Source organism: Geomicrobium sp. JCM 19055, from assembly GCF_000698185.1.
Taxonomy (GTDB): domain Bacteria; phylum Bacillota; class Bacilli; order Bacillales; family Marinococcaceae; genus Geomicrobium_A; species Geomicrobium_A sediminis.
Genome location: NZ_BAXL01000017.1, coordinates 1 through 115,343, shown reverse-complemented (window position 1 = coordinate 115,343; position 115,343 = coordinate 1). Strand labels below are relative to the sequence as shown.

Annotated in this window: 105 protein-coding genes, 36 pseudogenes and 2 riboswitches (1 of these 143 running past the window's edge); of the genes and pseudogenes, 41 read left to right on the top strand and 100 right to left on the bottom strand. The window is 42.4% G+C overall.

What is annotated here, in order from left to right:
- Nucleotides 1-1,435, bottom strand: a pseudogene (gene fdhF, locus JCM19055_RS15575) (formate dehydrogenase subunit alpha); it reaches 1,502 nt to the left of the window's first position.
- A 153-nt stretch (nt 1,436-1,588) separates the two neighbouring features.
- On the opposite strand from fdhF, the gene JCM19055_RS15570 reads away from it, so the two are divergent.
- Nucleotides 1,589-2,419 carry a formate/nitrite transporter family protein gene (locus JCM19055_RS15570; RefSeq protein ID WP_042360366.1) on the top strand — a complete coding sequence of 277 codons (831 nt, stop codon included), beginning with the start codon at nt 1,589-1,591 and terminating at the stop codon, nt 2,417-2,419.
- Nucleotides 2,420-2,457: 38 nt separating this feature from the next.
- On the opposite strand, the gene JCM19055_RS15565 is transcribed toward JCM19055_RS15570, so the two are convergent.
- The 6 genes and pseudogenes from JCM19055_RS15565 to moaA form a co-directional block, all read right to left on the bottom strand.
- Nucleotides 2,458-2,658 (bottom strand): MoaD/ThiS family protein, encoded by a 201-nt coding sequence (locus JCM19055_RS15565; RefSeq protein ID WP_265182235.1) that lies wholly within the window; start codon nt 2,656-2,658, stop codon nt 2,458-2,460.
- Between the two features lie 32 nt (nt 2,659-2,690).
- Nucleotides 2,691-3,140 carry a molybdenum cofactor biosynthesis protein MoaE gene (locus tag JCM19055_RS15560; RefSeq protein ID WP_042360365.1) on the bottom strand — a complete coding sequence of 150 codons (450 nt, stop codon included), beginning with the start codon at nt 3,138-3,140 and terminating at the stop codon, nt 2,691-2,693.
- On the bottom strand, nt 3,121-3,654 hold the full coding sequence (gene mobB, locus JCM19055_RS15555; protein WP_052366418.1) for a molybdopterin-guanine dinucleotide biosynthesis protein B: 534 nt from the start codon (nt 3,652-3,654) through the stop codon (nt 3,121-3,123). Before mobB ends, JCM19055_RS15560 begins: the two co-directional genes overlap by 20 nt.
- On the bottom strand, nt 3,624-4,904 hold the full coding sequence (gene glp / locus JCM19055_RS15550) for a gephyrin-like molybdotransferase Glp (RefSeq protein ID WP_042360363.1): 1,281 nt from the start codon (nt 4,902-4,904) through the stop codon (nt 3,624-3,626). The genes mobB and glp overlap by 31 nt, the downstream gene beginning before the upstream one ends.
- A 12-nt stretch (nt 4,905-4,916) precedes the next feature.
- Nucleotides 4,917-5,933 (bottom strand): ThiF family adenylyltransferase, encoded by a 1,017-nt coding sequence (locus JCM19055_RS15545; protein WP_042360362.1) that lies wholly within the window; start codon nt 5,931-5,933, stop codon nt 4,917-4,919.
- 12 nt (nt 5,934-5,945) lie between these two features.
- Nucleotides 5,946-6,900: pseudogene (moaA, locus tag JCM19055_RS15540) on the bottom strand (GTP 3',8-cyclase MoaA).
- Nucleotides 6,901-7,058: 158 nt separating this feature from the next.
- Here moaA and JCM19055_RS15535 point away from each other — a divergent pair.
- The 4 genes from JCM19055_RS15535 to JCM19055_RS15520 are packed head-to-tail and all read left to right on the top strand — an operon-like array spanning nt 7,059 to nt 9,077.
- Nucleotides 7,059-7,547 carry a molybdenum cofactor biosynthesis protein B gene (locus JCM19055_RS15535; protein WP_042360361.1) on the top strand — a complete coding sequence of 163 codons (489 nt, stop codon included), beginning with the start codon at nt 7,059-7,061 and terminating at the stop codon, nt 7,545-7,547.
- On the top strand, nt 7,544-8,119 hold the full coding sequence (locus JCM19055_RS15530) for a molybdenum cofactor guanylyltransferase (protein ID WP_042360360.1): 576 nt from the start codon (nt 7,544-7,546) through the stop codon (nt 8,117-8,119). The genes JCM19055_RS15535 and JCM19055_RS15530 overlap by 4 nt, the downstream gene beginning before the upstream one ends.
- Entirely contained in the window at nt 8,116-8,613 is a 498-nt protein-coding gene (gene moaC / locus JCM19055_RS15525) for a cyclic pyranopterin monophosphate synthase MoaC (RefSeq protein ID WP_042360359.1), read from the top strand. Before JCM19055_RS15530 ends, moaC begins: the two co-directional genes overlap by 4 nt.
- Nucleotides 8,614-8,624: 11 nt before the next feature.
- Nucleotides 8,625-9,077 carry a DinB family protein gene (locus tag JCM19055_RS15520; protein ID WP_042360358.1) on the top strand — a complete coding sequence of 151 codons (453 nt, stop codon included), beginning with the start codon at nt 8,625-8,627 and terminating at the stop codon, nt 9,075-9,077.
- Between the two features lie 50 nt (nt 9,078-9,127).
- On the opposite strand, the pseudogene JCM19055_RS15515 reads toward JCM19055_RS15520, so the two are convergent.
- Nucleotides 9,128-10,066: pseudogene (locus tag JCM19055_RS15515) on the bottom strand (tetraprenyl-beta-curcumene synthase family protein).
- Nucleotides 10,067-10,202: 136 nt separating this feature from the next.
- A pseudogene (locus JCM19055_RS15510) lies at nt 10,203-10,987 on the bottom strand (alpha/beta fold hydrolase).
- A 168-nt stretch (nt 10,988-11,155) separates the two neighbouring features.
- Between JCM19055_RS15510 and JCM19055_RS15505 the strand changes: the two are divergent.
- Both JCM19055_RS15505 and JCM19055_RS15500 read left to right on the top strand, forming a co-directional pair.
- Complete coding sequence (locus JCM19055_RS15505; protein ID WP_042360357.1) at nt 11,156-11,689, top strand: gamma carbonic anhydrase family protein; 534 nt, start codon at nt 11,156-11,158, stop codon at nt 11,687-11,689.
- A pseudogene (locus tag JCM19055_RS15500) lies at nt 11,686-12,917 on the top strand (aminopeptidase). Before JCM19055_RS15505 ends, JCM19055_RS15500 begins: the two are co-directional and overlap by 4 nt.
- A gap of 221 nt (nt 12,918-13,138) precedes the next feature.
- Here JCM19055_RS15500 and JCM19055_RS15495 read toward each other — a convergent pair.
- The 7 genes from JCM19055_RS15495 to JCM19055_RS15465 all read right to left on the bottom strand — a co-directional run bounded on the left by JCM19055_RS15495 (nt 13,139) and on the right by JCM19055_RS15465 (nt 19,365).
- On the bottom strand, nt 13,139-13,756 hold the full coding sequence (locus JCM19055_RS15495) for a response regulator transcription factor (RefSeq protein ID WP_042360356.1): 618 nt from the start codon (nt 13,754-13,756) through the stop codon (nt 13,139-13,141).
- Nucleotides 13,753-14,808 carry a sensor histidine kinase gene (locus JCM19055_RS15490; protein WP_042360355.1) on the bottom strand — a complete coding sequence of 352 codons (1,056 nt, stop codon included), beginning with the start codon at nt 14,806-14,808 and terminating at the stop codon, nt 13,753-13,755. The genes JCM19055_RS15495 and JCM19055_RS15490 overlap by 4 nt, the downstream gene beginning before the upstream one ends.
- Nucleotides 14,809-14,882: 74 nt before the next feature.
- Complete coding sequence (locus JCM19055_RS15485) at nt 14,883-15,572, bottom strand: ABC transporter permease (RefSeq protein ID WP_042360354.1); 690 nt, start codon at nt 15,570-15,572, stop codon at nt 14,883-14,885.
- Nucleotides 15,569-16,300 (bottom strand): ABC transporter permease, encoded by a 732-nt coding sequence (locus JCM19055_RS15480; protein WP_042360353.1) that lies wholly within the window; start codon nt 16,298-16,300, stop codon nt 15,569-15,571. The genes JCM19055_RS15485 and JCM19055_RS15480 overlap by 4 nt, the downstream gene beginning before the upstream one ends.
- Nucleotides 16,297-17,247 carry an ABC transporter ATP-binding protein gene (locus JCM19055_RS15475; RefSeq protein WP_042360352.1) on the bottom strand — a complete coding sequence of 317 codons (951 nt, stop codon included), beginning with the start codon at nt 17,245-17,247 and terminating at the stop codon, nt 16,297-16,299. Before JCM19055_RS15475 ends, JCM19055_RS15480 begins: the two co-directional genes overlap by 4 nt.
- Before the next feature lie 111 nt (nt 17,248-17,358).
- Nucleotides 17,359-18,630 (bottom strand): methionine adenosyltransferase, encoded by a 1,272-nt coding sequence (metK, locus tag JCM19055_RS15470; RefSeq protein WP_042360351.1) that lies wholly within the window; start codon nt 18,628-18,630, stop codon nt 17,359-17,361.
- A 172-nt stretch (nt 18,631-18,802) separates the two neighbouring features.
- Nucleotides 18,803-18,914: riboswitch (SAM riboswitch) on the bottom strand.
- A gap of 88 nt (nt 18,915-19,002) precedes the next feature.
- Complete coding sequence (locus JCM19055_RS15465; protein WP_042360350.1) at nt 19,003-19,365, bottom strand: DCC1-like thiol-disulfide oxidoreductase family protein; 363 nt, start codon at nt 19,363-19,365, stop codon at nt 19,003-19,005.
- A 177-nt stretch (nt 19,366-19,542) separates the two neighbouring features.
- Between JCM19055_RS15465 and pckA the strand changes: the two genes are divergently transcribed.
- From pckA to JCM19055_RS15445, 4 genes and pseudogenes are all read left to right on the top strand, one after another.
- A complete protein-coding gene (gene pckA / locus JCM19055_RS15460) occupies nt 19,543-21,132 on the top strand; it encodes a phosphoenolpyruvate carboxykinase (ATP) (RefSeq protein ID WP_042360349.1) in 1,590 nt (529 codons plus the stop codon).
- A 244-nt stretch (nt 21,133-21,376) separates the two neighbouring features.
- Nucleotides 21,377-22,249, top strand: coding sequence for an ABC transporter substrate-binding protein (locus JCM19055_RS15455; RefSeq protein WP_370543175.1), 873 nt, complete (start codon nt 21,377-21,379; stop codon nt 22,247-22,249).
- A 74-nt stretch (nt 22,250-22,323) separates the two neighbouring features.
- A pseudogene (locus tag JCM19055_RS15450) lies at nt 22,324-23,096 on the top strand (ABC transporter ATP-binding protein).
- Between the two features lie 50 nt (nt 23,097-23,146).
- The gene (locus JCM19055_RS15445) at nt 23,147-23,887 is read left to right on the top strand and encodes an ABC transporter permease (protein ID WP_265182234.1); all 741 of its coding nucleotides are present in this window, start codon (nt 23,147-23,149) and stop codon (nt 23,885-23,887) included.
- A 142-nt stretch (nt 23,888-24,029) separates the two neighbouring features.
- On the opposite strand, the pseudogene JCM19055_RS25690 reads toward JCM19055_RS15445, so the two are convergent.
- The 16 genes and pseudogenes from JCM19055_RS25690 to JCM19055_RS15360 form a co-directional block, all read right to left on the bottom strand.
- A pseudogene (locus tag JCM19055_RS25690) lies at nt 24,030-25,485 on the bottom strand (IS1182 family transposase).
- Nucleotides 25,486-25,736: 251 nt separating this feature from the next.
- Nucleotides 25,737-27,098, bottom strand: a pseudogene (locus JCM19055_RS15430) (MDR family MFS transporter).
- 279 nt (nt 27,099-27,377) lie between these two features.
- Nucleotides 27,378-27,841: pseudogene (gene ytkD, locus JCM19055_RS15425) on the bottom strand (RNA deprotection pyrophosphohydrolase).
- Nucleotides 27,842-27,909: 68 nt separating this feature from the next.
- A complete protein-coding gene (locus tag JCM19055_RS15420) occupies nt 27,910-28,398 on the bottom strand; it encodes a YwpF family protein (RefSeq protein ID WP_193745173.1) in 489 nt (162 codons plus the stop codon).
- Nucleotides 28,346-28,564, bottom strand: a complete 219-nt coding sequence (locus JCM19055_RS27520) for a hypothetical protein (protein ID WP_042360347.1) — start codon at nt 28,562-28,564, stop codon at nt 28,346-28,348. The genes JCM19055_RS15420 and JCM19055_RS27520 overlap by 53 nt, the downstream gene beginning before the upstream one ends.
- Before the next feature lie 161 nt (nt 28,565-28,725).
- The gene (locus tag JCM19055_RS24305) at nt 28,726-29,574 is read right to left on the bottom strand and encodes a MalY/PatB family protein (protein ID WP_152549923.1); all 849 of its coding nucleotides are present in this window, start codon (nt 29,572-29,574) and stop codon (nt 28,726-28,728) included.
- On the bottom strand, nt 29,495-29,899 hold the full coding sequence (locus JCM19055_RS24300) for an aminotransferase class I/II-fold pyridoxal phosphate-dependent enzyme (RefSeq protein WP_052366416.1): 405 nt from the start codon (nt 29,897-29,899) through the stop codon (nt 29,495-29,497). Before JCM19055_RS24300 ends, JCM19055_RS24305 begins: the two co-directional genes overlap by 80 nt.
- 317 nt (nt 29,900-30,216) lie before the next feature.
- A complete protein-coding gene (locus JCM19055_RS15405; RefSeq protein WP_152549922.1) occupies nt 30,217-30,411 on the bottom strand; it encodes a hypothetical protein in 195 nt (64 codons plus the stop codon).
- A 113-nt stretch (nt 30,412-30,524) separates the two neighbouring features.
- Nucleotides 30,525-31,757: an ABC transporter permease gene (locus JCM19055_RS15400; RefSeq protein WP_042360345.1), complete on the bottom strand. Its 1,233-nt coding sequence runs from the start codon at nt 31,755-31,757 to the stop codon at nt 30,525-30,527.
- A pseudogene (locus JCM19055_RS15395) lies at nt 31,754-32,558 on the bottom strand (ABC transporter ATP-binding protein). The gene JCM19055_RS15400 and the pseudogene JCM19055_RS15395 overlap by 4 nt, the downstream one beginning before the upstream one ends.
- A gap of 102 nt (nt 32,559-32,660) precedes the next feature.
- On the bottom strand, nt 32,661-33,398 hold the full coding sequence (locus JCM19055_RS15390; protein ID WP_081833752.1) for an ATP-binding cassette domain-containing protein: 738 nt from the start codon (nt 33,396-33,398) through the stop codon (nt 32,661-32,663).
- Between the two features lie 114 nt (nt 33,399-33,512).
- On the bottom strand, nt 33,513-33,902 hold the full coding sequence (locus tag JCM19055_RS15385) for a GntR family transcriptional regulator (protein WP_042360343.1): 390 nt from the start codon (nt 33,900-33,902) through the stop codon (nt 33,513-33,515).
- Nucleotides 33,903-34,018: 116 nt separating this feature from the next.
- A complete protein-coding gene (locus JCM19055_RS15380; protein ID WP_042360342.1) occupies nt 34,019-34,579 on the bottom strand; it encodes a hypothetical protein in 561 nt (186 codons plus the stop codon).
- On the bottom strand, nt 34,576-35,133 hold the full coding sequence (locus JCM19055_RS15375) for a hypothetical protein (RefSeq protein ID WP_042360341.1): 558 nt from the start codon (nt 35,131-35,133) through the stop codon (nt 34,576-34,578). Before JCM19055_RS15375 ends, JCM19055_RS15380 begins: the two co-directional genes overlap by 4 nt.
- Nucleotides 35,134-35,478: 345 nt before the next feature.
- Nucleotides 35,479-36,647 (bottom strand): annotated as a pseudogene (locus JCM19055_RS15365) (NupC/NupG family nucleoside CNT transporter).
- A 210-nt stretch (nt 36,648-36,857) separates the two neighbouring features.
- A complete protein-coding gene (locus JCM19055_RS15360; RefSeq protein ID WP_042360339.1) occupies nt 36,858-37,313 on the bottom strand; it encodes an acyl-CoA thioesterase in 456 nt (151 codons plus the stop codon).
- Between the two features lie 121 nt (nt 37,314-37,434).
- On the opposite strand from JCM19055_RS15360, the gene JCM19055_RS15355 reads away from it, so the two are divergent.
- On the top strand, nt 37,435-38,196 hold the full coding sequence (locus tag JCM19055_RS15355; protein ID WP_042360338.1) for a hypothetical protein: 762 nt from the start codon (nt 37,435-37,437) through the stop codon (nt 38,194-38,196).
- A gap of 59 nt (nt 38,197-38,255) precedes the next feature.
- Here the strand turns inward: JCM19055_RS15355 and JCM19055_RS15350 are convergent.
- Nucleotides 38,256-39,738, bottom strand: a pseudogene (locus tag JCM19055_RS15350) (catalase).
- 204 nt (nt 39,739-39,942) lie between these two features.
- On the opposite strand from JCM19055_RS15350, the gene JCM19055_RS15345 reads away from it, so the two are divergent.
- The 4 genes from JCM19055_RS15345 to JCM19055_RS15330 are packed head-to-tail and all read left to right on the top strand — an operon-like array spanning nt 39,943 to nt 41,871.
- Nucleotides 39,943-40,260 (top strand): hypothetical protein, encoded by a 318-nt coding sequence (locus tag JCM19055_RS15345; RefSeq protein ID WP_042360337.1) that lies wholly within the window; start codon nt 39,943-39,945, stop codon nt 40,258-40,260.
- Nucleotides 40,149-40,640, top strand: coding sequence for a thioredoxin domain-containing protein (locus JCM19055_RS15340; protein WP_081833751.1), 492 nt, complete (start codon nt 40,149-40,151; stop codon nt 40,638-40,640). The genes JCM19055_RS15345 and JCM19055_RS15340 overlap by 112 nt, the downstream gene beginning before the upstream one ends.
- Nucleotides 40,637-41,050, top strand: a complete 414-nt coding sequence (locus JCM19055_RS15335; RefSeq protein WP_042360335.1) for a disulfide oxidoreductase — start codon at nt 40,637-40,639, stop codon at nt 41,048-41,050. The genes JCM19055_RS15340 and JCM19055_RS15335 overlap by 4 nt, the downstream gene beginning before the upstream one ends.
- Nucleotides 41,051-41,067: 17 nt before the next feature.
- On the top strand, nt 41,068-41,871 hold the full coding sequence (locus tag JCM19055_RS15330) for a M15 family metallopeptidase (protein WP_081833750.1): 804 nt from the start codon (nt 41,068-41,070) through the stop codon (nt 41,869-41,871).
- Nucleotides 41,872-42,387: 516 nt separating this feature from the next.
- On the opposite strand, the pseudogene JCM19055_RS15325 reads toward JCM19055_RS15330, so the two are convergent.
- The 5 genes and pseudogenes from JCM19055_RS15325 to JCM19055_RS15315 all read right to left on the bottom strand — a co-directional run bounded on the left by JCM19055_RS15325 (nt 42,388) and on the right by JCM19055_RS15315 (nt 45,752).
- Nucleotides 42,388-43,489: pseudogene (locus JCM19055_RS15325) on the bottom strand (transposase).
- Between the two features lie 280 nt (nt 43,490-43,769).
- Entirely contained in the window at nt 43,770-43,925 is a 156-nt protein-coding gene (locus JCM19055_RS27515; RefSeq protein ID WP_169965845.1) for a hypothetical protein, read from the bottom strand.
- A gap of 20 nt (nt 43,926-43,945) precedes the next feature.
- Nucleotides 43,946-44,158 carry a YugN-like family protein gene (locus JCM19055_RS25685; protein ID WP_265182233.1) on the bottom strand — a complete coding sequence of 71 codons (213 nt, stop codon included), beginning with the start codon at nt 44,156-44,158 and terminating at the stop codon, nt 43,946-43,948.
- A 29-nt stretch (nt 44,159-44,187) separates the two neighbouring features.
- A complete protein-coding gene (locus JCM19055_RS24295; RefSeq protein WP_193745460.1) occupies nt 44,188-44,352 on the bottom strand; it encodes a YugN family protein in 165 nt (54 codons plus the stop codon).
- 70 nt (nt 44,353-44,422) lie between these two features.
- Nucleotides 44,423-45,752: pseudogene (locus JCM19055_RS15315) on the bottom strand (glucose-6-phosphate isomerase).
- Nucleotides 45,753-45,868: 116 nt separating this feature from the next.
- Between JCM19055_RS15315 and JCM19055_RS15310 the strand changes: the two are divergent.
- A pseudogene (locus JCM19055_RS15310) lies at nt 45,869-46,100 on the top strand (DUF378 domain-containing protein).
- 79 nt (nt 46,101-46,179) lie between these two features.
- Here JCM19055_RS15310 and yugI read toward each other — a convergent pair.
- Entirely contained in the window at nt 46,180-46,608 is a 429-nt protein-coding gene (yugI, locus tag JCM19055_RS15305) for a S1 domain-containing post-transcriptional regulator GSP13 (protein WP_042360334.1), read from the bottom strand.
- 214 nt (nt 46,609-46,822) lie between these two features.
- On the opposite strand from yugI, the gene JCM19055_RS15300 reads away from it, so the two are divergent.
- A complete protein-coding gene (locus tag JCM19055_RS15300) occupies nt 46,823-48,160 on the top strand; it encodes a sodium-dependent transporter (protein ID WP_042360333.1) in 1,338 nt (445 codons plus the stop codon).
- A gap of 23 nt (nt 48,161-48,183) precedes the next feature.
- Here the strand turns inward: JCM19055_RS15300 and JCM19055_RS15295 are convergent.
- A pseudogene (locus JCM19055_RS15295) lies at nt 48,184-49,378 on the bottom strand (aminotransferase).
- A gap of 2 nt (nt 49,379-49,380) precedes the next feature.
- Entirely contained in the window at nt 49,381-49,878 is a 498-nt protein-coding gene (locus JCM19055_RS15290; RefSeq protein WP_042360332.1) for an Lrp/AsnC family transcriptional regulator, read from the bottom strand.
- 86 nt (nt 49,879-49,964) lie between these two features.
- Between JCM19055_RS15290 and JCM19055_RS15285 the strand changes: the two genes are divergently transcribed.
- Together JCM19055_RS15285 and JCM19055_RS30010 are read left to right on the top strand one after the other, a co-directional pair.
- Nucleotides 49,965-50,387 (top strand): isochorismatase family cysteine hydrolase, encoded by a 423-nt coding sequence (locus tag JCM19055_RS15285; RefSeq protein ID WP_265182227.1) that lies wholly within the window; start codon nt 49,965-49,967, stop codon nt 50,385-50,387.
- On the top strand, nt 50,384-50,563 hold the full coding sequence (locus JCM19055_RS30010) for a hypothetical protein (protein WP_265182226.1): 180 nt from the start codon (nt 50,384-50,386) through the stop codon (nt 50,561-50,563). The genes JCM19055_RS15285 and JCM19055_RS30010 overlap by 4 nt, the downstream gene beginning before the upstream one ends.
- On the opposite strand, the gene JCM19055_RS15280 is transcribed toward JCM19055_RS30010, so the two are convergent.
- The 4 genes from JCM19055_RS15280 to JCM19055_RS15265 form a co-directional block, all read right to left on the bottom strand.
- Nucleotides 50,560-52,236: a formate--tetrahydrofolate ligase gene (locus JCM19055_RS15280; RefSeq protein ID WP_042360331.1), complete on the bottom strand. Its 1,677-nt coding sequence runs from the start codon at nt 52,234-52,236 to the stop codon at nt 50,560-50,562. The genes JCM19055_RS30010 and JCM19055_RS15280 overlap by 4 nt on opposite strands.
- 131 nt (nt 52,237-52,367) lie before the next feature.
- The gene (locus tag JCM19055_RS15275; protein ID WP_042360330.1) at nt 52,368-52,829 is read right to left on the bottom strand and encodes an S-ribosylhomocysteine lyase; all 462 of its coding nucleotides are present in this window, start codon (nt 52,827-52,829) and stop codon (nt 52,368-52,370) included.
- Between the two features lie 119 nt (nt 52,830-52,948).
- Nucleotides 52,949-53,545 carry a hypothetical protein gene (locus JCM19055_RS15270; RefSeq protein ID WP_042360329.1) on the bottom strand — a complete coding sequence of 199 codons (597 nt, stop codon included), beginning with the start codon at nt 53,543-53,545 and terminating at the stop codon, nt 52,949-52,951.
- 75 nt (nt 53,546-53,620) lie between these two features.
- A complete protein-coding gene (locus JCM19055_RS15265; protein WP_042360328.1) occupies nt 53,621-54,304 on the bottom strand; it encodes a glycerophosphodiester phosphodiesterase in 684 nt (227 codons plus the stop codon).
- A gap of 329 nt (nt 54,305-54,633) precedes the next feature.
- On the opposite strand from JCM19055_RS15265, the pseudogene JCM19055_RS15260 reads away from it, so the two are divergent.
- The 3 pseudogenes from JCM19055_RS15260 (at nt 54,634) to JCM19055_RS15250 (ending at nt 57,187) form a co-directional block, all read left to right on the top strand.
- Nucleotides 54,634-55,835, top strand: a pseudogene (locus JCM19055_RS15260) (MFS transporter).
- A gap of 182 nt (nt 55,836-56,017) precedes the next feature.
- Nucleotides 56,018-56,564, top strand: a pseudogene (locus JCM19055_RS15255) (biotin transporter BioY).
- 135 nt (nt 56,565-56,699) lie between these two features.
- Nucleotides 56,700-57,187: pseudogene (locus tag JCM19055_RS15250) on the top strand (divergent PAP2 family protein).
- Between the two features lie 54 nt (nt 57,188-57,241).
- Here JCM19055_RS15250 and JCM19055_RS15245 read toward each other — a convergent pair.
- The 3 genes and pseudogenes from JCM19055_RS15245 to JCM19055_RS15235 form a co-directional block, all read right to left on the bottom strand.
- The gene (locus tag JCM19055_RS15245) at nt 57,242-57,883 is read right to left on the bottom strand and encodes a 3D domain-containing protein (RefSeq protein ID WP_042360327.1); all 642 of its coding nucleotides are present in this window, start codon (nt 57,881-57,883) and stop codon (nt 57,242-57,244) included.
- Between the two features lie 112 nt (nt 57,884-57,995).
- Nucleotides 57,996-58,323 (bottom strand): annotated as a pseudogene (locus tag JCM19055_RS15240) (YuiB family protein).
- A 182-nt stretch (nt 58,324-58,505) separates the two neighbouring features.
- Nucleotides 58,506-59,679: pseudogene (locus tag JCM19055_RS15235) on the bottom strand (NAD(P)/FAD-dependent oxidoreductase).
- A 329-nt stretch (nt 59,680-60,008) separates the two neighbouring features.
- Between JCM19055_RS15235 and JCM19055_RS15230 the strand changes: the two are divergent.
- Nucleotides 60,009-60,998: an NAD(P)/FAD-dependent oxidoreductase gene (locus JCM19055_RS15230; protein WP_042360326.1), complete on the top strand. Its 990-nt coding sequence runs from the start codon at nt 60,009-60,011 to the stop codon at nt 60,996-60,998.
- Between the two features lie 70 nt (nt 60,999-61,068).
- On the opposite strand, the pseudogene JCM19055_RS15225 reads toward JCM19055_RS15230, so the two are convergent.
- Nucleotides 61,069-61,425: pseudogene (locus JCM19055_RS15225) on the bottom strand (HesB/IscA family protein); the annotation flags it as partial.
- Nucleotides 61,426-61,538: 113 nt separating this feature from the next.
- Entirely contained in the window at nt 61,539-61,724 is a 186-nt protein-coding gene (locus tag JCM19055_RS15220) for an aspartyl-phosphate phosphatase Spo0E family protein (protein ID WP_042360324.1), read from the bottom strand.
- A gap of 271 nt (nt 61,725-61,995) precedes the next feature.
- On the opposite strand from JCM19055_RS15220, the gene mqnE reads away from it, so the two are divergent.
- The 3 genes and pseudogenes from mqnE to JCM19055_RS15205 all read left to right on the top strand — a co-directional run bounded on the left by mqnE (nt 61,996) and on the right by JCM19055_RS15205 (nt 65,609).
- Nucleotides 61,996-63,090, top strand: coding sequence for an aminofutalosine synthase MqnE (gene mqnE / locus JCM19055_RS15215; RefSeq protein WP_193745459.1), 1,095 nt, complete (start codon nt 61,996-61,998; stop codon nt 63,088-63,090).
- A 141-nt stretch (nt 63,091-63,231) separates the two neighbouring features.
- Nucleotides 63,232-64,839 (top strand): annotated as a pseudogene (locus JCM19055_RS15210) (ABC-F family ATP-binding cassette domain-containing protein).
- A 269-nt stretch (nt 64,840-65,108) separates the two neighbouring features.
- Nucleotides 65,109-65,609 (top strand): hypothetical protein, encoded by a 501-nt coding sequence (locus JCM19055_RS15205; RefSeq protein ID WP_042360322.1) that lies wholly within the window; start codon nt 65,109-65,111, stop codon nt 65,607-65,609.
- A gap of 40 nt (nt 65,610-65,649) precedes the next feature.
- Here the strand turns inward: JCM19055_RS15205 and JCM19055_RS30000 are convergent, their stop codons facing one another.
- The 13 genes and pseudogenes from JCM19055_RS30000 to JCM19055_RS15150 form a co-directional block, all read right to left on the bottom strand.
- Nucleotides 65,650-66,246, bottom strand: a complete 597-nt coding sequence (locus tag JCM19055_RS30000) for a thiamine pyrophosphate-dependent enzyme (RefSeq protein ID WP_265182223.1) — start codon at nt 66,244-66,246, stop codon at nt 65,650-65,652.
- A pseudogene (locus tag JCM19055_RS15200) lies at nt 66,195-67,279 on the bottom strand (thiamine pyrophosphate-binding protein). The gene JCM19055_RS30000 and the pseudogene JCM19055_RS15200 overlap by 52 nt, the downstream one beginning before the upstream one ends.
- 75 nt (nt 67,280-67,354) lie before the next feature.
- Nucleotides 67,355-67,666 (bottom strand): DUF3870 domain-containing protein, encoded by a 312-nt coding sequence (locus JCM19055_RS15195; protein WP_042360321.1) that lies wholly within the window; start codon nt 67,664-67,666, stop codon nt 67,355-67,357.
- A 20-nt stretch (nt 67,667-67,686) separates the two neighbouring features.
- Nucleotides 67,687-68,985: a leucyl aminopeptidase gene (locus JCM19055_RS15190; RefSeq protein ID WP_265182232.1), complete on the bottom strand. Its 1,299-nt coding sequence runs from the start codon at nt 68,983-68,985 to the stop codon at nt 67,687-67,689.
- A gap of 11 nt (nt 68,986-68,996) precedes the next feature.
- Nucleotides 68,997-69,173: a hypothetical protein gene (locus JCM19055_RS27510; RefSeq protein ID WP_193745458.1), complete on the bottom strand. Its 177-nt coding sequence runs from the start codon at nt 69,171-69,173 to the stop codon at nt 68,997-68,999.
- Between the two features lie 111 nt (nt 69,174-69,284).
- Nucleotides 69,285-70,340: a CaiB/BaiF CoA-transferase family protein gene (locus tag JCM19055_RS15185; protein ID WP_265182231.1), complete on the bottom strand. Its 1,056-nt coding sequence runs from the start codon at nt 70,338-70,340 to the stop codon at nt 69,285-69,287.
- A complete protein-coding gene (locus JCM19055_RS29995) occupies nt 70,265-70,471 on the bottom strand; it encodes a CoA transferase (protein ID WP_265182222.1) in 207 nt (68 codons plus the stop codon). The genes JCM19055_RS15185 and JCM19055_RS29995 overlap by 76 nt, the downstream gene beginning before the upstream one ends.
- A gap of 18 nt (nt 70,472-70,489) precedes the next feature.
- Nucleotides 70,490-71,704 carry an acyl-CoA dehydrogenase family protein gene (locus tag JCM19055_RS15180; RefSeq protein ID WP_042360320.1) on the bottom strand — a complete coding sequence of 405 codons (1,215 nt, stop codon included), beginning with the start codon at nt 71,702-71,704 and terminating at the stop codon, nt 70,490-70,492.
- Nucleotides 71,705-71,891: 187 nt separating this feature from the next.
- Complete coding sequence (locus tag JCM19055_RS15175; protein ID WP_042360319.1) at nt 71,892-72,149, bottom strand: hypothetical protein; 258 nt, start codon at nt 72,147-72,149, stop codon at nt 71,892-71,894.
- A 504-nt stretch (nt 72,150-72,653) separates the two neighbouring features.
- Nucleotides 72,654-73,509: pseudogene (dapF, locus tag JCM19055_RS15165) on the bottom strand (diaminopimelate epimerase).
- A 10-nt stretch (nt 73,510-73,519) separates the two neighbouring features.
- Nucleotides 73,520-73,759 carry a hypothetical protein gene (locus JCM19055_RS15160; RefSeq protein ID WP_042360317.1) on the bottom strand — a complete coding sequence of 80 codons (240 nt, stop codon included), beginning with the start codon at nt 73,757-73,759 and terminating at the stop codon, nt 73,520-73,522.
- A gap of 24 nt (nt 73,760-73,783) precedes the next feature.
- Nucleotides 73,784-74,344 carry a TetR family transcriptional regulator gene (locus JCM19055_RS15155; protein WP_042360316.1) on the bottom strand — a complete coding sequence of 187 codons (561 nt, stop codon included), beginning with the start codon at nt 74,342-74,344 and terminating at the stop codon, nt 73,784-73,786.
- 85 nt (nt 74,345-74,429) lie between these two features.
- A complete protein-coding gene (locus JCM19055_RS15150) occupies nt 74,430-74,666 on the bottom strand; it encodes a DUF1450 domain-containing protein (RefSeq protein WP_042360315.1) in 237 nt (78 codons plus the stop codon).
- 358 nt (nt 74,667-75,024) lie between these two features.
- Between JCM19055_RS15150 and JCM19055_RS15145 the strand changes: the two are divergent.
- Nucleotides 75,025-76,067 (top strand): annotated as a pseudogene (locus JCM19055_RS15145) (NAD(P)/FAD-dependent oxidoreductase).
- Between the two features lie 23 nt (nt 76,068-76,090).
- Here the strand turns inward: JCM19055_RS15145 and JCM19055_RS15140 are convergent.
- The gene (locus tag JCM19055_RS15140) at nt 76,091-76,408 is read right to left on the bottom strand and encodes a DUF1462 family protein (protein ID WP_042360371.1); all 318 of its coding nucleotides are present in this window, start codon (nt 76,406-76,408) and stop codon (nt 76,091-76,093) included.
- Between the two features lie 125 nt (nt 76,409-76,533).
- Between JCM19055_RS15140 and JCM19055_RS15135 the strand changes: the two genes are divergently transcribed.
- The gene (locus tag JCM19055_RS15135) at nt 76,534-76,776 is read left to right on the top strand and encodes a NifU family protein (RefSeq protein ID WP_238554380.1); all 243 of its coding nucleotides are present in this window, start codon (nt 76,534-76,536) and stop codon (nt 76,774-76,776) included.
- Nucleotides 76,777-76,834: 58 nt separating this feature from the next.
- Here JCM19055_RS15135 and JCM19055_RS15130 read toward each other — a convergent pair whose 3' ends face one another.
- The 4 genes and pseudogenes from JCM19055_RS15130 to JCM19055_RS15115 form a co-directional block, all read right to left on the bottom strand.
- Entirely contained in the window at nt 76,835-77,203 is a 369-nt protein-coding gene (locus JCM19055_RS15130; RefSeq protein ID WP_042360313.1) for a hypothetical protein, read from the bottom strand.
- 139 nt (nt 77,204-77,342) lie between these two features.
- Complete coding sequence (gene thrB / locus JCM19055_RS15125; protein WP_152549920.1) at nt 77,343-78,293, bottom strand: homoserine kinase; 951 nt, start codon at nt 78,291-78,293, stop codon at nt 77,343-77,345.
- A pseudogene (locus JCM19055_RS15120) lies at nt 78,259-79,598 on the bottom strand (homoserine dehydrogenase). Before JCM19055_RS15120 ends, thrB begins: the two are co-directional and overlap by 35 nt.
- A 108-nt stretch (nt 79,599-79,706) precedes the next feature.
- Entirely contained in the window at nt 79,707-80,732 is a 1,026-nt protein-coding gene (locus tag JCM19055_RS15115; protein WP_042360312.1) for a hypothetical protein, read from the bottom strand.
- Between the two features lie 138 nt (nt 80,733-80,870).
- Here JCM19055_RS15115 and JCM19055_RS15110 point away from each other — a divergent pair, with 138 nt between their 5' ends.
- The 7 genes from JCM19055_RS15110 to JCM19055_RS15075 all read left to right on the top strand — a co-directional run bounded on the left by JCM19055_RS15110 (nt 80,871) and on the right by JCM19055_RS15075 (nt 85,706).
- Nucleotides 80,871-81,365, top strand: coding sequence for a phosphatidylglycerophosphatase A (locus tag JCM19055_RS15110; protein ID WP_042360311.1), 495 nt, complete (start codon nt 80,871-80,873; stop codon nt 81,363-81,365).
- A gap of 209 nt (nt 81,366-81,574) precedes the next feature.
- A complete protein-coding gene (locus JCM19055_RS15105) occupies nt 81,575-83,032 on the top strand; it encodes a spore germination protein (protein ID WP_052366413.1) in 1,458 nt (485 codons plus the stop codon).
- A gap of 412 nt (nt 83,033-83,444) precedes the next feature.
- On the top strand, nt 83,445-83,762 hold the full coding sequence (locus JCM19055_RS15095) for a hypothetical protein (protein WP_042360309.1): 318 nt from the start codon (nt 83,445-83,447) through the stop codon (nt 83,760-83,762).
- Nucleotides 83,723-84,223, top strand: coding sequence for a Ger(x)C family spore germination C-terminal domain-containing protein (locus tag JCM19055_RS15090; RefSeq protein WP_042360308.1), 501 nt, complete (start codon nt 83,723-83,725; stop codon nt 84,221-84,223). Before JCM19055_RS15095 ends, JCM19055_RS15090 begins: the two co-directional genes overlap by 40 nt.
- A 271-nt stretch (nt 84,224-84,494) precedes the next feature.
- Complete coding sequence (locus JCM19055_RS15085; protein ID WP_042360307.1) at nt 84,495-84,926, top strand: GerAB/ArcD/ProY family transporter; 432 nt, start codon at nt 84,495-84,497, stop codon at nt 84,924-84,926.
- Complete coding sequence (locus tag JCM19055_RS15080; protein ID WP_081833747.1) at nt 84,889-85,368, top strand: GerAB/ArcD/ProY family transporter; 480 nt, start codon at nt 84,889-84,891, stop codon at nt 85,366-85,368. Before JCM19055_RS15085 ends, JCM19055_RS15080 begins: the two co-directional genes overlap by 38 nt.
- Nucleotides 85,365-85,706, top strand: coding sequence for a hypothetical protein (locus JCM19055_RS15075; RefSeq protein WP_042360305.1), 342 nt, complete (start codon nt 85,365-85,367; stop codon nt 85,704-85,706). The genes JCM19055_RS15080 and JCM19055_RS15075 overlap by 4 nt, the downstream gene beginning before the upstream one ends.
- 1 nt (nt 85,707) lies before the next feature.
- Here JCM19055_RS15075 and JCM19055_RS25680 read toward each other — a convergent pair whose 3' ends face one another.
- From JCM19055_RS25680 to JCM19055_RS15065, 3 genes are read right to left on the bottom strand one after another with little or no spacing between them, the layout of a single operon-like run.
- Nucleotides 85,708-85,899 (bottom strand): HAD hydrolase-like protein, encoded by a 192-nt coding sequence (locus tag JCM19055_RS25680; protein ID WP_193745457.1) that lies wholly within the window; start codon nt 85,897-85,899, stop codon nt 85,708-85,710.
- Nucleotides 85,863-86,477, bottom strand: a complete 615-nt coding sequence (locus tag JCM19055_RS15070; RefSeq protein ID WP_081833745.1) for a hypothetical protein — start codon at nt 86,475-86,477, stop codon at nt 85,863-85,865. Before JCM19055_RS15070 ends, JCM19055_RS25680 begins: the two co-directional genes overlap by 37 nt.
- Nucleotides 86,464-86,925, bottom strand: coding sequence for a DUF86 domain-containing protein (locus JCM19055_RS15065; RefSeq protein WP_042360304.1), 462 nt, complete (start codon nt 86,923-86,925; stop codon nt 86,464-86,466). Before JCM19055_RS15065 ends, JCM19055_RS15070 begins: the two co-directional genes overlap by 14 nt.
- Nucleotides 86,926-87,028: 103 nt before the next feature.
- Here JCM19055_RS15065 and JCM19055_RS15060 point away from each other — a divergent pair, with 103 nt between their 5' ends.
- Nucleotides 87,029-87,310: a hypothetical protein gene (locus JCM19055_RS15060; RefSeq protein WP_042360303.1), complete on the top strand. Its 282-nt coding sequence runs from the start codon at nt 87,029-87,031 to the stop codon at nt 87,308-87,310.
- Nucleotides 87,311-87,325: 15 nt separating this feature from the next.
- Here the strand turns inward: JCM19055_RS15060 and JCM19055_RS15055 are convergent, their stop codons facing one another.
- The 4 genes and pseudogenes from JCM19055_RS15055 to lipA form a co-directional block, all read right to left on the bottom strand.
- The gene (locus JCM19055_RS15055) at nt 87,326-87,595 is read right to left on the bottom strand and encodes an SLAP domain-containing protein (protein WP_042360302.1); all 270 of its coding nucleotides are present in this window, start codon (nt 87,593-87,595) and stop codon (nt 87,326-87,328) included.
- A gap of 174 nt (nt 87,596-87,769) precedes the next feature.
- Entirely contained in the window at nt 87,770-88,414 is a 645-nt protein-coding gene (locus tag JCM19055_RS15050; protein ID WP_042360301.1) for an SDR family oxidoreductase, read from the bottom strand.
- 120 nt (nt 88,415-88,534) lie between these two features.
- Nucleotides 88,535-88,823, bottom strand: a pseudogene (locus JCM19055_RS15045) (YutD family protein).
- A gap of 16 nt (nt 88,824-88,839) precedes the next feature.
- Nucleotides 88,840-89,764, bottom strand: a pseudogene (lipA, locus tag JCM19055_RS15040) (lipoyl synthase).
- A gap of 123 nt (nt 89,765-89,887) precedes the next feature.
- On the opposite strand from lipA, the gene JCM19055_RS15035 reads away from it, so the two are divergent.
- Nucleotides 89,888-90,883 (top strand): M23 family metallopeptidase, encoded by a 996-nt coding sequence (locus tag JCM19055_RS15035; protein WP_042360300.1) that lies wholly within the window; start codon nt 89,888-89,890, stop codon nt 90,881-90,883.
- A gap of 48 nt (nt 90,884-90,931) precedes the next feature.
- Nucleotides 90,932-91,585, top strand: coding sequence for a histidine phosphatase family protein (locus tag JCM19055_RS15030; RefSeq protein ID WP_042360299.1), 654 nt, complete (start codon nt 90,932-90,934; stop codon nt 91,583-91,585).
- Between the two features lie 42 nt (nt 91,586-91,627).
- Here JCM19055_RS15030 and JCM19055_RS15025 read toward each other — a convergent pair.
- The 25 genes and pseudogenes from JCM19055_RS15025 to JCM19055_RS24280 form a co-directional block, all read right to left on the bottom strand.
- A pseudogene (locus tag JCM19055_RS15025) lies at nt 91,628-92,976 on the bottom strand (alanine/glycine:cation symporter family protein).
- A gap of 60 nt (nt 92,977-93,036) precedes the next feature.
- Complete coding sequence (locus JCM19055_RS32015; protein WP_370543173.1) at nt 93,037-93,489, bottom strand: hypothetical protein; 453 nt, start codon at nt 93,487-93,489, stop codon at nt 93,037-93,039.
- Entirely contained in the window at nt 93,426-94,382 is a 957-nt protein-coding gene (locus JCM19055_RS15020) for a sodium-dependent transporter (protein ID WP_307190006.1), read from the bottom strand. Before JCM19055_RS15020 ends, JCM19055_RS32015 begins: the two co-directional genes overlap by 64 nt.
- A gap of 79 nt (nt 94,383-94,461) precedes the next feature.
- On the bottom strand, nt 94,462-95,307 hold the full coding sequence (yunB, locus tag JCM19055_RS15015; RefSeq protein ID WP_042360298.1) for a sporulation protein YunB: 846 nt from the start codon (nt 95,305-95,307) through the stop codon (nt 94,462-94,464).
- Nucleotides 95,308-95,378: 71 nt separating this feature from the next.
- A complete protein-coding gene (locus JCM19055_RS15010) occupies nt 95,379-95,867 on the bottom strand; it encodes a dihydrofolate reductase (protein ID WP_042360297.1) in 489 nt (162 codons plus the stop codon).
- Nucleotides 95,868-95,882: 15 nt separating this feature from the next.
- Nucleotides 95,883-96,845 (bottom strand): thymidylate synthase, encoded by a 963-nt coding sequence (locus tag JCM19055_RS15005; protein WP_042360296.1) that lies wholly within the window; start codon nt 96,843-96,845, stop codon nt 95,883-95,885.
- A gap of 56 nt (nt 96,846-96,901) precedes the next feature.
- On the bottom strand, nt 96,902-97,204 hold the full coding sequence (locus JCM19055_RS15000) for a YunC family protein (RefSeq protein WP_042360295.1): 303 nt from the start codon (nt 97,202-97,204) through the stop codon (nt 96,902-96,904).
- 77 nt (nt 97,205-97,281) lie between these two features.
- Nucleotides 97,282-98,196 (bottom strand): bifunctional UDP-sugar hydrolase/5'-nucleotidase, encoded by a 915-nt coding sequence (locus tag JCM19055_RS24290; protein WP_265182221.1) that lies wholly within the window; start codon nt 98,194-98,196, stop codon nt 97,282-97,284.
- Between the two features lie 2 nt (nt 98,197-98,198).
- Entirely contained in the window at nt 98,199-98,606 is a 408-nt protein-coding gene (locus tag JCM19055_RS24285) for a hypothetical protein (protein WP_152549916.1), read from the bottom strand.
- 74 nt (nt 98,607-98,680) lie between these two features.
- Nucleotides 98,681-99,545 (bottom strand): annotated as a pseudogene (locus JCM19055_RS14990) (DUF72 domain-containing protein).
- A 55-nt stretch (nt 99,546-99,600) separates the two neighbouring features.
- Nucleotides 99,601-100,887 (bottom strand): hypothetical protein, encoded by a 1,287-nt coding sequence (locus tag JCM19055_RS14985; RefSeq protein ID WP_152549915.1) that lies wholly within the window; start codon nt 100,885-100,887, stop codon nt 99,601-99,603.
- Nucleotides 100,888-100,996: 109 nt separating this feature from the next.
- Nucleotides 100,997-102,392 (bottom strand): annotated as a pseudogene (gene sufB / locus JCM19055_RS14980) (Fe-S cluster assembly protein SufB).
- A 46-nt stretch (nt 102,393-102,438) separates the two neighbouring features.
- On the bottom strand, nt 102,439-102,876 hold the full coding sequence (gene sufU / locus JCM19055_RS14975; RefSeq protein WP_042360293.1) for a Fe-S cluster assembly sulfur transfer protein SufU: 438 nt from the start codon (nt 102,874-102,876) through the stop codon (nt 102,439-102,441).
- Nucleotides 102,860-104,096: pseudogene (locus JCM19055_RS14970) on the bottom strand (cysteine desulfurase). Before JCM19055_RS14970 ends, sufU begins: the two are co-directional and overlap by 17 nt.
- Complete coding sequence (gene sufD, locus JCM19055_RS14965; protein ID WP_042360292.1) at nt 104,096-105,403, bottom strand: Fe-S cluster assembly protein SufD; 1,308 nt, start codon at nt 105,401-105,403, stop codon at nt 104,096-104,098. The pseudogene JCM19055_RS14970 and the gene sufD overlap by 1 nt, the downstream one beginning before the upstream one ends.
- A gap of 18 nt (nt 105,404-105,421) precedes the next feature.
- Complete coding sequence (gene sufC / locus JCM19055_RS14960; protein ID WP_042360291.1) at nt 105,422-106,207, bottom strand: Fe-S cluster assembly ATPase SufC; 786 nt, start codon at nt 106,205-106,207, stop codon at nt 105,422-105,424.
- Between the two features lie 201 nt (nt 106,208-106,408).
- Nucleotides 106,409-106,789, bottom strand: coding sequence for a carboxymuconolactone decarboxylase family protein (locus JCM19055_RS14955; protein ID WP_042360290.1), 381 nt, complete (start codon nt 106,787-106,789; stop codon nt 106,409-106,411).
- 59 nt (nt 106,790-106,848) lie between these two features.
- The gene (locus JCM19055_RS29990) at nt 106,849-107,166 is read right to left on the bottom strand and encodes a BCCT family transporter (protein ID WP_265182220.1); all 318 of its coding nucleotides are present in this window, start codon (nt 107,164-107,166) and stop codon (nt 106,849-106,851) included.
- Nucleotides 107,167-107,180: 14 nt separating this feature from the next.
- Nucleotides 107,181-108,298 (bottom strand): annotated as a pseudogene (locus JCM19055_RS14950) (BCCT family transporter).
- Nucleotides 108,299-108,635: 337 nt separating this feature from the next.
- Complete coding sequence (locus JCM19055_RS14945; protein WP_042360289.1) at nt 108,636-109,535, bottom strand: MetQ/NlpA family ABC transporter substrate-binding protein; 900 nt, start codon at nt 109,533-109,535, stop codon at nt 108,636-108,638.
- Nucleotides 109,536-109,553: 18 nt separating this feature from the next.
- Nucleotides 109,554-110,222 carry a methionine ABC transporter permease gene (locus JCM19055_RS14940; protein WP_042360288.1) on the bottom strand — a complete coding sequence of 223 codons (669 nt, stop codon included), beginning with the start codon at nt 110,220-110,222 and terminating at the stop codon, nt 109,554-109,556.
- On the bottom strand, nt 110,215-111,237 hold the full coding sequence (locus JCM19055_RS14935; protein WP_042360287.1) for a methionine ABC transporter ATP-binding protein: 1,023 nt from the start codon (nt 111,235-111,237) through the stop codon (nt 110,215-110,217). The genes JCM19055_RS14940 and JCM19055_RS14935 overlap by 8 nt, the downstream gene beginning before the upstream one ends.
- Nucleotides 111,238-111,364: 127 nt before the next feature.
- Nucleotides 111,365-111,476, bottom strand: a riboswitch (SAM riboswitch).
- 81 nt (nt 111,477-111,557) lie between these two features.
- Nucleotides 111,558-112,178 carry an MBL fold metallo-hydrolase gene (locus JCM19055_RS14930; protein WP_265182230.1) on the bottom strand — a complete coding sequence of 207 codons (621 nt, stop codon included), beginning with the start codon at nt 112,176-112,178 and terminating at the stop codon, nt 111,558-111,560.
- 19 nt (nt 112,179-112,197) lie between these two features.
- Nucleotides 112,198-112,353, bottom strand: coding sequence for a hypothetical protein (locus JCM19055_RS27500; RefSeq protein WP_193745455.1), 156 nt, complete (start codon nt 112,351-112,353; stop codon nt 112,198-112,200).
- Nucleotides 112,354-112,451: 98 nt separating this feature from the next.
- Entirely contained in the window at nt 112,452-112,973 is a 522-nt protein-coding gene (locus JCM19055_RS24280; RefSeq protein ID WP_052366408.1) for a TetR/AcrR family transcriptional regulator, read from the bottom strand.
- Nucleotides 112,974-113,184: 211 nt separating this feature from the next.
- Here JCM19055_RS24280 and JCM19055_RS14920 point away from each other — a divergent pair.
- Nucleotides 113,185-114,638 (top strand): annotated as a pseudogene (locus JCM19055_RS14920) (MDR family MFS transporter).
- A gap of 146 nt (nt 114,639-114,784) precedes the next feature.
- Nucleotides 114,785-115,343, top strand: a pseudogene (locus JCM19055_RS29985) (collagen-like protein); the annotation flags it as partial.

Here is a 115,343-nt window from a genome sequence, read left to right as displayed (position 1 = left end):
TGTGACAGCCGAGAGCCAAACGAGATCACTTCCTGGAGATGGCTTCACAAATAGATCTGAGCGCTCCGCTAAGTCATGCTTTCTAAGGTCGGCGACGATTACTTTCTGTCCGTTTAGCTTTTGCGCACGCTTCACTCTCGTAGACAAAACAGGATGTGACTCGACCGTATTTGAACCAATTGAAATAATCAATTCAGCGCTCGCAATATCATTGATTCCACCGGAGTCGCCACCATACCCAACTGTACGCCAAAGCCCCATCGTAGCTGGAGACTGGCAATACCTCGAACAATTATCAATGTTGTTCGTACCAATAACTCCTCTCGCAAGCTTTTGCATTAAATACGATTCTTCATTTGTACACTTGGATGATGAAATAAAAGCGAGAGCATCGGAACCTTTTTCACTTAACGTTTTCTTAAAATTACGTTCAATTAAATCAAGCGCTTCTTGCCACTCAGCTTCACGAAACGAATCACCCTCACGAATTAAAGGCTTCGTTAGACGTTCTTCACTGTTCACATAATCCCAACCGAATTTTCCTTTCACACATGTCGAAATTCCATTCGCTGGTGCTTCAGGTTGAGGTTGAATCTTTAAGATCTTCCGGTCTTTTGTCCACACATCAAACGAACAGCCGACACCACAGTACGTACAAACGGTTTTCGTTTTCTTTATTCGCTCTTCCCGCATTGCTGCCTCGACATCTGAGATCGTCATGAGTGATTCATAGCCTGTTTCTATATTTTTCGTAATATTAACCATTGGTCTGAACGTTTCTTCCTTAATTCCGGTAAGAAATCCTGCTTCACCTTCCATCCCGACTTCAAGCATGGCATTACAAGGGCAGACCGTTGAACAGTGACCACAACTAACACACGAAGAATCATCAATTGTCGTATCTTTGTCCCAAATTACCCTCGGACGCTTTAGATTCCAGTCAATGGATAGTGTCTCCGTGACTTGGACATCTTGACATGCCTCAACACAACGACCACAGAGGATACACTGATCGGGGTCATACCGGTAAAATGCGTTACGATTAACCGTCGACTCTTTTGTTGAATGAGGGGTTTCTTGGTGGCTAATCTTCATCTCTTTAACAGCGTTATGTATCTCACAATTCCCGTTATTGTAATCGCAAACCGTGCAATACAATTCATGATTCCCAAGCATGCGATCCATCGCAATCAACTGCGCTTCATGAACTTCAGCACTGATTGAATCAACAACATCGCCATCATTCATCTTTGTGGAACACGCCCGAACGAACTCACCGTTCACTTTTACGATACAACTATCACACGTTTCAATAGCCCCTAGACTTGGATGGTAACAAAGACTTGGCACTTGCATGTCCATTTTTTTGTAGTCTTTCAAGTACGGATTGTTCGCTCGTGAACATTTCTTGCTTTCCGTTAATCGTTACGGTCATCGTTTGAGTCACCCGATCTCCTCCTTGTTATTCATAAGTTTAATTTACTTTATTTTCCCTTAATTTAAAATCATTAAACATTACTCAGCGGACGCTGTTTTAAGTCTTTCTTTTTTTGGGTAACAAACACTATTCGCATGAAGGAGGAGTGGCATGTACAAAGACACGCTCTCTACGTTAAACGAACAAGCAAAAACCAAATATGGATTGTTTTCTTCATCTCCACTTCGCTATTTGTTCGCTTCGATTCTTGCAGGTGCTTATGTTGGCATTGGTACCATCGTTTTATTTTCCGTCGGACAACCTCTACATAGTTCAGGCTCTCCGATCTTAGATGTATTAACAGGGGCTACGTTTGGCGTTGCCCTTGCACTCGTTTTATGGGCCGGGTCGGAACTGTTTACAGGTAATAACCTCATATTCACGGTAAGCTCTCTTTCAAAAATCACGAGTTGGTCACAAACGTTAGCGATTTGGGGTTGGAGTTATTTCGGCAACTTAATCGGGGCCATTCTCTTATCGTTTCTCATTCTATTTACCGGAATCTTTCATGGCGCCAATGATAGCCATTACATGTTTACACTTGCTGCAGAGAAAATGAACGCCCCGTGGATGGAACTATTCTTCAGAGGCATTCTTTGCAACTGGATTGTCTTTCTTGCCATTTGGACCTCTCTTCGTGCAGATGGTGATATCGCGAAATTATTCTTAATCTTCGTGTTAATTATGGCATTCATCGCTGCAGGTCTTGAGCATAGCATTGCGAATATGTCGATTTTAGGCATTGCATTGCTACACGGAGGACCCGAATCAGTGACGTTCGCAGGATTCATTTACAACCTCATCCCAGTAACGATCGGTAACATCATCGGTGGCGCCGTATTTGTCGCTACGACGTATTTTGTAATCAGTGTTCATAAGAAAGAAGATAAAGAAGCGTTAACAAACGAGAAAAAAAAGCGCTTAAGCCTGGATCTGCGCTAAAACACATCCGTTTTTAGCGCAGAATTTCACTGGTTTCCTTAGCCACCACTTACCGGCGGAATAAAAGCGACCATATCTCCTGGCTGTACGTAATCCGTATCTTCCACAAATTCTTCATTAATGGCGATCATCGTTCGCTCTAAACTCCCCTTAGGAAGCGTGTACGTTTGCTCAACCCACTGTTTAAGTTCTCGTACGGTTTTCCCTGCAAGGTCAGCGTGTACGGTTGCTTGTCCGATTTTTTTCTTTCATTCCTGCGAAAAATAATACATCAACCATGATGACCCTCCTTCTCATGGTAAGCGTTTTGTTCAAGCTGATCTCCGACCCAAAAGCTACCATCTGCCCAATATTCTTTTTTCCAGATCGGCACAACCTCTTTAATACGTTCAATCGCATACGAAGTTGCCTCGTGAGACGCTTGCCGATGAGGTGAGCTTACCGCAATGACGACAGCAATCTCTTGAATTGCTAACGTTCCTAGTCGATGTGTAATTGCGACGGTTGTTCCTGGCCACTTCCCCTCAATCTCTTTGCCAATCCGTTCTAGCATTTTGACTGCCATCGATTCATACGCATGGTACTCTAGACGCAAAGTCTGCTTTCCGTGTGTCATTTCTCTCACTGTACCGATAAATGTCTGTATAGCGCCTACATTATTGTGTAGAACGTGTTCAATGAGTTCGTTGACTGCAATCGGTTCATAGGTGATTTTGAACATGTTCGTTCCTCATTTCTACAATTTGATTAACAAAGTAGGAAATCCACGCTTCTTCCTCATTACGTAAAAATACCGCTGTCCCTTTGCGATCCACATCAAAACGTTCACGTTGAACAATACCGATTGTTTGAGCGCGATTCATTAACGAAAGATCTCCCTGATCTCGCAACAAGACTATATTAGGTAAAATCGTATCTTTAAACCCTTCAACAAATACAACGTCCACCGTCATTACGAGAGATTGTAAGTGCAGCAATTCAGTGAGCGACATTTCTTTCTTTAATTGAATGCTAACTTCTCCCCCACCTTCTACAAAACTCGCTTTTGCACCTGCTGTAATAAAGCGTTCGCTATCGTATCTTGCTTTTGGTGGAACGGACGAGTGACCGTGATGTTTTATGACTGTGGATGTAAGGTTTCTTTGCTCTAGGGCAGCAATGAGTTTGGAGATTGTCGTTGTCTTCCCCGCGTTCTTATACCCGACTATTTGTACGATACAATTGGGATGTCCCATGGCCATTGACTACCTTTTTGATCATGTAGATCTAATAGATTCACTTCTTCCCCACGCTTATACCCTTTTGATCCCGCAGGTAAGACGATCAATACGTCTGCTTCCCCGAGCGCAATAACTGAACTCGATTTGTCTAGTCCAGACGGTTTCACATATTGTACGCCTTCACGCTCCAAAGCAACACCACGAATCAACCTTGTGTACGGATTTGGTTTAGGGTAATCACTGTCTAACACACCAATGGATCGTTTTAAATGCAAATCACGTGCACCAAGGGCTTTACGGATTAACGGTCGGACGAACAGTTCAAACCCAACGTAACAAGCACCTGGATTTCCTGATAAACCATAGATCAACTGCCCATCTTTTTCAGCAACTGTCGTGACACTACCTGGACGCATAGCGACTTTGTTAAAAAGTGTCGTCGCATGAAGGCGCTCCACAAGTTGTGGCACAAGATCATAATCACCAACAGAAGCCCCGCCTGTAGTAATCATTGCATCGACTTCTTGTAACGCATCAGTCACAACATCCACACATACATCCAATTCGTCAGGGAGTTTTCCATACATGACTGGGATGCCACCTGCGCGTTTTACTTGAGATGCCGCCATGTACGCATTACTGTTTCGGATTTTCCCCGGTTGTAAAGGTTCGTGAACGTCTAATAGCTCGCTACCCGTTGCAAGAATTCCAATTCGTGGTTTTCGAAACACAGGGACGATATCGTAACCAAACGTTGCAAGGAGCGCAACGGTACCAGGATGAATGATCGCCCCTTTTTCTATGAGCACTTGATCTTTTTTCGTATCTTCTCCTTGAAATGAAATGTTCTCGTTATGGTGGTGAGGACGAATGATCGTAATCGTATCTGCTTCATTTGTATGTATTTCTTCCAACATCACAACCGCATCACTTTGATTTGGCATTTGTGCGCCCGTCATAATGCGAACCGCTTGACCATTTTCTAGATCGTCTGTATATAAACTTCCTGCACCAATATCTCCTACAACGTGTAACCGCGTTGGGTTTTGCCTACTTGCTTGACTCGTATCTTCAGAGCGAATGGCATATCCGTCATAAGGTGCGCGGTTAAAAGGCGGAACATCGTGGTCTGCTAGTAAATCTTCTGCTAAAAATCGCAAATCACTTTCCAAAAGTGGCACATAATCAATTGCCTGGTTAAATTCATAGTTCATCACACGGCTGACCGCATCTGAAATTGAAATTGGTCTACGTACTTCTACCAAAGTAACCCCTCCTTATTCCATCATTTCATCGTAAAACGCCTTTGCTTCTTCAACATCTTTCGTACCGTGAACGAGCACTCGCCCGTCTTTAAAGATCGCCATCCGCTTTCCTGATTGATGCTCAGTGAAGGATAGTAAAAACGAATTCTTCTTTGTTTTGCCGTATGCGGTCAACTTCATTTCTAGATGCGAGAGATCAAATGACCGGTCTTTCATACGAATTTGAATTGTATCCCTGCCACAGAGTACCGCAATGTCGGTATGTTGTAGCGATTGAAGATACGGAAACGTGCGCTCACTTCCGCACGTTTTACACGACTCTTTTTTCATTTTGTTCATTGAGAATTTCTGATAGTTGCCTTCCCAAATGTCATAGATACTTATTGATCGGTCAATTTCATCGGATTTACCAATTAACCATTTTAATACGTGTACAGTTTGCATTAATGACGTTTGTTGAATAACTGGGGCAATGACTCCGTGACTGTCACACGTCATTGCCTCACCAGGAATGAACTTCATTACGCACATTAAACACGGATCTTCATTCGGTTGGAAAAACTTCGTCATGCCGTATGACCCTGCACAGGCACCAAACACCCACGGAATGTTATATTTCACAGACAGATCATTCATAATAAAACGAATATCAAAATTATCAGTTCCATCAATTAAAATGTCGACATCGCTTAGCAGTGGTTCCAAGTTACGTGCTGTTGCATCCATGACGTGAGCTTCGATTCTAGTATCTGAATTAATTTCTTCTAATCGCCTCTTCGCAGCGATTGCCTTTGGTAACACTTGCTCTACATCCGCTTCACAGTACAATTGTTGGCGATGCAAATTGCTTAATTCAACATAATCGCGGTCAACGATGGTAACTGTCTTCACTCCTGCACGAACGAGCGTTTCTGCACTTACACTTCCAAGTGCCCCGACACCAATGAGTAAAACGTGTGCTTGTCCAAGCTGATCTTGTCCGGCCTTGCCAATCGGTGAAAAAGACACTTGCTTTTCGTATCGGTTCACGTCACGTCCTCCTTATCCACCAATATAGGACATTTCTATTTTCTTGCGGTTTCTTGCACTTTCTTCTGTTCTCGTCTCAGAATAACGATCTCGTCGCTTCTCCCAAATCTGTCTGATGGATTCACCTAACAATTCATCACTTGCACCATCTCGAACGAGTTCTTTTAAATCTGTTCCTGTCTCTGAAAACAAACACGTATAAAGCTTTCCATCTGCACTGATTCGGGCTCTCGTGCACGTTCCACAAAATGTTTCCGTTACTGACGAGATAAATCCTACTTCACTAGCATAATCCAAATAACGATATCGTTTTGCTACCTCGCCATAGTATTCCTCATCAACCGGAACAACAGGCGAAAACGACTTTACTTGATCGAGCAATTCTTTTTTTTGAGACGACTTGATCAAAATTCCAACCGTTCGTTTGACCAACGTCCATAAACTCAATGAAGCGTAACGTGACTTGTTCTCGTTTGCAAAATTGCGCCATCGGAAGTACTTCATGTTCATTAACACCACGTTGTACAACCATGTTAATCTTCACACCGAGTCCTGCTTCTTTTGCCGCTTTAATTCCTCGAATGACAGCATCTGGTGACGTTTTCCTGCCACTCATCGCCTGGAATGTCTCAATTGATAACGCATCAAAGCTAATGTTCACCCGTTCCAAACCGGCAGCTTTTAACTCACTGGCTAACTTCGGTAACATCACACCATTTGTCGTTAACGCAAGATCATTGATTCCTTCGATTTGTTTAAGGCGCTCTATAAGAGATGCAACCCCTTTACGTAACAGCGGTTCGCCACCTGTAATTCGAAGCTTGGTCACGCCCAGCTGCGCAAATTGATCTGCAATCCTGACGATTTCATCAAACGACAACAACTGCTCTTCATTCATAAATACATAATCTGGTCCAAAAATTTCTTTAGGCATGCAATAGGAGCATCGAAAATTGCACCGATCCATAATCGAGATGCGCAAATCTTTCAACGGTCGAAGAAACTGATCATTAACGGGATTGGCTGCCACTTTACGACTCCTTTCACGTTCATTTACTATAGAAGTAGCAAATGATGTACAATTTGTATTATTCTAACATACAGAAGGCGAGGGAAGACAAGCATATGCATCATAAACATGACCACACCTCTTCATCTGTCGCCATTCTCACATTAAGTGATACGCGGAGTCTGACTGAAGACAAAAGCGGTACAAAAATTGAACAACTACTCTCACCCCTTCATACAATTGTTGATCGCAAGCTCATAAAAGATGATCCTCTTCATCTTCGAGCTGTTTTAACAGACTGGATTCAAGACGAGCGAATTTCGATCATTATTACGACAGGTGGAACCGGTATAAGTGAACGCGATACTACGTATTCAATTGTTGAACAACTGATCGAAACACCGATGCACGGCTTCGGTGAACTCTTTCGCTTTAAAAGTTATGAAGAAATTGGTGCACGAGCCATGCTTAGCAATGCAATTGCAGGGACAGTCAATCAAACGGCGATTTTCTCTCTTCCCGGATCTGTTCATGCCGTAACGCTTGCGATGACCGAATTAATTCTACCAACAATCAATCATGTGAGCAGGGAGCTTATAAAATGACGATCGCTGGACTAGTTATGGCTGGCGGACGCTCAACTCGTTATGGGAGACAAAAACTGTTCGAACTTCATGAAAACGAAGCGCTTTGGATGAAGAGTGTTCGGGCGCTACAAAAAGCCAACATTCACGACATTTACGTGCTAACGAACTACAACTTGAATGATCATTTTTTAGCACACGATGTACATGTACTTATTGATCAGTCCCCACATGCAGGTCCGATGCACGCTTTACACGGTGCGATGAGTGCTCTGCATGAAGACTTCGAATGGTTTCAAGTGTTGGCTGGTGATTTGCCTACAGTTACCCCTCAACTGTTAATCGAATTACGAAACCATTTACAAGCAAACGAGGACTATGATTGTTTACTTCCAATAAACAATGGGAAATTTCAACCGTTACATGGGCTTTATCATCGTGACTGTCTACGAGCACTTCAGCATCAATCAAGTAAAGATGCTTCGATGCGGACGTTAATTGAACGTGTAAACACGAGAACCATTGACTTTTCACACAAACATGACTTTATGAACATTAACTATGAACACGATTGGAAAGGGGTCAGACGATGAGTTTTTCTCACTTTAATGAAGACGGACGTGCACGAATGGTGAACGTTCAAGAAAAGCTTAAAACCGCTCGAAAAGCTGTCGCTCAATCAAAGATTCGCTTATCAAATGCTCTCTACACAGCCATTCACGATCAGTCTCTTCAAAAGGGTGATCCCCTGTCTGTTGCACAAGTAGCTGGTGTTATGGCAGCGAAAAAAACGCCTGACTGGATTCCAATGTGCCACCCGATTATGATTCAAGGAACAGACATTGATTTTCGTTTTGAGGAAGACGAAGGCGATCACCTTTTAGTCATCACAGCCACTGTGACGGTAGAAGCGAATACTGGCGTGGAGATGGAAGCGTTAACGGCTGTTAGTGCATCAGCACTGACGTTTTACGATATGTGCAAATCGATTGATAAAGGGATGATCATAGAAGAAACGTTATTGCTTACAAAAACCGGAGGGAAAAACGGAGATTTTCATCACCCAAGAACACAATCATACGACTAGGAGGAATTCAGATGCACCGACATGATGAATGGGTAAACGATGAAATTAAGAAGCTATGTAGGCTACCTGAACAACGATTAGAAACCCCAATACAACAAGGCAAATGGTCGATTAAACAAACGGTTGGTCATATGTACTATTGGGATCAATACATTCTTAAAGAAATCATTCCTTCTATAACTCACGGAGCAACGATCCAAGCGTTTCCAGATCATGATTTGTTCAACGAAAAGGCAACCGAGAAAAGTAACCGATATGCTGCCAAAGAAATGCTTCAAACGTTTCTAAAACAACGAAGACAACTATTAGCAGCCTATGAGAAGTATCCTGAAACCATTGAATTTACGATTGAACATGAACAAGGAACGATGACTGTCAAAGCACTGCGGACTAAATTTGAAGAACACGACCTCCAACATATAAAAGAAATGAGTTCGTTTGTAGACGACACAAAAGGCGATTGATTGCTCAATCGCCTTTTGTGTTCTATGACTTCACTCGATCTTTACGACTTCTAAAAATCCAGCTGTTGTAATAAAAAAATCTTCGTCGGCATTCCACCAAGTTGAATTAACCGCTTTGCTGCATGCTTCATTTCCATATTACCTTGTACTTTACCGTCCGATAAATAGATGGCGTATAACCCACGCTTAATCATGCGATGAAATTCTTCATCCGGCAGACCACGTAAGTTCTCTTCAGCTTTTTGATCTAAGAAATGGAAGCGTTCCACCATTTCATCTTCGCTCTCATAGTACGCCGCAAAGTTCATTTCTTGTTCTTGGAAGTCTTCTTCTTGATCGATGAAATAATCAAGCATAATGTGGACACCTTGCATCCACGGGAAGTAACCTTCTTTAATTTGCTTTGACTCTTCCTTCGTACGAGGTAATGCTGCAGCGTATGCCGCTAAGCAGTATAGCGCTAACGTAGAAGCGACCGCCGTTGAAAATTCATACCAACGAAGCTCAGGGAATTTGTCTTTATGCTCTTCAAAAAAATGCCTTTAATAGCCTTCACGCTCATGTTCAGGCACATGCTTGTACACTTGGAAGTCAACGTAATACTGAGCAACTTCTTTCATGTCTTCTTGCATTTCCACAAATCCCGGGAACGTCTGAACCGTTTCCTGACACGTTTTTACGAGTTCGTGTAAATACCCACCATCGTCATAACCACCACGCACACGGTAGTAATCTTTTAGCTCTGCACCAGGCGTTAGTCCATCTAATAGTGCATCATGCAATGCGCGAAAGTCTTCTGGGTCTTGTGATTCACTTTTATCACAAAGGGTATCTAAATAATCACAGATCGTTTGATACGCACAAAGGAATCGAATAAACGCTTCTTTGTTCCCTCCTGCAAGCATCGCAAGCACACTGCCACCTTCACAGTGAAAATCTTTATCATCAATCGTCCAAACCGCTTGTTTACTCAGTTGTTGGTCTGGCATATTTGTTGCGTACGTTTTCCAATGTTCAAGTTGACGATGAACTTCTGGAATCGTCTCTTTGTAAGTACGCATAAGAATCGTCCACGGCTTTTTTTGGCACCTGAAAATTCATAACTTCCTCCTAAATACTTCTCAATTAAAGTCTTCCCAATCGTTGCCACATAAAATACAACATAAAGCGAAACACGTCTTCACGTTCTGGTTCATTAAATAGCTCATGATACAAGCCACGCCATTCCCTCATGGAACGGTCTTCAATTCGCAGTCGATTAAACCATTCATGTGAAGCGGTCTTTTCAACTAGGTAATCTTCTCCAGCTTGCAAAAGCAATAGCGATACATTTGGAAATTCATATGCATGATCCAAACTTGTCTTCATCGCTTTTTGCATCTCTTGATACCAACGTACCGATACCGTATGTACGAAAAGTTCATCTTTATGAAAATCAGATCGCACGTCTTCATTCCTCGTTGCGTGATCGGTTTTAATTCCGCTTTTCACACTAAACGTCGGAACGATTCGATGAATCCCTTTTGCCACCGCTGTTAATGCTTTATTCGGAGGATCGTACAGTGCGAGACACGGCGACGATAATACAACACCTCGAACCGGTAATTGTTTCTCCATCATCGTGCGAATGACTGATAAGCCTCCCATACTATGACCAAATAAAAAGACCGGCAATTCATACGTTACCGCTTCTTTATACCAATGGTGAACCGCGTCAATGTATTGCTCAAAATGATCAATATGCCTCGTTTTCCTCGCGTTCTCCCAAACCCTGGAAGGTCACCTGCAATCACATGGAAATGTTCGCGATTTAATCGCTCTATTAGCCACGTATAACGACCATAATGTTCTCCAGCTCCGTGTACAATGACAAAAACACCGATCGCTTGTTCTGCTTCCCAAATCCGCATGTTTCATTCACTCCTATGTCGTCATTGCCAACATTTATTCTTCTATTACACCATATGTCGCTATTTTTTTCATCTATTGTGGGATAATCACGCAGATCCAACTAAAAGTTTCGTTCTTATTGGGCTTTTTTGGTACACTGGAAATGAATTGAAAGGAGTTTTACACCTATGAGCGTTTACCCTTATAAAGACATACATCCAACGATTGATTCAACCGTTTTTCTAGCTGAAGGTGCGATCGTCACTGGAGACGTCGTTATTGGTGAGGAGTCAACATTGTGGTACCACACCGTGATCCGAGGAGATGTTGATCGAACAATCATCGGCAAACGAGTAAACATCCAAGATCAATCAATGATTCATCAAAGTCCGGGAAACCCGGTAATCATTGAAGATGATGTATCGGTAGGACACCAAGCGATGTTACACGGCTGTACGATCAAAAAAAACGCGCTCATCGGTATGAAAGCGACTGTTCTTGATGGTGCTGAAATTGGAGAAGAGGCGTTCATTGGCGCTGGAGCTCTCGTAACTCCTGGAACGAAAATCCCTCCACGCACACTTGCACTAGGAAGCCCTGCCCGCGTCGTACGTGAGTTAACTGAAGAAGATCAACGCGAACTCTCACGGATTAGGGATGAATATGTTGAACGGGGAAAGATATACAAACAGCAACAACAACAAAGGAGCGATGAATCATGACCGAATTCCAACAAAACCTTGAAAACTACGCAGATTTAGCTCTTAAAGTAGGTGTGAATTTACAACAAGGACAAACGCTTTACGTCAGAACACCCACGTATGCTGCTCCATTTGTTCACGCTCTCACAAAGCGCGCTTACGAACTTGGCTCACACAACGTGCATATCGAATGGAATGATGAAGAAGCAACTCGTCTTAAATTCCAATATGCGGACGAAGAAGCGTTCAAAACCTATCCACAATGGAAAGCTGACCCACTTGTTGAAGCAGCAAAAGAAGACGCTGCATTTCTTTCAATCACTGGTGGCAATCCCGACTTATTAAAAGAAGCCAACCCTGAACATGTTGCCATGCAACAAAAAGCAGGTGGACAAGCGAATGAAACGTTTAGAAGCTACATTCAGTCAGACAAAGTAAGTTGGTCGATTGTTGCTGTTCCATCGGCAGCATGGGCAAAGAAAGTGTACCCGAACGAAAGTGATGAACAAGCGGTTTCAAAGCTTTGGAATGACATCTTCCAAGCGACACGCATGCATGAAGACGATGTAGTTGAAGCTTGGCAAAATCACCTAGCCGTACTTGATGAAAAACGCGAAAAGCTTAACAACAAGAAATTCCACGCCCTACACTATAAAGCAAACGGCACTGACTTAACGATTGAACTACCAGAAACACACATCTGGGCGTCAGGCGGAAGTACAAGTAAAGCAGGCGTAGATTTTGTTGCCAACATCCCGACTGAAGAAGTGTTTACTGCTGCTAAGAAACACGGAGTGAACGGTACCGTCACGAGTACAAAGCCACTCAACTACGGTGGCACATTAATTACCGACTTTACTTTAACGTTTAAAGACGGCAAGATTGTCGACTTCAAAGCCGCTCAAGGTGAAGCAACATTAAAGGGCATTTTAGAAGGCGATGAAGGTTCAAAATACATTGGTGAAGTAGCCCTAGTTCCTCACCGTTCGCCAATTTCTGATATGGATTTAATCTTTTATAACACGCTTTTTGACGAGAATGCTTCAAACCACTTAGCCATCGGTAGTGCATACGCCTTTAACATTGAAGGTGGCAAAGAAATGAACAAAGAAGAACTCGAAGCAAATGGCATTAACCAAAGCATCACTCACGTAGATTTTATGATGGGCGCTGCTGATATGGACATTGATGGGATCCATGCAGATGCACTCGCGAAGCGGTGTTCCGTAACGGAGAATGGGCAATCTAATACAGATCATCGAGAAAACCCTGGTTCAGAGAACCAGGGTTTTCTTCTCTATGTTGGACATTTGAACAGTCCAGTCGTGTATGTGATGATTCTGATCAATTCAGTATCAAATAAACATACAAACGTTTTTGCTGTGATTTCGGGCGTGTGAAATGCCAAAAACACCTACGGGGTGTAGCGTTGGCTCGTTTTATTAAACCGCTCCAGAGATGTTGCTCATTTTACTTTCGCACTTGTTTCCAATAAAAAATCGCAAGCTGGGTGCGGTCTCTTAATTCTAGTTTATCTAAGATTACCGATAGTGTATTTCTCACCGTACCAACACTTAAAAAGAGCGCATTAGCAATCTCTTGATTAGACAGTCCTTTTGCAATCGCTTCGACAATGTCATTTTCTCTTTTGGTTAATTGATCAACGAGCTGATACTGTTCGGTTGGACTCACAATTTCCTTTAGCACATCCGCATCGAGAACTGAACTTCCTGCTGCAAGCGTACGAATCTGTTGTGCCATATCATCAATGGAGGAAGATTTTAAGACGTATCCTTTTGCCCCTGCGTTTAGCGCAAGACGAATGTTCTGCTCATCCTTAAACGTTGTTAGCATCATAATTCGAATTTGTGGCCACGTTTCACTCACTCGTTTTGTGCATTCAATTCCATCCATCACAGGCATGCGAATATCCATAAGAATGACATCAGGTTGGTGCGTCTCGCAAAGACGCAGAGCCTCCTCACCATTTGCAGCTACACCTATAACCGTAAAGTCTGTTTCCTTTTCTAATAACAATGTTAAGCTTTGCCTGACGAGGGGATCGTCGTCAACGATAACTAACTTCATCTTCCATCCTCCTCAAGTGGTAATACACATACAACTTGATAACCGTTCACAGCATTAACGGTTACGCTGCCACCATTCGCTCGGGCACGGACTTTTAAGTTCCGAATGCCGCTACCTTCTCCTAGATGCTTTGATCCAGTCCCATTGTCTTGTATGCTTAACCTCACTAAATACATCGTTACATCAAGATTAACGTTTACTTCAGTTGCGTCACTGTGCCTTGCCACGTTTGTTAACGCTTCTTTTAAACAAGGTTCTAATAGTCCCCAATAATGAACGGGAACAAGCTGCATATCTCCTGAACGTTGAAAAGAAACTGGTGTGTGAATAAATTCTTTGGCAATATGCTCGAGCACATCAACACCGATTCTGGTAACTGGCGTCATATCATGGACCGTGTCACGAAGCATTGCTGTACTACGAGCTACACGAAGCTTCACTTCATTTAACATCACTTCTGCTTCTTTTCCTTCTAATTGCTCGTAAGCTTCTAAAGCAAGGTTTGCTCCAGTTAGATCATGACCAACGTGATCATGAAGATCTCGCGCAATCCGATTGCGTTCTGACACTTCTGCTAGTTGGGCCGCTTTGCGACTAGACTGCAACAACTCTTCTTTCACGTTTTCGAGGGCATGGCGGGCGTGACGTTCCCGGTCCGCTTCAGTTATGTATCGTTCACGTTGTTTACTCGAACTTGCGTCCCACACACCAAAAACACCTGCTTGGAAAAGTAACCATAATAAAACGATTGAATAAAGCTCAAACATTGCAAGAAGTAAAATCACAATAATGAGGAAGCGATATTTTTGACGAGACATCATTTCATATACAGGTAATGCTAAACCATATGCACTACTACTCCAAAGCGGAATAAATAGAAAGCATAAGAGTAGGTCAATGATGATCGTCCAACTCGGTAGACGAAAACGCCACCGTAAGCAGACAATGATGGCGAGGGAAATTACAAATAAGAAACTAACAAGGGGGGGATCTTGGTACATCCATAGTGCAATTAAAAACACAATGTTCATAAATCGCCATACACTCACCATATGATCACCTCTTTAAATTTACTATAAGTGTTAAAAACCCTCCGCTCAAGAGCTGAAGGGCAACACGCAAACCTCTAACTAATTCTTCGTATGCTTCCTATGATTAAAAAGAACAATGCATATAACAGCAAAACACCATTAATGAACAAGAAATCTCCACGATCTTCACCTAAGACAATCCATTCTATACCTTCTGAGAGCCAATACGTTGGAAAAATCACAGCAATTCTTTGAAAAGCTTCAGGCATCATCTCCACAGGAAAAAGAATTCCCCCGAGCAATGCTATCAAGACGATCACTGCCATAAATATTAGAAATGATGATTCTTTACTTCTATATAATGAGTTCCAAGCGAGACTAATTGAAATGGATGTAAACGTAAAGACAATATAAAGAATCGCCAAGTTCCATGGCTCATATAATTCATGACCGTACACATGCCCACCTATGATGACGATGACAGTTTGGATCACCATAATAACCGAAAATGCGAGCAAGTTTTGCCACAAGTAGTTAAAGTGTGAAATTGGCGCTGCGGCAAGTCGTTTAACAACCCCTTTTTGACGATCTTCAATCATAATACTCGTAAGGCGAATGCTAACAAAAAGTAGTAGAACACCAAAATATTGATAACCGAGCGGAAGCAGTGGCCAACCTTCTTGCGCTAAAGGTAGAAAAATCGCAGCGATTGGAAATAGTGACAGAAACAATACGTTCGTTTTATCACGTAGTATTCGTTTGAGTGCAAACCGAAATATTGTCATGGCATACGCCTCCGTCCGGTCAGAAGTAACAATCCAAAAGCAATGATAATGAGCACACTAAGCAGTACTGCATACACATAGCCGTCAGAAAGCCCTCCATCCCTCACTTGATCAATGGACGAATACGCTAGCATAAGCGGGTTCACATAATCATTGAACGTGTTGATCAAAGCATTGTCTGGCATCGGAAAGAACATCCCTGCCAGTAAAATCATCCCTACACCGTACACCTCACTTAACCGCTCGGCAATTTTAAAGTTGTTTACTGAAAAAGTGAATACGAGACAAATGATGCTGGATAAAGACGACATGAGCGTAATGACGAGTAATGCCCACATGAAATTACCCCAGTTCACATCAAAGATCAAGGCCGTATAAGCGATTAATATAACCCCTAACACAATCGAGTAAACGATGCCTGCGAGCATTATCGTAAATCCATATAACCTCGTATTCATCGGTAATGAAAGCAAGCGATCCTTTCTTTCCGCAAAGAGGTCTTGATGAACGTAATTCATGGTGATCGCACCGCCGAACAGTTGAAATCCGAGAACTAAAAGGACAACGGTTTCATCTCTAATCGGTGTACCAGTAAGCCCTTCCGCTTCTCCTAGAATAATTGAAAAGACCGTAATTAAAATGATCGGAACGACTAGCAACAAAAGCATCGTAATAAAATCACGACTCATTCTAATTCCAATGAACCGAATCGTAGCTAGTTCTTTCATGAAGGATCATCCTCTCCATCACGAAGTTGTTTGCCTGTAAGTGTTAGAAAAACGTCTTCTAAATTTGGCTTTTCTGCTTGAATTCCGACGACACCACTCGTTTCTTTCACGATTGAGAGTGCCCGATCAAGGTTACCTGCACCCGCATTTGAAATGATTTGCACGACTGATCCGCTCACTTGTACTTGCTTAACACCTTCCAAGCCTCGTAAACGCTCGATTGGTATCGTTGACACATCGTTTACATCAATGAAGATTTTCTCTTCATGCTGAATGTTTTTAATTAATTCATCCACCGTACCTTCTGAAATCACCTGTCCTTGATCAACGATGACAACCCGTGTAGCAATCGATTGAACCTCTTCCATATAATGCGTCGTGTACAAGATGGTCGTGCCTTGTTCTTTTAGCTTTCTGACCGCGTCTAGAATATGATTTCTTGATTGCGGATCAATGCCAACGGTTGGCTCATCCATAATTAGAAGCTTCGGACGATGGGTAAGAGCACAAGCAATGTTCAATCTTCGCTTCATCCCACCTGAGAATTTATTTGGCGATTGCTTTGCCTTTGACGATAGTCCAACGAACTCAAGCGCTTCTTTGACCCGTTGCTTCTTCTCTTCACCCTTCAAACCGTATACGCCTGCAAAAAACTCTAAGTTTTCTTTCGCCGTTAATTCCTCAAATACGGTAATCTCTTGCGTAACGAGACCCATTTTCTTTTTATTTTCATGGTGAAATACCGCTCCCTCTTCCCCGAATAGTTGAATCACGCCTTTATCAAAAGGAATAATCCCCATTAAACATTGAATGAGCGTCGTTTTCCCTGCACCGTTCGGTCCGAGCAAACCGAGAATTTCCCCTTCATGAATATCTAAATCAACATAATCAAGAGCAATTTGATCTTTATACCGCTTCACGATGCCTTTGATTGATGCAATTGTCATTTGTTTCACCATCCCAATTAGATTACCTTTAGTATGTAACGTTCTTACATCAATAAGTAGTGACATCTGTCATTAGATGAATGTCATAGCGGCTTATAAGGAAAACCTATACTACACAACAAAAAAAGCCTTGTCATAATGACAAGCTTTTACATCGTCTAGATGTTTGCTGCTTTTTTTGAGTTGGTCTGCTTTATCCGTACGTTCCCATGGTAAATCAACATCTGTACGGCCAAAATGTCCGTAAGCTGCGGTTTGTTTGTAAATCGGAGTACGTAAGTCGAGCATTTTAATAATGCCTGCAGGTCGCAAGTCAAAATGACTTTCAACGAGCGTAAGCAATTCACTTTCACTTACTTTACCCGTACCAAACGTGTTAATCGAAATGGAGACAGGCTTTGCAACCCCAATCGCATAAGCCAATTGAACTTCACATTTCTCTGCAAGTCCAGCGGCTACGAGGTTCTTCGCAACGTAGCGTGCGGCATAGGAACCCGAACGGTCAACTTTTGTTGGATCCTTTCCAGAGAACGCGCCTCCACCGTGACGAGCAAATCCGCCGTACGTATCAACAATAATCTTTCGTCCAGTTAAACCTGCATCTCCTTGAGGTCCACCAATCACGAAGCGTCCTGTCGGATTAATAAAGAACTTCGTTTTTTCGTCGACCCACTTTTCTGGGACAATCGGTTCAATCACATGCTTTTGCAAGTCACGCTCAATTTGCTCAAGTGTTGCTTCTGGATGATGCTGTGTTGAGATAACAATCGTATCGATTCGTACTGGTTTGTCATCTTCATCATACTCAATTGTCACTTGCGTTTTACCATCAGGTCGTAAGTAATCTAATGTGCCGTCTTTACGGACCTTTGCTAATTGACGAGCAAGTCGATGTGACAATGAAATTGGCATAGGCATATATTCTTTCGTTTCATTGTCCGCATAACCAAACATTAACCCTTGATCGCCAGCACCGATCTCTTCAATTTCTTTGTCGGTCATTGCGCCTTCGCGAGCTTCGAGTGCTGCGTTAACACCTTGAGCAATATCAGGAGATTGCTCATCAATCGCGGTAAGGATTGAGCACGTTTCAGCATCTAAGCCATACTTCGCTCTCGTGTACCCGATTTCAGTTAACGTTTCACGAACGATCTTTTGAATATCGACGTATGTCGTTGTTGTAATTTCACCAGTTACTAAGATCATTCCGGTGTTGGCTACTGTTTCACATGCCACCCTTGCGTTTGGATCATGTCGTAAAATTTCATCTAAGATTGCATCAGACACTTGATCACAAATCTTGTCTGGATGGCCTTCTGTTACAGATTCTGACGTAAAAAGCGACGCCCATTTGCTTCCATGATTCTCCTCCTTATGAAACACTGTATTACTTTATATGTTTGAAGTGCCCTAGAGTGCGTGTATCGACTCAAAACACTTCATTTCCCTTTATGGCAAGGACCATAAAGAATATAAGGGCGAGTTGTATCGTATGATTTCATGAAAAAAAAGCCCTTCACCGATGAGGGAAGGGGCATTACCTTTCACCTTTCGCCTCTTATCTTGCAAAACAGATGATGTTTTGCCAGGTTGGCACCTTATCTGCATGACTACAGATGGTTGCTGGGTTTCACAGGGCCTGTCCCTCCACCTTCTCCTGATAAAAGCCTACCAAGTAAATATAACGGCAAACGCGAAGAATTGCAAATCTCGACAAGTGAATTAATCAAATCGTAGAATTTTCTGTTCTATTGACTAAGAAATGTCGATTTTGCATTGATCATGATTGCAATGTTGCCCAATGATTGGCCGATTTTCGGCAATCTTCCTATATAATCCTTTGCCAATCACGTTAAATGGTCTCATGTTTATGATGCGCATCGGGTACTTTAATAATGCGTGTTCTTCCAGTAGCCTAATAACGCCATCAAAACCACGATACACGTACGTCGAATTGATTAAAACATGCATTTCTTTCGTTAAATCAGTCGATTGAACAAACGGATATTGTTGTTCTAACTCAGGTTCATGCAGATCCACCCATTTAACATGGTTAAACTGGTCGTAGGTTTGGATCACACGCTTTGTTTTTTTGACAAATCGTACATTGTTGATCATAAAAGACGACACATGAGTCCATAGTTGATCACACCTTTTTTATAAAATCCACGTTAAACATGACACCTTTGTGAAATCGAAAAATAGTATAGACTATAAATCAAAATGTGTTATACTAATTTCAAATCAATTCAACACTTTCGTTCCGTGATTATTGTGAGAAGGAGTTTTGCTACTATGAGTACCGTATCTTTTGAGTCTGCACTGCAACACTTACTGAATGGAGATCACATTGAAACTGATCTTCCTGAATCGAGATTAGTGGAAAGAGCACTCTCACGAGGCGAAGGTGTACTAACAAAATCTGGCGCATTTGCAGCCACTACAGGTTTGTACACAGGTCGATCACCTAAAGATAAATTCATCGTTGATGAACCGTCTGTACACGATTCCATTGATTGGGGTGTCGTAAACGCTGCGGTTGATAAAGATGTATTCTCTAAACTATATCGTAAAGTGCTTCACTATTTAGGTCAACAGGATGCACTTTTTGTTACTAATGGATACGCAGGCAAAGACACCGACTATCGTCTTTCTCTTCGCGTTGTAAATGAATTTGCTTGGCACAACCTTTTTGCACGTCAATTATTCATTCGTCCTGAGGAGAATGAACGCCCTGCTGAAGAAGAGAACGGATTTACAATTGTCTCAGCACCAGGATTTAAAGCGGATCCTGAAGTGGACGGCACACGTTCTGAAGCATTTGTTCATATTTCGTTTGAAGAGCGAATCGTATTAATTGGTGGTACTGAGTATGCCGGCGAAATGAAGAAGTCCATCTTCTCTATTATGAACTACTTGTTACCTGCTCAAAACGTTTTACCGATGCACTGTTCTGCTAACACAGGCAAAGAAGGCGATGTTGCACTTTTCTTCGGTCTTTCTGGAACAGGGAAAACAACACTTTCTGCAGATCGTACGCGTTTTCTAATCGGTGACGATGAGCACGGTTGGTCTGATAACGGTGTATTTAACATTGAAGGTGGTTGCTACGCTAAAACCATTAACCTTTCTAAAGAAAAAGAACCAGACATTTACGATGCCATTCGCTTTGGCGCAGTGCTCGAGAATGTCGTTGTTGATGAAGAGAGTCGTAAACCAGATTATGATGATGGTTACTACACGGAGAACACACGTGCAGCTTATCCACTTGAGCACATCCAAAATGTACTCCCTCAAGGTGTTGCCGGTCATCCGAATACAATTATTTTCTTAACTGCTGATGCATTTGGTGTATTGCCACCAATCAGCCGTCTAACAAAAGAACAAGCAATGTACCACTTCTTAAGTGGGTATACGAGCAAGCTAGCAGGAACTGAGCGTGGTGTTACAGAACCTGAAGCAACGTTCTCAAGCTGCTTTGGTGCACCGTTCCTACCAAGACATGCATCGGTTTATGCAGAGATGCTCGGTGAGAAGATTGACCAACATGAAGTGAATGTATTCCTCGTCAATACGGGTTGGAATGCAGGTGGTTACGGTTCAAGTGATCGTATTCCATTGAATTACACGCGTGCAATGGTGCAAGCGGCACTTGAAGGTGAATTGACGAACGTTCAAACGAATCAAGACCCGATCTTTGGTCTTCATATTCCAAAGCGTGTACCAGGCGTTCCTGATGAAGTGCTTCAGCCGAGGTCAACTTGGGACGATCCTAAAGCCTACGACGAGAAAGCTTCACAGCTTGCGAAGAAGTTCAAAGAGAACTTTGAACGTTTCTCTCACGTTTCTGATGAAATTCGTAACGCTGGACCTACCTTTAAATAAATTACACATGTATAAGAACTTCCAATAATTCATTGGGAGTTCTTTTTTTGTTTTACACACCTCTATACAGGCGATCGCATAAGATATTGCATCTATGGAAGTAGAGGGGACGAATGTACATGAAACGTGCGGGGAAATTCGCTTTGCTGTCTGTACTTAGTGGTTCATTAGTACTTTCAGCTTGTGGGGATGATCAATCAGTAGAAACGTTAGAAGTAGCAGAAGTTACACGTTCGATTTTTTTATGCACCGCTTTACGTTGCGGTGGAAGAAGGATTTTTTTGAAGAGGAAGGGCTAGACGTCGACATTACGACGACTTGGGGTGGAGATAAAACGATGACTGCACTCCTAGCAGACAGTGCGGATATTGCCCTCGTAGGTGCTGAAACGTCGATTTACGTGCATGCACAAAACCCGATGGATTCAGTCGTAAACTTTGCAGCCTTAACTCAAACTGACGGAACGTTTCTCGTCTCACGTGAGCCGATTGACGACTTTAGTTGGGAAGATTTAAAAGGGACGACATATTTAGGTCAACGTGCCGGGGGAATGCCGCAAATGGCTGGGGAATTTGCGCTTGCCTCAAACGGCATTGACGTAGAGGAAGATGTCGTGTTGGACCAAAGTGTCGACTATGCAAACATCGCTGCAGCATTTGCAGCTGGTACGGGCGACTTTGTTCAATTATTTGAGCCTACTGCAAGTGAATTTGAACGCGAAGGTGTCGGTCATGTTGTCGCTTCATTTGGTGAAGAGTCCGGCATCTTACCGTATACAGGGTTTATTACGAAAGAGAGTACCGTTGAGAATAACGAGGAAGCGCTCGTAAAGTTTAATCGTGCACTATACAAAGCACAACAATTTGTGCAAGAGGAAGATAGTCAAGTCATTGCCTCTTCCATCGAGCCTTACTTTGAAGAAACACCTGACGATTTAATTGCGCAAGTCGTCGATCGCTACCGCGACCAAGATTCCTACGCAATCGATCCGTATATTGATGAAGATGGCTGGGATCACTTGCAAGATATTATGGAAGCTTCAGGCGAATTACCTGCACGTTTTGATTACGAAGACCTCGTAAATACAACCATTACAGATCAAGCGCTTCAACGTTAATGATAAACGGGGGCTTCTGAGCGTTCTCAGAAGCCCTTTACGATGAGTACCGATAAAAACAAAGGAGGTACCGAATGGCACTGCTAAATCTACGTCACGTAAAAAAACACTTTTTCACACAAGAACATGTCGTTGAGGCAATCCGCGAGATTAGCTTTCAAGTAGAAAAAGGTGAATTTGTATCGATCATTGGGCCAAGTGGTTGTGGCAAGACGACCGTTCTTTCAATGATCGCTGGCTTAACCTCACCATCAAGTGGCCAGATTGAATTAAGCGGTTCAAGTGTGACAGAACCTTCCGCAGAGATCGGCTACATGTTGCAGCAAGATTATTTGTTCCCGTGGCTTACCATCGGAAAAAACATGACGATTGGTCTTGATGTAACAAAAATGAAGACAGTTGAAAATAAAGAGTATGCCCTTGACTTGTTAGAGCAAATGGGGCTTTTAGATCGGGTCGATGACATGCCTCATGAACTGTCAGGGGGATGCGCCAACGAGTCGCACTCGTTCGAACATTAGCTACGAAACCTTCTCTTCTGCTATTAGATGAACCCTTTTCCGCTCTAGACTTTCAAACAAAACTGAAATTAGAAGACCTCATTCACGATACGTTAAAAGCTCAAAAGAAAACGACCGTACTCGTTACCCATGATATCGGAGAAGCCATTGCCATGAGCGACCGGGTCGTCTTGCTCGGACATCGACCTTCCTTCGTACAAGAAATTTTTACAATTCCAGATGAATTACGTGAGTTAAAACCTCTACAAGCGAGAAATCATCCGACGTATCAAACATGGTTTCAGAGGATCTGGAAGGAGTTAGAGTCCCTTGAATCAACAAGTTAATTCACAGTTCACAAAGCACTTACGAATGAAAAAAACGAGAGCGTTGGCAAATTCGGCTTACCCAACTTGCCATTTTGATTGCGTTTTTTGCACTTTGGGAAATTGCGAGTCGGATGTATTGGATTGATCCACTGTTATTTAGTTCACCTTCGAGTGTGTATTCCGTTTTTGTTTCGATGATGCAAAGTGGAGCACTTCTCACCCATACGGGTGTCACATTGTTCGAAACGATTATGGGATTCCTCATCGGTACGATTGGCGGTGTGTTAATCGCTGCTATGCTTTGGTGGTCACCCTTTCTCTCTCGCGTGTTAGACCCTTACCTTGTTATCTTAAATGCCATGCCTAAGGTTGCTCTTGGTCCGATCCTCATCGTAAGCTTTGGTCCAAACATGAGCTCAGTCATCGCTATGGGTGTTCTTATTTCAATTATCGTTACAACCCTTGTCATCTATAGCGCATTTAAGGAAACTGATGCGAACTTAGTCAAAGTGGTTGATACGTTTGGTGCATCAAAAACGCAACGTTTTCGCTACGTGATTTTTCCAGCGTCCTACCCTGCCATTCTCTCAGCATTAAAAGTTAACGTTGGTCTCGCTTGGGTCGGTGTGATCGTTGGGGAGTACCTCGTTTCCAATCAAGGTCTCGGTTATATGATTATTTACGGATTCCAAGTCTTTAACTTTAATATGGTCATGTTAAGCTTAGTCGTTGTCGCCATACTTGCCACATTAATGTATCAAGGGGTCGCACTTCTCGAAAAACAGATGACAAAACAACGAAAACAATAAAAGGTCGCACTTAGAAAGGAGGACACTGAAAAACAGAGGTTTGCTTCAAAAAAAGACCCAAGTAACTAAAAAACGGATGCCTAATTTTCATAAATAAGGGGATTGGACATCCGTTTTTATGATTTCAGTGTCTATGGGGAGTCTATTTCTCCATTACCTTGATAATTCGTTTGATGTTCACCGTGAATATCGCCATCGCACCCTGCAGCTCCATACTTAAAAGACCCGAGGATGAGGCGGTTTCATACCCGTGTCGGTGCTTGAGTTCGCTGTTCTTAGCTTCAATTTTGTAACGCTCACGAGCTCGTGTTTTGAACGATTCCGTTTCTTGAAACGCCATCTGCGCGGTATGCTCAGCGGATTTAATGGTTTCCGAATAGGTTTTGCTTTTCGCCCCTGCTTTATAGCAACCTTCTTGGAACGGGCATCTTTGGCATTTCTCGATATCAAAATAATAGGTCATGGCTTGATTTTGGCTTTGATGTTTCTTCCCTTGCTTGGCTTTTCGAATGGCTAAGTGCCCGGCATTGCACACATACAGTCCTGCATCTTTATTAAAGCTAAATTCATCTTCTTTAGCTCGAGTTCCTTGGGATACGGCTGGGTTTAGCTTAGCGATCAATTCGATTTCTTCTTTGGTTGTATAAGCAATGTTGTCTTTTCCGGAATACGCCGCATCCCCCAATCACGGTTTCGACCGCCATACCTGCCTCTTTACTTTTCTCGATTAACGTTTGAAGGTAGTCCCATCACTTTTCTCACCGGTGCTTACGACCGCAGCCGTAATGATGCGTTCCTCACTCATCGCAAGATGAGTTTTATACCCAAAGAATGACGAATCCGCAGTTTTGTGTCCAACCCGTGCATCCCGATCGTTCATGGATTGGAGGCGGTCAAGGTCATCTTCGACGGTTTCACGCAATAGGTTCAACGGTTCGGTGATTTTTGGATAAGCTTGAAGCGTTTCGTTCGCTTCGATGACCTCCATAAGCGCTTTGCTATACTGGATTTCTTCTTGAAGGTCGCTTTTTTTCAGGCTTGGTTGGAAAACTTGTTTTCAGGGTTTCGTCAATCGAATAGACGACTTTCCGGAGCTGCTTTGAGCGCTCACGAAGAATGTCTTCGGGTCGTTGTTGGTTGTAGCGTGATTTCGTATGCGTGGCGTCGACAATCATCGTTTTGCTTTGAATGATTCCCTTGTCTAACGCAATTTCTACCGTTTTTGCGATTAATACATCCAGCAGGTTCACATCTTTCAGCCGCATCTTTCGAAACTTCGTCAAGGAGCTTGGATTAATGACCGTTTCCTCCGGTGCCATCCCTAGAAAGTACTTAAACGACATGTCGTATTTCGATCGCTCGACAAGGTCAACGTCAGACAACGGATAGATACTTTTTAACAGTAAGTATTTAAACATTCGAATGGGGTCAATGGCGGAACGCCCATAATTCAAGCTATACGTCGATTCTAGTTCCTCATATATGAACGAAAAATCAATGAGATCATTCATTTTTCTTAATTTATGGTCAGAGGGAACGACGACATCGTAAAGGTCCGCATATGCACTAAGTTGAGGGGACTGATGACGTTGAATCATGACGAACACCGCTTTCTTGGGTTAGTTATTTTAACGGACTTCTTTGATTGGAACGGAAGGCGGTGACGCCTGCGGAAAAAGGGGCGAGTCGAGACCCGAATGGCGAAGCTGAGGAGGCTCGGCCGCTCCTCCGCGGCAAGCATCCGCCTGCAGTGGAAATCATGGCTTTAGTCTAAGTTTATCAAAAAAAGAACGGACGCTCGATTAAATTCGAGTGTCCATTCTTTCGTAGAGACTTTTTCAGTGCCCTCTTAGAAAGTGCCGACCTTTTTCTTTCGTTCTAATTCATCCCATTGTTCGTTCGTCATCGGATACGTATGTTTGACTTGGAAAACGAGCAAAAATGAAATAACCGTGAGAAGTGTAACGAAACCAATGGCAACAATCGCACCGAGAATATCAGGTGGTATGGAAGTAACCATCGGCTGTTCCTCAGTTACAGCCGCCGTTGTTGTCATCATCGTTACGATTAACGCCGTACCAATCGACGCTGTCATCTGTCGAATCGTATTCGTTACTGCTGCCCCGTGCGGGATTAACTTAGGTGGTAATTGATTTAGACCCGCTGTATTAACTGGCATCATCACCATCGAAAACCCAAACATCCGAATCGCAAACATCGTCGCAATGAACGTGAGAGAGGTTGTCGTATCAATAAACATTAACATTGCGGTCGATATAGACATAAGTATTAGTCCTGGGATCGCAAGTGCCCTTGCACCAATCCTGTCGAAAATCCGACCTGTAATCGGCGCTAGAAAACCTGAAATAAGTGCCCCTGGTAAGATGACAAGACCTGCTTCCATCGCTGTAAATCCACGCATATTTTGTAAATACAGTGGAATAATCGTCTCTAATCCAATTAGCCCTAAAAACCCAATTGCACAGATGATGGAGGTAATCGTAAAAATACGTAGTTTGAGTACGCGCAGTTCTAGCATCGGATGTTCCATTCGCAGTTGGCGCAACACGAAGAAAAGTAACGTGACAACCCCAACGAGTAACACGACGATCGTAATTGGGCTACTCCAACCGTTATTACCTGCACTCGTGAAACCGTATAAAAGCCCACCGAACCCGACTGTTGATAAGAGAATTGAAATGGGGTCCACTTTTCTGTCTTTTTTCTCCGTCACATTACGCATCGTAAAATACGCCATCACGAGCATAATGATCGTCAGTGGCAACACGCCCCAGAATAAAAAGCGCCATTCATAATTCGAAGTTACCCACCTGAAACGGTCGGACCAATTGCCGGCGCAAAGGAAATCACAAGGCCGATATACCCCATTGCTGCTCCCCTTTTTTCAATAGGGAAAATAAGTAAAAAAAACCGTCTGCATGAGCGGCAGCATAACCCCTGCACCGATGGATTGGATCACCCTTGCAGTCATTAACGAAGGAAAACTCGTCGCTAGTCCCCCTATAAGTGTACCGAACATAAATACAATCATCGCTGTCAAAAATAATTGCCTTGTCGTAAACTTCTCAATTAGAAAAGCAGTAATCGGAATCATAATCCCATTTACTAACATAAAAATCGTCGTTAACCACTGTGCGGTATTCGCTGTAATATCCATCTCGTTCATAATTGGTGGAATGGCTGTAATCATCAACGTTTGGTTAAGCACCGCAATAAAAGAACCCGCAATTAACAACGATGCAATGAGAACACGACTATAAGGTTCCGTCTTCTCCATAGTAAAGCTCCTCGCTGAAAATCCGAAATGATGTGAGACTAATTGAAAATTATACGCCTCTTTTAGTATTTCGGCAATCGAATTATTTGCTTTTTACTACGTCACTTGTTTTGAAGATTGGACGCTTTTATATGACTAGCCTTATACATAATCGGAATTTGAACAGAAGAAAACCAGCAAACATCGTTACGTTTACTGGTCTAATCTGCGTAAGCAATATCGGAGTACATCATCTTTCATGATAAAACTATACGAACGATCCGTTCGGATCGTATCGGGGAGTTGCTGCTTTAAGACTGGACCATCGGTTTCTAAATAGGTGGCTTTTTTTTCTCGATTGTCGCAACTTCTGCGAAATAAATGTTTTTAATGACGGTTTCTGTTTTTCCCTTTACTTCATATTGCCCAACATATTCCAAGTTGTGAATACGAGCCCCTGTCTCTTCCCATACTTCACGTACAGCAGCCATTTCAGGCAGTTCACCGTCTTCGACTTTTCCACCTGGAAACTCTAGTCCTCGGTCTGAATGCTTCGTTAAGAGCCATTGATCTTTGAACTTACAAATCACCCAAACGTGTTTTGGTTCAATTGAGAAAGGCTCCCGCTCAAAAGATAGCTTCACAGCGTTATCATAGTAATCTTGGAAGTCATACATGTTGATTGTCCCTTTTCTTAATATTTAATGAGAAATAGGTCGAGTCATAATGACTTCGACCTACTCTGTTAACGGCTAAGTGGCGAACCTTTTTCTCGGTACTGTTCGTATAACGAGCGCGCCATTTGTTGTGACCAACTCGCGTTATCCGCTTTTCGATTGCGAAATTCTTCGATTAACTGATCTCCTGTATAACCATCAGCGATGAGTGAATCTAAAATGTAGTTAAACACATCTTCTTTCTTCATCGCCATCTTACTATCAATTAAAATGGCAAACCCATTTTCTAACGGGCGAGTAGAGCGAACACGACCAACCATCGTTGCAGGGTCATTATTTTCATGTGAAATGATAACTTCCATCATGACGTCCGTTTCATTGTTCAATAAGTCTTCAAACAACGTTTTTGCCGTCTCATCTACAACAGCTTCAACGAGCCACCAACCTTCCTCTTCGCGGTTAATGACAAGTCCTTCTCTCATGTTAATCCGTTCTTCCTCAGGTTCAACGTCTTTTTCTAATAATAGTCGTAAACCTTTGAGACGAAATGTCTTCACATTTATCACTTCCGTTACTGAATTGGTCATCATGATGAGCTCGTTCTTTTATTGCTCGTGTTTGGTCAAGCCATTGCAAAAATTGTACTTCTTCTCCAGTGAGTGCTCGCTTTAATTCGACTTCAAACTCTTCGGACAGTGTTGGAACAAACTTTTGAGCATTCATGTAGAATCGTCCCCTTTTACCGAATTCTATGCAAGTCCCATTTATCCTCATATTCACATGTTCTCGTTATAACAAATCAATTCGCTCTTCCTCTATAGTCTATTGAGCTATTTCGATAAACATGCTAGATTTCCTTTTTTTTATAACCTTTTGTAGGATTACTAAGGTTGTTGTAGACGGTCATACGCTTGTTTCAAGCGATTTAACCCTTCTTCGACATGGCTTCTCGGGCAAGCAAGGTTCATTCGTGCGAATCCAGAACCCGGTTTTCCAAACGTATGCCCATCGTTCAATGCGAGTCTCGCTTCTTCTCTCAACCATTGCTGTAACGCTTGGTCATCCATACCTAATTGCCTAAAGTCCATCCATAGTAAATACGTTGCATCTGGATCAACAAAGTCAATCTTTGGCATTTCTTCTTGTAGTCGCTTTTCTGCGTAATCAATATTGTCCCGAACGTACGCTAACATATTCGTAAGCCACGGCTCTCCTTCACGGTAAGCCGCTTCAGCTGCTGCTGAAGAGTATGGATTGCCAATTCCAGTGAAGTTCTGGCGCATACTAAGTTCTAGCTTCTGTTGAAGTTCACGTTGATTGGAGATGACATAAGACAATTGCAATGCTGCTAAATTAAACGTTTTACTCGGTGCCATACACGTTGCGACTTGAAGATCGGCAACTGCTTCTAATGAAGCAAACGGTACATGGTTCCCTCGGAACGTAATATCACTATGAATTTCATCTGACACAATGATTACGTCATATTGTTTTGCTAGAACAGCAATTTTCGTTAATTCTTCTTTGTTCCACATTCTTCCACCCGGGTTATGAGGGTTACAAAGAATGAGCATCTTCGCGCCTGATTTCATCTTCTCTTCAAGATCATCAAAGTCAATCTCATACGTGCCATTACGCTCAACTAGTTCGTTCTCAAGTAATGTGCGACGGTTCGTGTTGACGAGCGCAAAAAAACGGATAATAGACAGGTGGCTGGACGATAATTCCGTCACCTTCTTCTGTCAGAACACTTATAAGTTGATGAATTGCAGGCACGACACCTGGCGTAAAAGTAATATCCTCTTGATGGATGGTCCACTCAAACCGCTTGTCCATCCATTCAACAATCGCTTCTCGTAAAGAAGCTGGAGGAAAATGATAACCAAATACGCCGTGTTCAGTTACATTGTGTAAAGCCTTTTGCACGACTTCTGGAACTTTAAAGTCCATATCAGCGACCCACATCGGCCATAAGTCATCGGATTTATATCGCTCTTTGAGCGCGTCCCATTTCATCGAGTTCGTTTGTTTACGATCAATAATCTCATCAAAGTTCAACGTGTTGTCAGCTCCTTGTCCTACTTTCCTACATTGTACTGTACCTTTATTGATTCAGCAAAGATGAGAATTTAGTAGTCGTCAACCGTCAACATAGAAAATTAAGTCGGTGAAGGTCACCAATGTAGGGATTTCACTGATTTTCTCTTAAAACAGGGTCAAAACCCCCATCATAAACGAGTTTAAGATGAAGATTTTAGGGCTCCCTGCTCAATCCTTTTACAATAGAAAAAAACGAGGAAGTTACTCCTCGTCAGATTGTCGAAAAAGTGCTGTTCTTATATAAATGAAGTAGAGAGTTATTGAACTTGTAGATTTTAAAGTATTGAAGTTATACTTTTTACTTTTGCTTTTGTAAACTCAATATGCCGAATAATAGCGGCTGTCGTGGCGAAGACGCCTGCGGCGGCTGCAAAGCAGGTTGGTTCGACACCATTGCTATAAGCAATGGCTGTTGAACTTCCTTTATTCGTTAGCCGAAGATCATCGTGCGAAGCACGATAGCTGAGCAACGCCCGCGGCAAGCGTAGCCACAGAAGCCGCTTACTCATTTACTAGTACACTTTTGGTCCGTTTAGGTTTCTCAACAGCCTGACGAGGAAGTTACTCCTCGTTTTCTTATCATTTAATCTTTGTGGCGAATCATTCGAATGATTTCACCAGGGGTCACATTCTTACCGGACATGAGCATTGCCGTGCGGTAGACCTTACCCGCCGCGTTCATCATTAGCCATACGAAGACGACTAACACGAGTAATGAAATGACAATTTCTAAGACTGGCAGTTCATCAAGCATGACAATTCGAACGATCATCGCAGCAGACGCACTGAACGGGAAGTAACTTGCAACGATTGAGACAATGCCATTTGGATCAGATATGAACACCCATACGAGTGCAAATGGTAAAAATGGCAACATCATCATCATCCCTGTTAAGTTGCTCGCTGTACTTGCGTCTTCCATCGTAGCTCCTAGTGCGACATACATGGATGCAAACAGCAGATAACCGAGGACGGCATACAGCAGATACAATAACGTGATTGGCGTAAACAAGTGTTCAATAATCGTAAAGTCGCTAAAGATTTCAGCGAACGGAATGACAAGCAATAACCAGACGGCGACTTGGGCCATCCCAACGACAAAGTACCCTAAAATCTTTCCTTGCATTAATTGATTAGCACTGACGGAGGAGAGTAATGTTTCCGCCATTTTGTCTTTCTTCTCTTGCATTGAGCTGTTTAATGTCATCATACCGGTCATAATAATGCTTAATAAAACGATCCCAGCAAACGCTGCAGGAATGATATCTTCTAACCATTCATTCCCATCACCACTGCTACTGATCGTTTGAACAGGAACTGAGGTAGATAGAACGAGTTCACGTTCTGCTTGCTCGACTCCCACTTGTTCAAGTTGAGTGCTTTGTAATAACTGTTCAACTTCAGTTCGAATCACCATCGTAGGACTTGTGTATTCTTCTGAAACGACAAGGGTTGCATTCGTTGGGTCTTCAATATGTACGTATGCAATCGCTTCTACTGCCGCGCGTTCTTCAAGTTCTGAGACAGGACCGTCAAATAATTCATAATGAGCAACCTCAGCCTCAGCTAAAGCAATATCTTGGAAAGACTGAACAGCTTCTTCGTCTCCTGTAACATAGACTGGAATTTCATGATCGGCTGAAGAGCCCTCACCCATCTCAGTCATATCTGGTTCGTCATTCCCACCTACAAGTGACCCTATAAAAAGGAAAAATAGAAAGATTGCTGGTGTCACGAAAGTCGAGATAATAAATGTTTTGTTTTGCAAGTTACGCTTGATTTCCCATTTGGCGACTTTTAGTTTTTTGTTTCTCATGAACCTTCTCCTTTCGCAATGGAGACAAAGATATCGTGCAATGATTTCCGATCAATATGAAGTTCATCCCAGTGTAAATCATCTGGAAAGCTACGGATATACGATAACGGATGAACATCTTGATGGAAGTGAATCGTCGTCTGATTCCCTTCGACTTCAACTCTCTCCACTCGCTCATCTTCATTAAATGGATACGTAGTGTCTGTATTTACTAACACACATTTATAATTGGAGAATTGCTCTTTGATGTTGTTAACCGTATCATAAACAACCTTCTCGCCTTTATGAATGAGGAAAATTTCATCACATAACCGTTCAACGATGTTCATTTGGTGTGCAGATAATAAGATCGCTGTACCGTTGTCAGCTAATGCTTGAATTTCCTCTTTGAATACGTCTTGGCTTACCGGGTCTAACCCTGAAAATGGCTCATCTAAAATCAAAAATTCTGGCTCATGAATAATTGCACCGATGAACTGAACCTTTTGAGCCATTCCTTTAGAAAGCTCTTCAATCTTCGACTTCTCATGACCTTCTAAACCGAAGCGAACGAGTAAATCAAGCGCCCGTTGTTTGGCTTTCTCTTTGTCATAATCTTTGAGATCGGCCAAATAAAGAATAACGTCCATTACTTTTTCATTCTTATACAACCCACGCTCTTCAGGTAAAAAAACCGATACGCGAGCGTGGAATTTTCTCATTACTTTCAAGATGATAGATCACTTCACCTTCATCAGGAATCATAATTCCCATCAACATCCGAATCATCGTCGACTTACCTGCTCCGTTTGGACCAAGAATCCCTGTTATTTTGCCTCGGCTGACAGATAGCGATAAATCGTTTACTGCCTTTTTCGTACGAAAGCTTTTTTTGACGTTTTTTTATGTCTACGACGACTTCATTCATGCGCTCACCCCAGTTTTTAATATGTGCGGAATCGATTCATGTAACTTTAGACTTTGACTTTTAATAATCATAACACCTCGTTCTGTGAGCCAAGCTTTTGTTGCTTCTGCATCTTGAGTGATAATTTCTTGTGTGCGTGTGCTACTAACAGATACAACTCCTGGTGCTTGACTAATGCCTTGTACACGTTCTTCAATCCAAATGCGTTGCCAACGTCGTTGAAGTTCATCTTTTTCCACACGTCCACTTAACGTTCCGTCCTGTAAAATAGAAATATAATCAGCGAGACGTTGGACCTCATCTGCAATATGTGTTGCAAGCACAATCGCATGATCGTCACTTGCTTCCATATGTTGAAGTAATAGACGGTCAAGGATCTGTTGTCCTTCCATATCAAGACCTGTGTACGGTTCATCTAACATGAGCAGTGGAGTATCTCTCGACAATTGCAATGCTAGCATTGATTTTTGTTTCATACCAATGGACATTCGTTGTAGGTGTTTATTCATCGGTAGATTGAATTGCTTAATGAGCGCTTGAAATCGATCTTCGCGCCACATAGAGTCATGTGTCTTGTGCAAGTTATGAAGAATTCTTAATGTGAACGTTTCTAACTCTGTCACCGTTTGTGGGATATACGAGAACTGCTCTTTTCCTTTTAATGACGACACCGGATGACCATTGATCGTCACAGACCCTTTACCAGGGTAATCCCCTGACATTGCCTCAAACAACGTTGTTTTCCTACACCATTGTTTCCTATGATCGTATGTACGGTTCCACGCTCAACGTCTAAATTGATTGATTCTAACCGTTTTTCGCCCATTCTTCTCGTTAGTCCTCTCACTTTAAGCATCGTATTCCTCCTTTATGATCGTTAAGAACAGTTCTTTTACCTCAGTTTCTGAATACTCATGTTGCTTCGCAATTTGTACGGCGCGCTTCGCAGCATCGTGGACCGTTTTAAACTTTTGCGTTGATTTTTCTTTCGTATCAATCTGTTGCACAAACGTTCCCTTCCCTCGTACGGTTTTAATGTAGCCTCGTTGCTCTAAATTCTGATACGCCCGTCTCGTCGTAATCACACTACAACCGAGTTGAGAAGCAAGTGCACGAATGGAAGGCAAAGCAGTCTCTGCAAGCAGATGCTCCGAGACGATTAACGTCATAATTTGCTCTTCAATCTGATGATAGATCGGTTCTTGACGTTCTTCATTAATTTCAATCGGTAACGACATCTGCTCCCTCCTTTTCGTGAATCTTTCTAAATCCAACGATCAATACCAATGCGATGACGATGAAGCCGAACAAGAGACTACAAAGAACCGTAATGAGCGGATTCGTTGCTACTGAATCAGTAATAAAAAAAGTAAAAGTAAGAACCTTGTTGCATAAACGTAAAGGAACCAAATCCAACGTATAGCACAACGATAATCACCAAGTAATAAAAGTATCCGATCCCAAGCGCCCTCGGACCAAATAGCGGAAATACCGCTGTAATCGTTGCTACTGAACTTAGAGCTAACCACGTTAGAATAAGCGGTAAAAAGTAATCCATTAAATGAATCTCTTTAAAAACATGAATAACCGTACCAATAAAAGGTGCCATCCACATAAATAATAACGTAATTATTATATTTGAGACGAAAAGCTGCTTCTCGCTTACGGGAAGTCGCCTCATGTACATTTTTCTCGTGATCCCCATTCCGACTGTAAACGAAGGAAATATGACGAGAGGAGTAATAATAAATAAGAACTCCAAAACATACGCGAGTAATGAATAGGAGTCCGCATTCCCCTCCGAAAAAATTGAAAACATTGCACCGTAGGCAACGTACCAAATCATCGTCGTTGCCCAACCCCAAGGTAAAATGGATGACATACTTGATTTCATCAAGAAAAGTGTTGTTTTCATTCATCAACACCTCGCTTTCTTAATTTGCTAACCCCACGCTTTAATACAATTACAGTAATTAACATACTGAAGAGTAACGCAAATCCAATGGCTAAGAACGGCTCACTACTAGCAAATGTCACAGTTGCTTGCAATGATGACACGGTCGTACCGGTAAAGGAGTAAACAAGAAGTTGAACAATTCCATAAACAATTAAAAACACAAAAGCCTGTAAATATTCCTTTTTCCATGAGTTCTTATAATACTTCCGAAAGCTTTTCTCAGAGCCTTCATTTAAGACAATGGCAATTGAACTTAAACCGATGCTAAACCAAAGGAGAACAAACGCTACATGTTGAAGCGTTCCAAATTCAAGTTGCTGATTGTTCAAAGACCAGACGATCACCGAGAAAAGTAGTACGGCGAGAATCATCACCCGGGCAATATTTGCAACCACACGGCTATAAAAGAGCTTTCGTTCTAATATTGGGAACCGTCTCGCATATCGGTATACTGACGTTTGAATCAGTCCAGTTCTTTCATTATCTTTATAGCTTTGTTCAGATAAGGTCATGATTGCTGAATAAAAAACGATAATAAGTAAAAAAAATCAAATCAAACCCTAACGGCAGACCTTCTCGTAATACAAACGAAGCACCAAAACCTAATACTGGAACCAAGATTATAAACATAATAATACTAAAAACTGAAATGTGTCTCATCTCAAACCACGCTAGTTGCCAGACTTGCTTCATCATCAATCACCCCATTTATACTGTTCATGTGTTTATATCTATATACACAGTATAACACTAACGATGATGACACAAGACTATTTTCAAACTTTTTTTAATAAAACGTTCTTAAAATATAAAAAAAGCCCACTCAACGCGTACGTTGAATGGACTTTACATGTTCATCAAAAGATCATCATACCGGCAATTGCACCGTTCATCAGGTTCGCAAGAATTGCTGCCAAGAGGGCACGAGGACCGTACTTCGCAATGTCACCACGACGGCTCGGAACGAGTGCTCCAAGACCACCAATTAGAATGGCAACGGTTCCAATGTTTGCGAAACCACACAATGCAAATGTTGCGATTGCAATAATACGCGGATCTGTAATTGCACCGCTTGCAATGGCTTCATTTAGAGTTCCAAAAGCAATAAATTCGTTGAGGATTGTCTTTTCACCGATCATCTGCCAATGAGTGGAGCTTGTTCCCAAGGAACACCAATCAAGAAAGCAAATGGGGCAAATACATATCCCATAATGAGTTCTAACGTTAAGCTTTCATTAAATACACCAAGACCAATGTTAACAAGACCGACGAGGGAAACGAATGCTAGAACCATTGCACCAATGTTAAGTGCTAATTTCAAACCGTCTGTCGTTCCTTTAGCTGCTGCATCCACAACGTTCGTAACATCAGAGTCTCTTTCAATTTTGATCTTCTCTTGTGTTTCAGGTGTTTCAGTTTCTGGGATTACAATCTTAGCCATAACAATCCCGGCAGGTGCTGCCATAAAACTGGCTACAATTAGAAATCCTGGATCAGTTCCCATTGAAACGAGACCTGCTAAAACAGAACCTGCTACTGTACCTAAACCGACCGTCATGACCGTAAACAACTCTGAACGAGTCATATTCGCTAAGTACGGCTTAATTGATAGTGGTGATTCTGTAACTCCTACGAAGATATTTGCTGTCGCTGCCACTGACTCTGCTCGACTAAGTCCAAGCACTTTAGAAACGACAAGTCCTAACGTGTTAACGACTAACGGCATGACACCGATGTACCAAAGAATTCCCATAAATGCTGCAAAGAAAATGATGACAGAAAGTACGTTAATAAAGAAGACATGTCCACCGACAGTCTGCTCTAAGCCACCAAATAAGAAACCAATCCCTTCATTGGCTGCGCCAAGCATCCCGACGACAACTCCACTAATCCATTGGAGTGCCTCTTGACCTCCTGTCCAACTTAAAAAGATCGCACCAGTGAGTATTTGGATCGCTAATGCACCAAGTACTGTGCGGAAATTAATCGCTTTCTTTTCAAGAGATAATAAGTATGCGAGGCCCATTAAAACGATAATTGCCCCAAGCCCCCAAAGAATATTAATTAAAATATCCATTGCAGTACCTCCCCATAGTTATATTACATCCGATTCGTTCCCAAACCACTATTAACAGTATCATCGAAAGTTGTCGACCGCAATATATTATGGACAATTCCTTAATTAACTATGTCAGATTTTGTACGAATACGATAAAAAAATGTCATTCGATTTCACTTAACGTGATGTTCGCTCTTCAGCAAGCGTTACGATATCCTTCTCCGTTTGCGTCTCCGGATACACACCTGGTACGGGTGTAGACTTGCCCGATTGATCAATGGCAACCATTGTTAAAAACGACGTTGTTGTCGTTTTCACTTCTTGCGTTAATGGATTCTCAACACTTACATGGACATAAATGAGCATTGAAGATCTTCCTGTAGATGCGACCCATGCTTCAACGTTAACAATCTCACCTTTTTGAACAGACGCATGGAAATCAACACTATCAACAGAAGCTGTCACGACAATTTCACTAGAATGTCGCATCGCACAGATTGCAGCGGCTTCGTCGATATATGCCAATATGTTACCACCAAATATCGTGTTCAAATGGTTCGTATCTTGCGGACTAACGAGGTGGGTTTGTAGCGTATGAGAATGTCCCATTGCTCTTGATGTTGGTTTACTCATCGTTCATATTCATCCTTACTTTTTCCTCTAGTATATCTCGGTTAGGTTTATTAGTTCTAGTAAAAACTTCCAACATGTTATACTAGGTATAATTAATTATAGAAGAAAGGGAGTTTTATGCATGTCCTATTTCCGATATGCTTCCTTATTATCATTCCTTATAATCCTCGTTGCATGCACAGATCGTGAAGAACAAGATACAGAAATTCCTGATGAAAGTGAAGAAACAGTCGAACATGACGAGCAAGCTGTCGAAATTCTAACTGAGGCGATTTCGTTTTATGATGAACTAAGTGGACTTTATGTTGAACGGGAGCACGTTATCGATGTGGAAGATGGTGGGCGACAAGCATTAGAATATGAATGGATGTTTGCTCTTGAAGACGATGAGCCACAACAGTTCCGCCATGAAGTGCACCATTTTGATCAGCTAAGCCAAGAGGACAACGAAGAAACTACTGTTCAAGTAACGTTTACGAGTTTAGAACAAGATGGTTATATCGTTGAATATACGAGCGATACAAATGAAGGATTTACATACCCTAATCGTCAAGCAAGAGAAACGTACGTTGCCGTTCCAATGTATGAGCATGCGCTGGAACATGCGCAGCTTTCGTATGGTGGCGAAGAGGAAGTCGGAGATTATAACACGCATCACATTATCGTCACTGAAGACCAACACCGTACCCATTATTGGTTCGACCAAGAAACGTTTTTCGAAGTTCAATCACAATATGAATACAATGCTGAAAATGAATCCGATGACGAAGTACAGAACTTAAATGACGGTAGACGCGTCGTTGAGTATACAATTGATCCGGAATTTGATGAATCGTTATTTGAAGTGCCAAGTGATGTCACCATCGAACAACAAGAAGAATAACGTAATGAAAGGGCTGCAATGGAGATTGCAGCCCTTTCATTCAATTAGCACCTTGGAATTTAACGTGTCTCTTGCCCGACATAAGGTGTGATATCTACATTTAAGTTATCCGCTAGGGTCTTTCCTAATTGTTCGTCTGCTCGATACATGTTGCAAATGAGCTTCAAGACGACTTGTTCGTTCTTCACTTGACTCCACTCATCCGTTAACGTACGAATAATTTGCTTTTGCTTCTCTTCATCAAACCGCGATATAGTTCGCCTGGTTGACGAAAATCATCCGCTTTTTCGGTTTTATTACGTCCAGCAACGGCGTTGTCAGGCAACGGTTGGTCAAATTCTAGTTCTTCATCTGACTCTTGAAGTCCTTCTTCACTCGGCTCATAATTCACTGAGCTAGTTGGCTGGAACTTCGGATTTGCCATGACACCATCTTGAGTGTTATTGTTCGTTTGAGCAAATGGACAGTTAATTGGCAATTGTAAATAGTTCGCGCCAATACGGTAACGTTGCGTATCTGAGTAAGAGAAAATTCGACCTTGCAACATCTTATCTTCCGAAGCTTGAATTCCAGGAACGAGGACGCCCGGGTTAAACCCAACTTGCTCCGTTTCAGAGAATACGTTCTCAGGGTTTTTATTCAAGATCATCGTACCGACGTGCTCATAAGGGAAATCTTCTTCTGGCCAATCTTTCGTCGCATCTAATGGATCGAAATAAAACGAATCCAAGTCAGCTGGATCAAGGCGTTGAATATATAAATCCCATTCCGGGTAATCACCATTTTCAATATGCTCGTATAAATCACGAGTCGCATGGTTAAATTCTTCTCCTTGAATCTCTTTCACCTCATCTGGTGACAAGCCTTCAATGCCTGCTTTTGGGACCCAACGATACTTTACATACGTCGTATTCCCATGAGCATTAATCCACTTGAATGCGTGGACACTTGATCCACGAAGATGTCGATACGAACGTGGAATTCCTTCATCATTAAAGAGGTGAAGTTGCATGTTCGTCGTCTCAGGGCTATTCGCCATAAAATCCCAATAGCGATTCGGGTCTTGAAGATTCGTCGTAGGATCTGGCTTTAACGAGTGAATAACATCTGGGAACTTAATGGCATCACGGATAAAGAATACCGGCAAATTGTTTCCTACGAAATCATAGTTTCCTTCTTCTGTATAGAATTTAATGGAGAATCCACGTGGGTCTCGCAATGTCTCTGGAGAATGATGCCCATGAATTACTGTTGAAAATCTAGCAAATACGGGCGTTTCTTGTCCTTCTTTTTGTAGAAAGTGTGCTTTCGTATAGCGCTTTTGGCTTTTCTTTGTAACAAACACACCGTGCGCACCCGCTCCACGTGCATGAACGACACGCTCGGGTACTTTTTCGCGGTCAAAATGGGCGAGCTTCTCTACTAAGTGATAATCTTCGAGTAATGTAGGACCTCGCTACCAGCCGTTCTTGAGTTTTGGTTGTCAGGTACAGGTACACCTTGATTTGTTGTTAAACGTTTTGACAAACTAATCCCCTCCATGCATCTATCATGCTATGTTTATTACAGGCACCACTTCGGTGTCCACATAGTCAGCTATAGAGAACGAGATACCCTTTATCTTTTTTTTATAAAACGTTTTAAGGATTGTTTTTTTGAAAATGTCACACCTTCCTTGTATAAGAGGAAACGGAAAGTGTTATGATGGTGAAAACTAATAGATTTATTCCTAAGAGGTGAGAGGTTTTGGCTAAAAATCGTAAGCAAACAAAAACGAACAAAGCCCCAATGAAATTTCTCGTAGCAATTACAGCACTACTCGTCGTTGTCATGGGGGCCTTACTATTCGTCGTTAATAGTGATGGAGCAGTAATTCGGCAAATGTTCACGAAGGGGCTCCACCAGTTGATGAGCAACCGACATACGGGGATGAAAATGCGACAGTTTCTGTCATTGAGTTTGGAGACTACAAATGTCCGGCATGTGGAACTTGGGACCGCGAAGTATTCCCGGAACTTCAAGCAGACTATCTCGACTCTGGTGACGTTTCTTATTCCTATGTAAATTACCTAGGTTTCCGTGAAGAATCATTAGTGTCTTCTCTAGCTAGTCACAAAGTTCATAATGATGCGAGCGATGATGAATTTTGGGATTTCCACCATGCACTCATGCAAACCGCTGGTGTACAAGGTTCAACAATCGGGATCGATGAAGTGCTCGCAGTAGCTGAAGAAACAGCGCCTAGCGTCGATCAAGATGAACTCCGTGAATCCATCGAACAACAAGAATATATGTCCGAAATTGAGCGAGAGCATGAGATGATTGAAGAGTTTGATGTAACAGGCACACCGACAATCTTTGTAAATGACGTTGAAGTTAGTGATCCGTTTGATTACGATGCAATCTCAGAAATTATTGAAGAACAATTAGAGAATGCGTCATGACTAGATCTTCAATTTTCCTTTATGTTGCTTGGGTGATCTCACTCATCGCAACAGGAGGAAGCCTGTTTTATAGCATCGGCTTAGGGTTTGTTCCATGTGACATGTGTTGGTACCAACGCATCGCAATGTATCCGCTAGCGATTATTCTCGGTATCGCAACGTTTCGATCAGACTTTAACATCCGATGGTACGCATTGCCGTTTAGCATTATTGGAGCGGTCATGGCTGCGTATCATTATGCTTTACAAAAGATTCCTGGTTTTGGGAGTGTAACCCCTTGTCAATCGGGAGTTCCTTGTAACGCTGAATATATGAACGTACTTGGATTTATTACGATTCCGTTCCAAGCACTCGTTGCTTTTCTTTTAATTACTGTATTATTATTTTTAGCAAAACCGAAACACAACTAGAAAGGTAGGGGGCACATTTGGCTCAACAACTTTTAAAGGCATTCGTCATCACATCCGCCTTGTTCGTACTTGCAAGTTGCGGAAATCTAGATCAAGACGAGCCGTCCCCAACTGATTCGACCGATGAGATTGATGAAGTTGAAGAACCAACACCTGAAGCAAGTGCCGAAACTGACCCGTGGTCAATCGACGCGGAGCATTGCACACAAACAGAGACGGTTGATGGACAAGAAGTCATTCAAAATCCAGATAACGTAGCCGTCCTCGTTAATTATGAGTACGCATTACCTGAAGGATACGAACCAGAAGATCTTGTCGTCCCAGATGTTACGTTTTCGTTTGACGAAGATGTCGAAAAGCGCTACTTACGTGAACCTGCAGCGATCGCACTCGAATCCTTATTCGAAGCTGCGGTTGAAGACGATATTCACCTTTTTGCAGTGTCAGGATACCGTTCTTACGATCGTCAAGATGCCATCTTCTCAAACGCCGCAGCAGAACGAGGAGAAGACATCGCAAGTGAAACGATTGCTTATCCCGGAAACAGCGAACATCAAACCGGCCTAGCCATGGACGTGTCTAGTGAAAGCAATAATTTCTTACTCAGCGAAGCTTTTGGAGATACCCCTGAAGGGCAATGGGTAGAAGAAAATGCACACAAGCACGGATATATTATCCGCTACGAAGAACATAAAGTTGATGTAACAGGCATTAGCTATGAACCGTGGCACCTTCGTTATGTCGGCGAAGAGATCGCTACAATGATGGTTGAGCACGACTTAACATTAGAAGAGTTTTTCGAAAAAGCAACCGCAATCTAAAATCGACAGCTAACCCCCTCCAAAGTAGGCTTGGAGGGGGTTTTTCTTTGAAAGGCGAGGGAGATTGGTAATGAAACTGTGGCTTTTTCAACTCTTACTACTGTCTGGAGAAGCCAGGAAGCAGGCTCTTTGACTCAGCTTGCTGTATTGCGCGCTGCGCTTGCTACACCCCTGCCTGCGCTTGCTACATCTCTGCCTCCGCTTGCTACATCCCTGCCTACGCTTGCTACATCCCTGCATCCGCTTGCTACATCTCTGCCTCCGCTTGCTACATCTCTGCCTCCGCTTGCTACATCCCCGCCTACGCTTGCTACATCTAGTCAAGTCCATCTTTATGTGTAAATTCATTTGATTCCGGTCCAGTAACTGTTTTTGCTTTATACCACCATTTTTTTGTTATCTTAACTTCTTGCCTTTGACCTTCGGCTTCGGTAGAGGATGTCAAAGGTTTCTTCACTTTGATATTCTCTACCGGGGGCGATCGACTGGGCTTTGGAGTTCAGTTAACAAAGAACTCTATCCATTTAACGAACGATGCTTGTTATAGATCGTTTCTTGGTATTGCATCAGTACAGCACCAATTAAACGAAAGGCGGATTGGGTGTTCGGGAATACTCGAATGACTTGTTCTCGGCGACGAACCTCTTGGTTCAATCGTTCAATCCAGTTTGTGCTGCGGATGTATACACGTAAATTTTCAGGGTGCGCCATGTATTGAATCGTGTCTTCGAACCCGTCTTCAAGGATTTTCAGCGCGGCTTGATACTTGGATTGATCCGTGTACTTTGCCACAAGCTCCGCTTTGAATTGGCGCATGTCCTCAAGCGTTGCGGCATCGAAAACTCGCTTGAGGAGTTTCCAAAATTCTGCGCTATCCTTTTTTGGTGCTTTGTTCAGGATATTTCGTTTAAAGTGCACGTTGCATCGTTGCCAACTTGTGCCAATAAATGCTCGTTGAATCGCTTTTTGAAGGCCTTGGTGAGCATCCGAAATGACGAGTTTTGGTGATTGGATTCCTCGTGAAAATTTCTCTACGATGATCCTCCGTAAACCCTGCGATAATATAGACGGCTTTCGATACGACTCGTTGGTATTCACGAACTTTGATATACATGGCATCCGCAAAGATATAGGGATAGTACTTGGTGTTTAAGGGGCGCTGTGCCCAAGCCTTTACAATCGGATCAAGTTTTTCTGTCAAATTAGAGACAAACGACTTGGAGATGTTCTCGCCACATAATTGTTCGACAACATGCGTGACCTTGCGTGTTGAAACCCCATTAATGACCATCTCCAACATAGAAAGGACAAACGCCTGATCCATCCGAGCATACCTTTCAAAGATGGTTGGGGAGAAGTTGCCACTTCGCGTGCGCGGCACTTTAAGCTGGAGCTTACCGATACTTTACGTGTAGTCCCGATCATAATAGCCGTTACGATAATCGTGCCGCTCACTGGAGCGTTCATAGGGGGCAAGCTGAAGGTACTCCTCGCGCTCCATCTCCATGTATTCGTTTAAGATTAACACGATCGAAGATTTCACAACGACTTCCATATCCGAACTTAGTACAGCATCTTTTAATTCATCCATATTGAGGGTAAACTGTAATTGAGTCATTTCATTCCTCTTTCCTGTTTTGTTTTTATGGGTAAAAACAGTTTGGACAAGAAGGAATGAAATGACTCTTTTTCTATTTACACAATTATATGGACTTAATCCTACATCTCTGCATCCGCTTGCTACACCTCTGCCTACGCTTGCTACACCTCTGCCTACGCTTGCTACAATAATCCCACAGACCCAAAATGAAAAGCATCGCTCAAATGAGCGATGCTTTTCAACGACTGCTTCTATTTTAAAGTTGATCTTAAGCGAGGTGCTTTATCTCATCCCCGCCCTATAAAATAAGATCAAATACTGCCCAGCCAATTGCAGCGATGATGGCTACGAATAATGAGCCGAGCACATTTTCTTTCTTCAGCTCTTTATGTTTACTTAAATCAATGAGGGTCCATCCGACAAAAACGGCCGCACCAAAAAGAATCGCTCCCATAGTACCTCTCCCTTGGACGACTAATGAACGAGACGATTCTCGACTTCCTTTAAGATGAGAACACCGTCTCGGATGTACTTTTGATCGACATACGCATCTTTTTCCTCTGGTGCTGAAAACTGGTTATAGACAGCACTATAAGCGGTGATCCCATCGTGTTCAATTCCTGATTCATATCGATGGGCGAGCAAGAACGGTTGCCCTAATTGTACTTCGGGGTTCCCTGATCCGATTTCACCTTGGATTGCTTTATAAGGAATCCTTAAAAAAAATGATACGCTTCTCCAGAGTCGTCCATTTGATAATCGATATATCCGTGATCATAATCCCAATTGTCGCTCGTAACAAACCCTAGTGGGTGTAGTTGTTTTTCTAAGTCGTGCATGTTTAGTGTTAAATCGGTAATGGCTGATCGCAGTTCAATCATGAAGCCGCCTCCTTTTGCCATTACCCTCCCCTAAACGTAGTCCATTTCATACAAAAAAATAAGACGGGAGTTATTCCCACAGACGCTTTTCTAACGTTTGTCGTTCTAATTCGTAACCCGGCTTCCCTAACAAGGCAAACATGTTGCGTTTATAACTTTCAACACCAGGTTGATCAAACGGATTTACTCCGAGCATATAACCGCTCATCGCACATGCTTTTTCAAAAAAAGTAAATGAGCGCACCTAAATGCCTCGCATCTAAGGCATCTAATTCAATCAGACTCGTCGGCACTTGCCCATCAATGTGAGCAAGCATTGCACCTTGAACTGCTTTTTGATTGATGTCATGCAGCGATTTGCCTGCTAAATAATTTAATCCATCCAAATCAGTTGCATCGTTTGGTACGTGTAACGTCTTCGTTTGTGAACGAATATTTAAGACGGTCTCAATCATCGTTCTCTGACCCTCTTGTACGTACTGCCCGAGTGAGTGTAAGTCTGTTGTGTATTGAACCGAAGCTGGGAATAAACCTTTTCCGTCTTTTCCTTCACTTTCTCCGTACAATTGCTTCCACCACTCACTTAATTCATGAAGCTTCGGGTGAAACGTTGCTAATAATTCAATTGTTTTTCCCTTTTTATAGGACAGAGTGCGAAAGGCTGCGTATTGATAAGCCGCATTTTGCTCCAAGTCATCCACATCAAACTGTTTTTTTGCTTGTTCAGCTCCACGTAACAGCTCAAGAATATCAATCCCTGCAACAGCAATCGGCAAAAGTCCTACAGACGTAAGCACAGAATAGCGCCCGCCAACATCATCAGGTACGATAAACGTATCATAGCCTTCGGTTTCAGCTAGTTCACGTAAAGCTCCCTTTTTCGCATCGGTCGTTGCAATAATGCGCTTGGCTGCCTCTTGACCGTATCGCTCTTCCATCCAACGCTTAATAAACCGAAAGGCAATTGCAGGTTCTGTCGTCGTGCCAGATTTTGAAATGACATTCACATAAACACTACGATCTTGAAAGGCTTCAAACATGTCATCAAGGTAATCACCATCAAGGTGTTGACCCGCAAACACGACTTCAGGCCCTAAATCGCTTCGTTTAAACGTTGGTGTTAATGCAGAAATAATTGCCTTCGCACCTAAATATGAGCCCCCAATTCCGACAACAATCAGTACATCCGCATTTTCTTTGATTTCATTTGCTTTTTCTTGAACTTGTTCCCACTCATCTTGATTGAGATCAAGAGGTAAGTCGAGCCATCCTAAGTAATTTGCACCGACTCCGGTTTGATTGTGAAGTTGCTCGTGAGCGATGGATAGGCTCGGTTTAAGTTGCTCATATTCATGCGACTTAATAAAAGAATCCGCGTATATATTTGAGAATGTTATCATACGAAAACCTCCTTACTGATGTGGAAACAGTTCCCGCTTTAATCGTACATAACGAAACATCAAATTCATCACCCTATGTATGTACCTTAAGTGCGTACGATAGGAGGTGACGTTTGATGAGCGGTTTACAACGTATTGCACTCATTTTAGTGATTATCGGTGCGATTAACTGGGGTCTTATAGGATTTTTTTAGCTTTGACTTAGTGGCAGCAATTTTCGGTGGCCAATCTGCTGCTTTTGCCAGAGTAATTTATGCAATCGTAGGTCTTGCTGGTCTATATAGCTTATCAATTCTCTTCAAGCCTAGTGAAGAATTAGAGAGAAGCCCTGAGCCAGAAAGACATTAGGTATCATTAAACTTCTAAAAAAAACCCGGACTGCCGAAAAGCGAGGCGTCGTCCGGGTTTAATTTATTGGGGTTGACAGTTATTTACGTGCTCTTTTGTTGAGGTCAGCGTGGATCTCGTTAGACTGCTTTAACCAATCTTTCAGCTTGTCTTCAAGAGTGTTGAACCCTTGATTCTTGTTGTTGTTGCTGCTGAAATTCTTCGGTCCACGGTTGTTATTGTTACGTGGACGCTCGCTTCTTTGCTCAGACCCTTCAGGGGCAGGCTGAGTAGCACGAATGGATAAAGAAATCTTTCCAGAATCGCTATCAACGGACTTGACTTTAACTTTAACTTCTTCACCAACGGAAAGAACTTCGTTAATGTCTTTCACATAACCATGAGCGACTTCAGAAATGTGAACCAAGCCTTGGTTCTTCTCATCTAAGGCAACGAAAGCACCAAACGGCTTAAGACCGGTAATCTTACCTTCAACAATGCTGCCAACTTCGTATTGTGTTACAGACATTCAAACATCCCCTAATCATTTATTAACTCATAAATCATACCATAAGTTCACTAAACAGGCAAAGCGAAGTTAACGGTAAATGTTTCAAATTGCTAAATATAATTAGGAAGTAAGTCGATAAAGGGCATTTATCTAAGCAATAAAAACCAGTTGACACGTAGAAGTTTTCTGAATTACTGTTAAACGTATCATAAAAAGGAGGTTTCTTACATACATGCAGCGAGATAGTTGGGGTTCAAGAGTAGGGTTTGTATTAGCCGCAGCCGGTTCAGCGATCGGCCTCGGTACCGTTTGGCGACTACCCTACGTCGCCGGAGAGCAAGGCGGTGGACTTTTCTTTTTTATCTTTATCATTTTACTTATGACTGTCGGAGCGAGCTTACTTCTTGCTGAGTTTGTACTCGGTCGCTCTACGAAAGAAGGCGCCATTGAAGCCTACCGTAAAATTGCACCGAAAGGGCAATGGCATTTAATCGGAATTATCGGGATGGTTGCTTCCTTTCTATTATTATCATTTTATAGTGTTGTTGGAGGTTGGATTACAACATATTTTGTACGGAGCTTCACAGGGAACGTAACCAACCCTCCTAACGGCGATCACGCTGCCCTTTTTGAGCAAATTACTTCTAATCCATGGGAAGTAGGAATTGCACACCTTACGTTTATGGTGATGACCATTCTAGTCGTTCAAATGGGAATCAAGAAAGGCATTGAAAAAGCAAGCATCTATATGATGCCCGCACTTTTTGTTATCTTCTTGATCCTTATGGTCCGTTCATTAACACTCGACGGTGCATATGAAGGTGTCGTTTACTTTTTACAACCTGATTTCTCAGCTTTAACAGGAGATACATTTCTCTTTGCACTCGGGCAAGCCTTTTTCTCATTAAGCTTAGGGGTTTCAGTCATGGTTACGTACAGTTCTTACCTTGATAAAAACGCGAGCCTCCCTTCTTCGGCATGGTCCGTTGTTCTACTCAGTGTATTGATTGCGATCATGGCTGGTCTTGCGATATTCCCAGCGCTTTATGCTTTTGATATGCCACCTGATCAAGGTCCGATGCTCATTTTTAGCGTCATACCTGCTGTTTTCGGTCAGCTTGCATTTGGGGAAGTATTCTTCTTTCTATTTATGCTCTTAATGCTATTTGCAACGTTAACCTCAGCATTCTCACTGATTGAAATTATCGTAACTCCTTTAATTCGCGGCAAAGAGTATTTGAGAAAACGAATGACTTGGATCGTCGGCTTGCTAATCTTTGCAATGGGAATTCCGTCGAACTTGTCATACAGTTTACTTTCGGAAACTTATTTCTTCGGCATGATTTTCTTTGATGCGGTCGACTATTTAGTCAGTAACATTTTACTCCCACTCGGAGCTTTACTCATCTCGCTATTCGTTGCATACAAGATGAAAAAACGAGATCTGAAAGACGAATTACTGCGTGGAAGCAATTTCGGAGATGGTTTCTTCTCCATTTGGTTACTCATGATTCGTTTTATAACGCCTCTATGTATCATTGTCGTTTTCTTCTATTTGATTTTCGGATAACAACACAAAACCAACCCGCTTCTTTACGAAGTCGGGTTGGTTTTTGTATGGCGTTTAACGAAACGCTCGATTCGTTCTACGGCTGTTTGCAATTGCTTCATGCCTGTGGCATATGAACAACGTACATGTCCTTCGCCACCTTCACCAAATACGGATCCAGGTACGACGGCTACTTTTTCTTCAAGTAGTAGTTTCTCTGCAAAGGTTTGATCATCCATTCCCGTCGCTTCGATCGATGGAAATGCATAAAATGAACCACCAGGCATATGACACAATAAACCAATTTCATTTAGGGAGTTTACGATGTAATTCCGGCGACTATAATAACTTTCCACCATCTTCTTCAGTTCATCTCCGCCACTTCGAAGTGCTTCTAACGCACCGTGTTGTGCTTGGGTTGGTGCACACATGAGTGAATATTGATGGATTTTCAGCATCGCTTCAGTAATGTCGTTCGGTGCGCATACAAAACCAAGTCTCCAGCCTGTCATCGCAAATGCTTTAGAAAAACCGTTAATTAATATCGTACGATCTTTCATATCTTTAATAGATGAAAATGCTGTGTGGGGCTCATCGTAACTTAACTCAGCGTAAATTTCATCTGAAAAAAACGAGCAGGTCATGCTTTTGAATGACATGTGCCACTGCCTCTAATTCTGCTTTCGTCATTACTGCACCTGTCGGGTTGTTCGGGAACGAAAGAATGATCGCACGACTTCGTTCTGTAATCGCCTCTTCAAGTCGCTCAGCGGTTAACTTGAAGTTCGTCGATGAATCTGTGAGCACCGGAACTGGTGTTGCTCCTGCCAGTGTAATCAACGGGCTATATGACACGAATGACGGTGTGACGACGAGCACTTCATCTCCTGGGTCGACCGTAGCTCGCACTGCTAAATCAATCGCCTCACTTGCACCGACCGTAACGATAATCTCTTCTTCAGGTCGATACGTAACGTCGAAAGCATCTTCCATATAATCAGATATCGCCATTCTAAGCTCTAACAATCCCGCATTTGCAGTATAAGCTGTGTAGCCTTGCTCAAGGGAAGTCATGCATGCTTCTCGCACGTTCCACGGAGTAACGAAATCAGGTTCTCCGACACCTAATGAGATGCAATCTTCCATCGTTGATGCCAGTTCGAAGAACTTTCGAATTCCAGAAGGCTCAATGCTTGTAACAGCTTTGGATAATCTGTGATTCGTTTTTTTTGCGGTCATACTCATGGTGAAACCACCATTCGACGATCCTTCTCACCTTCACCAAAGACGATGCCGTCATGCTTGTACTTTTTCAAACGGAAGTGTGTCGTTGTTGATAACACAGCATCTAATGTCGATAATTTATCTGAGACAAAGCGTGCTACGCCTTCCATCGTCTGGCCTTCAACCATTACGGATAAATCATACGTTCCTGACATCAAATAGAGCGCACTCACTTCCGGGAAGCGTTGAATTCGATTAGCCACTTCATCAAAGCCAACGCCACGTTGTGGCGTAACTTTTACGTCGATCATGGCAGCGACTTGGCTTTCTTGCTCAACTTTGTTCCAGTTAATAACAGCAGCATAACTTAAAATGACATGTTCATCTTCTAGACGTTTAATCGTTTGAATAACCGTTTCTTCGTCTTCATCGAGCATTTTTGCTAAGACTTCAGTATCAATTCTTCCATTTTGTTCGAGAATACGAAGGAGTCTCGTTTCTTGCTCTTTACTCATTTATAGGTCCCCTTATATACTGAGGTTAGTTTTCGCATACAATCGTATCTTATCATAGTTATCCCATTTTATGTTTGGAGGAAATTATGAAACATTCATCGCCAAGAATGGCTATGCTAATTATTGATATGATCAATGATTTTTCATTTGAAGATGGTCAAGACCTTCTTGCAAGCGCTTCAGAGTTACCCAACAAAATTTCTATACTAAAAAAACAATTAAAAGCCCATAATGTCCCGATTATTTATGTAAATGACAACTACGGTAGATGGCAAAGCGACTTTAAAGACTTATATTCACATTGCTTGCAACAACAGGGAAATGTTCGAAAATTTAATGAAAAGATAAAACCCGAAGACGACGATTATTTTGTACTCAAACCGCAATTCTCCGGGTTCTACGCAACGCCGCTCGACATTTTACTCCGTCAACTCGACGTTCAGACATTATTAATTTGTGGAATGCTGGAAATATGTGTGTACATTTCACTGCGAATGATGCGTACATGAGAAAGTTCAAGTTAATCGTTCCATCTGACTTGTCGGCATCGCTTACGAAAGAAGAAAATGACCAAGCGATATCGATAATGAATACGGTACTAAGAGCAACTACAACACCATCAGATCAACTCGTAATCAATTCCATGTTAAAAGAAGCAGACGACTATTATGAACGGACCATTTAAAACAAGCCAGAAATCACGCCTTTTTCATCAACATCGATGTTCTCAGCTGCTGGCTTTTTCGGTAAGCCTGGCATCGTAAGAATCGCGCCTGTGACGACAACGATAAAACGTGAACCGCTATTGAGCTTCACATCTCGAACTTGAACCGTGAATGCTTCAGGCGTGCTTCCAAGGTTAATGTCGTCGCTAAATGAATATTGTGTTTTTGCGATACAGACCGGTAACTGAATGTATCCTAATTGCTCATACTCGCGGAGTTTCGTTTTTGCTTTCTTTGAGAGCTGAATGCCACTTCCACGATATACAGTTGTTACGACGGCTTTCACTTTTTCTTCTAAGCTTTCATCGTCATTGTAAGTGAATGTAACCGTAGACTCTTGTTCCTCGCTGAGATTGACAACCGCTTTAGCAAGATTAATTACGCCTTTTCCACCATCACGCCAACCGGTCGAACGAATGGCTTGTATGCCAGCTTGTTCACATAATGACTGCACGAGCGCAAGCTCTTCTTCTGTATCGGTTGGAAATTGGTTGATGGAGACAACCGTTGGGATCCTATACACTTCCTGCATATTGTTGAAATGGCGCTTTAGGTTTGCAATGCCTTTTTCTATTGCACCGAGATTCTCTTCTGCCAAATCTTCCTTTTTGACACCTCCGTGCATCTTTAATGCTCGAACGGTTGCAACGAGTACACCTGCAGATGGACGAAGCCCTGATTGTCTACATTTAATGTTCACGAACTTCTCAGCACCAAGGTCCGCACCAAAACCTGCTTCAGTAACGGCATAATCACCAAGCTTTAACGCAGCTTTTGTAGCGATAACAGAGTTGCAACCGTGGGCAATGTTTGCAAATGGACCGCCATGAATAATGACGGGGTTGTTTTCAAGTGTTTGCACGAGGTTAGGATTAAACGCGTCTTTTAGAATCGTAGCAAGTGCGCCTTCTGCTTTCAGATCACCTGCAGTGACGGCTTTCTTTTCATATGTAAATCCAATGACGATTTCTTGTAAACGTTTCTTCAAATCGCCTCGATCACTTGCAAGGCATAATATTGCCATAATTTCAGAAGCTACGGTTATGTCAAATCCATCTTCTCTAGGCACACCGTTCGTACTCCCTTGTAAACCACTTACGATGTTTCGAAGTTGACGGTCATTCATATCTAAGCAACGCTTCCAAGTAATCGTTTTAGGATCAATGCTTAGTTCATTGCCTTGATAAATATGATTGTCAATTAATGCTGCTAACAAATTGTTCGCTGCCCCAATTGCGTGCATATCTCCTGTAAAATGTAAGTTTATTTCTTCCATAGGCACTGCCTGCGAGTGTCCTCCACCAGCGGCTCCACCTTTCATTCCAAACACTGGACCTAAAGATGGCTCACGTAATGCGATAACAGCCTTCTTACCGAGTTGATTTAAAGCATCTCCCAATCCAACCGTTGTTGTCGTTTTTCCTTCACCAGCTGGGGTTGGTGTGATTGCACTGACGAGGATTAGCTTTCCGTCTTGATCATCATTAGAAGGGTCGATAACATCATCTGCTAATTTCGCTTTATACTTTCCATACAGCTCAAGTTGTTCTGATTGAATCGTTAAACGATTTGCCACTTCCTCAATTGGTAACATGTTCGCTCGTTGTGCAATTTCTATGTCAGTATTCGCCATATGATTACCCCTTTTTGATCTATTCCGTCATAAGTATACATGAAGTACAGAGCACTCTGAAAGCTCTAAAAACAAACAATTTACAAAAGAAAAAAACGAGCCAACTTGGCTCGCCCTTTAAAAGACTTGTTCTAACTCTTTTTTTTGTCTTGCTTTAGCCAATACGTCATCCACGTCTTAGCAACGTCAAGATCGTGTAATTTTGCCTGGCCACATTCTAACTCAGTCGCTGCAGGCACATAGTCATATTGAAGTCCTCTCGTCATTGTTTTCTCTAAGATGTCGATAATCTCTGTGACTTGTGCAGGACCGTCAACGATTAAATAAAACCCTGTCTGACAACCCATCGGTGACAAGTCAATAATCTCAATATGATCGTACGCTTCCGTATATTCACGAATATGAATCGCAAGCAAATGCTCTAGTGTATGAATTTCAGGTGGATTTAGATTCGTTACATTCGGTTGTGCAAAACGAATATCGAACTTATGAACAATGCCATCTGTACCAATATGCTGAACACCAGCTTGCCTTACGTATGGCGCCTTTACTTTTGTATGATCTAATTCAAAGCTTTCGACTCTAGAAGCCATTACTCATCACTCCAATCATCAATTACACTTAGTTTACGACACGGACAAAACATTTGGCAATCATTCAATCTTGCATCATTCCAGAGTGCTTTACGACTATTTAGCCGCTAACCTCACCTTCATTTCTTCGAATTGTTGAGACAAGTTGGCTTCTTGATCCTTTCACTCATCTCCTCTTCTGCTAAACTGATTTTAAGACCAACCGCTCCCATCGTTGAACCTAACACTTGCGCCCAAGCGCCGAATAGATCTAGCGTATCGCCATCTCCGTCTTCACCACGTAAATTTTTGGCACCTGCAAATACGTGTAACACGTTGCCTATGACTTCGATTGTAAGGCCATAGAATTCAAGAATTTCTGCTTTAGATTTCTCAAGTGGAAGCAAATCCGGCAAGATGATGCTGCCACCAAGTGCTTGAATCGCATTTCCTTGCATATCAAATCTAGTCATTTGCTCATCATCAATATCGCGAAGTAAGCCTTGTAAGATCGTTAAATTTCCAATTGCAAATAAACCCGTTCCTAACTTCTCTAGATTGTAATCCTCGATGAGTTCATAAATTATCGTATCGCCCGCTGCTTGTAATGCAACACCAACCGTCTCCAATGATTCACGCTGTTCATCAGTTAACGGGAACTTCGGTGTAACCGATGCGGCTTCAAAGACCGTCCCGGTCACAATCATCCATGCGGCAAATACCTCAAGTCTAGACATGGATTAAGGCTCTCCTTTTTACAGTCATTCGCTACAGTAGCCTATGCATAGAACGCGAATATGTAACAATGAGCCTTATCGGAACGCTTCATTATCCATGAGGACGTTTCGACATAGCGTAACCTCATCCGTAATCACGCCATCAATGTTCTTTTTCAAGCTTTTTTGTATAGTCGAACGGTTGTTGACTGTCCAAACCCAAAGCATGGACCCTTGGTTTTCAACGAGAGTCACCAGTTCGTCGGTAAGTAAGGAATAGTGAACACACACGACATCAACGTGAGTGAGTCGCAAACGTCTTTTTTGGAAGCGATTGCGTTTTCCGATAATCACACCGGTTTGAATAATTGGATTCATACGTTGGATCATTCGAATAGCATCTAAGTCAAATGACGTAACGATGATTTCATGACTCATGTCGCTTTGATTTACAAGTTTAATAAGCTCTGCTTCGAGCTGTTGTTCTTTCAACTCTAAGTTGAGGCGAATTCTTCCTTTGCACAGGTGCAACACTTCTTCTAACTTTGGCACCCCTCGTTTTTTCAATGCAGCATACGTTAAATACTTCACTTTCTTCCCTTGAATCGTTTCATCGTGAACACAGACGATTTGTCCATCCACCGTTTTTCGAAGATCCGTTTCAATGTAATCGGCACCTAACATAATGGCACGTTCAAACGCTGGGAGTGTGTTTTCTTGGATGATTGAACCTTTCGTACTTCCACGGTGGGCAACTACTTTAACCGTCGTTTCAACCAACTGAATCACTCCCTTACCTGTTCCTTATAGCATACGTTAGAAATTCTTAATCAAGAAGAGCATTTCAATGAAATGGCTAGATTATTCTAGCATTTTTCACATAGGAGCACGAACAGCGTCTTTGACTCACTTTATCAGAGTGATGTATTATTTAGATAAGCGAAATAAATTGAACACTCACCAACACTCTGTAAATCAGAGTGCATCTTCACGTGTCTTGATCTTCTTCTATCCCTTCATGTCATGTTCTTACTTCTCTTTTACACGTTTGACTTCAATCATAAACGAAGGTGATTATCATCAAAGTTAAAAAACGTAACTTGACTATTATGTGGTTTGCGAACCTATTCGTCGGAGCAAGTATGACAATGGTTTTGCCGTTCTTATCACTGTATATCGACTCTTTTGGTGGCTACACACCAGCTGAAGTACAGCGATGGGCCGGGCTGACCTTTGGTGTTTCCTTTTTAGTTGCCTTTCTCGTTTCTCCATTATGGGTAGAATTGGAGATCGCTTTGGCAGGAAGAAAATATTGATTGGCACTGGCTTTGGGATCGCAATTAGTGTGTTTTTAATGGGGTATGTCCAATCCGCTGAATCACTGTTTGTATTACGGGCATTTATGGGACTTGCGACAGGCTTTATCCCTGCATCGATGGCATTAATCTCCGCTCAAAGTGATAAACGCACGGCTGGTGAAACACTCGGTACCCTTCAAACCGGTACGGTATCTGGTGGTTTACTCGGACCACTGATGGGTGGAATGATTGCGGATACAGTTGGGATGCAATTAACGTTTTTAATTACCTCAAGTGTGCTCGTACTTGCAACAATACTCGTCATTGTCGGTGTCAAAGAAGTCATCTACGAAGAAAAAGGTGAAAAGCGCAGACGCTATCACTGGAAAGAAGTGCTTCAACATATTGGAGCCAAGCCTGTTCTCATTATGGTTATGGTCGTTGCAATGCTAATACAACTCGTCAACTTTAGCGTCCAGCCATTGCTTGCATTGTACGTGGATAGTCTGACACAAACGGAGAATCTCGCGTTTTTAGCTGGACTTGCATTTTCTGTTACAGGGCTTGGGAACTTAGTGGCCACGAGAAAATGGGGGCAGATCGGGGACAGAATCGGTCATGAGAAAATCATGCTCGTGCTGCTATTGTTGTCAGGATTATTCTTCATACCTCAAGCCTTTGTTACTGAACTATGGCATTTAATACTACTTCGTTTCTTATTCGGGATTGCAGTCGGTGGATTAATTCCATGTACGACCGCTTACATTCGTCAAGTCTGTCCCATCTCGATGCAAGGCGAAGTACTCGGTTACAACCAAAGCTTCCGCTTTCTCGGAAATGTCATCGGTCCTGTTTCGGGTGGTTTTATTGCCGGGACGTTAGGCATTCCAATGGTGTTCATTATTACAGGAGGGCTATTCTTCGTAGCAGCAATTTGTTTGAAGCTCGTACTCTCTCATGAAAATAGTGATAACAAACAGCCAAAATCATCACGACAAGAGAAAACAGTCTAATCCAATAACCGCTGCAAGGTCGAGTTACACGCTCACCTTATAGCGGTTATTTTTGTTCGCGTCTATATCGTTAACCAATTATAAATTTAAGTTGACAATAGAAAGTCGACACGCTATAGTTCAAACCATACATAACTAGAGGAGATGGAACTGTGAGAACTTTCGACCTAATCATTATTGCTATGTTCGTTGCACTGATGGCTGTTGCATCTAATATTACGAGTTTCTTTCCATTTCTTGTTATCTTCGGAGTACCGGTGACCTTTCAAACATTTATGGCGATTTTAACTGGAGCTGTACTCGGTAGTAAACGAGGCGCTTGGGCGATGACGGTTTATGCTCTTGTTGGTTTACTCGGCGCGCTGTATTTACACAGTTCCATGGTGGACCAGGGATGTTTGTTCGCCCAACCTTTGGTTTCATTCTGTCTTTTATCGTTGTTGCTTTTGTCGTCGGAAAGATCATTGAACGAAAAGCTGAACCGACGATCAAACGTATGTTGTTGCTAGCTTTGTCGGACTTTTGGCGAACTACTTGATCGGCACCAACTGGATGTATGGCATTTATATGCTCGGTTTTGGTGCTCCTGATGAATTCTCTTACGGACTTGTGTGGCTTTGGATGGTGCTGCCTTTCATCAAAGACGTCATCTTAACAGTTATGGCTGCGATCATCGCGCATCAACTGCCACAACTTGTAAAACGACCGCTATCCTCACAATTTTCTTAACGATTCATGATCAATACTTCTTTCTCATGTGTAGGACCTTACGGACTGTGTTATAATATGTAAATGTTCGTATACGGGGTTTTCTTCGATTCGAAGAACGTCCACGCTTTTAGATGAGAAAGGACGTTGAGCTTCATGGAAATCATTTATAATTATCCGCTCTGGATGCAATCTCAGCCATTATCGTTGCACAGCTTGTCAAAGTCCCAATTGCCTTTATCGCAACGAGAAAAGTGGATTTTTCTTTAATAACAAGCACTGGGGGCATGCCTAGCTCCCATTCAGCCGCTGTCACCGCCCTTGCAACGACGATCGGCCTTGAATACGGTTTTAATTCAACATTCTTTGCACTTTCTGCAATGTTCGCCATCATTGTTATGTATGATGCTACTGGAGTACGTAGACACGCAGGATACCATGCTACGATGTTAAATCAACTAATGAATGATTTTAACAAGTTCATGCATGAAGCGAAGAATTGGCAGCATAAAGAAGAAGTTGAGAAACGCGAAGAATTGAAAGAACTGCTTGGTCATAAGCCAATTGAGGTTTTTTTCGGAGCACTACTCGGAATCTTGCTCGCAATCTTCGTCTACAACTTCTTAGAACCTACTTTATTCTAAGACAAAAGCCAAAAGCCAGTACCTACTTCATTGTAGGCACTGGCTTTTTATTCATTACACAGGTGGAGTAAAGCCTTCAACGGCTCGGTTTTCTTGGAAAGCTCTAAATTCATCTTCACTCAGTTGGCCATTTCCTTCTTGCATAATATAGACATCTACTTCTTTCTTCCCCCACTCAGCAAATACCTCTTCAACAGTGTCATAATACAAATCAATAATTTCTCCTTGAATCGCTGATCCAGTATCGGCAACAACGCCGTATCCGTATCCTGGAATAAACAACACCGTTCCAATTGGAAACACATCAGGGTCTGCTGCGATCGTTGAATAGACGTCTCTTGAAACCGGCACACCGGAATATGTAAGACCATATGCAGGATGACCAGGTTCTTTACCCGTCGATTCCATACCCGCAGTATAGCCTGTTGCCATGACACGTCGCGTCGGAAATGCATCAAAATTTGCAAATTCTTCGATCTGGGCAACCGCTTCTCTTACGGATGCATTTTCTTTAATCAGTAATCCTTCCGACGATGCTTCTTGTATCACTTGTTCGTGAATTTGCGTATCTAACGTATTCGACTCATACCAATCATTATGCGTTAACCCTGTAAGCTGATTGTACGTTACATAAAGGGCAGCGCTTACGAGTAGTGCGAGAAGTATTCGTCGCAAAACGGTAGTCGTCAAGTGCATGCTGTCACCTTCTTTCACTTACGACAGCATGCCCAATTCAAGACGCGCTTATGCACGTATCAAAAAAAGCACTGCCAACTGGCAATGCTTTATACTTCCACGATGTATGTTTTTAAAACATCTGATAACCACGAACTCGTAACATGCGAATCGCAACCCCTGCAATAATTGCACCGATAAAACCGGATGCCAAAATAACGATATCCGCAATTCTAAGTGCAGCAAACTCGGCTGGAATAGCTGAGAAGGATTGAATTGGGTTTGTGAAGTATTGCGTAAACGTCGCCGAATTCACAATCCATACGACGATGATCGGATACAAAACCGCCATCATCCACGTTGAACGAAGTACCATATTTAAAAGAAAACCAATACCAAAAAAACAAAATTAAAAACAACATCATGGAAATGACTAACTGCGGCAAACTCGTAATTCCCATGCCGCTCACCTCCATATCACATTAAGTTTACAAAAGGCGAACACCCTCGTCAATAAACTAAACGATGTTCAAACATTGTCCATATGTTTTTCACGTTGCGACGCACCAAAAATTCATTCTCCCCAAACAAAAAAACTAACCCAGTCGCACCGTTGCAGCTGAGTTAGTTTTCAATACAAATTTTAGAATGGGTTTCTTCCTTTGCTAAGAACTAGAAGCGGTCCGCCTAGCTTCATCAAGTAACGGTTATCACTCATATGCTTCATGAAATATGCAGAACGTCCATAAAGCTTTCTTCCTTTAAGGAAAGATACGTTAACAGTACCCATCGCTTCTTTACCACCAAGTGAAGCAAGTGTTCCGAGAATTTCTGGCTTTAAGTTAGACGTCGTGCCTCCACGGATGAGTGCCATCACGTTCTCAGCTGCTACTGCACCTTGTTGCATTGCGATTTGTGCTGTAGGAGGGAACGGACGCTCCGTTTCCTCATTGATGATGAGTGCACAGTCACCAATGATAAAGACATCTTCTTCACCTGGTGCACGTAAATCAGCGTCTACTTTCACACGACCGCGCATCGCTTCAAAATCAGATTCTTCAATAAGCTTGTTTCCACGAACGCCTGTTGCCCAAATAATTGTGCTTGCAGGGATTTCTTCGCCATCTTTTAAAACGACGAGGTTTTCTTTTACTTCAGCGATTGGCGTATTGATTTTGAATTCAACACCGCGGTGCTCAAGTAAGTTCATCGCGTATTCAACGAGTTCTGGATCAAACCCAGGAAGTGCACTTGGTGCCGCTTCAATCACGTACATCTTAACTTTTTCACGTGGCACATCATAGTGTTCACACAGCTTTGGAACTCGCTCGCTTAGTTCTCCAATAAATTCAATCCCTGTAAATCCAGCACCTGCAACGACAAACGTTAAGTCTTCGTCTTTATGAACCGTTTCGTTACGGTATTTACTAAATTGGAATTCAATATGGTCTTTAAGTTCACGTACACCATCAATCGTCCACTTATGGTACGCGTGTTCAAAGACACCTTCTACACCAAAGGTTTCAGCAGTTGCACCGACACCGATAATTAAATAATCGTACGCAAGCTCTCCGCCTTCTTTTAAGATGACTTTTTTTCTCGTCTTTGTTGATTGAAATTACTGTGTCTTGAACAAAGTTCGCTCTGTTTGAGTTAAGAACCTTATCAATCTCAATACGAGCATCATCGTGATGCATGGTTCCTGCGGCTGGTTCGTGTAACCAAGTTGTTTGATAATGGTACTTGTGCTTGCTCACAAGTGTTACGTGTGCTTCACCTGAACCTAGCTTCTTTTGAAGTTTCGTCGCTGCGATCATTCCGCCATATCCTGCCCCAAGAATGACGATTTGTGGTTTCTTTGCCACTTTCCTCACATCTCCAATCTATTAATAAATCCTCGTGTCTAAGTTTGTGATTTCATTCACGTACTCAGTCAAAAAAAATTAATGTTACTAAACGTTCACAAATGTACACTGTTAATTATAGCTATAGTCCCTCGACATTTCAATATGAAAAATGTTTGCTTTATGCAAGTTAAAGTCGAATTTTGTAGCAATAAGAGACACTCAAACGTTTTCAGGGAAACCTAAGCAATGGTATACTATAAAGGTTGTCACAGTTTTATACTACTTGGAGGTGTGAGGTCGTGGAAAACTCTATCGATCTTTACGATATTACCATTATTGGCGGTGGACCGGCAGGTTTATTCGCAGCATTTTATAGCGGGATGAGGCAAGCAAAAGTCAAAGTCATCGAAAGTATGCCTCAACTAGGTGGTCAACTTACTGCTCTTTATCCTGAGAAATACATTTACGATGTCGCTGGCTTTCCAAAGGTCGGTGCGCAAGAACTCATCGATAACTTGCTTGAACAAATGCAAATGTTTGATCAAACGATCGTGTTAGAACAAACCGTTAACACGGTTGATAAGCTTCAAGATGAAACATTCCGCATTGAAACAGATAAAGACGTACATTACTCCAAAACGATTATTATTACTGGCGGTGTTGGTGCGTTTCAACCTCGTAGGTTAGCGGTTGAAGAAGCTGAACAATATGAAGCGAGTAACTTGCATTACTTTGTGAACAACTTGAGCGCATTTAAAGGTCGTAACGTGTTGATTTGTGGTGGTGGAGACTCTGCTGTTGACTGGTCTCTTATGCTAGAAAAACAAGCGAACGTGACATTGACTCATCGTCGCGACAAGTTCCGTGCGCATGAACATAGCGTCAACGAGCTACACAAGTCTGATGTAACCTTACACACACCATATGACATTAAAGAGCTTCGCGGTGACGGACGTCGCATCGAACAAGTCGTGTTGCAAGAAGTTAAAGGCGAGCAAGAACAAATCATCGATGTGGACGACGTGATCGTCAACTACGGTTTTGTATCTTCTCTTGGACCGATTAAAAACTGGGGACTAGAAATTACTAAAAACAGCATTCTCGTTAACTCAAGAATGGAAACAAATATCCCTGGTATTTATGCTGCAGGTGACATTACTTCTTATGAAGGAAAAGTTAAGTTAATTGCTTCTGGTTTCGGAGAAGCGCCAACTGCTGTAAGTAACGCAAAAGCTTACATCGATCCAAAAGCAAGACTTCAGCCTGGACACAGTTCACATATGTTTTAAAGGAAAAAGCCTGGGAATTCCAGGCTTTTTTGTACAAAAAAAATGGAAGCGATTCGCTTCCATTTGATGTTTAGCAATTTTCTGGTGTTCCCTCATTTTGTGCAGTTCTAAATGAGGCGCCACATCCACAATTGGCAATAGCATTAGGATTCTCAATCGTGAAGCCACCGCCCATCATGTTCTCTTTATAATCGATCACGAGCCCATGAACGATCGGCTTACTTTCCGAATCAACGAGCACATTGATGCCGGATACCTCGAAGAGTGTATCGTCTTCTGCTTGATTAGCATCAAAGCCAAGCCCATAAGACAATCCACTACATCCTCCGCCTTTGACACCTACTCGTAATTTCAATGAAGAATTGCCTTCTTCTTCCTTCATTGCAGTAATTCGCGCTGCCGCAGTTTCTGTAATTGTAATCATGACCTCTTCCTCCTTTCGGGTAAATCGAAAAGATTACGTTGTCGTTATTGTAATATGGTATGTCACGAATCGCAAGTTCAGAGAATCGCATGGAGGATTGGTTTTATTCAACGGGCTTAATATGTCGAGACAACAGTAAGCTCCTGATGAGATGCTTTTAACAGTTCTGTATGCATAAGATCGATCTCTTGGCTATATTTCAATACAAGAGGATGATCCATGCCGTGCTGTTTTGCCATTTCAATCATTTTCGAGCGTAACTGTTCCAGCTGCTCAACGATTTCCTGTTGATCCTGTTCCATGTTGATCTCCTTTCTTGCTCATGACGAGCATTCATCTCTCTTTAGTAAATCTACTGTTATTCTACTAGAAACTGGATGACCAAGCAAAAAAAATCTTAAAACTCTATTGACTTTCAAGTGTTCGTCCGCTTATAGAGGTGTTCCGTCATCTTCCCTTCCCAATAAGATAGTGAAAGCGTATAATAGGTGAAGAGAACCATTCCCATTACTTATGTTCAAAATGCATTATACTATATTTTACAACGGAGACCCGTTTTAAAGGAGGATAACGATGGCTACGTTACTACAAGATCCTAAACTTGCAGCCATTAGTGAAAAAGTCAGAAACGGTGAACGATTGACAATTGAAGATGGTCTTATACTTTACGATACTCCCGATCTACTTTCGGTTGCTCAACTAGCTAATGAAGTTAATGAAAAGAAAAACGGCGATAATGTCTACTTTATTGAGAACATGTACATTAATCCAACGAACGTATGTGAAGCGAGCTGTTCATTCTGTGGCTTCAAACGTAAGCCCGGTGAAGAAGGCGCCTACACAATGGATTCCGATGAATTACTGAAATATGTAAGTGATCGCTGGAACGATAACATTAAAGAATTCCACATCGTCGGTGGTCATAATAATGAAGTTCCGTTTGATTATTATTTAGATACGGTTCGCACCTTAAAGAAACATTACCCAGATGTCACAGTTAAAGCATATACTGGTGCTGAGATCGAATTCTTCGCACGTATTGCTGGTCTTTCAATGAAAGAAGTTCTTCAAGAACTAATTAAAGCCGGACTTGACACCCTTCCAGGTGGCGGTGCAGAGATTCTTACAGAGCGTTATCGCGCGAAGATGAGTCCTGAAAAAGCATCGACGGACGAATGGCTGGAAGCACATGAAATTGCACACGGGCTCGGTTTAAAGACACATGCTACGATGCTTTACGGTTCGATTGATACGTATGAGGAACGTTTAATTCACATGGATCGCCTTCGTCAATTGCAAGACAAGACGAACGGCTATATGGTATTTATCCCGCTTGCCATGCAACCACGTAAGTTAAATGCAGGACTTACAAGACGAACATCAGCATTTGATGATATGCGTACAATCGCAATTTCTCGACTTATGCTTGATAACTTCGATCATATTAAAGCGTATTGGATTAATATCGGACCTCAATTAACCCAAATGGCACTAACATTTGGATCAAGCGATATTCACGGTACACTCATTGAAGAGCGAATCTCACACTCTGTAGGGGCGTTAACGTCTCAAGGAATTACGAGAAAAGAACTCATTCATATGATCAAAGGCGCAAACAAAGTACCCGTAGAGCGAGACACGTTCTACAACGTGATTAAAACGTACTAAATTTATGAGTGCACGGTCAGAATTCCTGACCGTGCTTTTGATTGCAACTGCAGATCATGGTATGATAATGGGTAGCGTGTTTATGGAGATTATTGTTCCATTTAAAATAGAGAGTTTAACGTAATGAAAGGAAGATGACACTTGATTTCATGTCAAAATGTAGGTCTCCGTTACGGAGATAAGAAGTTATTTCAAGAAGTAAACATTCAATTTAACCCAGGCAACTGTTACGGATTAATCGGCGCAAACGGTGCCGGTAAGTCAACGTTTTTAAAGATTCTTTCTGGAGAGATTGAATCTCAAGATGGTCATGTGAGCATGGCTAAAGGTTCTCGTATGGCTGTTTTAAAGCAAGATCACTTTGCTTATGAAGAGTATGAAGTACTCGAAACCGTCATCATGGGTCACAAGAGGCTCTATGACATTATGAAAGAAAAAGACGCCATCTACATGAAGCCTGACTTCAATGATGAAGATGGGATGCGCGCTGCTGAACTTGAAGGCGAATTTGCTGAGATGAACGGCTATGATGCTGACAACGAAGCCGCTCAAATGCTCAACGGTCTTGGAATCGGTGCTGAGTATCATTATATGAAGATGTCTGAGCTTGAAGGTGGAGAAAAAGTAAAAGTCCTTCTCGCACAAGCACTATTTGGTAGCCCTGACATTCTTTTACTCGATGAGCCGACAAACCACTTGGACATTAAAGCCATCCACTGGTTAGAAGAGTTCCTAATGAACTTTGAGAATACAGTCATCGTTGTTTCTCACGACCGTCACTTCCTTAACAAAGTCTGTACACACATTGCAGACATTGATTACGGTAAGATTGAACTCTTCGTTGGAAATTACGATTTCTGGTACGAGTCAAGCCAACTTGCACGTCGTATGGCTAAAGACCAAAACCGTAAAAAAAGAAGAACAAATCAAGGAACTACAAGACTTTATTGCACGCTTTAGCGCCAACGCATCAAAGTCCAAACAAGCAACTTCTCGTAAGAAAACACTCGATAAAATTGAACTGAATGACATTAAACCTTCATCACGTAAAACACCTTACGTTGCATTCAAACCAGACCGTGATATTGGAAATGACCTACTCACAGTCGAGAACTTATCAAAGACGATCGACGGCAAAAAAAAGTACTTGATAACATTAGCTTTACACTATCACCAAACGAGAAAGTCGCGTTTGTCGGAAGTCACGAAACGGCAAAAACGACTTTGTTCCAAATTCTTGCAGGTGAAATGGAACCAGATGAAGGAACGTACAAATGGGGCGTTACAACGAGCCAATCGTACTTCCCTAAAGATAACACCGAGTTCTTTGAAGGCGTTGACCTTACCCTTGTAGACTGGTTACGTCAATACTCGCCAGAAGACCAAACAGAGAGCTTTATCCGAAGCTTCCTAGGTCGTATGCTTTTCAGTGGTGAAGAAGCACTTAAGAAAGCAAAAGTACTATCCGGGGGCGAGAAAGTTCGTTGTATGCTCTCCAAATTAATGCTTAGTGGTTCCAACGTACTCATCCTTGATGAGCCAACAAACCACTTGGACCTTGAAGCCATTCAAGCCGTGAACCACGCGCTAACAGACTTCAAAGGCTCTGTACTCTTTTCATCACATGACCATCAATTCATTCAAACCGTTGCGGATCGAATTATCGAATTCTCATCTGAAGGTATGATTGATAAGAAGATGTCTTATGACGAATACCTTGCTGAAATGAAATTGATCGGGCAAGTATAATTGAATGTACGAGAGGCAATCTTTGAGATTGCCTCTTTTTTGTATTCACACCACGTAACACTCAATCCCTGCTACTTTCTATTTGATTCTCATAATTTCTAGTCTATTTTCTCAACAAAAAGCATGTACTAACTAAGTACACATCCCATTGCAAAAACAAGTCAATTATTACAATCAAATTAAAAATTGTAATAATTATTGTTTATGGATTGCATGTGAAGGGTATAGATAAGTAACCCACAATTGGGAATACGAAGGGAGCGATCATCATGAAAATGGTGATGACAGCACTAATCGGTTCGACTGCATTAACCTCAGGATTAGGAATTGTACCAGAAGAAGAACTTACATTTACACATGATACGTTTGAAATGGACGAGAGCCTCATTTATGAACAGCTCATTGACGTTCAAGATAAGACGATGGACGTTGTGATGACTAGTGATTATGCAAGACCGTTAGATGAACTTAAAATGATGTATGACGTACCTTTAGCTGAAACGATTCATCATCAATACAACCAAGATGCTTACATTCAAGATTTTAATTGGGATCACTACACCGTTGTCGATCAACTCCTCCACAATGACTTCGAAGACATTAATATTTCAGAACCTGAAGATCATGAACGTGTTGTAACTGTTCATACGTCGTCCATTGAAGATGGCGCTGGTAACCGTGCACAATTTATTGAAGAATATGTCTTTACATTTAATGAGGACCTCGAACACTATGTAATTTCTGATATCAACATTGAACAGACTTTTTAACTATATAAAAAGGTCGCAAGCAGTGCTTGCGACCTTTTCTTTATGCTTTTATACCTTTAACATCTTCATACGTCTTACCGTTAGAAACGTACGGCTCTTCGCTACATTGAATATCTAACAACACTGTTTGATTGGCATGAATTGCTTTTTCAAACGCTGATGGGAACTCTTCTTTTTTAGTAACCGTTATACCTAAAGCTCCCATTGACTCAGCCATTTTCGCAAAATCGACCTCTCCAAGCTTTGTTGCGACGACTTTGTCTGGGTAATGCATCTCTTGATGCATACGGATGGTGCCGTAACTTTGATTGTTGAACAATAGCACAATGATCGGGTAATCATGTCTGACTGCCGTTTCAATTTCTTGAATCGTCATCATCGCCCCACCATCCCCGCAAAACGCAACGACTGGGCGGTGTGGAGAGGCGGTTTTAGCACCAACTGCAGCTGGAATGCCGTAACCCATCGCTCCATTTGTTGGTCCAACGAAAGAGAAGCGATCTCGAATGACTAATTGGTTGTGCATCCAAGTCGCGAAGTTCCCAGCATCACACGTCACAATGGTGTCTTCTGGTAAAGTTTCATTTAACGTTCGCATAACATGACTATAAATGCTCGGGTCTTTCTCTTTGGCCATAAGCTTCTGATGTGATTCACGCAACTATGTTGCCAACCCGACCAATCACGATCAATATCAAGCGCTGTAAAGGCTTTAAGGGCATTTACGGAGTCAGCAACAATTCCAAGATCAGGTGGGTAGACTTTACCGAGCGTATCCGCATCAATATCAATGTGAACAAGTTGTTGATCCCAACCGATTAATGTATAATCTTGCGACGTTGCTTCAGACAACCTCGTTCCAATCGCAATCACCAAATCCGATTCTTTAAAATGTTCAACTAACTTAGATGCTGCTGCAAGCCCCATATGTCCGATGTATGCTTCGTGTTCGTTATCAATAATACCTTGCCTTCTAAACCTGCCACGAGCGGGAGCTTGAATTTTTCGACAAATTCTCGAAGAGCAATTTGAGCTTCATCAGAATGGATTCCACCACCAGCAATAACGATTGGACGTTCTGCTTTTGCAAAGCGACGGGCAAAGTCTTCGACTTCAATCGTTGCTGGGGCAGGGGCTGCGATCATCGTTGGCGGACCGAATACCATTTCGGATTCATCAAACAGCATATCCTCTGGAAGTGAAACGATCACTGGACCAGGACGCCCCGTTTGAGCCACGCGGAATGCTTTTTGTACGAGCTCCGGAACACGACTTGCTTCATCAATCTCCGTCGTCCACTTGGCAACTTCATTAAAATTCTTACCAAAATCAACTTCTTGGAAGCCTTCTCGGCCTTTAAAAGAACGATTCACTTGTCCGAGGAACACAACCATCGGCGTAGAGTCTTGAAACGCGGTATGTACTGCAATTGATATGTTTGCAGCACCAACACCTCTCGTTGCCATCGCAACGCCAACTTGACCCGTCAAACTGGCGTAACCTTCTGCCATAAAGCCCGCGCCGCCTTCATGACGATTCACGATCACTTCAATCTCATCTTGACCTTCAAGTGCATCTAAGACAGCGAGAAAACTTTCGCCTGGCACTGTAAACACACGGCTCACTTGTTCAATCTTTAACACTTCAAATACCGCTTCTCCAGCAGTCATCGTTTTTTTGTAACGCACAGTGATCACCTCTTAGCTAAAATTAATCGGAGCAACAACTGTTGCTCCGTCGGTTCATCATAACGTTTCAAATTGTCGGTGCAAATCTCGAACCGCTGCTACTAAGGCGTTTGCAGCTTTTCCGTGATAATGCTTTTCGATTAATTGTTCTGCTTCTTCAGGACCGTCTGAAAGACTGATCCCACGTAATAAATCATGAATGTATTGGCGACCGTGATCGGTCGCCAATGTGCAAGAAGCTTCAAGAATCACACCGTGCTTACAATCAATTTCAGCTGTAATCGTTAACGTATCAAAGACGCTCTTTGCAGCCATGCCTTGAGGCAATTTAGAGTGACCTGCGATAAAACGAGTATGTTGTAAAGCCATTACGCAATGTCCTCCTTTGCCTATGAGCGGCTTTCATGATTGGCAAGCGTTGCAAGCGTACGTGCCATAACTCCAGTTCCACCTTTTGGCCCCATTGGAGTGACACGATCAAGGAATGATGTGCCAGCGATATCAAGGTGTACCCAAGGTGTATCTTTTACGAAGGATTCGATAAACAATCCAGCAGTAATGCTACCTGCCAGTCGCCCTGGAGCGTTATTCAAGTCGGCAACATCGCTTTGACGTAACATCTTGTAGTAACGTGGATGTGTTGGGAAACGCCAAATGTCTTCACCTGATTCAATTGCAGCTGTCGCTGTACGATTGTAAAAGTCATCATCATTCGATACGGCGCCTGTAATTACATCTCCAAGCGCGACAACACAAGCACCTGTAAGCGTTGCTACATCAACAATCTTCTTAGCGCCAAGATGTTTTGCATAAGACACACCGTCTGCAAGCACGAGGCGACCTTCTGCATCAGTGTTCGTTACTTCAATCGTCTGCCCATCAAAGCTGCCGAGCACATCTCCAGGTCTCATCGCTTTTCCGTTTACCATGTTTTCTGTTGACGGAATGACAGCCATGACATTAATTGCAGGCTTCGTCTCAGCAATGATCTCCATCGCACCGAGAACAGCCGCCGCGCCACCCATATCTGACTTCATCGTTTTCATACCTTCAGGCGGCTTCATTGAATATCCACCGGTATCATACGTTAATCCCTTACCGACAAACGTTAACGGCTCATCCCAATTTTCTAGCCCCTGATAGCGTAACACGATCATTTGTGCAGGCTGGTCACTTCCTTGGTTTACAGCAAGCAACGCATGCATACCCATTTCTTCAAGCTCTTCGTTGCCGAGTACTTCAAATGAGAGGTGATCGTGACGGCTAGAAAGCGCACGTGCTTCTCCTGCTAATGCAACAGGCGTTAAATCATTTGCGGGGATGTTTACGAGTGTTCGCGCGAAGTTAACACCTTTAGCAATCGCAGTTCCAATGTTGATCGCCTCGTCATTTTGATCAGCACAATAAAAGGTGTACGTTCTAGTAAGCGTATCATGCTCATTGGTCTTGTACGCTTCAAACGTATACGTCGCGGTTTGAGCCATTTCAGCAGCCGCAGAAATGATTGTTTCCGTGTCTGATGTATGGTCAATAAATGTGTCCAAAAGCACATCAATGTGCACTTCTTTCAATTTATGAGCAGCTTGAAATCCACTACCGAGTGCTTCTTTCGTTGCAATGATGTCTTGGTCTTTTGAAGAACCTTTCCCGACAAAAATCAACGTCTTGAACGATTCATTAAATGGGATCGTAAATGACGTTACTTCGCCAGATTTGCTACGGATCCCCCAGATTCGTGCTTGTTCTGAATTGGCTTTATCCAGTCGCCACTTGCGTTAAGTAGTTGATCAGGTAACCTTTGTTCACCTTCTCCTACGCCGATGATAATGACACTTCCATTAGAAGCCTCGTCCCAATTGCTAGCAAAATTAAACATGATTGTAATATCCTCCATTGGTCATTTTGTGCTAAATGAGCGTAAAAATATAGGAAGACTTCCTGCCAAGTAGCAGCAAGCCTTCAGCTCGTTGTTAACCAACGCTCTTTCCTATATGATACCCTCTTTTTTGAGTTCATCAACCGTTTCTTGATTAAAATCAAAAGTTTCAGCCAAAATGTCTGACGTCTGCTCGCCTAATAATGGAGGGGCGTAACGAACTGGCAACACTTGCCCATCCGCTAAAATGGGATTACGAACCCCATGATACGTTTCGACTGTCGGATGTGGCGCACTAATTTTCATATTGCGGTGTACTACTTGTTCATGTTCAAATACTTGCTCGATGCTATTAACTGGCCCACAAGGAACTTTCTTTTCAGCAAGTAATTCTGCCCATTGATCGGCATCTTTTCGTTTAAACTCCGCTACTAAGATCGCTCGAAGTTCGCCTCGATGTTGAACACGATCACCATTGGTTAAGAAGCGTTCATCATCTGCTAATTCTGGACGACCAAGCACTTCAGTAAGAGCTCGATACATCCGATCATTACCCGCTGCGACCATCAATGGTTTGTCAGCACAAGGAAACGTCTCATACGGAGTAATGTTTCCGTGCGCATTGCCGGCTCTTTTTGATACGTGCCCTTCATTCAAGTAGCTACTTGAAATGTTGGCTAAAGAGCTCACTTGTACGTCTAACAATGAAAGATCAATATGCGCCCCGATCCCCGATTGATCTCGTTTTCTTAAGGCACCGAGAACGCTCATACAAACATAATGACTCGTCATAATGTCCACAACCGGTGTACCTACCCGTGTAGCTTCACCGTCGGTTTCACCCGTTACGTCCATTAGTCCGCCTATTGCCTGAATGACCGGATCGTAACCCGGATGAGTATGATACGGTCCATCTTGCCCATAACCTGTGATTGAGCAGAGAATAACGTCTTCATTCACTTCTTTTAGACGATCATAACTAAGACCGAGCCGCGCCATCGTACCTGCCTTGAAATTCTCAACAACAACGTCAGCGTCCTGTACGAGTTGTAAAAACAGTTCACGACCACGCTCATGCTTCAAATTTAACGTCATGGAACGTTTATTACGATTCGCTGATAAATAATAGGTGCTTTCACTGTTCGTAAACGGCCACCAATGCCGAATATCATCACTGCCTCCAGCTGTTCGATCTTTAAAACATCGGCGCCAAAGTCGGCGAGAAGCATCGTTCCAAGTGGCCCTGCTAGAACACGCGAAAGGTCTAAGATTTTTATCCCGTTAAGTGCGTCGTGCATCGTTCTCCCTCCCGTTCGTTAGTCTTGGTGTACAGTAGATTTTTCGAACGGCCACGCTGGTAACATCTTGCGAAGAGGTTTGTCTTCTGTGTAGCCAAGTGCATATTTTGCTTGCATTACAGTATGGATCTCTCTCGTTCCTTCATAAATAACAGGTGCTTTTGAGTTTCTAAGCAGACGCTCTGCTGGATACTCGTTTGAGTAGCCATAGGCACCATGGACTTGCACGGCATCGTTTGCAGCTTCATTTGCAAAGTTACACGATTGCCACTTCGCAAGAGACGTTTCTCTCGTGTTTCTTACGCCAGCGTTTTTCAATTCACCAGCTTTAAATACGAGCAAGCGACTCATTTGAAGTCCAGCTTCCATTTTTGCAATCATTTGTTGGACGAGCTGGTGTTGCCCGATTTCTACACCGAACGTTTTACGCTCGTGGCAATATGCGACAGATGCTTCAAGGCTCGCCATAATTAGACCACATGCCCCTGCTGCAACGGTAAAACGACCGTTATCGAGTGCGGACATCGCAATCTTAAAGCCTTCGCCTTCTTCTCCAAGAAGGTTCTCCGCAGGAATCTTCACGTTATCAAAGAAAATCTCTCCTGTGTTACCGGCACGAATACCGAGTTTTCCTTTGATCGCTTTTGAGCTAAAGCCTTCCCACTCACGCTCTACGATGAATGCTGAAATCCCACTATGGTTTTCGTTTTTGTCACCTGTGTACGCAAACACGAGGAATGTATCTGCGACATCACAAAGTGAAATCCATGTCTTTGAACCGTTCAACACGTAGTGGTCGCCATTTTTCTTAGCTGTCGTATTCATCGCTTTGACATCAGAGCCTGCGTTTGGTTCCGTTAACCCGAAAGCCCCGATTTTTTCACCTTTGGCAAGTGGTGTTAAGTATTTTTGTTTTTGTTCTTCTGTTCCCCATTGTAAGATCGTCATACTGTTTAAGCCAATGTGAACAGACGCTGCTGTACGAAATGCTGTATCGCCACGTTCAAGCTCCTCACAAACAATCGCAAGCGTATTATAGTCCATGCCACTTCCACCGTATTGTTCTGGAATACAAATACCCATAAAGCCGAGCTCTGACATTTTGTCTACAACGCTACGCTCGAAATGCATGTTTGCATCCCACTCAGCGATGTTCGGCATAATCTCTTTATCTACAAAGTTCCGCACTGTCTTTTGAACCATTTGTTGTTCTTCACTTAAATGAAAATCCATACGACTCAGCTCCTAATATTATGAATAGTTTTGAAAGGAGGACAGCAAAAAGCCAGTCTACTCCCCTGAAAAGTAAACTGGCTGTCAGTCCCAGAGAATTGCCATGGCTAGGCAACATAAGACTTGAACAGTTCATCATTTGAATTCATCATACCTTTGAAAGCGCTTATTGTCAATCTTGTCAGAATTATCTTGCCATCACATACGCTTTCGCCATCAATTCCAAAAAACGATGAATACTCTCTTCCGTATGCGTCATACTCATTAAGATTTGATGAACTTCTTTTAAGTCTTCTTCAGAAGAAATTAGAATCTCACCGATAATATAGTCGCTTTCCATCCAATGAAAAACCCCATCTAAAAAAAAGGAATAGACGCGGGGCTCTTCCGGAAATTCACTAAAGAAACGAACGATCGACGATAAATAGTTATTTTCCTCACTCACACCGCTTAGCCCCTCACCTCAAGTTGCATACACTACTCCTAAATTATGCAATTTAGAACCATGAGTGACGGTTTCCATACATCCAATTAACGTTCAGCATATGACGTGAGTGTTGGTGAACGGGTAACGTATGTTTTTCTGATAATGCACATTTGGCTGGGTCGCTCTTCCCATGCGTTCATCGGGCTTGGTCCGGGTTCCTTCTGCCTAACTACGCGTACGCTCTCTCTTGATCCGCGCTCTCTCTTGATCCGCGCTCTCTTACTCTTGATCCGCGTTTCCTCTCTCTTAATCCACGCTTTCTTACTCTTGATCCGCGTTTCCTCTCTCTTGATCCACGCTTCCTCTCTCTTGATCCACGCTTCCTCTCTCTTGATCCACGCTTCCTCTCTCTTGATCCACGTTCCCGCGCTCTTGCTACACGCTACCCCGCTCTTGCTACACGCACCATCACGCTTGTTCCACGCAATAGAAAAAGCCAAGAAAGGCTTCCCCTTCTTGGCTTTACGCTAGATATTCTCCGTGACAGACGGTTACGGCTTCGCCGCGCATCCAGACGTGGTCGTCTTTTGATGACCATGTAATGTAAAGGTCTCCGCCTGGTAAGTGGACCGTTACTTCTTCGTCTTTTTTTGCTCTGGCCGTTTAAGACGGCTGCAACGACCGCGGCACATGCACCGGTTCCACATGCTTGTGTAATGCCGCTTCCTCGTTCCCATACTTTAAAGTGCATCTCACTTTCACTAACCATTTGAACCCATTCTACATTTACACCTTCAGGAAACACTGAAGATTTCTCAATGAGTGGTCCAAGTGTTGCTACTGGTGCTTTTGAAATGTCATCGGTAAACATAATAATATGAGGATTACCCATCGAGACACCTGTCATTGAGAATTGGTGCTCTGCTATTGCAATTGATTCGTTAATCGTCTGCTCAGCACCATTCCCCGTCATCGGCAAGTCTGATTTCTTCAGTCTAGGCACACCCATATCAACGGTAACCATCTTCACTTGATTCGCGTCATCTGGATGAACTTCGGCTTCAACCTCACCACCGAGCGTTTCAATGGTAAACGTTGTCGAGGTGACAATGCCGCGATCGTAGACGTATTTGGAAACACAACGCAAACCGTTTCCACAATTCTTCGCTTCTGAACCGTCGTTGTTAAAGACACGCATCCTCACATCAGAACGCTCAGATGGCAAAATTAAGATTAAACCGTCAGAGCCAATTCCTGTATATGGATTAGAAACAGCGATCGCTGTTTTTGGTAATTCTTGTTCGTTCGGGATTGCATCGTTAAATCCATCGAGGTAAATGTAACTATTACCGAGTCCATGTAACTTCGTAAACTTCATGTGCGAACCCTCATTTTCTTTGTCGTTCTGATGTCCAAAAATAATCTTCATCCGCTTGCAAAATCATAATACGGTAATTGCAACACGGCATGATCAGTTGTGTTTTTACACTATCAAACGCATCTTGTAATTGTTCAGTCTTTAAAAACGTTAGCACATTACTGTCTCCACAATCTGGACATTCATGTAGGTAAACGTCTTCGCCTACTTTTTCATACGGCCATGTATTTTCAAAAGGTAGTAGCTTCATCGTAAACTCTCTCCTTTAGAATCATCAGTCGTCGTTCGTTCCAAGAGCTTGATTGATGAACGTTCGAAGTTCTTTTTTCTGTTCATCGATTTCTTTTTCATCGGTTTGATCATATAAATACGCCTGCTCCGCGCTCGTCTCAATGGTACCGATTAAAAGCTTGGCCGTACGCTTCGCATTCATTTCTTGTCGTACTTCTTCCCGCTTAATCGCATTCTCTAACACATCGCCAAGCCATTCGTAAAACGGCTCATAAATCTCTTCCCATTGTTGGAGGTATTCTGTTGAAGAAAGACCCGCATAGACGAGTGAATGAACATCTCGATATTCTTTCGTATGTTGATACATCACTTCAACTAAGTCGTCCAGTTGTGTCTTAAAGGGGTCCTCTGTGTTAATTTGTTTACGAATGTCTGCGACGAGTATTTCAATGAGAACATCCGCAATTGCAGGCATTATCGCTAGCTTAGATGGAAAATACAAGTAATACGTTCCTTGTGCAATACCAGCCGCCTTCACAATATCAGAAACTTTCGTTCGTTCTATTCCCTTTTCTTTAAACACTTCAATCGCTGCTTGAACGATTTTGTCTTTTTTTACTCATCTTTCTCCCCCCTGACCTTAAAGAAAGTCCGGTCGCCTCGTTTAGACTCCGGACTTTACACATTCATTACAGCCAATCTTCTTCTTCAAGATACTGATAAATATCATCTATTAACTCATCGGTTTGTTGGCTTTTAATAATCTTGCCCTCTACTCTAGCATATCGATGGTCTCTACACATCGTACATTGCCCGAGACAACCACGTTCTACAACATCAATGTTCGGATCACGCGACAACTCTTCCATAACTGAATGGGTGCCTTCTGCGACATTCGACATGCAAAATTCTACAAGAGGATACATTGGTCCTCACCTACCTACCGCTATCGTATCTCGGACGCAGAAGATCGTCAATTCATTCTAAGTTTTGTTCGTAAAAATTCATGAATGAGGATTCCATTGCACAGCGTGTGATAGAAGTTCCATTAAAATTTCTCTAAATAATCAATCTTTTATTGTCGTTACTACAGTTGTTGTCATATACAGATAGAATCGTTATAATTTAAGAGGTGTGACAATCTAATGATATTTTCTGTACATAAATGACAAATTGGGCGAGTAAATGAACGCGTTGGTCGCCCATCATCACTTGCTATTTTTCTACCAAAGGAGTCCTGTAACATGAAAAAAACTCGTTATATTGGGCGGCGGATATGGCGGCATGAAGATCATGCAGCAATTGAGCGCAAAAGATCTCCCCGAAGATTATGAAATGATACTTGTTGATAAACTTCCTTATCATTGTATTAAAACGGAATACTACGCACTGGCAGCCGGTACGGAATCAGATCATACATTCGTGTTCCTTTTCCAAAACACGTTCGTCGGGTCTTTGGCAATGTCGATAACATTGATGTTCATAACAAAGAAATTACCCTTGTAGGCGATCGCGGTGAAGTCGAAACGCTTCAATACGACAAAATGGTCATCGGCTTAGGTGCTGAAGATAAGTATCACGGTGTTCCAGGTGCAGAGGAACATACGCATAGTATTCAAAGTATGGAAAGCACACGAAAGACGTATGAAGCAATTAGCAATTTGCCTCCACGAGCAACGGTTTCTGTCGTTGGTGCTGGTCTTTCTGGTGTGGAACTTGCGGCAGAATTACGTGAAAGTCGTCAAGACTTAACGATTCATTTGTTTGACCGTGGTGAAACGATCTTACCAATGTTCCCACTGCGTCTTAGCACGTATGTAAGCTCATGGTTTGAAAAACATGAAGTAGATATCATCAGCAATTCAAACATTACACGTGTATCCGAGGATGCACTGTTTAATCACGAAGAACGGATCGCTTCAGATGCCGTGATTTGGACTGCTGGCGTGCAGCCTGTAAAAGTCGTTCGCGACATTGAAAACATTGAAAAAGACCGCAAAGGTCATATTATCCTTACAAAACATCATCACATTCCAGATCATCCGGATACGTTTGTTGTTGGTGACTGTGCGAGCTTACCGTATGCGCCAAGTGGGCAACTTGCGGAAAAGCAAGGTGAACAAATTGTTATGATCTTAAAGAAACAATGGGCAGGAGAAGAGCTTCCTGAAACGATGCCTGAAATGAAATTAAAAGGGACGCTTGGCTCTTTAGGAAAGAAACAAGGATTCGGAGTCATGGGAGACAAAGCTTCCGTCAAAGGACGTGTGGCGAGGATCCTTAAAAGCGGCGTGCTATGGATGTACAAATATCACAGTGGTGTATAAAAATCAGCTAGGGAGTATTCCTCTCAGCTGATTTTTTGATTATGAATAATTTCATCCATTGTTTTATAAATCGTCTTAACTTTCGGGTCTCCTTCAGCGACCACTTGCTCATTGATCGTAATAAATGGATAAAAACGATCCTCTTCTATAATTTCATGTGCCAGCTGTTCATAACCTGACTTTGGTGCTTCAATATCAATGTATTCAAACGATAATGTTTGCTCTGGATACTTCCGATTTAATAATGCTTCTAACCATTCCATCGTTTCTTTCGAAGAAGGTAAATTAACACAACTGGCACACTTACGCTCTGCACCATAAACGACAACTTCAATAGACATAGCGTTCCCTCCCAAACATTGACGAATTCTTCTTCCATCATACATCGTATTCATAAAAAAATAACCCTAAACATGGATTTTTATGAAGATGGGTATTATAATAGAGGATAAAGAAAGGAGTGTTTATGATGACAGAAACTGTAGACATCACTGGCCAAGTACAAGAAGTACTTGAAAAACTCCGCCCATTCCTACTCCGCGACGGCGGCGACGTTGAATTGGTTGATATTGAAGACGGGATTGTTAAAGTACGTCTAATGGGTGCTTGTGGAACTTGCCCTTCATCAACCATTACGTTAAAGGCAGGTATTGAGCGCGCGTTAGTGGAAGAAGTTCCAGGCGTTGTGGAGATTGAACAAGTATTTTAAGACCTATTCAAATGGGTTTTCTATTTTAAGAAATCGCGCACATTGTGCGCGGTTTTTTTTATGTTCCCCACTTTAATTCTAACGACATCGAACAACAGTCTGGGTTTTCAATGGTCTCAGTCGTTGTCGGAAGTAATAAAAGAAACCGAATACCCGATGGTGTGTACTGAATGTTCGCCCTTGATGTGAACCCAGGAATATTCTGGATCATTTGGTCAACTTGTTGCTGATGCCCTTTTTGAGCCGTTTCGATAAGTTGTTTTGCAAACTCTCGATTTTCTAAAGACTTTAATAACACTTGGCTTTGTTGCAATAAAATTTGAAAGCCACTCACAGACCCTTCTAAAATGGTCGTATCCACTGCTGGAAAGTTTCGGTATGCAGGATGGTGTTGATAATAATGATAAGGTGAGTACCACCGATACATAAACTACCCCCTGTAACTGTGCTTTCTTATCGTATGAGTCTTATTTCTAAAAGGTGAACGGATAAGGTATAAGCTTTTTTACACTCATCATAATAAAAAAACGGCTCCAATGCGTTAACCACATTGAAACCGTCTCTTATTATGATGTTAAAGCGACTGTGGGAGAGATCGAAACGAAAGAACCGTGATCACAAGGCTTAGCTGCACTGACCTCATAATCAGGATAATCTTCTTGAATACGCTTCGCTATTGCTTCACCTTCTCCGCTTGGTGCTAAACATAAAATTGTCGGACCAGCGCCACTAAGTGCCGCTCCATATACTCCGTAATTCAACACATCATCTAATGCCTCTGTTAACCCGGGCACTACTCCCGTGCGGTATGGCTGGTGGAATCGATCCCGATTCATGAGCTCACCTGCTAGTGCAAAGTCACCCGTTAAAAGCGCTGCGACGAGAACATTCCCACACGCACTTCCTTCAATCGATTGTCGGTATGGTAACGTTTCAGGAAGTACTTCTCGCGCTTCTTTCGTTAACAGCTCAACACTTGGAACCATCAAAACAAGATCAACATCAGGCGAAGGTTGCGCCACCATGTTCGTCGATTTCTCCGTATGCATTCCGATTGTAAGTCCACCGTATAAGCATGCCCCAACGTTGTCAGGATGCCCTTCTAATATGCTCGCAAATCGTAATTTCTCTTCTCTTGTTGCATTCATGTGCACCAATTGATCAGCTAGCTCAATGGCCGCAATAATCGCTGCTGCTGAACTGCCCAGCCCTCTCGCTAAAGGGATATCCGATCGCATGTCAACGTGACAAGGTGGTAAAGCCAAGCCTTTCGTTGCAGCGAATGCTCGCGCCACGTTGTAGACCATGTTCGTCTTCCCTGAAGGTATGCCTTCCAAATGGGGAGACGATGACGTGAACAACCACTCTTCACTCGGCCAAACATCTAAATGCAAGTACCGATTTACCGCGAGACCAATTGAATCAAACCCAGGACCTAAATTCGCAGAGCTTGCTGGAACACGGATCGTCATCGTCGCTTCGTTAGACGAGGGCGAGGTTCTGTTCTTCCAAGACATCTGCTGTCCCTCCTTCTACACGATATCGGCTCTTAATTGACGTCACGACATCTAACAACTTCAAGTCTTCAAGCGTCTGGTCAAAATCACCACGGGTCGTTTCGTGCGTAACGATCACAACTTCCGCTAACGCTCCTTGCTCAAATGGCGATTGAATTAACTTCTCAAACTCACGTTGTTCTTAGAAAACACCGCAGTTATCGATTCAAATGCTCCTGCAACATCTTTGGCGTGCAATCGAACGAAGAACTTAGCAGAAACATCACGCTCGTCACTGATTTCAAGTGAAGTCGTACTAGAATCTTCAAGTGCATTCGCAGAAACGCCAAGACGTAGGTGACGAATGACGCTCACTACATCTGAAACGACTGCTGTTGCGGTTGGAAGAGAGCCTGCTCCAGGTCCGTAGAACATCGTCTCACCGACAGCATCACCGTATACATAGACCGCATTAAACTCATCATTAACCGTTGCAAGCGGGTGCTCATCTGGCACAAATACTGGCTCAACCGACACTTCCACACCGTTTTCCTCTTTGCTTGCAAGACCAATGAGCTTCAACGTATAGCCTAGCTTCTTCCCATAATCAATATCGTCACTCGTCACTTCTGTCATGCCGCGCACATAGACGTCATCTAACTCTACTGACGTAGAGAAGCCGAGACGCGCTAAGATAACCATCTTACGGGCAGCATCAAGTCCACCAACATCTGAAGTTGGATCACTCTCAGCGAAACCTTTCTCTTGGGCTTCCTTGAGTGCTTCGTCATAACTTAAATCTTCTTTAGACATCTTCGTCAACATGTAGTTCGTCGTTCCGTTCACGATGCCGACGATCTTCGTAATTTGATCTGAGGATAACCCATCGTTTAACGCTCGTAAAATCGGGATCCCACCTGCAACACTCGCTTCATACATGAGCTCTACTTGGTTATGCTTCGCTCGTTGAAGCAACTCCTCACCGTGTAACGCCATTAAATCTTTATTCGCTGTCACAACATGTTTCCCTTGATCTAACGCTTTTTCAATAAGTTCCTTAGCAAGGGTAATGCCACCCATCACTTCGATAACTACGTGAATATCTTCATCTGTTACGACTTCATAGCCATCCGTCGTATAATCAACAGATTGAAATCCATGACCGTTCGCCTTTTCTAGATCACGAACAAGTGCCTTCTTAACGGAAATTTCATTCAATCCTGTTTTTTTGCACAATTTATGTTGGTGTTCAGTTATAATATGCATAATCCCCGTACCTACCGTGCCAAGTCCTAACAGTCCAATTGCAATGTGTTTGTTATCCATTCGAATCCACCCCTGTTCGATCCATTGTTCTCTCTGCACGAACAATTGTCTTCATAATATGGACATTATAGATCCTATACGTGAAAATAACAAGGGGGTTTGAACAATTTACACAAAAATTCTCCGTGTAAACCAGGCACCTGCCGTAGAAGACGGTAAATGTTCTAAAAGACATTCTGATGTTAAAAGTAAATACTTCTCTTCAGCCGCTAGTTCTTCTTCAAAGTTCACCGCTTCAAGTGAACGATTCTCAGCATTGGTTCCTTCATTCATGTAATGATCTTCAACGACTTCAACATAACTTAACGGTAACAAAAGGCGCGCGCCGATTAATGGCCAGTGTACATTGTTTCCACCTCTAAATTGCGCCCCGTAATAGTCTTCAATAAAACGATACGCCTCCTCACCATCTCCTTGACGATAAATCGAGCGAAGCCGCTCTCCTAAATCCCTCGCCGGGTGATCATAGACAAACTGTAAAGGGAGCTTAACTTGTGTCGTCGTTGGGCTTGCTGCAAACCACGATGTCGGTGTGAACCTCGTGTGATTGATTGAACCGTCATACGGTTGAAGTAAATGTTCCTGCCCTTCTTCAACGAGCCATTGCATCGCCGTTTCTGCACGACCTAAATAATACGGAAACGTATAAAGAAATTGACGATCGAAATCGTTCTTTTGTCTTCTGGCATCCACTTGTTGATGCCAATTTTCAAGTTGACTCATTCTCGTTTCCCAAATGTGCAACCAGTTGCCTAGAAAATTTAGGTCTTTCACATTCGGCATCCACCCTCGACTCACTTCATGGATTTGAGCAAGTTGAAAAGCTTCAGGTTGTTGCGGTTGTTCATTACGATTCGGATCGTCTTGCGGTAAGCGGAAAATGAGTTGTTGCGCACCATCAATTTTTGCAATCACTTTCCCATCCGTCGTCTGCACTGGCATTGCCACATCAATAATGCCTGCCCGCTCTAATTGCCTAGCCCATTCAAACTGGGTTAAGACGCTATCTTCTTTACGTGGGTACGGCGTAACAATGTACGAATTCCCATCCGATTCAAACCCTTCATAAGTCCCTAAATGCCAACGTTCATCACAGTGAAAACCGTATTGGTCATAGATATTCCTCTCAAACACGTTGCCACCTCCATCTCTACTTTTATGTATATGACAAAATATTAAGGTTTTGACAATGACTCTTCTTTGCATAATAATCATACAAGCGTCACACTGAATATAGGAAAACGATTATGATGGATAAGGGGTTGAGTCCGCATGAAAGCTTTATCAACTGAACTTGCTATTGAACGACTCGAAGAGCGTGGGGTAAACGTTGACGACATTACAGAACTAGTATTTGATCTCCAAGCACCGTACGTCACCAACTTAACGCGAGCTACGTGCAAACACAATGTGATGCGTGTGTTATCAAAACGAGAAGTCCAAAATGCCCTACTAACTGGGATTGAACTTGATCGATTGGCTGAAGAGAAGAAATTACGACAGCCACTTCAAGATATTGTAGCTTCAGATGAAGGATTGTATGGCATTGACGAAATCATCGCTCTTGCAATTGTGAATGTCTACGGCTCAATCGGACTAACAAACTTCGGTTACGTTGACAAAATTAAGCCTGGCATCATTGAGAAATTAAACGATCACCAAGATGGCAAAGTCCACACATTCCTTGATGATATTGTTGGTGCCATTGCTGCAGCTGCATCAAGCAGGCTTGCGCACTCGGAAGAAGGCGTTGACGTTCCTGATTAATAGACGTATAAACGAGCGATCGTCATTCGTGACGATCGCTCGTTCTTTGATTATTTGATACTACCTCTCTCATTATCCAACCTCTGCATAAAACTCCCTCATATTGGTATTCTAACGAATAGTTCTAATTTGTGAGGGATGTTCATGTCACTACTACTCAAAAGACGCTTTAAAAAAAAGAAAGCGAAAAGCATCCTCTATCTCCATCCATGACCGTTAATGTAAAGACGATTCAATCCATCATCGGACAAAGTGAAGATGTGACCGTTCGTCACTTTTCATTAGGCAAAGAACCTAAAATAGGCGCAACAATCCTCTATCTAGATGGACTCGCTGACCTTTCAATTATTAACTCTTTATTAGCTCAAACAGTCTTGTTCCCTGAAGGTAAACAACACACGTTGCCAGATCTCATAAAGTTCTTTGAGAAGTCTGGTGATGTAACCGTACATACATCGATTGATGAAGCGGTCAAAGCCTTATTAAATGGTTTAAGCCTTATTTTCATTGAAGAACAGGATTGCATTCTTGCCGTTGAAATGCTCTTCACACAAGAGCGACAAGTAGATATCCCAACAACTGAAAACGTCATCCGAGGACCAAAGGAAGCATTTGTGGAGAATTTATATGTAAATATGTCCCTTGTTCGTCGTCGCATAAAAGACCCTCATTTACGCTTTGATTCTTGGACATTTGGCGAACGATCTCAAACAAAAGTGATGGTCACCTACATTTCAGATGTGATTAATCCAATCATCCTCACTGAATTAGAATCTCGATTACAGAGAATCAATACGGATGCCATTCAATCCAGTGGCGATTTAGAGGAATTAATTGAGGATGAATTTTTCACACCGTTTCCGACGGTTTATTCATCAGAGCGGCCCGATGTGATTACGTCGCATTTATTAGAAGGTAAAATTGCACTCTTAATTGATGGCTCCCCGTTTCCGCTCGTCGTTCCTGCACCTTTTGTTGAATTTATTCATAGTGCAGAAGATTACACCCAACGAGCAGATATCGGTACACTCATTCGCTTGTTACGATTTGCATGTATTTTTGTTGCATTATTCACACCAAGTATTTATGTCGCAGTCACAACGTTCCACCAGGAATTGATTCCTTTTAATTTAATGGTTAGCCTTGCCGCCCAAAGCGAAGGTACACCGTTTCCCACTGTCGTTGAAGTACTAATAATGGAGTTATTGTTTGAGATTATCCGAGAAGCAAGTATTCGCATGCCTTTACCTGTCGGTCAGGCGCTAGCCATTGTAGGAGCACTTGTTATAGGAACTGCAGTCGTGGAGGCTGGGATTATTTCATCAACGGTCGTCATCGTCGTTGCATTAACTGCCATTTCAAGTTTTGTTTTCCCTACTTATTCAATTGGTGTCCCATTTCGAATCTGTCGGTTTATCGTCTTGCTCTTTGCATCTGTCTATGGATTGTTTGGCATTTTCTTATTTGGAATGATCCTTCTTTTACATTTGAGCAATTTAAAGTCTTATGGTGTTCCGTATTTGGAAGGAATGTCCCCTTTTATCCGACGAGAACAAGGGGATGCGATCTTTCGGTTACCAAAATGGTTATTAAATACACGTCCGCGGTTCATACCACAAGATCGAACAATCCGTCAAAAAACACCCAAACCGTCAAAACGTCTGTAGGAGTGATCAATCATGCGTTTCTTAAAGCTAAGCTTATGTAGTTTGTTACTCCTTCTTACTATCCCCTTATCAGGTGTTGGGATCAATATGAATTACGAGAGCTTTCTGTCGTTACAGGACTTGGAATTGATCTTGTTGATGATGAAACCATCCGTCTCACAATTCAAGTCATTAACCCTAGTGAACTTGCGTCACAAGAAGAAGGTACAGGACGCTCAAGCGCACAAAACTATGAAACATTCGCACCAACCATTCAAGAAGCTTTCCGTAAATTAACGGAAAGGCACCACGAAGAGGCTACTATTCACATGTAGCGAGTGTTGTTATTGGTGAACGTGCTGCAAGAGCTGGATTAACGAACTTTTTAGACCATTTTTATCGTGATCATGAAATTCGCACCGATTTTCCAATTGTGATCGCAAAGGGATATGAAGCGAAGGAAATCTTGTCTGTAATCCCTCCTATTGAAGAAATTGCATCCATTCATATTATGAATTCAATAAGTTATGGCGAGAACAGCTACTCGTTAGTCTCTGCAACAACGCTAGATGATTTGTTTGAAAAGATTGTTGCACCGGGCATTGATCCCTATTTAAATGGCATCACCATAAATGGGGATGAAACAGTAAGTAAACAAATTGCCAATGTAGAGGAAGTAAAACCGATTGCTTTTTTTTACAGCTTGGAGATATGGCCATTTTTCGAGAAGATCAACTTGCCGGATGGTTGACCGAAGAAGAAACGAAAGGATTACTTTATTTGACTGGTGAAATTCAAGATACCGCTGAAACATTACCATGCCCACACGCTCAGGAAGGATCGTTCGTTGTGGAAACGTACTCCACAAATACAACAATGGATATTACGTACGAAGGAAATGAGCTTAACGTTAACATCAATCCTGAGATTCACGGGACCATTTCTGAGGTGAATTGTGAACAGCTCGACATTACATCAAAAGAATCACATGCCTATATCCACGATGCACTAGAACAAAAGATTAACGAATTAATTAGCGAGACATTAGCGATAGCTAGAGATGAACACGTTGATTTTACCGGTATAGGTCGTGAAGTGTATCGCGAGCAACCTACCTATGGAAGACGATTAAACAAGATTGGTATGAAGCATTTACACAAGCAAACATTGAGGTTCATACAGAAGCAAATGTCGTCGAGTCCGGAGACGTAAACAACACCTTTAATATCGAGGAATACAAACATGATCATTAAATTGCTCGCCATGTTGACGATACAAATTGTCGCTATGTCTTCTCAACGTCGTGAACTGAGACGCACAAAAAAATAATGACCCTAATTTGATTAAGACATTTTACATTCTTACTGCCGTTAGTCTTCTACTGCCAACGCTCTATATTTTGGGCTACCCAATCCCACGATTAACGGTTCCGTTGTCTCAATTTATGGAGCAATTTCATTTCAATACTTAGGAGATCATCATCATGTCACAAACGGGACAACAATTCCAAATTAAGATTACAAATCCACATTTCTTTGTTCTGCTCACATTTATGTTAGTTGGAACAACGTTTTTAACGATGCCAACAACACTTGCAGATCGTGTCATGCAAGATGGATGGTGGATTCCTCTCGTCTCCATGGTGATTGCCTTTCCATTTGTCTACTTGATGATATTATTTGGACGGTGGTATCCAAATCAATCATTACCAGAGATGCTCGTCACCGTGTTTGGGAACGTTTTCGGTAAGGTTTTGTTAGTCATCGTTCTTCTTTTGCCTTTCTATAACGGTGCAGGGCATACGTACTTCTTCACAGCATTTATGAATACGCATTTTTTTCCGGAATACCCCAACGGAATTCATCGTCCCGTCACTTATGCTCGTCATTATCATTGGTGCGTTTATGGGAATTGAAGTGTTAGGACGAGCTGCGATCATTTCCTTCGTCCCCTTTATCGCTTTTCTTATCTTAATTACGATTTTTAGTTTTGGCGATGTGGAGATTCGCTACCTTTTACCGATGCTTCAACAAGAACCGATGCAGTACGTTGACGCCATATTAATTTTTTCTTCAAAGATTATCACAACGAATCTAGTCTTAATGTTATTTTTCTATCCGAAAAACATTGAAACAAAGCACAAAGCCGAGAAAATGGTTTATTTCGCTTACTTTTTTAGCTGCTTTCTACTGTTTGTAACAACATTCATGGCCATTACAATTCTAGGACCTGATTTAACGAAAGTGAAACTATTTACAGGCTTCTCCCTCGGTCAGCGAGTAGAGCTAGGTGACATTATTGAACGGCTTGAATCGATGTTACTCATCATGTTTTTTTTGTATCGTTTTACTTTATGAATGCGCTTTACTTGTACATCGTTGCAACCGGCGTTTCCTTTATTGCAAAAGTAAACAACTACAAACCGCTCGTCATTCCAATTGGAATCATCTATGCGTACTTTTCTCTAACCGAATTCACTAATTTGATTGAAGACACCGCGTATTACTTTTATGGATCGTTCTTTTTCATCGTACCAGCCTGTTACGTAATTCCACTACTGTTGTTCATAGTTACGATCACACATCGGAAGCGAAATGGTCTACCCCTTTTCCCTGAAAAAAAAGCAAAAAAAAGAAGCCCCCTCACTCTTCCTATGCAAATCGTACATGAGCACAAAAAGACGAGAAGCTTCTAGACTAAAACAACTCTGTAAATGAGCGTATCAAATGTGTCGGTTGAATCTCTTTCGCTTGAACATCTCTATATCTTGTCACACCTGTATCGATGTGTAACGTCGCAACGTTTGCATGAATACCCGCTAAAATATCAGTGTCATAATTATCACCAATCATTAACGTACGACGAGGGGACGTATGAAGTAAAGACACAGCTTGCTTAATGAATCTTGGGTTCGGTTTGCCAACAATTTCTGCTTGTGTTCCGCTTGCAGCTTCAATTGCAGCAACAATCGAGCCGTTTCCTGGCACGAGCCTCGCTCTGTCGGAATCATCTTGTCACCATTTGTGGCAATCAATTTTGCCCCTTCTTGGATCGCGAGCGAAGCTTTTTCGAGTTTGTCATACGTAAACGTGCGATCAATTCCTACGATCACAACATCTGGGTCGACATCTTGCTCAATAATGCCAACCTCTTCTAAAGCGACCTTTAGCCCAGTAGAACCGATAATATAAGCGCTTTTAGGTCGATCGGCAAGTTGCTGCACATGATAAGCAGCCATCAACGCACTCGTAAAAATGTGTTCTCGCTTAGCAGGGATTGACATGCTGTTCAGCTTATCCACCGCTTGCTTAGGCGTTTTTGAAGAGTTATTCGTCACAAACAAAAATTTCTTCTGTTCTTTAATTAGCCAGTTAATAAATGTAACGGCTTCGGGAATCACTTCATTACCACGGTAGACCGTCCCATCCAAATCAAGCAAGTACCCATCATAATCAAGAACGTGCATCGTCTTCCTCTTCAGGTAAAAACGCACTCACTGGTCCAAGTTCTTGATCAAGGTACGTTTTAATACGAGTAGAGAAGCTTTGCAACGCTTCTTTCTCATTCGTTAAAGTTTGTGAAAGTGCAGCGTGGTCTACGTTTAAATAGCCCTCAACGAGTACTTTTCTCCAATTCAACACGTTAAGAAGTGAAGCAGCTTCTTCTTTCGTGAGCACTTTTTCGTCTTCAAGAATGTCTAGGATATCTTGATAACTACCTGGGTCTCTCATAATAAATCCGTCGATCATTTGATTCCCAACATCAATCATCGCTTCAATGTAGCCTTGAGCAATACGTTCAAGCGCCAATTGATCATGCTTTTGTTGCCATTCATTTACCGTTAAGTAATGCCCATAGAGACCATCCATATATGATAATCGTGCGTAAATAAGTTTTCGATCTACAAAGTACATGTTCATCATCCTTTCCATTCTATTATAAATGACGCTCGTCTCTCATGGAAGATGCATAACATCGTCTATGCTCGTCCAATCTATACGTAAGGAGTTGAGTGCAATGGATCGTGACGATCGAAAAGTCAGTCCCGAATCAAACGAATTCGAAGACTTCCAAAACGTGCAATCACAAGAAGAAGATTTGATTCGCGAAGATTTACCAGAAGGACCTTACGGTTCTCCAATTGTTGAACCACCAGGAAAAAGCGAGCCATGGCGTGAAGGTCAACACGTAACGAGTGCATTTACGTATGAAAACCGCAAGCTACACGCAGGAAATGAGCGTCAGTTCCCAGGCTCACACCCGACACATTCTGAAGGTAAAGGCGAAGACGCTGATTAAGCGCTTCGTTTTTATTTATGCCATTTTTACGTGTGTCCATTGGGATGAGTAACACGCTGCGCCCTCAAAAATCAACGTCCAAGGCATAACACAGTTCGGAGGAACGTGAAATGTAAACAAATCACTGCACAGTTTTTGTTCTTCATTCATTAGTTCCATAGGTGCGTTCGATAGCGCAAGCGTTTCGTTTGTTTCATTACGAATGAGGACCGTCATTAATAAATCATTACGATGGTTTGTCGCTACCCAAAGTACCGTGAATAACTTGGTAACCCCACCTTTCACTCGCTTTTTTTATCGCATCAAGGTCACGCTGTGAGAGTGTCCGCTCCCAAGCTGGATGTAAATATAATGGTTCCGTCATGACCACACCTTCTTTCATTGTCCTTACTATATCAAAAGTATACCCGCACATAAAAAAGGTCATTAGGACGAAATCCTAATGACCTTTGCAATTGATTATAAATCTCTTAACGCAGAAGCGATGTTCTCATTACCTGAAATCATATCAAAGCCTTTGCCAATCGTATGCTCGTCTTTTAACGAGGCTAGAATTGTTTCGGCTACGTCTTCTCGTGGAATTTCTCCACGTTCTACTTCTTTTGCAACCTTTACTTTGCCTTTTCCTGCATCATTTGTGAGTAGACCAGGTCGGACAATCGTATAATCAAGTCCGCTTAATTCTAAGAAGCGGTCTGCATAATGTTTAGCGGCACTATAGTACGCAGCTTTTTCCATCCAATTGCTACGATCGTAAACACCGATGGCACTAACGATAACGAAGCGCTTTATGCCGGCTTCCTTTGCAGCTTCCATAGATTTAATCGCACCGTCTAAATCAATCATAACGGTCTTATCCGCGCCAGTATGACCACCAGATCCGGCAGTGAACACTACCGCATCCATGCCTTTCATTGCTGTAGCCAAATCACTGACAGGCCCTTCCAAGTCTGCAAGAACCGTGTTTGCATTCATTTCTTCAAAGGCTTTCATTTGTTCTTCTTTACGAATCATAGCCGTAGGGGTAAATGTATGGTCCTGAACCATTTTTTCTACGGTATGTTTTCCTATTTGTCCATTTGCACCGATAACGAGTACGTTCATGTTAGTCCGACTCTCCTTTTGATCGTCTTCTATTCATGGTTATTCCCACGTCTAAATAAAACCAAACATGTAGGAATTCCTAAAAAAAAGAATCGTGCAAACGCATTGCACGATTCTCCTCTATCCTTTTTTGTCTGATTTGACCTTCTTTAAAATGAAATAAGGACAATCAAAATTGCAAAACTCATACAAATAGTCATAAACGGTGCTCACTTTTGAGTCAAAAGCCGCTTTTTTTGTTGTTATCGTTAAAAAATCCTCGGAGACGCAATTGTTCATGTCCCCAGTCTCCAACGATAAAATCATACTTGTTCAATACTTCGCTGTAGCGATTCTGAAACGCTTCTTCGTCCCAGCCCTCGCGCGACTCTTCTATGAGTTCAAACTGTTGATTATTTAATTGAATCAACGAATCTCACCTCGACTTAGCTGCTAAATTGTTGTTCACTTTGATATTTCGCAGCCTCTTTCCAAACTTGCGCTTTATCCACTTGCTCATCAGCATGATAAGAAGAACGAACGAGGGGTCCAGCTTCACAATGCTTAAACCCTTTGCTCATCGCAAGTTCTTTAAACTGTTGAAACTCATCAGGCGTATAGTACTTGATGACTGGCAAGTGTTTTTTTAGTTGGCTGTAAATATTGACCGATTGTCATAATATCCACGTCATTCGCGCGTAAATCATCCATTACTTCTTCAATTTCTTCTGCTGTTTCTCCAAGTCCAATCATTAAACTCGATTTCGTCGGAATATCAGGGTGAAGCTCTTTTGAATAGCGCAGAAATTGCAGTGAACGATCATACTTAGCACGAGCACGCACTTTCTTTGTTAAACGGCGAACCGTTTCGATATTGTGATTTAGAATATTCGGCCTTGCTTCCATTAAGGTTTTTAAATTTTCCTCTAGACCCATCATATCAGATGGAAGCACCTCAATGGTACATAAAGGGTTTCTTCTTCTTACCGCTCTCACTGTTTCAGCGAAAACATTCGAACCGCCATCTTTCAAATCGTCTCTTGCAACTGCTGTAATTACGACATGTTTCAATCCCATTTGCTCTACAGAATCAGCAACACGTTCCGGCTCATCTAAATCGAGTTCGGTTGGAAGGCCTGTTTTGACAGCACAAAAACGACATCCACGCGTACACGTGTCTCCTAAGATCATAAATGTCGCGGTTTTGCGAACTGCCCAACACTCATGAATGTTAGGACAACGAGCTTCTTCACAGACCGTATGTAAGTTTTTCTCTCGCATCATTTTCTTTAAGCCAGTGTATGATTCATTCGTATTTAATTTTATTTTCAGCCAATCCGGTTTTCGCACGTGTTCAGTTTTTTCGCTCATTTCATCACACCCTTCTTCCCAATTTTACCACGAGTCATCTTAGGGTCCAAGTTATGCTTTTTAGTATAAAAAGTAAGATCTGTTCCATAGTAAGAAGACATCGTTGAAGAGGGGTTAAAATTGATGAATTCGAAAGTAATCCTCCGTTTTTTATTAATCGTCTGTTTGTTTTTCGTAATAACAAATAGTGTGGGCGCACAAGAAGAACGTACCCAAGATGAGATTGATCTTGAACGTATGCAATTGTATAAAGATATGGATACCGTTACACAAGTTCCATGGCATTGGCTAGCAGCAATTGATGCCTATGAACGAGGGTTAAATGTTGCAAGAAATGATCGAGACAAACCGACAGGTGTAATCTCGATCTACTTTTCACCGCGCGACTGGGTCGGTCCACTAAATCCAGACCTTGAAGATACTGATGCTGATCGGATTAGTGTTTTTGGCGGAATTGGTCTTGATGGCGATGGTGATGGGCAAGCGGATCGCCATAATGATGCCGATGTGCTTTATACGATGGCTCGGAAATTATCGACATATGGCTTTGATGATGAAAACATCCGCATTGCGCTCTGGGATCATTATCAGCGAGATCAGACGGTTCGAATTATACACGGTCATGCAAACGTCTTTGAAAAGTTTCAAACGATTGCGCTACATGATAACGCGTTTCCAGTTCCTCTTCATTACAACTACTCTTACCGGAGCACGTGGGGCGCAAAACGCGGATGGGGTGGCCGACGAATTCATGAAGGAACAGATATCTTTGCAGGGTATAGCACACCTGTACGTTCAACCACATACGGAACGGTCGAATTAAAAGGCTGGAACGAATACGGAGGATGGCGAATTGGTATTCGGGACTTGGATAACATTTATCATTATTATGCCCATCTTCACGGCTTTGCTGAAGATATTGAAGAAGGATCAATCGTCACGCCTGGATCCGTCATCGGCAGTGTAGGTAGCTCTGGATACGGCAAGCCAGGAACACAAGGAAAGTTCCCACCTCACTTGCATTACGGTATTTATCGAGATAACGGGTACACCGAATGGTCATTTGATCCGTACCCAAAACTCCGCTCGTGGGAACAAAAAGAAAGACAGAAGAGTTGACCTTCCTCTATACTTTAACGTAGAGAATCCGATTGAGGAGGGTCTACGTTGAATATTTATTTAGTTCGTCACGGTAAAACCATTTTTAATACACAAGGCAAAGTGCAAGGGTGGTCAGACACACCGTTAACATCAAAAGGTCGTGCTGGTGCCAAAACATTAGGTGAAGCACTTGCAAACGAACCGATTGATCATATTTATACGAGCGACAGTGGTCGAGCTAGAGAAACTGCTCACCTTATTCGTTTGCATAGTCGCAACGACCAACAAATTGACATTCAAGGAAACAAGGCATTACGCGAGTTGTATTTTGGTGGTTTTGAAGGTGGATACAACATTGCGATGCTTGAAGCACTAAAGAAAGGGTTACCTGATCAATACAAAGACATTCATATGCTTTGGGATGTGCCACTCGATATTGTCGTTGATACGATCTCAGCGATCGACTCGAGTCAACAAGCGGAAAATTGGGAGCAGTATTCGAAGAGACTTCAAGAAGGGATAAACGAAGTCGTTCAAGATGCACAGGCCCAAGGCTTTAATAACATCTATATTGTGTCACACGGGCTTACGATCCGTGCGATGATTCGCTTGTTTGGATATAGCGGGAGTTATGATGATATTGAAAATTGTAGCGTTACATATGTGACGTATGAGAACAAACAGTTTTTAGTACAGCATGTCAATGAAGTGAAATACTAAATAAAAATGAGCACAAGTCCGAAGACATGTGCTCATTGCTATTTATCTACTCTCTAACTTTCTAATGTCTTTAAACTTACGCGTTTCTTTTGCTACAACGCCAGACAGTAGAATTAATGCAATTAAGTTGGGGATTGCCATAAGCCCATTAAAGATATCACCAAAATTCCATACGGTATTAAGTGGTAATGTTGCACCTACGAAAACTGCAAGTACAAAGACAATCCGATAAATGTAAGTGATTTTACCACCGACTAGGTACTCCAAACACTTCTCTCCAAAATATGCCCAGCCAATGATGGTGGAGAAGATAAAGAACAATAATGTAATCGTAACGACCATACTTCCGCCAAACGGTAAAATTGCATCAAATGACATTGCAGTTAATGATGCACCACTCTCACCTGACGTATAGAGATCTGCAATGACAAGTGCAAGTCCTGTAATCGTACAAACGATAATCGTATCAATAAATACTTGCGTCATTGAAATGAGAGCTTGACGAGCAGGGACATCGGTTTTTGCTGCAGCGGCAGCAATTCCTCCAGTACCCAGACCCGCTTCGTTAGAAATAATCCTCGTGCAACACCCATCTGGATTACCGTCCCTATTGCGCCACCAGCGACAGCTTGACCGGTAAATGCATCTGTAAAAATCAAGCCAAATGCAGCAGGTACTTCTGTAATATTGAATCCAATAACGAAAAACCCTGCAATCACATAGAATACAATCATGATTGGAACAATTACACCACTAACGCGACCTATACTCTTAATACCACCAATAACAACCAATCCGACTAAAACCATCATGATGATCCCAGTAATCCATGTCGGAACGTTAAACGTACTCTGTACAATATCTGAAGCTGTATTCGCTTGAGTCATATTACCAATTCCAAAAATCGCAGCGAAGACGGCGAAGAAAGCAAACAACATACCCATCCATTTCCATTTCTTCCCTAGCCCTTGTTCAATGTAGTACATCGGACCGCCTGCCATTTCACCTCGGTAATTCTTTCCTCGATACTTTACACCGAGTATGGCTTCTGAGTATTTCGTTGCCATACCGACTAAAGCGGTAATCCACATCCAAAATACCGCTCCTGGTCCCCCTAAGACGACAGCTGTTGCTACACCAGCAACGTTCCCTGTACCTACAGTTGCTGCTAGTGAAGTCATTAACGCTTGAAAGTGTGAAATGTCACCTTCGGAGTTCTTGTCTAAGTTTTTCTTAAAAACGAGCTTCATTGCATATGGGAGCTGCGTAAATGAATAAAAGCCTAATCTAAATGTAAGATAAATCCCGGTCCCTACAAGTAATACAATTAACGGTAATCCCCAGACAAAGTCCGCAGCGGCAGCTGCCCAATTGTCAATCCACTCAATCATCTCATCACCCCACTATAAGTAGTAAAGAACCTCGGTGCCTTTAAGCACCAAGGTCCTTAATTAAGATCCAAATATGTTTAAAGCTAAAATTATAATGATCATCGCTGGAGCGATAAAACGTAGTAGGATTAAATAAAGTGTTGCAATCATCGGATTTCTAAAATCGGCTTCATCCAAAGTGGCTCTCTTCGTCCAACCCCAGCCAACAAGTAGGACGACGATTAATCCACCAATTGGTAAGAAATAACTGTCAGTCAGGGTATCAACAAAGTCTAAGAATGGTAATCCGAAGATTAAAAACTCTGATAACGGACCACCTTGACTTAACGCTGAAGGAACTCCTAGCACTGTAATGAGCGCACCCAGAATTAACGTAGCTTTTTGGCGGCTAATTTTGAAACGTTCAATGGCTGCTGAGATACTTACTTCAGCTAAAGAAATTGCTGATGTTAGTGCTGCAATAAAGACAAGGAAGAAAAACGCAATCGCAAAGATCGTTCCGGCACCAGCCATTTGGTTAAATACTTCTGGCAATACAACGAATATGAGCGCTGGTCCTTGTGAAGCTCCATGCCGATTGCATACACTGCGCCAAAGATAGCAACCGCAACGACAATGGCAAACAATGTATCTAAAATAACGACATTACGAGCTGTTGCCGGTAAATTCGTACCCGTTTGCCTAGATAGGTAGCCACCATACGTAATCATAATCCCCATACCAAGAGATAACGTAAAGAACGATTGACCAATTGCAGCTAAATATAACGCAGGGTCAGCAAGAGCACTCCAATCTGGAATGAATAAAAAGCTCATTCCTTCTAATGCGCCGTCTAATGTTAAACTGTAACCAGCTAAAATAACTAATATAATTGCAAGTAACGGCATGAAAATCTTACTGCTAAGTTCTATACCCTTTTGAACTCCAAAGTATAAAATCCCAACAATAATTGCCATAACGACAACAAGCCAGAAGATCGGTGTCCAAGTCGCTCCTATTGTATCAAGGAAGTACCCTTCTACTCCTCCACTTTCCACTTGTTGTACAGACCCCATTAAATACCCGAACATGTAATGCAATACCCAGCCTGTAATAACTGCGTAAAACGATACAATCAAAAATGAAGTCGTGACCGCTAGCCAACCACCAGCGACCCACACTTTAGATGGTGCTGTTTTACGATATGAACCTACTGCATCTAACTGCCCTCTTTTACCTATTGAAAATTCAGCCAAAATTACTGGTAAACCTATGACAGCAACACATACGAGGTAGACGAGCAAAAATGCACCGCCCCCGTATTCTCCAGTAATATAAGGAAAACGCCAAATATTCCCTAGTCCAACTGCTGACCCCACTGCCGCCAACATAAAACCAACCTTCGTTCCCCATTGCTCACGAGCCATGTAATACCCCCCTTTTGTATTTGTATAGAAAATTATAAAATTAATGTTGAATTTTGTCAAAATAATCTAACAAAACTCATTATTGTTGATTCGTTTCCTCAGCCCCTTCCTCTGCATCTGGACTTTGCATCTCAACACTTTCTTCATTACCACTAGGCATAATTGCTGGGACAGGCATCCCTCCTCCTTGACCGTAATAATCAGGCACATCTCCTGGTATAAACACCATTCCAACTGGTACGGAATAGGTGACACTCGTTTCATCGGTACCAAATGGAATCACCACGCGCACGTCCATATCAATGGCTACACTAATCCGAAGATACGTATTGTTAATCCCGACGTTTTCAATTCGCTCTTCCATATCGGCGTGAATCTCTCCAATTACGGAAAAACTTACCGGAACTCGAGGACCTAAATTGGCAAGTAATGCATTACCAGTCGCCATCCCGAGTGGGATTGTGTAAATGGCACCGTCTTCAACGGTTCCAACCCCTCGATCTTCATATTCTTCATCGACACTTCTCGGTGGATCTCCTTGTGTAATTCCCCGCTGAATTTCATGTAAGTAATCTTGAACGACCATCGTAGAATCAGACAATACTCGATTGTACACTTGCGCATTAAATGCCAAAGAAGAGATATCTCCATTGTCACTTCGCTCGATTAGAACAAGATCATTCATGTCTTCTTGATGAGTCATCTCTTGTGAAATCGCTTCAGTAACAGCGTGCTGTGCGATTCGTTTCGTTTCAACAACGGCTATGGACATCAGCGACGGTCGTATATGTTTATCTACAAAATAGAGACCTTGAATTGTCATTACGAGAAAGATTCCAATTGAGATTAAGAAAACATACTTAAATGGCAGTGGACCACCTTTTTTTTGCTTAGGTTTCGCGATTTTTGATCGTTTTAACGCCATACAAAAATCCCCTCCTAGCATGATGTATATGCAGGAAGGGACGTGTTCAACCATGAGAATTCCGTTACAAATTATTTCTCTCGTTCGTATTGCTTGAATGTATGTGGATACTTGTTCTTTTCATCGACGGTTCCTGATTTCTCCCACGTTAGTTTCCACTCACCGTTTTTGTAATCAGGGAAGTAGCGATCCGCGTCAAACTCAGCTTCGATTTCTGTAACGTAGATTTTCTCGACACGATCGATCGCTTGTTCATACACCGAGCTGCCTCCAAAGATAAAGGCTTCCTCTTCATCCTTGCATCGTTCCACTGCTTCGTCTAGTGATTGGACCACTTCTGTTCCTTCAAATGACCAATCCGGTTGACTCGTAATGACGATGTTGCGACGCTTCGGTAACGGTTTGCCAATCGATTCAAAGGTAGAGCGTCCCATAATGAGGGCGTGACCGGTCGTCACTTCTTTCAAATATTTAAAGTCAGCTGGTAAGTGCCAAGGCATCTTGTTGTCTTTTCCAATCCCACGATTAATATCATGTGCGACAATCATCGATAGTAGCATGTGTTCCTTACCTCCTTAAACCGCAATCGGTGCTTTAATTGAAGGGTGTGGCTCATATCCTTTTAGAACAATATCGTCGATATCAAAATCAAAGATGGAGCGCTCTAATGCTTGTTCTTGAATGACTAATTCAGGTAGATCCTTCATCTCTCTTGATAATTGTTCGTTCACTTGATCGATGTGATTCGTATAAATGTGAGCATCACCAATGGTATGAACGAATTCACCAACATCTAGACCACACTCTTTAGCAATCAGATGCGTCAATAACGCGTAACTTGCGATATTAAACGGAACACCTAAAAATAGGTCCGCTGAACGTTGATACAGCTGACATGACAGCTTGCCATCGGCTACGTAAAATTGGAACAACGTGTGGCAAGGTGGTAACGCCATCGTAGGAACGTCTTCTGGGTTCCAAGCAGATACGATCAAACGCCTAGAATTCGGGTTTGTTTTAATCATGTCAATGACGTCTGCGATTTGATCAATCGTCTCATCTGTTGTCGTCTTCCACGCTCGCCACTGTTTTCCGTAAATATCCCCGAGTTCCCCGTATTTCGCTGCAAACACATCATCAGTCAAAACTTGTTCTTTAAACGACGCAATTTCTCGTAAGTACACTTCTTTAAACTGCTCGTCTTGTTCAGCGCGAAGGGCGAAGTCTTTCATATCAGGTCCGGTGTAGGCGTCACTCGCCACATACCTCTCAAATGCCCATTCATTCCAAATGTTGTTGTTATGCTTAAGCAAGTATTGAATGTTCGTCATGCCTTTTAAAAACCAGAGCAATTCGCTTTTGATTAATTTGAATGGCACGCGCTTCGTCGTAAGCATTGGAAACCCTTCAGACAAATCAAAGCGCATTTGCTTACCAAAAGCTGAAATTGTACCTGTGCCTGTCCGATCGGACTTTTTATCGCCATTGTTTAATACGTCTTGGAGAAGATCTAAATATTGCTGTTCGCTCTTACTCATCATTTGTACCCCTTTATAGATGGCGCACCAATACGAATATTGATGCGCAGATGCTATTATTTCATTTTCAATAAAGCTTCTCGGCCTGTCATTCCGACTGTAATACCCAACTCTTCTGCAGCAATCGTCACCGATTCAAGTGGCGCATCAAGGAGTTGATCTATCGTTCTAACGCCTACTGCGCGACCAGCGACAATGCCACGGTCTTTTAGTTTATCATTTAATAATTGAACATCAAGTGCCCCGCACATAATGTACCCTACGCTGTTCGTTACTGCCATAAAGTTCGTTTTCGGTAACTTCATTGATACAGCACTAAACAGTTGCCCATCAATTTCGACCGGTTCCATTTCTAACATTTAACCCCCGCCTTTCACGAATATCAGTCATTCTTAGTAGTCTATGAAAAGCCTATTTTCTTCGTATAGGCAAGTAGTCATGATTCAGTGTTTTTCATTAGCGCCCACAACAAAACGTCACGAATAAGTTCTGGCATCATATATCGTTTTGATGTACTTTGCACAATCTCAGGATAAAGATTCCCAAACGTTAACATATCTGGCACAGCAATCGTATACCATTTGTCCTCAATTAGAGGGCTTCCTTCTTTTAAAATGGAAAGAACGTCGTATTCACCTTCCGTTGTTTCAACGACTTCAACGTTTAACCCAGCAAACACCATTATCCCAAGCTTTACCCCTCTAAATCCATAGCCTTTTAATGGTAAATGTACCATCTTACTCGTAAACGACCGTTCAATCGCTGTTTTGATGTTGCTTCCTTTCACTTCAACGATACAAGGATTGATTGGATGGGGGCAAATTCGGTGCAAATCACCTTTCGTAACGGCCCCTTCGCGTAGAGACGCTAAGATGATGCCGCTGTGCATCATGGAGATCTCCGTGTTGCACCACTGCCTTAAATGTTCAACTAAAAATGACGCAAACGTTGAAGGTTCTGTCCAAGAAATGTCTAGCGGGCGATCCAACACGGCGACTCCTTCACGAAACGACGCATCTGCGGACTGTTGTAAACGCTCTAACACGGCTTCCGTTGCCAATGAGCTTTCAGCAGCAGCGTCAATTGATTGAAGGGTACCTTCTTTCGAAGTTACTTGCCGTTGATCAATCTGCAACGTAATTTTTCCAAGGTCAGTGCCAAGCTTCCCCGTCTGAGCGATCAAAGTACCCTCAATTTCTATTGCGGGATCTAATCGATGATGCGTGTGCGCACCGAGGATTACATCAATGTCATAGTCCGCTGCAATTCGTTCATCCATGAAATAACCGAGGTGTGAGAGCAAGACGACAACATCACATTGCTGTTTTAACACTGGCAATTCTCTCTCCAACGTTACGATTGGGTCTTCAATGACCAGCCAAGCTCTGTATAAAATGGGTAAAAGGCTGCCGTTAAGCCGAGCATGCCAATTGTTGTTCCACTTTGAAGTGTATGGATGCGACTTGGCACACACCACGATGGTCGAACATAATTTTCATTGAACAAATTCGCAACGATCACGTCGAACTTCGCTTGATCATACAAGTGGTCTAAGCTGTCTTTCGAGAACGTAATTCCTTCATTGTTGCCGATCGTCACATAATTAACGGGTGAAGCATTGAGTAGCTCGATGTTGCCTTGTCCACTTGTCGCTTCTGTAATGGCATGAACACGATCCGCATGATCCCCTAAGTCAAAAAACAAAACGTCTTCATTTCGATCTTCATGAAGAACTTTTTTTTGTCTCGAGATAGTGGACAATCTTCGGCCATTGTGAAAGTTGGCTATGCAAGTCATTGGTATGGTAAAAATATACGGTCTCTTTACTCAAACTCTCACCGCTCTTCTTCGCTGAAAAGGGACAATTGCTTCGGTGCTAACCCTTCATACGATAAATTCGCACGCTCCATATACGTTCGTGCATTACCTGAGGCATGTCCGCCGGAGTTGTTGTTAAAAATAACATAAACGTCCTCTGATTGTGCGTGTAACTGCTCGGCGTATTCAATCCATTGATCGATTTCTTCTAGGTTGTAATCGTATAGATAACGAACTTTTCTCCAATTCGCTCCTGCGGTCTCCTTGCGCCAACCTGCTCGGTTACGACCGTGAAGTCGGATGAGCGTCTTTCCTTTCGTTGTCGCGATCGGTACAATCGGAATCGAGCCAACGCCCGCTTGTGGCTCATCGCACACAGAGTGAATAAACTGATGTTCTGATAGAAATTGAATTGTCTTCTGACGATAGTGTTCCTCATACCAACTTTGATGACGAAATTCTACCGCAACAGGCAAGCCATCTAAGTACGTTCGCATCTGCCGAAGGGTTTGGACATTCTCTTTCGTACAATCAAACCACGGCGGATATTGGCAAAGCACCATCGCTAACTTTCCAGACTCCATGACTGGATGTAACGACTCCTTAAATGCTTGAAACATCACTGCTTCCGACTCAAAAGGAGGCTTTTCTTGTAACTGGCCTGTCATTCCAGCGTATGCTTTGACGATGAACCTGAAGTTATCAGGCGTTTCATCCATCCACTTTTGCCACGTAGAATGTGGTTGAACTGCATAATACGTACTATCAACTTCAACCGTCGGAAAAAAAGCTCGCATACGTAGAAAGTTTATCTATTGCTCTCGTCTGATCTGTATACAATTGATCGTGGTCTCCCCAACCCGTTAATCCTACATAAATCATCTCAATCACCGCTCGCTCTCTATTGTTCTAGTTTATCACGAGAGCGTTGTGCATTTCATTCAATTACGATGTAATTGTGCAATTCTTCTTCAGTGATCGCAAAGTACTCACATAAAAATTCCGACATATCCTCTGTAGAAATCTGCTCACCCATAAACTCGTTGCTGAATTCTGACAAAAATTGTTTGGGAGCTTCCTGCACATTATCATCTTGCCAACTCTCTTCGATAAGTTCCCAAAGGGCTGCTCTCGGTAGAACTTGAGTAAAGAGATGAAATTCATCGTTGATATAATCTTCACGATGAAGATTTACGGGTAGGACGTACTCCACCTCTTCGTCCATTTGCGATTGAAGAGCTTCAGCATCGACACCGCCATTAAACGTTTCCAAAGTCATCATAACTAGTACATTCTTTATCCAAAAATCGGTTTGTAGTTCTTCTAAATGAATAGAATCATACCAAAGTTGAATAAGTTCATATATCAACCACCCGCTTTCACTGCCTCCTTGCATGTTTGTTCGATGAACAAAAGTTCCCGGTAATTGAAACATAGTCTGGTGCTCATCTTCGACAAAAATCAGTTGATCGCCTGGATAAGGACCGATGATGTCTTCTAACTGTTTTATTTTATCTAAAGCAATTTCAACGTCCGGTGGCTGAACGTTAACTGACAAAACATTCGTATCACCGACTGTTGTTTCGATTTCATTAATCTCTTCAGGCATTACAATGGTCGAAAAAACATCTGTATCTTCAATCTCAATCGTTGATTCGTCTACCTTTTCACCTGCAGATGTTAGCACCTGTTTCCCTTGTAAATCATACGTCAGCGTGTAATGATTCTTCGCTAACCGAGCCATACGATTATAGGTGTTGTTCGACTCAAACACTTGCCATTCCCCTTGAACATAATCTCCAAGCAAAGGGTACCAAGGTCGGATCGCTTGAACGCTCCCCGCTTCCCCCGGATAAAATTGATACGATAACTCCACAACCGCTCGGTCATTCGGACGAATAAACTCATTTAAGTCAATTGCAAAGCGCGATTGGACTTGTCTCGTCTCTGCTTCATCCCCATTAACCGTTACTTCAATATCAAAAGGCTGTAAAAAATGTTCAAAATAAAACAATAATTCGTTCCATGAATCATTCGAATGATTGCTAACATCTATTGAAACCGTTGCACGATAGTAATCGTCTTCTTGTTCTAACTTCATTTCATATGTACTGTTTACCCCTTGATTGCCTGTACTAGTACCACCACCAGGCAGAAAACTCATTTGGTCTTCACAAGAAGGAATAAGCAGAAAACTCATTATCAACAAAAACCACCTTTTCATACGTTTCCCCCTACTACATACCGATGTGAAAAAAAGAGTTTACGCAGGCACATGCCTACGTAAACTCTCTTTTAATGTTTAACCTCTATGAAATCTAGAGAGAAATGAATTAACCAATTGAACCTTCCATTTCGAAACGGATCAGACGGTTCATTTCAACCGCATACTCCATTGGAAGTTCTTTCGTGAATGGCTCGATAAAGCCCATTACGATCATTTCTGTTGCTTCTTCTTCATTCAGACCACGGCTCATCAAGTAGAAGAGTTGCTCCTCAGATACTTTTGATACCGTCGCTTCATGCTCAAGCATGATGTCATCGTTGAAGATCTCGTTGTATGGAATTGTGTCAGAAGTTGACTCGTTATCCATGATCAACGTATCACACTCAATCTTCGACTTCGATCCTTGAGACTTACGTCCGAAGTGAGAGATTCCACGGTAAGATACTTTACCACCTTGCTTCGAAATTGATTTCGAAACAATCGTTGAAGAACAGTTTGGTGCTAAGTGGTATGCTTTTGCACCTGCGTCTTGGTGTTGGCCCTTTCCTGCAATTGCAATTGAAAGAACGTTACCACGAGCGCCTTCGCCTGTCATGATGATTGAAGGGTATTTCATCGTAAGTTTTGAACCGATGTTCCCGTCAACCCATTCCATCGTAGCGCCAGCACCAGCTGTCGCACGCTTCGTTACGAGGTTGTAAATGTTTGGAGCCCAGTTTTGAATCGTCGTGTAACGGCAGTATGCGTCCTTTTTAACGATGATCTCAACAACTGCACTGTGAAGTGAGTTCGTTGAATAAACTGGTGCTGTACACCCTTCAACGTAGTGTACGGAGCTTCCTTCGTCCGCAATGATGAGTGTACGCTCAAATTGTCCCATGTTCTCAGAGTTAATTCTGAAATACGCTTGAAGTGGAGAATCAGCTTTCACGCCTTTAGGCATGTAGATGAATGAACCACCTGACCATACTGCAGAGTTCAATGCTGAGAACTTGTTGTCACTTGGAGGAATAACCGTCGCAAAGTGCTCACGGAAAATGTCTTCATTTTCTTTAAGGCAGTATCAGTATCCTTAAAGATAATGCCTTGCTCTTCCAAGTCTTCTTGCATGTTGTGATAAACAACTTCTGATTCGTACTGTGCAGAAACACCTGCAAGGTATTTTTGCTCAGCTTCAGGAATCCCAAGCTTATCAAACGTATTCTTAATCTCTTCAGGAACTTCATCCCAAGATTTCTCAGAACGCTCTGAAGGCTTTACGTAATACGTAATGTCATCAAAGTCGAGCTCAGTTAAATCGCCGCCCCATTGTGGCATTGGCATTTTGTAAAACTGCTCCAATGACTTAAGACGGAACTCAAGCATCCACTCAGCTCATCTTTAATCTTGGAAATTTCTCTAACGACGTTTTCTGTTAGTCCACGTTCTGAACGATAAATGGAAACGTCTTTATCATGAAACCCATATTGGTATTCGCCAATCTCAGGCATTTTCTTAGCCATGTGAAAGACCTCCTTCTAATGTCACCACCGATAGGTGATGGTCTTACTACTCATCCAAGCCCTTCTCCATTGCTTTCCAAGCAAGGGTCGCACATTTAATGCGGGCAGGGAACTTTGTTACCCCTTGAAGGGCTTCGATATCTCCAAGGTCATATTTTTCATCGTCGTACTCTTTACCTTGAACCATTTCGGAAAAGATCCCAGAAATCTCAAGCGCTTCTTTGATCGATTTGCCTTTAACTGTATCTGTCATCATTGACGCTGAAGATAAGCTAATTGAACAACCTTCACCCGTGAACTTTGCCTCGACAACTTGATCATTTTCAACTTGTAAATGAAGCTGAATTCGATCGCCACATGAAGGGTTATTCATGTTAATCGTCAAGGCATCATTCTCGTCAAGCTCTCCACGATTTCTCGGGTTTTTGTAATGATCCATGATGACTTGTCGATAAAGAGTGTCTAGATTACTCTGCATAGACATCTCCGAAATACTCCTTTGCCGTCACAAGTGCATCAACAAATGCGTCGACGTCGCTTTTTGTATTGTATAAATAAAAGCTCGCTCGTGCTGTTGCTGTACACCCTAACCAATTCATAAGAGGGCGAGCACAATGGTGACCCGCACGAACCGCAACACCTTGAGAATCAAGGACAGTCGCTACATCATGAGGATGAACACCTTTAATGTTGAAGGTCAAGATTCCTGCACGTTGGTCAGCAGGAGGACCATACACTTCTACATCTTCATGTTCAGTAAGTCTTTCCATTGCGTATTGAACGAGCATTTTCTCGTGTGCTTCGATGTTTTCTAAACCAATTTCTTCGAGGTAGTCAATCGCTTTAGCAAAGCCGATTGCTCCTCCAATAATCGGTGTACCCCCTTCGAATTTGTATGGGAGCTCTTTCCAAGTTGACTCGTAAAGACCAACTTCGTCAATCATCTCTCCTCCAAATTCAAAAGGCTCCATGTCGTCAAGAAGTTCTTTCTTACCGTATAGAGCACCAATTCCTGTCGGTCCACACATTTTGTGTGCAGAGAACGCGAAGAAATCACAATTTAGATCTTGAACGTCAACTTTTTTTGTGCGGTGAACTTTGTGCACCGTCAACGATCATAATCGCTCCGTGGTTGTGAGCAATTTCTCCAACTTCTTTAACAGGGTTCATCGTTCCGAGAACGTTTGACACGTGAACCATTGTGACGATTTTCGTCTTATCGGTTACCGTTTCTTCAACATCCTCAAGAGAGATCGTACCATCTGGTTGAAGTGGAATATATTTGAGCACAGCACCTGTTGCTTTTGCAACTTGTTGCCAAGGAATGATATTGCTATGATGCTCCATCGGAGTTAAGACAATTTCATCACCTTCGTTAAGCTTTGCTTTTGCGTAGCTTGAAGCAACGATGTTCAGTGCTGTTGTCGTTCCGCGCGTGAAAATAATTTCTTCACGGTTCTTTGCATTAATGAATGACTGTACCCGGTCTCTTGCGCCTTCGTAACCATCCGTCGCTTTCGAACCTAGCGTATGAACCCCGCGATGCACGTTGGAGTTGTACGAGTTATAGTACTCCTCCAACGCTTCAATCACCTGAATCGGCTTCTGTGAAGTTGCCGAGTTGTCGAGATAAACGAGCGGATGGCCGTTTACTTCTTGGTGAAGAATCGGGAATTGTTCACGCACTTTCTGAACGTCAAACATTAGTAGACTTTCCTTTCAATCACTTCCGTAAGACGCTCTTTAACCGCTTCAACTGGAAGTTCTCCTACAACAGGCTCAAGGAAGCCATGAATGATTAAACGTTCTGCTTCAAGCGTAGAAAGACCACGGCTTTGCATGTAGAACATTTGCATCGGATCAATCTTTCCGACTGATGCTGCGTGTCCTGCAGTTACGTCATCTTCATCAATAAGAAGAATCGGGTTTGCGTCTCCACGAGCTTTAGAAGAGAGCATGAGTACACGTCCAGTTTGCTCACTGTGTGCTTTCGTACCGCCTTTTTCAATCTTATTAATTCCGTTGAAGATTGCAGACGATGCGTCTTTCATTACACCATGAGTCAAAATGTACCCTTCAGAGTGCTTACCATGACCGACCATGTTGCTCGTAAAGTTCTGAATCTGCTCTCCACGACCTACAGCAACGGTCTTCGTATCTCCGTAAGAACCATCACCTAATAGATGCGTTGTGTTCTCAGAAATTGTACTACCTTCGTTCATTTGTCCAAGCGCCCATTCGATACGGCCGTCTTTTTGAACGTGTGCACGACGAACAATGTAGCTCGTTACACCACTTTCAAGGTTATCAACAGCACCGTACTTCACTTCAGCGCCTTGACCGACATACACTTCTGTAACGATGTTTGCAGCAGCTTTTTCTTTCTCGAAAGAAACGTAGTTTTCAACATACGTTACACGGCTGTGGTCTTCTGCCACGATAATAACGTGGTTAAACAATCCGACCTTCACATCGTCTTGCCAGAAAATTGCTTGTAATGGAACTTCCACTTCAACGTTTTTCGGAACGTAAATGAAAATACCACCGTTAACAAGCGCTGTGTGAAGAGCTGTAAGTTGGTTCTCATCAGAACGAACAGCTTCTCCCATGAAATACTTCTCAAGTAAGTCACTGTGCTCATTCACTGCTGTTTCAAAATCAGTGAAGATCACGCCTTTTTCTTTAAGTTCATCTGCAACTTTGTTGTGCGCAACTTTACCGTCACGTTGAATAATTGCACTGTTCACTTTGCTTTCATCACCAGCAAGACGAGCAACATCTCCTGGCAAATCACTGTAACTCTCAATTGCACGTTGATCACTATCGATGTTCTCAAACGTTGAGAAGTTCCATCTTGTTAATTTTGTTTTATCAGGGTTAGGCATCGGTAAAGAAGCAGCATTTGTAAGAGCTTCTAAACGCTTTTCTTGAAGCCACGTAGGCTCATTGCGCTTTTCCGACCAAGATTTAACCGTTTCACGATCAAATGCCCATTTCGTTTCAACAGCCATATTCTGCACCTCCGTCTCTTATGCTTCTTGTCCTACACGCTCATCTTCAATTCCGAGCTCTTCTTTAATCCAATCATAACCTTCTGCTTCAAGACGTTGAGCAAGACTAGCGTCGCCAGACTTCACAATACGTCCTTGCATCATCACGTGAACGTGATCTGGTGTGATGTAGTTGAGTAGACGTTGGTAGTGAGTGATGATGAGGCAACCAAAGCTTTCTCCACGCATGTTGTTAATTCCGTTTGATACGACTTTAAGTGCGTCAATATCAAGACCAGAGTCAATCTCATCTAGGATCGCAATTTTTGGTTCAAGCATAAGAAGTTGAAGAATTTCGTTACGCTTCTTCTCTCCACCAGAGAAACCTTCATTCAAATAACGAGTAGAGAATTGCTCGTTCATATCAAGTGTTTCCATGTTTTTGTCCATCTTCTTGATGAACTTCATTAATGGAATCTCGTCGCCTTCTTCGCGGTGTGCGTTAATAGCAGTACGAAGGAAGTCAGAAGTTGTAACACCAGTTACTTCACTTGGGTATTGCATAGCAAGGAACATTCCAGCACGTGCGCGCTCGTCAACTTCCATTTCAAGAACGTCTTCACCATCAAGGCTTACACTACCTTTTGTGATTTCGTAACTTGGGTGTCCCATAATTGCAGAAGCAAGTGTTGATTTACCTGTTCCGTTTGGTCCCATAATGGCATGGATTTCGCCGCCAGAAATTTCTAAGTTAAAGCCCTTTACGATCTCTTTACCTTCGATCTCGACATGTAAGTCTTTGATCGTCAATGTTGATGCAGTCATAATCTACCTCCATTTATTTAAGCTACAACGAATAGGTAGCATATTCTCAATCTATTCTCATTCTTATTTTATAACAAATTCAATCTCCCATCAAGAGCATGGGCGTATTCGTAAAAAAAGAGAACCGCTCTGGATTCTCTTTTCCCATTATGCAGGTTTATTCTAAAGGTTTCAATGGATTAAACCTGTTGAGAGAAATGCTTAATTATTACTACCTGAGGAATCTTGCTCTTTCTCGAATGCTTCGATTGCATCTCGAATTAATGTTGCGGCTTGACTGAGCGAAGGACCTGCCCGAAAAGCTGCTGCTACCGCTACTGCTTCAAGGATCTCTGCTTCTGTCGCCCCTTCATCTACACACATCTTCGTATGATAGACCATGCAATAATCATCATTCATCGCCACACTAATCGCCAGTGCCATCAGCTGTTTATCTTTCGTTTGCAATTTCCCTTTAGCAAAACAAACTTCTGTAAACGCATGGTACTTCCGAGTTAACCGAGGCAATTGTTCTGAAACATAATCCATGCCTTCTTTATAATCTAGCAATACTTCTTCAATGAAATTCTGATCTTTTGGCATAACAATCCCCCTCATCCTTAGTATGGAAAAGGGGGATTCAATTCATGCATATTTTTCCATTATTTATTTTGCTCGCGCCAAAGTTCCTTAGCAATCTTTGGTGCGTGCCAGATTGACGGTGTGATTAAAAGCGCAACCGGCACTGCTGTTACGACAATAAACGATTGCAATGCATCGATACTACCTTCACCAATAAAGATTAGAATTGCCGCTACAACCGCCATAATGCTCGCCCAGAAGACACGCATAAATTTCGGAGGATTTCCTTCCCCTGTCATACTCATTGAAATTGAATACGTCATGCTATCTGCTGTTGTAATGACAAAGAGGATCGCAAGAATTAAGAAGAGAAATGGCATAATGACCGCAAACGGCATTTGCTCTGCAATTGCTATAATGCTGCTGGCAATCCGCCTTCATCAAGGGGACCAGAGACGCTTCCCGGATTCTCCATCTCATAAAAGATCCCAGACCCACCAACAACACTAAACCAGAAATTCGTAATTAGTGGAGAAATCACTGCGACTGCCATAATGATTTCTCTGATTGTACGCCCTCTTGAGATTCTCGCAATAAGCATCGTCATCATCGGCGCAAATCCGATAAACCACGCAAAGAAGAACAACATCCAAAAACCTAACCAGTCATTGTCACCCCGGTACGTGTGAAGCGTTACAAAATTATTGATGTAAAATCCAAAGGAAGAGATAAACGTATCAATGATAAATGCTCCTGCACCGAATAACATAATAACAGCCGCTAAGATGAACACAATAATAATGTTGAGTTTACTTAACCATTGAATTCCTTTGTGAATTCCTGTAACCGCTGAAATGATAACAATAAAAAGTAAAAAGGCAATAACAGATACTTGGACTAAAAAGTTATCAGGAATCGCAAATAATGAATCCATTCCATAGCTCACTTGTAGAGCTAAAATACCAATTGGACCGATTGTACCTGCTGCGACCGCAATGACACAAAATGCATCAATAACCGCCCCTAGCTTATGGTTCGCAATTCGCTTACCAAAAAACGGATACAACAGGGAACGTGGTTTCATTGGCATCCCTTTATGATAGACCGCATACATGAGTACAATTGCACCGGTCGTACCGAGTACAGCCCATGCACCATCCCCCAACTAACAAATGCTTGAGCCATTGCCGGAGCAATTGCCGCCTGTGTTGCAGCTTCAATGTCGTTGTGTACCGGTGGCACGTCCATAAAATAATACATCGGCTCAGATGCTGCCCAGAAGACCCCACCTGCACCTAATAATGAAATTGTAATTACTGAGACCCAACGAAACGTGCTCATTTCAACTTGATCTCTATTTCCAATCCGTACTTTGCCGTACTTTGAAAATGCAATAACTAGTGCTGCACCTAACATGACGAGAAGGAGCAACTGCCAGAAGCCACCAAAGTAATATACAGATGCTTCGAAAGTTACATTCACAAATTGACTAACTGCTTGTACGTCGATGATTGACGCAATAACGAACAATAAGAGAATCCCTCCACTTATTGCAAAGACAGGCCAGTCAACCTTTTTTTAAATTCATTATCCCGAAAAAAACCCTTCCTTAAAACAAAAAAAACATCCCCGACGTCTTCTTTTAGAACACATCGAAAATGTTTGTTCGTTTTTTTATTGGTGTCACAAGTTAAAAAGTATAGCATAAAATCTTTTCGATGCACATGTAATATTTATCCTAGATTTAGAGAGCACTTTTATTATGCCACTTTCTTCATATTAAAATGCATTCTTTATGTGGATATATGATGCTTGATTTCCACAAATAAAAAGCAGTTCGTTTTCAGAAACGAACTGCTTTTTTTATTTATTCTGCTGGAAGTACTGCACCTTCGTATTGTTCTTCAATAAACGATACGACTTCATCGGAATGAAGGACATCTAGCAATGTCTGGATGCGTGGGTCGTCCTCATCACCTGAATTTACTGCAATCACGTTAACGTACGGGTTATCATCGCCACTCTCAACAGCGATCGAATCATCAACCGGGCTTAAATCGTTGTCAATTGCATAGTTTGAGTTAATGAAGACAACATCTCCTTCACCCGTATCAAATGCTTGTGGTAAGATCGCTGCTTCGTATGAAGGGTCGAAGTTGAAATCGTTCGGGTTATCTTCAATGTCATCAATCGTTGCATAAATTGGATCAACGCCATCAGCAACTGTAATTAAACCTTCTTCTTCAAATAAGCTAATCACACGACCGTGGTCAGCGACAGAATCACTCATAATAACGTGTGCGCCTTCAGGAAGTTCTGATAAAGAACTATACTCTTGACTGTATCCACCCATCGGCTCAATGTGTACGCCGCCTGCGTTAGCAAAATCATAACCATGCTCTTCGATTTGGCTTTCAAGGTAAGGGATGTGCTGGAAATAGTTCGCATCTAAATCACCGAAATCAAGTGCTTGGTTCGGGATAATGTAATCATTGAACGTTTCAATTTGCAGATCAACACCTTCTTCTTCAAGAAGATCTTGTGCAAATTCAAGAATCTCAGCATGTGGAATGTTAGAAGCACCTACGACGAGTGGTTCATTCTCACCATCGTTTGTCGCTTCTTCATCCGTATCTTCATCTGGTGTCTCAACGTCAGAATCCGCGTCTCCTTCAGCGCCTGAACCATTTTCCTCATCAGACGTTCCACAAGCGCTTAATGCGAGTACAAGTGAACCTGCTGCAATTGCCGTATAAAACTTTTTCATTCTACTTCTCTCCCCTTCTTATCGTTTATCTAATTTTCTCGTCAACACGTCGCCAATTCCTTGGAAAATAAACACGATGATGAGCGTAATTACGGTAGCTACGAGCGTTACTTCTGCATTATTACGTTGGAAACCATCACGGTAAGCTAGATCTCCTAGTCCTCCTGCACCAATAACCCCTGCCATTGCTGTGTAGCCAACAAGCGCGATTGATGTAACAGTAATTCCAGAAATTAACGCAGGCATTGATTCAGGTAATAACACTTTAAAGATAATCTGAAATTGATTGCTTCCCATAGACCGAGCTGCTTCAATGACGCCCTTGTCAACTTCTCGAAGTCCAATTTCGACGAGTCTCGCATAGAAAGGCGCTGCACCAATAATCAATGCGGGAAGAGCTGCTTGTGGTCCAAGCATCGTATTTAAGATTGCGACTGTAAATGGAATCAATAGTATGATTAAGATGATAAATGGGATCGAGCGAAAGATATTCACAAAAGCTGCGGTAAACCAGTTAATTACCGGATTAGACCAGAGCTGATTTCTAGACGTTAAAAACAATAATAACCCTAACGCTATTCCTAATATAAACGTGAAAACAATTGCGATTGAACTCATGTACACCGTTTCCCACGTTGCTTCAAGCATATTGTCCCAATTCACATTACTAAGGAAGCCTTCATCCATGAGTAATCACCTCCGCCTGTACTTCATGATTCTCTAAGAAGGCGAGAGCTGCCTTAACTTTTTCTTCGCTTCCTTCTAATGAAATAAATAACGTTCCATAACTGCCATCTTTCGTACGTGCAATGTTACCTTGTAGAATATTGACGTCAATGTCGACATTACGAATGAGCTCAGAAACGAACGGTTTTTCTGTTCGCTCACCGACAAACGTCAGTTTCACCACTGTCCCGTTTGCATCATCCAACTGATCTTCGATGACTTCAAGTGACTCATCGTTCTCTGTAATTTGTTTCACAAATGCTCTCGTGATCTCCTCTGATGGGTTTCTAAATACGTCGAGTACAGCACCTTGTTCTACGACTTTTCCATCTTCCATCACGGCCACGCGACCACAAATTTTGTGAATGACGTGCATTTCATGAGTGATAAGAACAATTGTAAGTCCTAGCTTTTGATTAATATCATAAAGGAGATCTAGGATTTGACTCGTCGTTTTTGGATCAAGTGCAGACGTTGCTTCGTCACAAAGCAACACCTTCGGATTATTCGCAAGAGCTCGTGCAATCCCGACTCGTTGCTTTTGACCACCACTTAATTGCGACGGATACGCATCACCGCGACCTTCTAAACCGACAAGCTTAATGAGCTCATCAACACGCTCTTTGCGTTTTGCACTTGAAACTCCTGCAATTTCTAGAGGATAAGCAATGTTTTGTCGTACAGTTCGTGACCAAAGCAAGTTGAAATGTTGAAAGATCATGCTGATTTCTTGCCTTGCTTTCCTTAACTCTTTGCCTCTCAGCGTCATCATGTCGTAATCGGCAATTTTTATAGAACCACTACTTGGCACTTCAAGTAAATTCAACAGACGGATGAGTGTACTTTTTCCAGCACCACTGTACCCGATAATGCCGAAGATCTCTCCTTGCTCAATGTTAAGTTCTACGTTTTGAACGGCGTTAATTGATGCAGCCTTCGTCTTAAAAACTTTAGAAACATCATTAATTCGAATCACGGGCTGCACCTCCTTTTCTAAACTTATTTCCTACTATCCATATCTATTCAGTAAACTTTGAACGAAATAAAAAAATAACCCATCAACTCAATATGATGAGCAGAAAGGTTGTATTCTCACTATTCCCGTCTCATCTCCCAAAATTACCACGTAATCTTGCAGGAATTGGCACCATTGCAATAAAAATTGCCGGTTGCCGGGCTTCATAGGGCCAGTCCCTCCACCTCTCCAGATAAGGATATTCAGTTTGTGATTGTATCTTAGCACCCAGCTTTCTACCTGTCAACAAATCTTTCATGATTTATCACCTATGTTCTAAATCATCGTTCTTTTACAATTGACGAGACGATATGTCTAGAACTCCATTGACCTTCAGAGACGGTTTCGATTGGGTAGGTTTTCGGATAAAGTGACCGATCAATGTCATCAATAGAATATCCTTGTTCAGTTAACTCATGCACTTGAGCTATAAGCGCTTCTAAATGCTCAATCTTCTTATTAACCATTTCTTTCCCGTTTATATGATACCCGGAGTGACAACAGAATATCGATGAGAATTCGTAGTTCAACAACTTCTTTAGAGAACGTAACGTTTCTGGGATTGATTCAGCTTCCATAATCACTTTCGGTTTCGGTGTGACAAATAGATCCCCAGTAAACAGGCGCCCTGTTTGCTCATCAAGTAAGCTAATATGGTCTTTTGCGTGTCCAGGTGTAAAAATTACGTCCCATGTTGCGTTAGATGTAGTGAGTTGATCTGGCATCTTGGACGGTTGGAAGGGTTTACGCTCTCCCCATGCAAGCTGGCGATAATACGGATACGGTGTTTCTAGAAAGCATTCTTCCAACCCGAGTTCATGTACATAAACAGGCAACTCACGTTGATTAGCTAATACGGCTACATTTCCACTATGATCTTCATGATTATGGGTTAATGCAATAAAATCATACGATTGCGAATCAAAAAAAAGGGCGTAACGTTTGATACATATTCGAGGGTCCTGTATCTACGAGCATATTGTCGACAGCAAACAAATAAACCGGAGTCATTTTCCTACCTTTATTTTCTGGTACAACGTGAGCAATCGTGACACCTTCAATCGTTTGAACGTTCATACGCTTCAACTCCCGACTTGAAACTGAAATTTCAGATAGTGAACTAACTACCCGTTAACCTCTGTAGCACGACTACTCGTTAACGAGAAGGGGCATAATCATCTTTTTTTTACAATTTGCTCGATAAATGGCTCATCAATCGGCTTCTTCGTAACAACTGCTCGGTAATAAACCATTGAAGGCCCAATATCAGCAATTAGATCGAGCGTTTCCAAACCGACTGTACGTTCAGGATAAACATAAGGATCTAAAATCGCAAAGAATACGAGCCTGTATTTGCGATAATAGTCTTGTTGTAGGCGATATTCCAATTCTTTATGATTCGCCAAGACAGCCCCGACCGCCGCCATTGCTCTTTGATGAATGGGATCTTCAGACCAAAAGCTAGATAATAATAACTGCTTTATCTGTTGTTCAAGTCCGTTTGTTTCATCTACTTCTTCTAAAATGCCTTCAAACGATTTTATGGAAGAGATCGCTTCAACGACCAACTCTTGCTTCGATTTCCATCGCCGGTAAATCGTCGCCTTCCCAACACCTGCAGCTTTTGCAATATGATCCATCGTCACTGCTTCATATCCGTGTTCTGCAATCCGTTCTAGCGTGGAGTCTAAGATCACTTGATTTCGACTCTCGTCTCGTGGGCGACCTTTTTTTCACAACTTGTTCGTCCATGCTCAAGAACCTAACCTCCTACTGTTTCTCCTTTTACTGTAGCACCTTCGAATTGGTTAAGGCAATCTTTACAGAGAATTAATTACGAAACTGTTGCGTTCCGTAATTACTCATGGTAAGATTTCTCTTGCTGTTTAAAAGAAGGAGGGTACGGCTATGGCTCACACAGCTACAGAAGCTGACTTAAAATCTGATATTCCTGATATACGACCTATACCAATTTTGGCCGTGCTTCTTTCAGGTGCATTTGTTGCAATCCTAAATGAAACAATTCTTAACGTGGCTTTGCAAGCATCATGGGAGATCTTGGTGTTACATCAAGTACGGCACAATGGCTCGTAACGAGTTACATGCTCGTCATCGGTACACTTATTCCGATTTCTGCCTATTTCATAAAACGTTTTACGACTCGTCAGTTGTTTATCACCGCAATGTCACTATTTACATTAGGGACGGTTATTGCAGGTGTTAGCCCCACATTTGCAGTTCTATTAATAGGAAGAATCACACAAGCTGTCGGTACAGCAATTATGATTCCGCTGCTTATGAACGTGATTTTAGCCGTAATCCCAGTCGAGCGCCGAGGTGCAGCGATGGGGATGATGGGTCTTGTCATTATGTTTGCTCCTGCAATTGGTCCGACCGTTTCGGGACTTATTATTGAAAGCTTAACGTGGCGTTGGCTCTTTTACCTTGTCATTCCGATTGCACTATTCTCACTCGTCTTCGGTTATTTCGTCTTGAAAAATGTAACTGAGACATCGAAACCAAAACTTGATGTGTTTTCATTTATCTTATCGACCATCGGTTTCGGTGGAATTGTGTTCGGATTTAGCACAGCCGGTAAAGGCGACAGCTCGCTTGCTGATCCTCTTGTGATCGCATCACTCGTTATTGGGCTCTTAGCACTTGTGACGTTTGCGATTCGACAATTGAAAATGGAAGAACCATTACTCGACATCAGGGTATTCCGTTTTCCGATGTTTGCGCTCGGTCTCGTCCTTGTGATGCTTGTGATGATGACGATGTTTGCACTGATGCTCGTACTACCGATGTATATGCAATCCGCACTACTCTTTACGGCTGTCGCAACTGGATTGATTATGCTTCCTGGAGGAATTATTAACGGTGCCATGTCTCCAATTATGGGCCGCTTGTTTGATAAAGTTGGACCACGCCCAATTTTAATTCCAGGAGCTATTATGCTTGTGATTACTGTCTTTACGTATCGTTTTTCAACACCTGGTGTTGACGAATGGGTACTTGCGTTACAACATGTATTCGTGATGGTATCCGTCGCAATGATTATGATGCCCGCGCAAACTAACGGTTTGAATCAACTGCCAAAAGAACTTTATCCACACGGGACTGCAATTTTCAACACACTCATGCAAGTCTCAGGTGCAATCGGTGCAGCCATCTTCATCTCAATTATGGAAACCGGCCGCACAAATGCACTTTCTGGAATTCAAAACCCTAGTGCAGAACAACAAATCGAAGCCGTAACGATTGGCGCTCAACAAAGCTTCTCGTTCGGACTGATCTTTGCAATCATAGCACTGCTAATTGCACTTTTTATTCGAAGTAAAAACACCAAAAATCCAGCGTAATAACCAAGCCCTGAATTGTTAATGCAATTCAGGGCTTTTTCTATAAACACGTTCATCACTCCGTACATATACTGTTATGACTTTTAGCTCATACACAGCAATCAATTGATGTGCATGAAATTCAACGATTAGACGGAGGTATTAGATTGAATCCACCAGATCACTTATGGAACGCCAATCGACAAAATCGAAATGGGGTTTCCATTAACAACAATCTCATAAATGGTCCCGGTATTGTTGGTGGTACCGGCTCATTTCCAACGGGAATCCCTACTTCCCCAACTACTCCCACTTCCCCAACTCAACCGACAAGCCCACCAACAGGCATTACCATTGATTTACCAGGTCCTACTGGACCAACGGGTCCTACAGGCCCAACTGGACCATCAGACGGCGCAACTGGCGTAACCGGTCCTACTGGACCAACTGGACCGACCGGCGCAACTGGAATCGGGCTCGATGGCGCCGTTCCTTTTGACCCTATTGCTGCACCAGGCTATCCTGTTGGACAGATCGTTACGTTTGAAGGCAGCACCTATTTTGTGAACACTGCTCCTCCTACGGGTACTCCTGGTACTTCACCAGATTACACGTTGATTGCGGGTGCGGGGGTTACTGGTGTCACTGGACCAACCGGGGCTACGGGCATCGGACTCGACGGCGTTATTCCTTTTGATCCACTCGCTGCACCAGGCTACCCTGTTG

Bases quoted from the DNA above. Each gene is read 5' to 3' on its own strand.
- JCM19055_RS15220 (WP_042360324.1), bottom strand. From the start codon at position 61,724: ATGGAACAGGATCAACAGGAAATCGTTGAGCAGCTGGAACAGTTACGC.
- JCM19055_RS15160 (WP_042360317.1), bottom strand. From the start codon at position 73,759: ATGAAGCTACTACCTTTTGAAAATACATGGCCGTATGAAAAAGTAGGC.
- JCM19055_RS15205 (WP_042360322.1), top strand. From the start codon at position 65,109: ATGAAAATGGTGATGACAGCACTAATCGGTTCGACTGCATTAACCTCA.
- JCM19055_RS15400 (WP_042360345.1), bottom strand. From the start codon at position 31,757: ATGAGAAACAAAAAACTAAAAGTCGCCAAATGGGAAATCAAGCGTAAC.
- JCM19055_RS15285 (WP_265182227.1), top strand. From the start codon at position 49,965: ATGAAACATTCATCGCCAAGAATGGCTATGCTAATTATTGATATGATC.
- thrB (WP_152549920.1), bottom strand. From the start codon at position 78,293: ATGTCTTGGAAGAACAGAACCTCGCCCTCGTCTAACGAAGCGACGATG.
- JCM19055_RS27515 (WP_169965845.1), bottom strand. From the start codon at position 43,925: ATGGGAGCGATTCTTTTTGGTGCGGCCGTTTTTGTCGGATGGACCCTC.
- JCM19055_RS15060 (WP_042360303.1), top strand. From the start codon at position 87,029: ATGGATCGTGACGATCGAAAAGTCAGTCCCGAATCAAACGAATTCGAA.
- JCM19055_RS15085 (WP_042360307.1), top strand. From the start codon at position 84,495: ATGTCACAAACGGGACAACAATTCCAAATTAAGATTACAAATCCACAT.
- JCM19055_RS15505 (WP_042360357.1), top strand. From the start codon at position 11,156: ATGAGCGTTTACCCTTATAAAGACATACATCCAACGATTGATTCAACC.
- JCM19055_RS15385 (WP_042360343.1), bottom strand. From the start codon at position 33,902: ATGTCGTTACCGATTGAAATTAATGAAGAACGTCAAGAACCGATCTAT.
- JCM19055_RS15180 (WP_042360320.1), bottom strand. From the start codon at position 71,704: ATGGATTTTCATTTAAGTGAAGAACAACAAATGGTTCAAAAGACAGTG.
- JCM19055_RS30010 (WP_265182226.1), top strand. From the start codon at position 50,384: ATGAGAAAGTTCAAGTTAATCGTTCCATCTGACTTGTCGGCATCGCTT.
- JCM19055_RS15355 (WP_042360338.1), top strand. From the start codon at position 37,435: ATGTCCTATTTCCGATATGCTTCCTTATTATCATTCCTTATAATCCTC.
- JCM19055_RS24295 (WP_193745460.1), bottom strand. From the start codon at position 44,352: ATGATTGAACTGCGATCAGCCATTACCGATTTAACACTAAACATGCAC.
- JCM19055_RS15335 (WP_042360335.1), top strand. From the start codon at position 40,637: ATGACTAGATCTTCAATTTTCCTTTATGTTGCTTGGGTGATCTCACTC.
- pckA (WP_042360349.1), top strand. From the start codon at position 19,543: ATGAGTACCGTATCTTTTGAGTCTGCACTGCAACACTTACTGAATGGA.
- JCM19055_RS15300 (WP_042360333.1), top strand. From the start codon at position 46,823: ATGCAGCGAGATAGTTGGGGTTCAAGAGTAGGGTTTGTATTAGCCGCA.
- JCM19055_RS15075 (WP_042360305.1), top strand. From the start codon at position 85,365: ATGAATGCGCTTTACTTGTACATCGTTGCAACCGGCGTTTCCTTTATT.
- JCM19055_RS15275 (WP_042360330.1), bottom strand. From the start codon at position 52,829: ATGGCTTCTAGAGTCGAAAGCTTTGAATTAGATCATACAAAAGTAAAG.
- JCM19055_RS27520 (WP_042360347.1), bottom strand. From the start codon at position 28,564: ATGAATGCTCAAAAGTTTGTTCCAACACTGTCCGAAGAGTTTGAAGTC.
- JCM19055_RS14940 (WP_042360288.1), bottom strand. From the start codon at position 110,222: ATGGATGAAGGCTTCCTTAGTAATGTGAATTGGGACAATATGCTTGAA.
- JCM19055_RS15140 (WP_042360371.1), bottom strand. From the start codon at position 76,408: ATGTCTATTGAAGTTGTCGTTTATGGTGCAGAGCGTAAGTGTGCCAGT.
- mqnE (WP_193745459.1), top strand. From the start codon at position 61,996: ATGGCTACGTTACTACAAGATCCTAAACTTGCAGCCATTAGTGAAAAA.
- moaC (WP_042360359.1), top strand. From the start codon at position 8,116: ATGAGTTTTTCTCACTTTAATGAAGACGGACGTGCACGAATGGTGAAC.
- JCM19055_RS27510 (WP_193745458.1), bottom strand. From the start codon at position 69,173: ATGTTTAATTTTGCTAGCAATTGGGACGAGGCTTCTAATGGAAGTGTC.
- JCM19055_RS15135 (WP_238554380.1), top strand. From the start codon at position 76,534: ATGATGACAGAAACTGTAGACATCACTGGCCAAGTACAAGAAGTACTT.
- JCM19055_RS15070 (WP_081833745.1), bottom strand. From the start codon at position 86,477: ATGCACGTTCTTGATTATGATGGGTACTTGCTTGATTTGGATGGGACG.
- JCM19055_RS15050 (WP_042360301.1), bottom strand. From the start codon at position 88,414: ATGAACGTACTCGTTATCGGTGCAAATGGACAAATAGGAAAACATACC.
- JCM19055_RS15560 (WP_042360365.1), bottom strand. From the start codon at position 3,140: ATGTTCAAAATCACCTATGAACCGATTGCAGTCAACGAACTCATTGAA.
- JCM19055_RS14955 (WP_042360290.1), bottom strand. From the start codon at position 106,789: ATGCCAAAAGATCAGAATTTCATTGAAGAAGTATTGCTAGATTATAAA.
- JCM19055_RS30000 (WP_265182223.1), bottom strand. From the start codon at position 66,246: ATGGCCAAAGAGAAAGACCCGAGCATTTATAGTCATGTTATGCGAACG.
- JCM19055_RS15000 (WP_042360295.1), bottom strand. From the start codon at position 97,204: ATGTTAGAAATGGAACCGGTCGAAATTGATGGGCAACTGTTTAGTGCT.
- yugI (WP_042360334.1), bottom strand. From the start codon at position 46,608: ATGTCTGTAACACAATACGAAGTTGGCAGCATTGTTGAAGGTAAGATT.
- JCM19055_RS15010 (WP_042360297.1), bottom strand. From the start codon at position 95,867: ATGCTACTATCGATGATTGTCGCACATGATATTAATCGTGGGATTGGA.
- JCM19055_RS15475 (WP_042360352.1), bottom strand. From the start codon at position 17,247: ATGACAATTGCATCAATCAAAGGCATCGTGAAGCGGTATAAAGATCAA.
- yunB (WP_042360298.1), bottom strand. From the start codon at position 95,307: ATGGCGTTAAAACGATCAAAAATCGCGAAACCTAAGCAAAAAAAAGGT.
- JCM19055_RS15280 (WP_042360331.1), bottom strand. From the start codon at position 52,236: ATGGCGAATACTGACATAGAAATTGCACAACGAGCGAACATGTTACCA.
- JCM19055_RS32015 (WP_370543173.1), bottom strand. From the start codon at position 93,489: ATGGCTGGTGCCGGAACGATCTTTGCGATTGCGTTTTTCTTCCTTGTC.
- JCM19055_RS15195 (WP_042360321.1), bottom strand. From the start codon at position 67,666: ATGGCTTTACAACATACTCGTTTTATCGCAGGTCACTCTAAATTGCCT.
- JCM19055_RS15065 (WP_042360304.1), bottom strand. From the start codon at position 86,925: ATGTACTTTGTAGATCGAAAACTTATTTACGCACGATTATCATATATG.
- JCM19055_RS15360 (WP_042360339.1), bottom strand. From the start codon at position 37,313: ATGAGTAAACCAACATCAAGAGCAATGGGACATTCTCATACGCTACAA.
- JCM19055_RS15495 (WP_042360356.1), bottom strand. From the start codon at position 13,756: ATGAAGTTAGTTATCGTTGACGACGATCCCCTCGTCAGGCAAAGCTTA.
- JCM19055_RS15465 (WP_042360350.1), bottom strand. From the start codon at position 19,365: ATGATCAACAATGTACGATTTGTCAAAAAAACAAAGCGTGTGATCCAA.
- JCM19055_RS15480 (WP_042360353.1), bottom strand. From the start codon at position 16,300: ATGAAAGAACTAGCTACGATTCGGTTCATTGGAATTAGAATGAGTCGT.
- JCM19055_RS15005 (WP_042360296.1), bottom strand. From the start codon at position 96,845: ATGAGTAAGAGCGAACAGCAATATTTAGATCTTCTCCAAGACGTATTA.
- JCM19055_RS15570 (WP_042360366.1), top strand. From the start codon at position 1,589: ATGTACAAAGACACGCTCTCTACGTTAAACGAACAAGCAAAAACCAAA.
- JCM19055_RS15530 (WP_042360360.1), top strand. From the start codon at position 7,544: ATGACGATCGCTGGACTAGTTATGGCTGGCGGACGCTCAACTCGTTAT.
- JCM19055_RS15270 (WP_042360329.1), bottom strand. From the start codon at position 53,545: ATGTCTAGACTTGAGGTATTTGCCGCATGGATGATTGTGACCGGGACG.
- JCM19055_RS15020 (WP_307190006.1), bottom strand. From the start codon at position 94,382: ATGGCTCGTGAGCAATGGGGAACGAAGGTTGGTTTTATGTTGGCGGCA.
- JCM19055_RS15035 (WP_042360300.1), top strand. From the start codon at position 89,888: ATGAATTCGAAAGTAATCCTCCGTTTTTTATTAATCGTCTGTTTGTTT.
- JCM19055_RS15520 (WP_042360358.1), top strand. From the start codon at position 8,625: ATGCACCGACATGATGAATGGGTAAACGATGAAATTAAGAAGCTATGT.
- JCM19055_RS15375 (WP_042360341.1), bottom strand. From the start codon at position 35,133: ATGACCTTATCTGAACAAAGCTATAAAGATAATGAAAGAACTGGACTG.
- sufC (WP_042360291.1), bottom strand. From the start codon at position 106,207: ATGACTGCATCAACATTGACGATCAAAGACTTACATGTCGAGATCGAA.
- JCM19055_RS15245 (WP_042360327.1), bottom strand. From the start codon at position 57,883: ATGCACTTGACGACTACCGTTTTGCGACGAATACTTCTCGCACTACTC.
- JCM19055_RS15130 (WP_042360313.1), bottom strand. From the start codon at position 77,203: ATGTATCGGTGGTACTCACCTTATCATTATTATCAACACCATCCTGCA.
- sufU (WP_042360293.1), bottom strand. From the start codon at position 102,876: ATGTCTATGCAGAGTAATCTAGACACTCTTTATCGACAAGTCATCATG.
- JCM19055_RS15535 (WP_042360361.1), top strand. From the start codon at position 7,059: ATGCATCATAAACATGACCACACCTCTTCATCTGTCGCCATTCTCACA.
- JCM19055_RS15455 (WP_370543175.1), top strand. From the start codon at position 21,377: ATGCACCGCTTTACGTTGCGGTGGAAGAAGGATTTTTTTGAAGAGGAA.
- JCM19055_RS14985 (WP_152549915.1), bottom strand. From the start codon at position 100,887: ATGAAAAGGTGGTTTTTGTTGATAATGAGTTTTCTGCTTATTCCTTCT.
- JCM19055_RS15150 (WP_042360315.1), bottom strand. From the start codon at position 74,666: ATGTATCCTCTTGTAGAATTTTGCATGTCGAATGTCGCAGAAGGCACC.
- JCM19055_RS15290 (WP_042360332.1), bottom strand. From the start codon at position 49,878: ATGAGTAAAGAGCAAGAAACGAGACTCCTTCGTATTCTCGAACAAAAT.
- JCM19055_RS29995 (WP_265182222.1), bottom strand. From the start codon at position 70,471: ATGCACGACGCACTTAACGGGATAAAAATCTTAGACCTTTCGCGTGTT.
- mobB (WP_052366418.1), bottom strand. From the start codon at position 3,654: ATGGGACATCCCAATTGTATCGTACAAATAGTCGGGTATAAGAACGCG.
- JCM19055_RS15080 (WP_081833747.1), top strand. From the start codon at position 84,889: ATGCTCGTCATTATCATTGGTGCGTTTATGGGAATTGAAGTGTTAGGA.
- sufD (WP_042360292.1), bottom strand. From the start codon at position 105,403: ATGGCTGTTGAAACGAAATGGGCATTTGATCGTGAAACGGTTAAATCT.
- JCM19055_RS15090 (WP_042360308.1), top strand. From the start codon at position 83,723: ATGGCCATTTTTCGAGAAGATCAACTTGCCGGATGGTTGACCGAAGAA.
- JCM19055_RS15490 (WP_042360355.1), bottom strand. From the start codon at position 14,808: ATGGTGAGTGTATGGCGATTTATGAACATTGTGTTTTTAATTGCACTA.
- JCM19055_RS15110 (WP_042360311.1), top strand. From the start codon at position 80,871: ATGAAAGCTTTATCAACTGAACTTGCTATTGAACGACTCGAAGAGCGT.
- JCM19055_RS15105 (WP_052366413.1), top strand. From the start codon at position 81,575: ATGACCGTTAATGTAAAGACGATTCAATCCATCATCGGACAAAGTGAA.
- JCM19055_RS15380 (WP_042360342.1), bottom strand. From the start codon at position 34,579: ATGAAAACAACACTTTTCTTGATGAAATCAAGTATGTCATCCATTTTA.
- JCM19055_RS14945 (WP_042360289.1), bottom strand. From the start codon at position 109,535: ATGAAAAAGTTTTATACGGCAATTGCAGCAGGTTCACTTGTACTCGCA.
- JCM19055_RS15485 (WP_042360354.1), bottom strand. From the start codon at position 15,572: ATGACAATATTTCGGTTTGCACTCAAACGAATACTACGTGATAAAACG.
- JCM19055_RS29990 (WP_265182220.1), bottom strand. From the start codon at position 107,166: ATGCCGTTTGCGGTCATTATGCCATTTCTCTTCTTAATTCTTGCGATC.
- JCM19055_RS27500 (WP_193745455.1), bottom strand. From the start codon at position 112,353: ATGAACGTTCAAACGATTGAAGGTGTCACGATTGCTCACGTTGTACCA.